Source organism: Mesorhizobium sp. P2_C7 (genome assembly GCF_056404515.1).
In genome coordinates this window covers 1-109753 of record NZ_JBFUDW010000018.1, presented here as the reverse complement: position 1 = coordinate 109753, position 109753 = coordinate 1, and the positions used below count along the sequence as shown (strand labels likewise).

Here is a 109753-nt window from a genome sequence, read left to right as displayed (position 1 = left end):
GACGCTGACTTCGTGCAGAACCTTGACGGTTCCAAACGCCTTGGCCACCTTGCTGATTGCGACTTGCGCCATATCTCCCCCATCGGCTCCACTGCCGTAGGCGCAGAAGCTAACCAACGCAATCGGTCAGGGCAAGTCAGTCTCTTATAGATAAAAACCTGCCCTCGTTGACACGGCGTTTGGTTGTGAGAATAGTGACGAGTGCTGGTCCAAAGTCGGAACCAGATCCGCAATCGGAGCTTCAATCGACGCAGGGTGGGGTCCTGCTAATTCGTTTCCGAGCCGGACGTATCGCTGGCGCTCCAGCGACCGACAGAATGGCCACATCCATTCACACTGATTTCTGGGAGGAATAGTCGATGAGAACAGGTCTTTACGATAAACTGGTGCGTGCCGGCGCCACAAGGCGCGACATCTTGAAGGGCGCGGCCAGCATGGCTGCGATCGCGGCCGCATCCGGCGCCGGGCTCGGCGCTTTCACCCGGCCGGCTTCCGCCGCAAGCGAACTGCGCTCGAAGATTCTGCAGATCCCCGGCGTTGGCAAAGGTCAGCCGACCGACGCCGACTTCCAGAAGGTCGGTGAACTCTGCCTCGAAGCGACCAAGGCCAACGTCAAGGAAGGCGAATTCGCCGGCGTCGAGCTGACGTTCATGGGTCTCAACAACCAGAACCTGCACAATGTGCTGTTCCGTGGCTTCCTGAAGCCGTGGGAAGCCTATACCGGTGCTAAGATCAGCTGGATCGATCTGGCGCAGGCCGACTACAACGCCCGCCTGCAGCAATCGATCGCCACCGGCACCGTCGACTTCGACATCATCGAGATGGGCGCGCCGTTCGAAGGCGATGTCTGCGGCAAGGGCCTGACGTCCGAGATGCCCGACTGGGTCAAGAAGCAGATCGATTTCGACGATCTGGTCAACTATCTCAAGCCTCCCGTCGGCACCTGGGATGGCAAGCAGTATCGCGTGACCATTGACGGCGACACGCACAATTTCAACTACCGCACCGACGTGTTCGCCGATGCCGACCTCGCCAAGGCCTGGAAGGATGGCGGCGGTGAAGGCGAGTGGGGCGTGCCGAAGACCTGGCAACAGGTCCAGGCGGTCACCAAGTTCCTCAAGGGCAAGAAGTTCAAGGGCCAGGACGTCTATGGCTATCTCGACGCGCCCAAGCCGTGGGGCGGTTTCGGCTTCTACTTCCTCGGCAGCCGCGCCACCGCCTACGCCAAGCATCCCGATGACAAGGCCTGGCTGTTCGACGCCGATACGATGAAGCCGCGAATCAACAACCCGGCCTGGGTGCGGGCAATCCAGGACGTCATCGACGCGCTGCCGAACGAACCGGCGGACCAGATCAACGCCGACCCGAACACCACCGGCTTCCAGCAGTTCCTGGCCGGCACCGGTTCGATGATCCCCTGGTGGGGCGACATCGGCTCCAACGTCAAGACCAATGATTCCTCGGTCATCGGCGACGTCACCGGTTTCTCGATCCTGCCCGGCTCCGACGACGTCTACAATTCCAAGACCGGCAAGTGGGAAAAGCTCGCCAGCGGGCCGAACTACTCGCCGAACTGCGCCTATCTCGGCTGGGGCGTCTATGTCATGGCCCGCGTCGATGCCGACGAGAAGAAGAAGAAGGCGGCATGGTCCGCCGCCGCCCATCTCGGCGGCAAGGACCTGTCGATCTGGACGGCGATGTATCCGTCGGGCTTCCAGCCCTATCGCAACTCCCACTTCGACATTCCGGAATGGGTGGCGGCAGGCTACGACGAGGCCTTCATCACTTCGTACCTGAAGTCGGAAGGCGATTCGTACAACCATCCGAACGCGGCGATCGAGCCGCGCATCCCTGGCATCTTCCAGTACTACAGCGCCGCCGAGGATATTCTGGCCAACACCTTCGCCGGCAAGATGAAGGCGCAAGAAGGCGCAGACGCCATCGCAGCGGCCTGGGAGAAGCTGACCGACCAGATCGGCCGCGAAAAGCAGGTCAAGCTCTACAAGGCTTCGCTCGGCATGTAGGCTATTGTGAAACCGTGGTCCGGCGGCAACGCCGGACCACAGCAGACCGGCTCCGGCTCCTCGATGAGCCTTCAAACGGGCGAGATATGTGACTGACCCGACTTCGACCGCGAACCAGTGGCCGGCAGATGCCGACCCTTCCGATCTGATTTCGCCCGGCCGAAAACGCCTCGGTTGGGCGCTGATGGCTGTTGCGACGGTTGGCCTGCTGGCGGTGATCGTGCTGGAGATCCTGTACAAGACCGAAGCCGATACCATCGGCTTCGAAACGTGGCGCCCTGTCGTCTATGCCTATGTTCTGTGGGGCGTGGCGCTCGGTATCGGCCAGGTGCTGACACGCGGCGAGGACGGCCAGCGCGCCCTGTTCCTGCTGCCGGCGCTGCTGTTTACCATCGCCATGGTGATCTTCCCGACGCTGTTCGGTTTCTATATCGCGCTGACCGACTGGAACCTCAGTTCCTTCAGCGGCCGCAAGTTCAATGGGCTTGCCAATTTCTGGCAGATGCTGGGCGATCCCTACTACCGCAACGCGCTGTTCAACATGGTGCTCTATGTGCTCGCCGTGCTGGTCGAATATGTCATTGCCTTTGGCCTGGCGCTGTTGCTCAACGCGCAGATCCGCGCCCGCAAATTCTTCCGCGTCGTCTTCCTGATGCCGCTGATGCTGTCGCCGGTCGCGGTGTCGTGGATGGTCGGCAAGTCGCTGATGGAATACCGCTTCGGGCCGGCGGCAACATTGGCGCGCTATCTCGGCTGGGAAAACCCGGCCTTCTTCAGCGACCCGATCATCGCCCGTATCTCGATCATGGTGCTGGATGCCTGGACCTTCATCCCGTTTATGATGATCATGCTGCTCGCCGGCCTGCAGGCAATGTCGCGTGAGATACTGGAAGCGGCACGGGTCGACGGCGCGAATGCGTGGCAGACCTTCTGGCAAGTCACCTTCCCGCTGATGCTGCCGGTGTCGGTGACGGCGGTGATCCTGCGCATCATCTTCAAGCTGAAGCTTGCCGACATCATCATCACGGTGACGTCCGGCGGCCCGGGCGGCGCCACCGATTCGGTATCGAGCTTCATCTACCGCGAATATCGCGACCGCTCGAATGTCGGCTACGGAACCATGCTGGCGATGGTCTATCTCATCATCATCGTCGTGTTCGTGACCTGGCTGCTGAAATTCGCCAACCGCTTCGTGCGCAACGTCAACTGAGCGGCCGGGATCATGAGCGTTCAAACCACCGAGTACACCGTTTCCGAAATCCGCTCTCCGGCGAGCTTCATCACCAGCCGCGTCTTCATCTATGGCGCGCTGGTGTTCTGGGCGTTCATCTGCCTGTTCCCGATCTACTGGACGATAACCACCTCGTTCAAATCGGCGGTCGACGTCACCCAGGGCCACCTGATCCCGTTCGTCGACTTCCAACCGGACTGGAAGGGCTGGCGTTCTCTCGGCCTGTCGCCGGATTCGATCTTCCAGACCTCGACGGTGCGCGATGAGTTCTTCAAGCGCTTCATGAACTCGGTGATCACCTCGGTCGGCGCGTCGAGCCTCGCCATCATCATCGGCAGCCTCGCCGCCTACGGCCTTACCCGCTATCGCTACCATTTCGCCTGGTTCAAGAACGAGGACATCTCGTTCTTCTTCCTGTCGCAGCTGATCCTGCCGCCGGTGGTGCTGGCCTTGCCCTTCCTGGTGCTCTACCGGGAGGTCGGCCTGCTCGACACGCGCGTCGGACTGATCCTGCTCTACACGCTGATGGTGCTGCCGATCGTCATCTGGATCATGCGCGACCAGTTCAATTCCATACCGGTCGAGCTCGAGGAAGCAGCGCTCGTCGACGGGCTGTCGATCTGGGGCGCCTTCTTCCGCATCGTCATGCCGATCGCGCTGCCGGGCATGGTCGCTGCCTTCATCCTGGCGATGGTGCTGTGCTGGAACGAGTATTTCTTCGCCGCGCTGCTGACTTCGACCGACGCCAAGACAATTCCGGTCATGGTGGCGAGCCAGACCGGCTCGCAAGGCATCAACTGGTGGTCGATGGCCGCGCTGGCCACCGCGGCAATTGCGCCATTGGCCGTCATCGGCATCGCGCTCGAACGCTATCTGATCATGGGCATGACCGCGGGCGCGGTGAAATAGGCGATGGCTGCCAAATACTGGTTCGCGCGCAACATCCGCGTTGGCCACAAGGGCTACGACCGTTACGGCAAGGGCGTCATGCCGATCGCCTGGCAGGGTCGCGCTGTCATCGCCGGCTTTGTGGTGGCCATGGTGGGAGGCGGCCTGTCGATGCTCCTGATCGTGCTCTACACCAGGACATTTCCCCTCGGCATCGCGCTGTTTGCCATCCTTGCCGTTGCCGGCGGCGGCACCTTCATCTGGGCTGTCGCGACCAAAAGCGATCCGGACAAGTCGATCACCGACTATAGGGCGGAGCGGCAGAAAATCGGCGGTTAGCTCCTCAGGATCGCGCGCAAATGATCCATGATCATGGCGACACCCTTTTGCCCAAGCTCGGCCGAGGCGTCCTTGGCGGTCGCGGTGTACCAGCTCTTGTTGTCTTCGAAGTGACTGGCATCGACAGCTTCCGGGCATAGCGCCAGCATCAGCGAGGTCTCGCCGATGCCGGCATGGTCGAACGGGTACTTGCCGTTCATTGTCGCCGACATCAGCGGATGCACCTGCACCCAGTTGAAGAAATTGCCGCCCTCGGCGTGCTGGGCATAATAGCCGGCCATCGCCTCCGAGCCCCACCAGCCCTCGCCGCGCTCCTTTTCGAGGAAGCGGAAGATCGCCTGCCGGCCGGCGGTCTTGAAGGCGAGATCGGTCGGCATGCCGGCGGCGAAATTCTCGGTCTGGTGGTGGATGATGGCGTGGATGTTGCGAAAGCCTATGCGCAGCAGGCTGTAAAACAGCTCTTCGCCGAACGGCGCCAGTTGATTGCCGCCGACCTGCAGCGAGCCGCTGCCTTCCGGGGCCGCCACGGCGTAGCTTGCCGCGCCATAGTAGAAGGGCGGCAGGATGACGATGTCGCGTTCCTTTTCGAACAACTCCAGCGTCTTGATGACCGCCAGCGTGTCCATGCCCACGGCCATGTGCTCGCCATGGTATTCGAGCACGCCGAGCGGCAACGCGACCGGCCAGTTCTCGGTGATCGCCTTGCGGATCTGGTGCGGCAGCATCAGTTCGTAGCGCATGATCTATTCCATGTTGGTGTGGCGGGCGCGCATCGCTTCCGGCGAAGCGCCGATCAATTCCCTGAGCTTCAGCACCATAACCTCGAACAGCAGGAACAGCGCCCCTTCGAACACCGAGCCCATCGGCAGCACCGACGTTTTCTTGGTCCCCTGGTCGTTGGCCATGGTCTGCGCGGGGATGAGCAGCGTGAAATCGGCACGCTTTGCCGCACTGCTTTCGGCCTGGGCTGTCAGCAGCAGGTTCGTTGCGCCGGCACCGTGCGCGACCTGCATCAAGGTGAGCACGGTCGAGGTTTCTCCCGGCCCTGAACTGGCCAGGAAGACATCGCCGGGTCCCAGCGGCGGCGTGTTCATGTCGCCGACCACCGAGACCGGCAGGCCGAGATGATAGAGCCGCATGGCAAAGCCCTTGACCTGCAAGGCCTCGCGGCCGCAGCCATAGACGACGATTTGTCCGGCTCCTGCGAGCATCTTGCAGGCGGCGTCGATGCGGCTGCCGTCGACGCGTGCCAGCACGCTGCCGAGTTCGCCAAGCGCGGTCGTGAACGGATTTTCGCTGTTGTCGGTCACGGCGAACCTGGCATCGAAATCATCCCGGGGATTGTCGCTCTTGCTTCGACGAACAGCTTGATTTCGCTCATGCTAGCAACCGCGAAAATGCGTGTCCAACGATCCGCAGCGCTTTTGCCGAGCCACAGGCATGATAGTGTCATGTCAGACAAATCAAGTGAGGCAGACAGCAGAATATGAAGACACGGCACTTCGACCGCATCGGCAATGGCGGCATCGCTTTTACCGAGCTCGGCTTCGGCACCGCGCCGCTCGGCAATCTCTACCGTGCCGTCTCGGACGAGGACGCCAACGCCACGCTGGAGGCCGCCTGGGCGACCGGCTGCCGCTACTATGACACCGCGCCGCTCTATGGGCTGGGCCTGTCGGAAACGCGGCTCAATCCGTTCCTGCGCTCGAAGAAGCGCGATGACTATGTGCTGTCGAGCAAGGTCGGCCGCATCATGCGCGCCTGCCCGCCGGAACAGCGCACCGGCATCGGCAAGTTCTTCGACACGCCGTCGCGCCGCGAGGTTTACGACTACAGCTATGACGGCGTCATGCGTTCGTTCGAAGCCTCGCTCGAGCGCCTCGGCGTCGACCGCATCGACATCCTCTTCGTGCACGATGTCGACATCTTCACCCATGGCAGCAAGGAAGCGGCCGACCAGCGTATCGAGGAGTTCATGCGCTCGGGCTATTACGGGCTGCTGTCGCTCCGCGACCAGGGCGTGATCAAGGCGTTCGGTGGCGGCATCAATGAGTGGCAGGTTGCCCAGACGCTGGCCGAGCGCGGCGATTTCGACCTGTTCCTGCTTGCCGGGCGCTATACGCTGCTGGAACAGGAGGCGCTGGCGTCCTTCCTGCCGCTCTGCCAGGCGCGCGGCATCGGCATCGTCCTCGGCGGACCCTACAATTCCGGCATTCTGGCGACCGGGCCAAAGCCCGGCGCGTACTACAACTACTCCGAGGCGCCACAGGATATCATGGAGCGCGTCGCGCGCATCGACGCCGTCTGCACGCGCCATGGCGTGCGGCTGATCGAGGCTGCCCTGCAATTCCCTCTGCAGCACCCTTCGGTGGTTTCGGTGATCCCCGGTGGCCAGCGGCCGAGCGAAGTCGAGAGCAACCGCTCGCTGCTCGACGCAAAGCTGCCGGCGGCGCTGTGGGCCGATCTCAAGCAGGAAGGCCTGATGCGCGCCGAGGCGCCGAATGGCTAGTGCATGTATCGCCCAAAGGTGGACCCGGTTTTGGGACAACGGCATGCATAAGAGCAAAGACCCAAAGCGCGTCGCCTGAATCCGTTCACGGTGCACGGCCCAGGCGTGTTTTGAGATCATCCCGGATCGTGCGGAGCCAGGGGGTCAGCCCTCTACCCCTGGCGGCCATCACTGTTGATTGTCCTGATTTCGCCGCAACACCTTGCGTACCACCAGTGCAATTCCGATGGCGAGCAGAACGATCCCGGCAGCCATATATCCCGTCGATGCGGCCCGGTAACCCGATGCCGCCAGCAGGAAGCCAATGACGATAAAGACCAATCCGGCAAGCTTGTCGATCAACAGGTTCATTTCCGAACACCCCTAGGCATGGGGAACCTCTTCCCGACGTGGAGCAGCGCCGCCAATGTCCTAGAGTGCAGGATAGTATGGCCAGGACCCTCGGTCGAGCGCAAAAAGCGGACTCGCGCCAAGCGCCCCTTCATCCCGGTTCTCCGGACGTGCGAGTTTGGCTGCTTCGCGCCCTCATTTTCCGGGACGGCATGACCCAGAGATCGTCCACTCCAGGCCCGGCAAAAGAAAAGCCGGGCAGGCCCGGCTTTTGTGCTCGCGTGTACCGGCGTCGGGCACAAAAAGAAAAGCCGGGGCAAGCCCGGCTTTTCTGGTCTCTGAAAAGAAAAAGTCGCTTAGTTGACCGCGTCCTTGAGGCCCTTGCCGGCCGAGAACTTCGGCACGGTACGCGCCGGGATCTGGACTTCGGCGCCTGTCTGCGGGTTGCGGCCCGTCGAAGCCGCACGCTTTGACACGGTGAAATTGCCAAAGCCGACAAGCCGGACATCGCCGCCCTTCTTCAGTTCGCCGGTGATCACGGAAAACACCGCGTCGACCGCCGACTGTGCGTCACCCTTCGAAATGCTCGCGGCGTCGGCGACAGCGGACACCAGTTCGTTCTTGTTCATAAAAATTCCCTTCCATGAGAACACCGGAACCTACGACTCATCCGGCAGGAAACGGACTTTAGAAAGAAGCGTTCCCGCAACCAAGTCGAAATGCCCAAGAAAAAGCGGAAAAAGCCCGGAATTCCGGGGTTTTTCACATGAAAAAGCCGGGCGCGAAGCCCGGCTCTCTGTTTGTGCACTGCAACCTTAGCGAAAACTTACGCATGACCCCGAAAACCGTAGCCGGTTTTCGGAAGGGACCATGCGCAAGTCCCGAGTGTCAGAGCGTCCTTTGCGCGTCCAGGTGGACGCGCGCCGCCGCTCTAATGTGCAAGCGTCTTGCCGGCATCATCCGCGGTGTCGGTCGTCGCCGGCGGATTGACAGGTTCGACCCACTCGATCGGCTCCGGCATACGCACCAGCGCGTGGCGCAACACCTCACCGACCCGTGAGACCGGAATGATCTCCATCCCGTTCTTCACGTTGTCCGGAATCTCCGCCAGGTCCTTGGCATTGTCTTCCGGGATCAGCACCTTCTTGATGCCGCCGCGCAACGCGGCAAGCAGCTTCTCCTTGAGCCCACCGATCGGCAGCACCCTGCCGCGCAGCGTGATCTCGCCGGTCATCGCCACATCGGCCTTGATCGGAATGCCCGTCAGCACCGAGATGATCGCTGTCGCCATCGCCACGCCGGCCGACGGTCCATCCTTGGGCGTCGCACCTTCCGGCACGTGCACGTGGATGTCGCGCTTATCGAACAGCGGCGGCTCGATGCCGAAATCGATGGCGCGCGAGCGGACATAGGAGGCCGCCGCCGAAATCGATTCCTTCATCACGTCGCGCAGGTTGCCGGTCACCGTCATGCGGCCCTTGCCGGGCATCATGACGCCTTCGACCGTCAGCAGCTCGCCGCCGACTTCCGTCCAGGCAAGCCCGGTAACGACACCGACCTGATCGTCAGCCTCGACCTGGCCGAAGCGGAAGCGCGGAACACCGAGGTAGTCGGCGAGGTTCGCCGCCGTGATGTTGACCGTCTTCTTCTTCGTCTTCAGGATCTCGGTCACCGCCTTGCGCCCGAGCTTCATCAGCTCGCGCTCCAGACTTCTGACGCCCGCTTCACGGGTGTAGGTCTGGATGATGGCGCGGATCGCGTCCTCGCCGACGGAGAACTCCTTCGGCTGCAGGGCATGGTCGCGCACCACCTTCGGCATCAGGTGCCGCTTGGCGATTTCGATCTTCTCGTCCTCGGTGTAGCCGGCGATACGGATGATCTCCATGCGGTCCATCAAGGGCGCAGGGATGTTCAGCGTGTTCGCCGTCGTCACGAACATCACGCTCGACAGGTCGTATTCGACCTCGAGGTAATGGTCCATGAACGTCGAGTTCTGTTCGGGATCGAGCACCTCGAGCAGCGCCGACGACGGATCGCCACGGAAGTCCTGGCCCATCTTGTCGATCTCGTCGAGCAGGAAGAGCGGGTTGGACTTCTTCGCCTTCTTCATCGACTGGATGACCTTGCCGGGCATCGAGCCGATATAGGTGCGCCGATGGCCACGGATCTCGGCTTCGTCACGCACGCCGCCGAGCGCCATGCGGATGAATTCGCGACCGGTCGCCTTGGCGATCGACTTGCCGAGCGAGGTCTTGCCGACGCCGGGAGGGCCGACGAGGCACAGGATCGGCCCCTTCAGCTTCTTCTGGCGGCTTTGCACGGCAAGGTACTCGACGATGCGGTCCTTGACCTTGTCGAGGCCGAAATGATCGGTGTCGAGCACGTTCTGCGCGAAAGCCAGGTCCTGCTTGACCTTGGAGTTCTTGCCCCACGGGATCGACAGGATCCAGTCGAGATAGTTGCGCACGACGGTCGATTCCGCCGACATGGGCGACATCGTCCTGAGCTTCTTCAACTCGGCTTCCGCCTTTTCGCGGGCCTCCTTGGAGAGCTTGGTCTTCTTGATGCGCGCCTCGATCTCGGCAGCTTCGTCGCGGCCGTCCTCGCCTTCGCCGAGTTCCTTCTGGATCGCCTTCATCTGCTCGTTGAGGTAGTATTCGCGCTGTGTCTTCTCCATCTGGCGCTTGACGCGCGAACGGATGCGCTTCTCCACCTGCAGGACGGAGATTTCGGCTTCCATGAAGCCCATCGCCTTTTCCAGCCGCTCCTTGACCGAGAGCGTGGCCAGCATTTCCTGCTTCTCGGGAATCTTGATGGCGAGATGCGAAGCGACCGTGTCGGCGAGCTTGGAATAGTCGTCGATCTGGCTGGCGGCACCCACCACTTCGGGCGAGATCTTCTTGTTCAGCTTGACGTAGTTCTCGAAGTCGGTGACCACCGAGCGAGCCAGCGCCTCAACCTCGACCTCTTCCTCTTCCGGCTCGACCAGCGCCGTGGCGCGGGCCTCGTGGAAGTCGGGGCGGTCGGTGAACGAGACGATTTTCGCGCGCGAGGCGCCTTCGACCAGAACCTTGACGGTGCCGTCGGGCAACTTCAGCAATTGCAGCACATTGGCGAGCGTGCCGATGTCGAAGATGGCATCGGGCTCGGGATCGTCGTCGGCGGCATTCATCTGGGTGGCGAGCAGGATCTGCTTCTCCTGACCCATCACCTCTTCCAGCGCCTTGATCGACTTTTCACGCCCGACGAAGAGCGGAACGATCATGTGCGGGAACACCACGATGTCGCGCAGTGGGAGGACTGCGAAGACGCCGTCGCTGGGAGCCTTGGATATTTTGGCCATTGTCCAACCTTTCATGTCGCGGCCGCCAATCAGCCAACCGCGAATCTCATATTAACGACCGGGGATCGTTCCGCCTACCACCGTTTATGACGGGAGTTTTACAGCACAGAAATCGGGCACCTCGGCCTTCTCCAGTTAGTTGGATGCACGATCCACAAAGATCAAGAGGCCCGTACAAATCCGCTCCTCCAACTTGCCCGCAAGTGACAGATTTGTGACTGCAAGACCGGGCGCAGCCGCAAAACCCTGCGTGACAGCAAAACGGCGCCTTGCGGCGCCGTTTCAAAATTCCGCTGTGGGGTCATGTCAGGCGCTGACATTGCCCTTCTTTTCCTTCTGCTCGGAGTAGATATAGAGCGGCCGGGCACTGCCGGTAACCACCTCTTCCGAAATAACCACTTCGCGCACGCCTTCGAGCGCGGGAAGTTCGAACATCGTGTCGAGCAGGATCGCTTCCATGATCGAGCGCAGGCCGCGCGCGCCGGTCTTGCGCTCGATGGCGCGCTTGGCGATCGCCGACAGGGCGTTCTCGTGGAAGGTCAGGTCGACATTCTCCATCTCGAACAGCCGCTGATACTGCTTGACCAGCGCGTTCTTCGGCTCGGTCAGGATCTGGATCAGCGCCGGCTCGTCGAGGTCCTCCAAGGTCGCCAGGACCGGCAGACGGCCGACAAATTCGGGGATAAGACCGAATTTCAACAGATCCTCGGGCTCTACCAGGCGGAAGACATCGCCGGTGCGGCGATCCTCGGGCGAAGCGACGATGGCGCCAAAGCCGATCGAGGTTTTCCGGCCGCGATCCGAGATGATCTTGTCCAGCCCGGCGAAAGCGCCGCCGCAGATGAACAGGATGTTGGCGGTGTCGACCTGCAGGAATTCCTGCTGCGGGTGCTTCCTGCCGCCCTGCGGCGGCACGGAGGCGACGGTGCCTTCCATGATCTTCAGCAGCGCCTGCTGCACGCCCTCGCCCGACACGTCGCGGGTGATCGAGGGATTGTCGGACTTGCGCGAAATCTTGTCGATCTCGTCGATGTAGACGATGCCGCGCTGCGCCCGCTCGACATTGTAGTCGGCCGACTGCAGCAGCTTGAGGATGATGTTTTCGACATCCTCGCCGACATAACCGGCTTCGGTCAGCGTCGTGGCATCAGCCATGGTGAAGGGCACGTCGATGATGCGGGCCAGCGTCTGGGCCAGCAGCGTCTTGCCGCAGCCGGTCGGGCCGATCAGCAGGATGTTCGACTTGGCCAGCTCGACATCGTTGTTCTTGCCGGCATGCGCGAGGCGCTTGTAGTGGTTGTGGACGGCCACCGACAGCACGCGCTTGGCGTAGGGCTGGCCGATGACATAGTCGTCGAGAACCTTGAGGATCTCCTGCGGTGTCGGCACGCCCTCGCGCGACTTCACCATCGAGGTCTTGTTCTCCTCGCGGATGATGTCCATGCAGAGCTCGACGCACTCGTCGCAGATGAAGACCGTCGGACCGGCGATCAGCTTGCGCACTTCGTGCTGGCTTTTGCCGCAAAACGAGCAGTAGAGCGTATTCTTGGAATCGCCGCTGTTGTTGCCGACCTTGCTCATTTTCATGTCCTTTCATGGCCGCCCGCCGATGGTCTGGCTGAAAGGGCGCATACTCTCATCTATCGCGGGAATCCGCCGCCGCCAGTGTCCGGCTCCTGCAACGCATTCCGTACGAAACACAAATCAGAAAACGTGGCAATGATTCGCGACAGCCCCGCATAAAGCTAAGCCGCCGAAACTCAACATAGCCTTAACGTAGGCAATCCTAGCCCCCGAGGGAACAGGCAATTGTGGCTGAAATGCCGCAAGACACGCCAAAAGCGCGTGATGCCGCCATCCAACTGCCAACTAGCCCTTATGCCACAACGCCTTCCACCGGCTCGCGCGACGAAATGACCTTGTCGATGAGGCCGAAATCCCTGGCTTCGTCGGCGGTCATGAAATGGTCGCGGTCGAGCGTCTTTTCGATCTCTTCGTAGCTCTTGCCGGTGTGCTTGACGTAGACCTCGTTGAGGCGACGCTTCAGCTTGATGATGTCCTGGGCATGGCGCTCGATGTCGGACGCCTGGCCCTGGAAGCCGCCGGAAGGCTGGTGAACCATGATGCGGGCGTTCGGCGTGGCAAAGCGCATGTCCTTGTGGCCGGCGGTCAAAAGCAGCGACCCCATCGAGGCCGCCTGGCCGATGCAGAGCGTCGACACTGCCGGCTTGATGAACTGCATGGTATCGTAGATCGCCATGCCCGAGGTGACGACGCCACCCGGCGAGTTGATATAGAGGTTGATTTCCTTCTTCGGATTCTCGGCTTCCAGGAACAAAAGCTGCGCGCAGACCAGCGTCGCCATGCCGTCCTCGACCGGACCGGTGATGAAAATGATGCGCTCCTTAAGGAGGCGCGAGAAAATGTCGTAGGCCCGCTCGCCGCGATTGGTCTGTTCGACCACCATCGGAACGAGGTTCATGTAGGTTTCGACGGGGTTCTTCATTAGTTATCTCTTATCTCGCGGTGGGATTCCGGCGCCGGGAAGGCTGGCAGATCGGGCAGAATCGGTTCTGGATCGTCATTCCGTAAATAGGATGCCGGCTCATCCTTGTGCAAGGCCGACCCGTCCTAGCCATCTGGGTAAGTCGAATCAAGGTTATTCACGGGGATCATCGACCCGTGTCGTCATCGTTTGGCGATGTCATCACCATTCGTAGCAATTTCTTAACCGAATTGCTTAACGAAATACCGCAAATCCCCCTTTTACCCGACGCCGCTTCCCCTACAATCCAACGTTGAACCGTCATTGTGCCGTTCAACAGGGGGAGTGTCATGTTCAGGAAAACCGCATGCTTCGCCATTGCCGGGCTGACCGTGCTCGGCACGATTTCGCAAACCGCGGCCGGCGGTCGCGCCGTCGAATGCTATGAACCGGTCCGCACGCCTGATGTCTACGACACTGTCTACGAAGACGTGCTGGTCAGCCCGGCCGGCCAGCAGGTCGACTATACCCCGGCCATCTATGGCACCCGCGAACGCGTGGTGATGACGGTTCCGGCGCAAGTGACCTACGATGTCGTGCCCGCCGTCACCCGCACCGTTTACCACACGGTCCAGATCGATGATGGCGGCTATTCCTGGGAATGGCGCGTCATCCATGGCCGCAAGGTGCTGTGCAAGATCTGGCACAAGGCGCGCTACGGGCGTGTCGCCGAGACCGTGGTGATCCAGCCCGAACGCACACGGCGTGTCGTCACCCCGGCGCAGTATGACAGCATCGCCGAGGAGGTGCTGGTGCAGCCGGAGCAAAGGCGCATCATCAATGTTCCCGCCTCCTACCGGACCGTCGCCCGGCGCGTGCTGGTTCGCGAAGGGTCATCCGGCTGGCGGCGCGTGCATATTCCCAGGCACTGCAATGGATAGTCTTGGCTGGATCGTCATCGCCTTTGGTGCGGCTGCGGCTTATCTCTTCCTGCGACACGACCTGTACGACGCGGCGGTGCTAAAATGGAAAAGCCCATCTGGACCCGATGGATACTACCCTTATGCGGCGTTCTTCGGTTTTCTAACGATCGCAGCAGTGGCGCTTTTCTTTTACGCCTCCGGCTAGCGCGCTGTCTTACGAGGGTCCGTTCAGGCCACCTCCGCTCGCAGCCAGCGCTTCAGGCCGGCGATGTCGCCGTCACCAATGGCAGCGGCAACGCGCCGGCCGACCGCAGCACCGAATTTGTAGCCATGGCCGGAGCAGGCCGAGACGATCAGGCATCTGCCCTTCTCGTGCGCCATGAATTTCTCGTCGGCGGTGAAGGTGTAGGCGCAGGTGACGACCTCGGTCACCTCATACTCATCGATGCGGGCGATCGGCGGCGAAAACAGGTTGCGGATCGCCTCCCCCTCGCCCGGCACCGGCTCCCGGTTCCAGTCGGCGTCGCTGGTCGGCACCCTGTGGAGACCGGAACCGAATTTCATGCTGGCGCCGCCGGAGGGCGGGATCACGTAGCCGTCGACCGTGCCGCCGATATCGAGGACGACCGGCGCTGCCAGCCAGGCGGCCTTTAGGTCCGCCGGCGGTTCGACATAGGCAAGTGCCGTTCGATAGGTCTTCAGTTCGCCGTCCAGTTCCGGGAAAAGTTTCAACACCCAGGCACCGGCAGCGACGACGATGCGGTCCGCCTGCATGGTTTCGCCGCTTTCGAGCACGATGTGACCGGTTTCCTCGTCGATTTCGACGACCTTGCTGTTCTCGTAGACATTGGCGCCATTGGTCCGCAGCCATTTAGCCAGGCCGGAGGCGATCTTGCGGCAGTGCAGCGCGCCGCCTTCGGTCGAAAAATAGGCATAGCGGAACGAGCCAGCCTCAAGAAACGGCCAGCGTTGCGCGGCCGCATCCGGCGCCAGCAACTCGAAAGGGAAATTCCCCTCCTCCAGGCCCTCGCGGTATTCCTCGGCCTCGTCGCCCGGCGCGCGCGAAATGCAGACAAAACCTCTGGGATCGAGGTGGCTTTCGCCGAGATCGGCCCACATCTCGTCCCAGGTCTGATAGGCTTCGGTGATCAGCCGGCCATAGCCGGTACCGGCCCGGTAGGCGCGGCGGATGATGCGGTGATGGTCGCCTGATGCCGCCAGCGGGTTGGGGATCGGTCCCTGTTCGACGATCGAAACGCTGTGGCCGGCCTTGACCAGCGACCACGCGGTGGACAGACCGGCAATGCCCGCGCCGACAACGATCACATTCATCAGTTCAGTCTTTCCGCAGCCATATGGCTGGCTCAACGCATTGGGCTATCCGGGCGCAACATACGGTCTGGAACCGGGCTGGCAAGCCGCGCTATTGGTCTGGCATGACCAAATTGACGCCACCTTATCTGGCCTTTGATCCAGCCACCCGCCACCTGCGGCTCGACCCGCACGAGCCGGCCTTTTTTCAAGATCCTTACGAGGCCTACGCCTTTCTGCACGGCATCTCGAATGCATTCTTCTGGGAAGAGTTCGGCTTCTGGTGCTTTGGCGGCTTCGACGACGTCAACCGGCTGCTGCGCGATCGTCGCTTCGGCCGGCAGAACCCGGCCGGCGTTCCAGACAGGCGCGGTGTCGGCCAGGACCGCAGCCATCTCAAGGCATTCGACGGCATCGAAGCCAATTCGATGCTGGAGCTGGAGCCACCGGTACACACGCGGCTGAGAACTCTGGTCAACCGTGCTTTCGTCTCGCGCCAGGTCGAACGGCTGCGTCCGCGTGTCGAAGCGCTCACCAACGAGTTGATCGACCGTTTCCAACCCGAAGGAACCGTCGACCTCTTGCCCGCCTTCGCGGCGCCGCTGCCGATCACCATCATTGCCGAAATGCTCGGCGTTCCGGTCGAGATGGGGCCGCAACTGCTCGACTGGTCGCACCAGATGGTCGCCATGTACATGCATAGCCGCACGCGCGAAACCGAGGAGACGGCCAACCGCGCCGCAGGCGATTTTGCCGATTTCCTGCGCAGCCATGTCACCGAGCGGCGCAAGAACCCCGGTGACGACCTGCTGTCGCTGCTGATCTCGGCGCAGGAGGACGGCCAGAAGCTGTCGGAGGACGAGATGGTGTCCTCGGCGATCCTGCTGCTCAATGCCGGCCATGAAGCGACCGTGCACCAGACCGGCAATGCCGTGCGCTCGATCCTGGCGCAAGGTGGCGATCCCCGTCGCTTCTTCAGCTCACCCGAAGCGACCGCGGCGACAGTGGAGGAGTGCCTGCGCTTCGACGCGCCACTGCACATGTTCACGCGCTACGCCTATCAGGAGTTCGAAGTCGCGCCGGGCATCGTCGTACAGCCGGGCCAGACGATCGGGCTGCTGCTCGGCATGGCCAATCACGACCCGCGCGCCTTCGCCGAACCGCTCGCCTTCAACCCGGATCGCGCCGACCAGAAGAACGTATCCTTCGGCGCCGGCATCCATTTCTGCATCGGTGCGCCGCTAGCCCGGCTCGAATTGCAGGTATCGCTGAAAACCTTGTTCGACCGGCAGCCAAAGCTGCATCTTGCCGAACCGCCCCGCTTCCGCGACACTTACCACTTCCATGGGCTGGAAACGCTCGCCGTCGGCTTCTGACGATCGCGGGCCTGGGGCTGCGACATGTGGGTGTTTTCGAGACCGGCGACGGCGTTCGCGTTGGCCATGCTTTGCGCGTGCCTGGGGATGGCGCACGCCCAGCAGCAGCCGGAGAACATCCCGTGGGAAAACAGCGTGGCGATCGCCCAGAAAATGGCGGCCGGCCTGCTGGAGCGGCAGACCGGAGCCAAGGATTTCCCGCCGCCATCCTTTGCGGTGGAGGTCGATCTCAACCTCGACGGCTTTCCCGAGATCTTCGCCTATCGCTATGCGCCGGGCTGCGACGGCATCCATTGCGGCAACTTCCTGTTCGTCCTTGAAGGCGACAGCTACCAGGAAGTCCTCGGCGACATTCCCGGCGCAAGGCTGGTGCCGCAGGACAAGATCGGGCTCAGCGCCTTCAAACGAAACGGTTTTCTCGACATCCAGTCCGACCAGATGATGATCGGCTGGGACGGAAAACGCTATGTCGACGCCTCTACGTTTCCTGCCTCGTCGCTTGATGATGCCGCCTTCATGGCGGCCTGCCAGAAAAGCAGATCCAACGAGCAGCCGGCGGAGGGTGAAGCGGAACGCGTGAGCGCTGAATGCCAATGCCGGTTCAGCCGGTTTCAGGTGACCGGCTTCACGCAGCCCGATCTCGATATGTACACCGCATCGCTGGGCGAGAATTTCGAATATCCGACGGGCGCGAAAGAGATTGCCTGGCAGGCGCTTCTGAAAAATGCCGAGGACGTCGGCACCGGCTGCGATGTCGCCAGCGGCAAGAGCCAATGGCCGCCGGCGTACTTCAATCATGGCGACCAGCCGCAGCAGAAGCTGAATTTCGACAGCTTTCTCGATGCCTGTCCGGCACAGGATTTCATCCTCACCAACCACAAGATTGGCTCACCGGACCGAGCGCTCAGCCTTTGCGGCTGCCTTGCGCGCGAAATGCCGACCCAGGGCATCAGCCAGGAGGGCCTCGATCTCGTGGCGCAGTATTATCGCAACGAGATTTCCGACGCCGATATCGAGGCAGAGGACCCCAATGCCCTGACCTTCCACGACAAGGCATCGGAGGCCTGCCTCAGCCAGTTCCCCGCGAAATAGGAAGGCGACGGTTTGCCCAAACATATGACCGAGTTGAAATTCGCCTTCCTCGAAGAGCCGCCATTTTGCTTTGCCGGTGCATCGGGCGAGGTCTCAGGCTGTGACGTCGAGCTTGCGCGCAGGCTCGGCGAGAAGCTCGGATTGGCGGGCTTCAGGCCGATCGAGACCGAATTCGCTGAATTGCTGCCAGGGCTGGTCGAGGGCCGCTGGACCATGACGACCGGCCTGTTCGTCTCCGACGAGCGCCAAGAGATCGTAGACTTCACACGGCCGATCTGGGCGTTGCAGGATGGGTTGCTGGTCGCGAAAGACAATCCGCGCGGCTTTGGCGGCTACCAGTCCATTGCCAGGGACCGGACGGCTTTGCTTGGCGTCATTACCGACCAGGTGCAGCATCTCACGGCGTTGCACAACGGGATTGCGCCGGAGCAGATCAGGATGTTTGCAACCCAGGCCGACGCAGCGGATGCAGTCGCCAACGGCGTGGTGCACGCCTATGCCAGCGTTGCGATGGCGCATCGCGGCTATCTGACCAAGCGGCCCGAAATGCCGCTTGGTCTTGTCGAGGTCCCGGCCAGCGAAAAACAGCCATCGGCCGGTGCCTTCGCAATCGCCAAGGGCCACAGCGCCCTGCTCAGGGACATCGATGCTTGCCTCGATGAATTGCTGGGCGGTGACTGGCACCGGCAGATGATGGCGCGATACGGATTTTCGGACAGCGATATCGATCGCGTCGTGTGACCCCGGCCTGGATGCCCGTTTTTATGCATGTCGTTCCCCAAAACCGGGGCCACTTTTGGGCGACATGCATTAGAGCTTGATCACATACTCCTTGCGGGTCGTTTCAAGCACTTCCCAGCTGCCCTTGAAGCCGGGCCTGAGCACAAAGCTGTCGCCGGCCTTGACGGTGCGCGCCGCACCGCCTTCTTCGGCGATCACCGAAACGCCGGACAGGATGTGGCAGAATTCCCATTCGTCATAGACGATGCGCCATTTGCCCGGGGTCGATTCCCAGATGCCGGCATAGAGGCCACCGTCACGCTCCTCGACGTTCCAGGTGCGGAATTTCGGATCGCCCGAGATCAGCCGATCCGGCGCCGGCGCGCCAGATTCGGGTTCGACGTTTTTGATGTCGACGGAAAGAAACGCGGTCATGATCGATCAGACCTTGGCAAGCGCCTGTTCGAGGTCGGCAACGATGTCGTTGACGTCCTCGATGCCGATGGAAAGCCGCACAGTGTCCGGACCGGCTCCGGCCTTGACCTTCTGCTCGTCGGAAAGCTGGCGGTGCGTGGTCGAGGCCGGGTGGATGACCAGCGACTTGGTGTCGCCTACATTGGCGAGGTGCGAAAACAGTTCCAGCGCCTCGACGAACTTGACGCCGGCGTCATAGCCGCCCTTGAGACCGAAGGTGAACACGGCGCCGGCGCCTTGCGGCGAGTACTTCTTCTGCAGCGCGTGGTTCTTGTCTGAGGGCAGGCCGGGATAATTCACCGAGGCGACCTTGGGGTGATTGGACAGCCAGGCGGCGACGGTCACGGCGTTGTCGCAGTGGCGTTGCATGCGCAGCGGCAAGGTTTCCAGGCCGGTCAGGATCAGGAAGGCGTTGAACGGCGAAATCGCCGGACCGAGGTCGCGCAGGCCAAGCACGCGTGCGGCAATGGCGAAAGCGAAATTGCCGAAGGTTTCGTGCAGGATAAGGCCGCCATATTCGGGGCGCGGTTCCGACAGCATCGGGTACTTGCCCGACTTGGACCAGTCGAAGGTGCCGCCGTCGACGATGGCGCCACCGATCGAATTGCCGTGACCGCCGATGAATTTGGTCAGCGAATGGACGACGATGTCGGCGCCGTGCTCGATCGGGCGGATCAGGTAGGGCGAGGCCAGCGTGTTGTCGACGATAAGCGGCAGGCCGTGCTTGCGGGCGATGTCGCCGATCTTCTCGATATCGACAAAGGTGCCGCCCGGATTAGCGAGGCTCTCGATGAAGATCGCCTTGGTCCTGTCGTCGATCTGGCTCTCGAAGGTCGAGATGTCATTGGTGTCGGCCCAGCGCACCTCCCAGCCATAATTCTTGAAGGCATGGCCGAACTGGTTGATCGAACCGCCATAGAGCTTGTTGGCGGCAACGAAATTGTCGCCCGGCTGCATCAGATTGTGGAACACGATCACTTGCGCGGCATGGCCGGAGGCGACCGCAAGCGCCGCCGTGCCGCCCTCGAGGGCGGCGATGCGTTCTTCCAGCACTGCCTGGGTCGGGTTCATGATGCGGGTATAGATATTGCCGAAGGCCTTCAGCCCGAACAGCGAGGCAGCGTGATCGGCATCGTCGAAGACGAAGGAGGTCGTCTGGTAGATCGGTGTGGCCCGGGCGCCGGTCGCCGGGTCAGGCTTGGCGCCGGCATGGACGGCGAGCGTGTTGAAACCGGGCGTGCGGGTCATCGAAACCTCTCTTTTTGAAACTCTTGAAATGGCCGGGCATTCTTGGCGAAGCCCGGACGCGAATGCAAAGAAGAAAATGCCCTTCGGCGAACGATCTGCGGCCGGGACGCGAGAAAATGCACGGCCTTGCGGAATAATTTTTGCTTCTAAGGCGTGCCGCGTTTGAAGGACTTTATCCGACGCGCCTTAGAGGCTCCTTTTTTGGTGCATGTCGTCATCCCAAAACCGCTGCGCACTTTTGGGCGACATTCATCATTTCTGGCGAACGCCGAAACTCTGGAACCCGGGGCGCATCAGCGGCTTCTTCGACGACAAGACGCCGGAATTGACGCCGGTCCAGCCGATCTCGCCGGACAGCTTGCCATATTCGATCTTGGGGCAGCGGTTCATCACCACCTTGATGCCGGCGGCCTCGGCGCGCGCGGCTGTCTCGTCATGGCGTACGCCAAGCTGCATCCAAAGGACTTTCGGCAAGGGATCGAGCCGCAACACCTCATCGACAATGCCCGGCACTGCCGACGCCGCGCGAAAGATGTCGACCATGTCGATCGGTTCGGGAACATCGGCCAGCCTGGCATAGGTCATCCGGCCGAGGATTTGCTTGCCGGCCTGGCCAGGGTTGATCGGAAACACCGAAAAGCCTTTGGCCAGCAGATATTTCAGCACGAAATAGCTTGGCCGCACGTCATTTGCGGACGCGCCGACCATGGCGATGGTCTTCACCGAATTGAGGATGCCGGCGATGTAGGTGTTGTCGTAACTATCGTGGTTCATGCGGCTTCCTGCGGCAGTGATAGCGGTAAAGTTCACGGCTCAATCCAAGCGCGGCATAGAGCGCACGGCCTGGCGCATTGTCGGCCACCACTTGCAGGCATGCCGCGTCAGCACCCGCCCGTCGTGCCCAGTCGATCAGACCGCCGACCGTCTTGCGGCCCAGGCCTTGCTGCCTGAAGCGGCCGTCGGTTTCAACCGATTCCACCACAAGCAGCCCGTTTCGGATGACGCCATAGGCCAAGGCGGCAATTTCGCTGTCGCGTTCACAGGACACGAACGCCCGTTCGCCGGCGATCAGCCCCGTCATCTCGCGAAAGACGCGGCGATCGATGTCGTCGTAGGCGCCTATGCGAAACCGCGCTGCGAGCCAGTCTTCGGCGGGCACCGGCGATACAGTGACGCGCCCGTCGCGGATCTCCGCCAGGTCGTCGATACCGGCATACAGATGGATGGTTCCGCCTTCGGGCTGATAACCGCGATGGTCGAGTGCGGCTTCGAGCTCGTCGGCGATATCAGGCACCCGAAACAGCGGCGTCTGGTCGTGACCGACATAGAAGGACTCGGCGGCGTCGATGACCTTGTCGGGTGCACCGCGCTTGCCACGCAGGGGATTGACCGAGTTTGCGCGCCGGGTCCGGCCACCAGAGCGCCTGAGAAGCCAGCCGTCGACGACGGTTTCGGCCGCTGCCGGCCAGGCTTCGCGGCACGCCTGTTCGCTGCGCCAGTTGAGATCGTCATCGGTCACGCATCATCCTCCGACAGCGCTTCCTGCACAAAAGCTTGCGGATCGGTGCAGATCGGCGTGGTGAATTCGAGTTCGAAATCGTGGCCGCGAAACAGCGGCAGGTTCCAGTCAAGCAGGATGCGCTTGAGATAGGGTGCCTTGAGCCGCGTCAGCTGCTTACGACAGGCCATCAGCCAGGCAGGGAAATGGTGCCGTCCTCCGCGATTGGAAAGGCCGGATTGTGCGCCACTTCCCAGACATGCCCATCGGCATCGGCGAAATAACCGTACCAGCCGCCCCAAAAGGCGCGGCCGGCCGGCTTGACGATACGGCCGCCGGCTTTTTCCGCCATGGCGAGAACCTCGTCGACTTCGGCATCGGAGCGTGTGTTGTAAGCGAGGTAGACGGCGGACGGCGCCCCGGCGAAGGCAACGCCCGAATCCTCCTCGGCGCTGGCGCGCGGGAACAGGCCGAGAATCGCGCCGCCCATCTGGAAAAAGGCGACGCCGTCGGTGATGCCGGCATGACGGCTCAGGCCCATCGCCTCGTAGAAGCGCACGGCACGGTCGAGATCGTCCGTCGCGATGGTGATGATGGAGATGCGCGGTTCCACGATTACTCGTCCGTCCATTGCGGCTTGCGCTTGCCGATGAAAGCACCAATGCCCTCCTCCGCGTCGCGCGCCAGCATGTTCTCGACCATGATCGCGCCGGTATAGGCATAAGCGTCGGCCAGTCCCATCTCGGCCTGCGCGTAAAAGGCCTCCTTGCCGGTCTTGACCACCAAAGATGATTTGGAAGCAATGGTTTGCGCGTATTTGGTGACAATCTGATTCAGGTATTCGCGCGGCACGACGCGGTTGACCAGGCCGAATTCCTTGGCGGTCGCCGCATCGATCGTCTCGCCGGTCAGCAGCATCTCCATCGCGTGCTTGCGCGAGACGTTGCGCGACAGCGCCACCATCGGCGTCGAGCAGAACAGGCCGATGTTGACGCCCGGGGTGCAGAAGGTGGCTTCATGCGACGCAATCGCCAGGTCGCAACTGGCGACCAGTTGCAGCCCGGCGGCGGTGGCAAGGCCGTCAACCTCGGCGATGACCGGCAACGGATGACGCACGATCGCCTGCATCAGCGTGGCACAGGCCGCAAACGTCTCTGCGAAGAAGGCCTTGCCATGATCGGCGTCGGCACGGCGCGCCGTCATTTCCTTGAGATCATGGCCGGCGCAGAACACCTTGCCGGCGGCCGAGAGAACGATGACGCGAACCGGCTTGTCGGTTCTGGCGCGTTCGAGTTCCCCCGTCAGCGCCGCCATCACCGCCAGCGACAGAGCGTTGGCAGGCGGATTGGCAAGCGTGAGGCGCAGCACGCCCTTGTCCAGTTGTGCGACAACCGGACCTTCAACGGCGGCAGGCTTGATGGCAAGGATTTCAGCCATGGTCGTTTCTCCGCGATTCAGGATCGTGGTTGGATGCTTCAATCTAGTACGCCATCGTGCCTCGTCCAACACCATCAAACAGATTGCTGGCACAAGCGACAAGGCTGCGCTGCATTTGTCCCGGTGGCTTAGGATTGTCATCATTGACGGCTGAAACGGTGTTGCCAGAGGGCCCGGCCGCGTTCAAACGGGCGCATACGAGGGAGACAGCCATGCCCGCCCAGAGCAATCTCAAGCCGGTGCTGACCGCGGCGGAAGTCAACATGCTGATGGGAAGCGTCTATCCCCAGCTCAACGATCAGTTCAAACAATACGAGGCGATCGACGTGTTCCCGGGCGGTTGCCTCGTGCGGCTCAATGCCGACGAGCGGCACCTGCGCCCTGGTGGCACAGTGTCGGGTCCGTCGCTGTTCACGCTCGCCGATATCGGCGGCTATGTCTGCGTGCTCTCTCATGCCGGGCCGGACGCGCTTTCCGTTACAGTCAACCTCGACATCAACTTCGTCCGCAAGGCCGAGGCCGGGCCGATCGATGGCCATTGCCGTATCCTGAAGCTGGGAAAGAGCCTGATGGTGTTCGACATCGACATCGTCGCCGGCCCGGACGGACACACGGTGGCGCATGCCACCGGCACCTATTCGATCCCGCCGAAGCGGAATGGCGATGTGGTAAAATAATACCTTTTACCTAAATTGTTGTTTCTGCTATACTTTTCCTGCTATTAGCCCTTTCGATGGCCTTGACGCGACAACTGCCCTCGCCTATAAGCCCTCACGAAGCAGCGGCCCGCAAAGGCCGCCGTTTTGTTATTGGCGGCGGGCAAGCGTCTCATCGCCAATCCAAGCAACAAGAAACGCCTTCCCTGGTGAAGGTCCGAACCGAAAGCAGAAAACATGACAACCTTTTCGCAGAAGCCTGCGGATGTGGTGAAGAAGTGGATCCTGATCGACGCCGAGGGTCTCGTCGTCGGCCGTCTTGCCACTGTCATCGCCAATCATCTTCGCGGCAAGCACAAGCCGACCTTCACCCCGCATGTCGACGACGGCGACAACGTCATCGTCATCAATGCCGACAAGGTGGTGTTCACCGGCAAGAAGTTCACCGACAAGGTCTATTACTGGCACACCGGCCACCCCGGCGGCATCAAGGAGCGCACCGCGCGCCAGCTGCTCGAGGGTCGTTTCCCCGAGCGTGTCGTCGAGAAGGCCGTTGAGCGCATGGTCCCGCGTGGCCCGCTCGGCCGTCGGCAGATGAAGAACCTGCGCGTCTATGCAGGTACAGAGCATCCGCATGTCGCCCAGCAGCCCGAAGTTCTCGACGTGGCCAAGCTGAATTCCAAGAACAAGAAGGTCGCATAAGATGGCTGAGCTTTCCTCGCTCGCAGAACTGGGCGCCGCCACCGGCAACACCAACACGCAGGCCGCTGCACCCGTCCATGTCCAGAAGCTCGACAAGTCGGGCCGCGCCTACGCCACCGGCAAGCGCAAGAACGCCATCGCGCGTGTCTGGGTGAAACCGGGTTCCGGCAAGATCATCGTCAACGACAAGGAATTCGCGACCTATTTCGCGCGTCCGGTCCTGCAGATGATCCTCAACCAGCCGATCATCGCGTCCAACCGTTCAGGCCAGTACGACATCGTCGCCACCGTCATCGGCGGCGGCCTCTCGGGCCAGGCCGGCGCGGTGCGCCACGGCATCTCCAAGGCGCTGACCTACTACGAGCCGGCGCTGCGCGCCGTGCTCAAGAAGGGCGGCTTCCTGACCCGCGACAGCCGCGTCGTCGAGCGCAAGAAGTACGGCAAGGCGAAAGCCCGCCGCAGCTTCCAGTTCTCGAAGCGCTAAGCGCTCCGCAGTTTTGCCAATCGAAAAGGCCGCCTTCGGGCGGCCTTTTTGTTTTGCGGCTCCGCCATCACCCCACCCGCGCCTTCGGCGCGACCTCCCCATCCAAGGGGAGGTAGAAGAGCGCGGCACGCTACCTCCCCTCGATGGAGAGGTCGGCGCGTAGCGCCGGGTGGGGTGACGGCGCCGGCGCAATTCATGCATGGCGCAGGTCTCAGGGTCTGCCGGCCTTGATATAGTCGATGAACGCCCGCAGCGGGGCCGGCACGAGGCGGCGGCCGGGATAATAGAGAAACGGCCCGGAGAAGCTCTGCCACCACGGTTCCAGAATGGGTTCAAGCGCCCCGCTTTGGAAGTGCGGGCGAAGCCAGCCCTCGAACAGGCCGATGATGCCGGTGCCGGCGATGGCCGCATCGACGGCCAGATCGGTCGCCCCGCCGATCCGCACGATCAGCGGGCCTGTCGGATCGATGCGCACCACCTCGCCGTCGCGCTCGAATTCCCACGGCAGCATCGCGCCGCTGGCAAAGCGGCCCCGCACACAGGCATGGCCGAGCAGGTCGCCCGGATGTTGCGGCCGCCCATGGCGATCGAGATAGGCTGGGCTGGCGGCGGTGGCGAAACGCTGCACGCGCGGTCCGATCGGCACCGCGATCATGTCCTGTTCCAGCCGCTCGTCGTAGCGGATGCCGGCGTCGCAGCCGGCAGCCAGCACATCGACAAAATTCTCGTCAGCGATCACCTCCAGCCGGATGCCGGGAAAGGCGGCGAGGAAGCCTGGGACGATGTCGGGCAATATCAGCCGCGCGGCGCTGACCGGCACATTGAGACGCAACGAGCCCGCCGGCCTGTCGCGAAAGCCATTCACCACATCGAGGGCGGCCTCCACCTCCGACAGCGCCGGACCGAGCCTCTCCAGCAGGCTGAGACCGGCCTCGGTCGGGACAACGCTGCGCGTCGTGCGGTTGAACAGCCTGACACCGAGCTGCGCTTCCAGGCGACGCACCGCCTCGCTCAAGCCCGAGGCGCTGCCGCCACTGGCGCGCGCACCATCGCGAAAACCCCCGGCGCGCGCCACCGCCACGAAGGCGTTCAGATCACTGAGATCCATCATTGTTCGCAATTCCGTACAGCCTGTGTGGATTGTACCTGATTATCACAAGATTGAGCAGCACCTATCTTCGCCGCCTCAAAGGAGATCAATCATGTCCAATATCCAACAGGCCGGCACCTTCACCCTTGGCAGCCACACCGTGAAACGGCTTGGCTACGGTGCCATGCAGCTCGCCGGGCCCGGTGTGTTCGGGCCGCCCAAGGACCATGACGCGGCACTGGCAGTATTGCGCGAGGCCGTTGCACAAGGCGTCGACCACATCGACACCAGCGACTTCTATGGCCCGCACGTCACCAACCGGCTGATCCGCGAGGCGCTGGCCCCCTACCCCAAGGATCTGGTCATCGTCACCAAGATCGGCGCCCGGCGCGGCGCGGATGGATCATGGCTGCCGGCCTTTTCCGCCGAAGCGCTGACCCAGGCGGTGCACGACAATCTGCACAATCTCGGCCTCGAGGTGATCGACGTGGTCAATTTGCGCATCATGTTCGACACCCACGGTCCCGCCGAGGGGTCGATCGAACCGCCGCTCACCGTGCTGGCCGAACTGCAACGCCAAGGCCTGGTCAGGCATATCGGACTGAGCAACGTGACATCGACCCAGATCAGGGAAGGACGCCGGATCGCCGAGATCGTCTGTGTGCAGAACCAGTACAATCTGGCGCATCGCGGCGACGACGCCCTGATCGACGACCTCGCTCGTGACGGCATTGCGTACGTGCCGTTCTTCCCGCTCGGCGGCTTCAACCCGCTGCAGTCCTCGACGCTCTCCGATGTGGCGCAGCGCCTCGGCGCCACCCCGATGCAGGTCGCGCTCGCCTGGCTGCTTCGGCGCGCGCCCAACATCCTGCTGATCCCCGGCACATCGTCGGTCGCGCATCTGCGGGAGAACCTCACTGCCGCCGAACTGGAGCTTTCGGGCGATGTGCTCAGGGAATTGGATGGCATGGCGGCGGCGGCGGCTTGAGACTAGCCGATCTCCCCCCGTGTGGGGGAGATGGCCGGCAGGCCAGAGGGGGGCGCGAAGGATCGTTTGCCTAACCTCAAGTAGCACCCCGACAGCGCACCCAAATTGACGGAGAGGCTGGCGGGACAGCCCCCCCCTCTGCCCTGCCGGGCGTCTCCCCCACATGGGGGGAGATCGGCAGTTCCGCCAACGTTCCTAGTTGATGCTCGCCGTACTCGCCGGCTCAGCCGGCCGCGCCTCGTCGGCGTAAGGCACGCGGTAGCCATTCGCCGCCAGCCAATCGATCGCCGCCTTCGGTTCGTCGGTCTGGATGATGGTGGCGCCGCGATCGGCCCAGAAGCCATATGTCTCGCGCGGCAGGCTGGCCTGGACCGCCAGCTCGTCGCCGCGGCCACCGGCGAGGAAGCCGCCCGGCTTGTTGACGATGGCGTAGGTGTCGGCCCAGATGTGCCAGTTGCCACGCACCGCGGCCGCGCGCATGCGCGTGCTGAACAGCGGCCCGCCGGTCTCGGTCAGTGTCTCGGCGCCTGCCCGCCAGTTGATCAGCTCGGTCGCGCGTGGCGAGAAGGCGCGGTCGACCGTCTCGGCGAAAGCGGCATCGTGCACCGCGTCGTCAGCAATGATCGGCATGAATTGGAAGCCGCCGCCTATGGCATCCATGGCGGCCTTTACCGTGGCAATCCGGGCGGAGTTCCACAGGTTCTCCTTGACAATGACCTGTTCGGCCATGCCGAGATCGCGAGCCACCGCAATCATGCCGGAGAGATCGCCGACCTCGAGCTTGTTGTCGAGGTTGATGAGGATCTGGTCCCTGGTCGCCAGCAGCATCTCGCGCAGCGTCGAAACTGTCTCATTGGTGATGGCGCCGGTACCCTCAACCACCAATCGGCAGGTCTTCAGTTCGGCCAGCGTGTATTTCACCACCTCGCCCCTGCAGGTCGTGGTGCGGTCGAGCCAGCTGTCATGCATGACGACGAACTCACCGTCCTTCGAGCGCCTGATGTCGACCTCGACGATTTCGGCGCCCATGGCGATCGAACCCTTGACGGCCGCGATCGAATTTTCCGCATAGAGCGTCTTGCCGGCCTGCATGCTGCCGGCGCGATGCGCGGCGATCATGACGTGGTCGCGCCACTGGTTGGCATGTTCGAAGCGGTCGAGGATCTGCCTGGCGCGGGTTTCTCCTGCCAATGATTGACCAGAGGCGGCCGCAAGTGCCGCGCAAAGCAGAAGGCTCAGCCAGATGGTCCGCATCGAGAATCGCTCCTTGCCGGATCGAAACCCGGATAGGCGATGCCCGTGACAGCCCGGTGAACGAAGCCGGCTAGCTGACGTCTTGTTTGAGCATGATCCCTTTCCGAAAACCGGCTTCCACTTTTTCGGGATCATGCTCGCATCAGATGCGTTTCGACTGCCGGCGGAACCAGGCCATGGCCGGCATCTCGACGAAACGCCAGGTGATCCAGGAGACGGCGATGGTGGCGACAAGCATGACAACGATCGCCACGGCCCCTGTCCAGCCGGCCCCGAAGCCGGTCGCCGGCTGGCCGCGCAGCACGATGTCGTCGATCAGGCCCACGCCAAGCTTGCGCTCGACGAGCCCGGCGATGTTGATCATGCGTGCCTGGACGAAGATGTGCACCATGTAGATCGAATAGGACAGCGCGCCGAGCGTCAGCATGAACGGCGTCCTCAGCAGGGCACTGATCCAGCCGCCTTCATGAGCGAAGAGGAACAGCGCGAGCGCGAACACCAGGGGTGCCGCGATGCCGAAATCATTGTCGCCCGACAGCGAGACAAAAAGCACGATGACGGCGACCATGACGATCTCGGCAAGGGTCCAGGCCATGCGCGGGCCGCCCCTGGCCAGGGCCTGTCGCGCCCCTGCAATGGAATCATGCTGAAACCAGGCAAGCAAGGCGCCCAGCGAGAAGCCGTACAGGCAGCGCATGAAGCCAAAATCGAAGGACACATCCATATGATGGGTCGAGAAGCCAAGCAGGAACAGCGGCGCGGTGACGGCAGCGCCGACGAACCATATCCAGGCGAGCTCGCCGGCGACGAAGACCACGCCCGCAAACAGCAGATAGGCGAAGAACTCCGCCGAAATGCTCCAGCTTGGCGCATTCCAGGTCAGGTGATCCTCGAAGCCGACGCCTTGCAGCAAGAGAAGATTGGCAAGCAGGCTCCTGAGGTCGAAACCTCCTGTGAAGGGAGCTGCCCCGGTGCCGTGCAGCTGCGGCAGCACCAGCCGCAGCAGCTCGAAGCCGGCGAAAGCGGCCAGCATGAGCAAATGCAGCGGGTAGATGCGGCCAAAGCGGACCAGGGCGAAGCGAGCCACTTCTTCCGGCTGGCTGAGCCGGCTGCCGTAGCTGCTGGCAATGACGAAACCGGAAAGAACGAAGAAGAAGTCGACGAAGAGGTAGGACGAACCGATGAAGGCGCTTTGCGAAATCGTCGAACCGGTCGGGAAGTGGAACAGCGCCACCATCAGCGCGCAGATGCCGCGCCACGAATCGAGAACCAGGAAGCGTTCGCCGGCAATCGTGCCGCTGTGGGTCGACACCACGGCGCGGGCAGGATTAAGAAACGCGGTCTGCGTCATGATGATACAAATCCTGTTTTGCCATGGCACTTGAGGGGCGCCATTTCGTCTCCCCAAGCTGTGACTGGCATCTTCCGTGCCGGTTCTGTAGTTGTTGCACCCCGATGAAAAACAAGGACCCGTAATGGCGACCAACAACATCGACCATGCCTTCACCGCCCGCTCCAAAACGGGTGCTGCCCTCGAGCCGACCTATTCCGGCGCGCTGTCGTTCATGCGGCGCAAATATACGAAGGACGTGAAGGGCGCGGACGCGGTGATATGGGGCATTCCCTTCGACGCCGCCGTCACCAACCGGCCCGGCGCCCGCTTTGGGCCGCAGGCGATCCGCCGCGCCTCGGCGATCCTCGACAACGACCCGCAATACCCGTTTTCACGCGATCTGTTCGAGCATCTCGCGGTGGTCGATTATGGCGATTGCCTGCTCGATTCGGGCAATCACCAGAAGACGCCCGGCACGATCGAGCGCGAAGCGGCGAAGATCCTCAAGTCCGGCGCCTTCCTGTTGTCGCTGGGTGGTGATCATTTCGTCACCTGGCCGCTGCTCAAGGCGCATGCCGCCATCCACGGCCCGCTCGCCCTGGTGCAGTTCGACGCCCATCAGGACACCTGGCCGGACGACGGCAAGCGCATCGACCACGGCTCCTTTGTCGGCCGTGCCGTCAATGAAGGTATCATCGATCCGGACCGCTCGATCCAGATCGGCATCCGCACCCACGCGCCCGACACATTCGGCATCAAGATCCTCTACGGTCACGAAATCGAGGAGATGCGCGCGTCCGATATCGCCTATGCCATTGTCGACCGCACCGGCGGCAAGAAGACCTATCTCACCTTCGACATCGACTGCCTTGACCCGGCCTATGCGCCCGGTACCGGCACGCCGGTTGCCGGCGGGCCGTCCTCGGCAAAGATCCTGTCGACGCTGCGTCAGCTCAACCAGATCGATATTGTCGGCGCCGATGTCGTCGAGGTTGCGCCGGCCTATGATCACGCCGATATAACGGCGATCGCCGGCTCGATGGTGGCCATGCAGTATCTCGGCCTGCTGGCCGAACGAAAGGCCCGGCTGGAAGAGCTGAACAACAACGGCAACCACAACGGTGCCGCGGTGAATCACGGTCAAGGCATATAGCCTTGAAATATCAGGGAATTTGATCAGGCAAATGAAACCGAAAATCTTCATCGACGGCGAGCACGGCACCACCGGCCTGCAGATCAGGGCGCTGCTTGCCGAGCGCGGTGACCTGGAAATCATCTCCGTTCCCGCCGAGCGCCGCAAGGAAACGGCGGCGCGCGCCGAGTTCCTCAATGCCGCCGATGTCGCCATCCTGTGCCTGCCCGATGACGCGGCGAAGGAAAGCGTCTCGCTGATCGACAACGACACCACCAAGGTCATCGACGCCTCGACCGCGCATCGCGTCGCCGAAGGCTGGACCTATGGTTTCGCCGAGATGGACAAGGAGCAGGCAAAGACGATCGCCTCGGCAAAGCGCGTCGCCAACCCCGGCTGCTGGCCGCAGGGGCCGATCGCGACGCTGCGGCCGCTGGTCACGGCAGGCCTGCTGCCGGCGGACTTCCCGATCACGGTCAACGGTATTTCCGGCTATTCGGGCGGCGGACGGCCGATGATCGAGGACTATGTCGCCAAGGGTGAGGACGCCTCGGAGTTCCTACCCTATGGCCTCACCTTGCAGCACAAGCACGTGCCTGAACTCAGGGCCTATGCCAGGCTGTCGCATGATCCGATCATGCAGCCGGCGGTCGGCAATTTCGCGCAGGGCATGATCACGGTGGTGCCGCTGCAACTCGGCGGTCTCGACCATGTGCCGACGGGTGCGGCGCTTCATGCGGCGATCGCCGACCATTTCGCCGCCATCGAGGGCGGTGTGGTCGAGGTGGCGCCCTATGCGCATCTGGAGCGCATGCCGGAGATCGATCCGGAGATCTACAACGGCACCAACCGGATGAAGGTCTACGTCTTCGCCAACGACAAACGCGCACAGGCTCTGCTGCTGGCGGTCTATGACAATCTCGGCAAGGGGGCCTCGGGTGCCGCCGTGCAGAACATGGACCTGATGCTCGGCCTCTGATGGACGCACCAGTATTTCCGACGCGCTGGAGGGTCAGCGCGCCCGAACTCATCGCCGAGACTTTTTCGAGCCGCATCTGGAAGGTTCGGCACAAGGATGGGTCGCCGGCGATCGTCAAGGCGCTCAAGCCTTTCGATGATGTCGCCGACGAATTGCGCGGCGAGCATTATCTCGCCTGGCGGCGCGGCGAGGGTGCGGTGCGCCTGCTTGGCCGCGACGACCACAGCATGCTGCTCGAATATGCCGGTGAGACCCTGCTGCAGCAGGTTCTCAGCGAACAGGGCGACAACGCCGCGACCGCAATCGCGGCCGACGTGATGGCGAAACTGTTTTCGCCTGGGAAAGACCCCTTCCCGCCCGAGCTGCAGCCGCTCCGGGAGCGATTTGCCAGCCTGTTCAGGAAAGCCGCGAGCGACCGCGACGCCGGCCATGACAGTCTCTATGTCGAGGCCGCGGCAATCGCCGATCGGTTGCTGGCCGATCCGCACGATATCATGCCTCTGCATGGCGACCTGCATCACGACAACATCCTGCACGGGCCGCGCGGCTGGCTGGCAATCGACCCGAAGGGTGTGCTTGGCGATCCCGGCTTCGACGCCGCGAACATGTTCTACAACCCGCTCGACCGGGACGATCTTTGCCTCGATCCGGAGCGGATCGCGGATATGGCCGAGGTCTTCGCCAAAACGCTGGGCCAGGCTCCGCCCGCCATTCTTGATCATGCCATCGCCTATGGTTGCCTGTCGGCCTCCTGGCATCACGAAGACGACAACGCGGTCGAGGAGAACCGCGAATTGTCGATCGCCGAGGCGATCCGGGCGGTGCGGCCAAGCTTCTGATCCAGCCGGTCAACCGGCGACGGTAAGGGCTTGTTCACCATGATGGGCTACTCACATTGCGTGGCTCCATCAGGGGAATTCTCATGGTCAGCGCGATTTCGGGTTCCTCCCAGGCAACCCAGTATTCCTCGTCCAGTTCATCGAGCAATGCAGCCCAGGAAGCCGCGCTCGAAAAGCAGATCCAGGATCTGGAAGACCAGGCCAAGGCGATCAAGGACCAGGTCCAGGCCGCCCAGGTGCAGCAGGATATCGCTGTCGCCCAGGCCAAACTTGATGCACTCAGGGCCGCCGACGCCGACAAGGCGGCCAAGGCCGCTCAGAGCCAGTCAACGCCATCCGCCGCAGCCTTGCGCCAGGCCGAATTCGACGGCGAGAAGACGACAGCGTCAAACGAATTCTGGATGTGACCGGCCGATCGGCTGAAGCAATTCCAGGAAAAGTGTGAAACGGCTTTTCCGTCCGGAATTGCGTCAAAACAAAGAGATAGAGCAGTTCACCGTTTCCGTGAAACGGTGAAACTGCTCTGGGGATCAGCTCCTGAGCGCGATTTCGTGCGGCAAGGGATAGGCACCCTTGGTGCCGCGCCAATGCGCGGCGGCAAAGCCCAGCACGATGAGCGCAAACCCCTGATGGGTCAGTGCCATATGCAGCGGCACATGCATCAGCAGCGTGCCGATGCCGATAGAAGCCTGCACCAAAACCAGCGCAAACAGCAGCGTGGCGCGGCGGGCGTGCGTTGTTCCAGGAAGGCGCCGACGCGTGGCGATCATATGCCACAAGGCCACGACGAACACCGTATAGGCGCCGAGCCGGTGGACGAACTGCACCGTCTTGGGGCTTTCGAAGAAATTGCGCCACGCCGGCTCGAGGATCAGCAAATCACCAGGGATCAGCTTGCCGTCCATCAGCGGCCAGGTGTTGTAGCTCAGGCCGGCGTCGAGCCCGGCGACCAGGCCGCCGAGATAGATCTGGATCAACGCCAGAAACACGATGAAACCGGCCAGCCTCTGCGTCGAGCGGTCGGCGGCGGGTTCGGAATGCGGCGCCAGCCCACGCGCAACGACCATGGTCGCGGTGAAGATCAGCGCCGCCAGCGTCAGATGGGTTGCCAGCCGGTACTGGCTGACCGAAACCCGGTCGACCAGCCCCGAGGCCACCATCCACCAGCCGATGGCGCCCTGCAGGCCGCCGAGCAAAAGTATGCCCACCAATTTTGGCCCCAGGCCGCGCTCGATGCGGCGCGTCGCCCAGAAGAACAGCAGCGGCAAGGCAAAGACCAGGCCGACGCTGCGCGCCAGGATGCGGTGCGCCCATTCCCACCAGAAGATCGACTTGAACGCCTCGATACTCATGCCCATGTTGAGCTCGGCATATTGCGGGATCTGCTGGTAGAGCTGGAATTCCTCCTGCCACTCGGCATCGTTGAGCGGCGGTATCACGCCATGGATCGGCTTCCACTCCGTGATCGACAGGCCGGCACCGGTGAGCCTGGTGGCGCCGCCGACCAGCACCAGCGCAAACAGCACCAGCACCACCACATAGAGCCAGCCGCGCAGCAGCGCCCGGTTGTACAGGTCGCGGTCGCGGGCCACGAAGGGCGCGGCAGCTGATATGGCAGCCATGGTCTTGTCCCGGCAGGTTGGTTTGGCGGATTGGTGGACCATCGCACCCTTGCTGGCAAGACCAGACGGCGCGGCACGCCGTCGCGCCGCGTCTCACCGGTTGCACAGGGTCGCGTCAAGGCCTATGCGAAGCCATGAGCTTGCCCGACCTGCGAGGTCCCGGCGGCCTAGACCAGGAGGCCAACCATGCCCGTGCGCCTGAAAAAGCTGATCGGAGCGTTCCTGCTGGTGGCGCTGGTCATCATCTACGCGCTGGTCGCATCGATCTTCGCGGTCGCCCGGCTCTCGGAGTCGAGCCCGTGGGTGCATTTCCTGTTCTTCCTGCTCAGCGGCCTGCTGTGGGTGCTGCCGGCGATGGGCATCATCAAGTGGCTGATGCTGGAGCCGAAGGCGAAGCGCTGAACCGGAACCCGGCCCCGCCGCAGTCAGATCGTCACGAGCATCTTGCCGGCGTTGGCGAGCGGCGTGGTCACGCCCGACAGCATGGTGCGGATATGAGCGAGGCTCTGGTAGCGGCCGTTGACTGAAATGCGCGGCAAGGCATGCAGGAACCCGGCATGTTCGGCGCGCAGCACGCCATGGCGCGTGGTCACGGCGGAGGCATAGCCGGCGTCTCGGGCAAAGCCCACTTCGCGGCAGCCCACCGCCCTGGCATAGCCATAGGGATAGGCGAAATGGCTGGGCCTTTCGCCCAGTTCTGCCTGCAGCATGTCGCCCACGGCCCCAATCTCGTGCCGCGCATCGGCTTCGGAAAGCCGTTTCAGATTGCTGTGGTTGATCGTGTGGGCGCCAATCGCCACCAGCGGATGCGTGGCGATGCTGCGGATTTCATCCCAGTTCATCAATGTCCGCAGGCGCGGGCCGTCGGCGTCGACGCCATTCGAGCGAGCCAGGTCACGCAGCACGGCTTGCAGGTCCTCCTCGCGGACTTCGGAGGTGAGATAGACATGCAGGCGTATATTGGCCTGTAACTTCTTCGCAGGGGTCGAGCAGTCGATCACCAGCGGGCCATTCGGCCGCGTCAGGGTGAGGCTGTCGCGCACGTTGACGATGTCCTCGACCACATCCCACCACAAATCGGCGGTGCCGTTGATCAGCCCGGGCGCGACATAGATGGTCATCGGCGCGCCGTGCTTCTCCAGCACCGGCAGCGCCTCCGTCATGTTGTCGCGATAGGCGTCATCGGCGGTGATGGTTGCGAACTCGCCACCCTTGCCGCCCGCCTTGATGCGCTCGACCGCTTCATCCATGGAAACAAAGGCATAGCCGCTCGCCTTCATGTCGGCGATCACGGCATCGAGGAAGCCAGGCGCGATGTTCAGATGACGGTTGACGCTGTCGGGCTTTTCGGGCGTCGCGGTCACGCGGTGCAGCATAAGTATAGCGCCAATGCCGCCGATGAACGGCTTGGCCAGCGGTGCAAGACCGGAATAACGGGCGACGTTCAGCGCCAGTTTCCGGATTGCCTCGCCCCCGTCGATCATTCATTCACCTTTTGCGCCTAGGCTAAACCGAGCACGGAATGCGCCTATGCGGCTCCCCAAATCGCCATCAGTACGCCCTAAGGATTGAGGTATGGTTGACGCAACAGCGTCATTTGACGGCAATCGGCTCGCTGCAACCGAGGCGTCGCCGCGAGCCTTGCCGGGAGACCAGACCGGCCTGTCGATTTCCGTGACATCCGCGGAAGGGCTCGCGGCCTATGCCGGGTTCTGCCGCTCGGCCCTGTTTGCGCCGGCGCAGAGTGCCGGCTGGATACTGAACTGGGCCGAGCAGGTCGGACCGGATCTGCTCATAGCGACGCTCAGCGCCGAAGGCCGGCCGGTTTTTTCGCTGGCCCTGGAGGTCACCGCGAAAGGTCCGTACCGCGTCGCCCGCTTCATGGGCGAACGCCACGCCAACGGCAACTTCGTCGCCGTTGATCCGCAATGGCTGGCCAGGGCTGATATCCCGGCCATCCGATCGCTGTTGGCGACCATCGCCAAGGCACGCCCGGACATCGATCTCGTCGCGCTCGAGCGGTTGCTGCCCGATCTCGACGGTGTCACCAATCCACTCGCCTTGCTTGACCATTTTGCCAGTCCCAATTTGTCGCTGGCCGTCGATCTCGGTGGTGGCTTCGATGCGCTGCTGTTGCGCGCCAGCGGCAAGCGCAAGCGCAAGAAGCACCGCTCGCAGATGCGCAAGTTCGAGGCTGTCGGCAGTCATCGTCGCATCGAGGCGCGCACGGCGGACGAGGTGGACACGCTGCTCGATGCCTTTTTCGAGATGAAGGAATTCCGCTTCCGCAAGATGGGCATCTCCAACGTCTTTGGCGATGAGCCGGTACGCGCCTTCTTCCGCGCGCTGTTCACGCACGCGCTTGCCGAGGACAAGCCCTCCTTCGTGCTGCACGGGCTCGAGGTGGCCGGCAAGCTCCGCGCTGTCACGGGATCAAGCCGCTCGGGCAAGCGCCTGATCTGCGAGTTCGGAGCGATTGCCGAGGACGATCTCGGCAACACCAGTCCCGGCGACTTCCTGTTCTTCGACAACATCCAGGAAGCCTGCGAGACCGGTTTTGCCGTCTATGACTTCTCCGTCGGCGACGAGCCCTACAAGCGGCTATGGTGCGATATCGAAACCCAGCATTTCGAGGTGCTGGTCCCCTTGACGCTGAAGGGCCGCGCGCTGGCGGTGACGCTCCGGCAAGGCGCAAGGTTCAAAGCCTTCATCAAGAACAGCCCGACGATCTGGAAGCTGACCAAGATGCTGCGCCGCAAGACTGCCGGACAAGCAGCGCCCACGACCGGCGAGAATGAGAGCTAGTTTCGGAAATTCAGGGGTTCTCTAAGGGCAGGTTTGACTCAGAGATCGAGATCGGCCTCGATGTCGTCAAAGCCTTAAGTTGTCGCCACGGAGTGAGGACGATGATGCCGACCATCCGCACGCTGTCACTGCATGAGTTGGCGGTTCTCATCGACTGGGCGGCGGCGGAAGGCTGGAACCCTGGTCTTGAAGACGCGGCGATGTTCCAGGCTGCGGATCCCTCGGGCTTTATCGGCGCCTTTGCCGGCGACGAAATGGTCGCGGCAATCTCGGCAGTGGCCTATGGACGCGGATTCGGCTTCATCGGCCTCTACATCTGCCGGCCGGACAAGCGCGGCAAAGGCTACGGCAAGGCGGTGTGGGACGCCGGCATGGACAGTCTTGCCGGCACCGGCAGGACTGTCGGCCTCGACGGTGTCGCCGAGCAGCGCGCCAATTACCGGCGCAAGGGCTTCGAACCCGCCTACGAGACCATCCGCTATAGTGGCCGCGCGGCAGGTTCGACGGTCAAGGCCGATGGGTTGCACACCGTGACGGCTAAGCTCGTGCCCGACATCATCGCTTATGACGCATCTTGTTTTCCGGCACCCCGGCGAGCCTTCCTGCAGCGATGGCTGCAGGCGCCGCATCATGCGTTGGCGGCGGTCAGCCCGCGCGGTACCACCGGCTATGGCGTGGCTCGACCGTGCCGCTCGGGCTTCAAGATCGGCCCGCTGTTTGCCGACAGCGACGACACGGCGCGGCAGCTGCTGGACGGACTGGCGGGGGCCTGCGAGGGCGGCGACCTGCACATCGACGTTCCCGCCGAAAAGGCCGGTTTCATTGCGGCACTCGAGGCGGCCGGCTTTGCGCCGACCTTCAAGACCACCCGCATGTACAAGGGCCCGGCCCCGGAGCTCGGCCTGCAGCGGCTGTTCGGCGTGACGACCCTGGAATTGGGATAGATCAGGCGGACCCTCAGGCCGCCGAGCGCCGTCCCGGCACCGGATTGCCGGGCGGTTCGTGGCCGAGCGGCGTCACCAGCGTCAGGTCGGGATAGCCGCTTTCGATCAGCTTGACCGCGGCCTGCGTCACTTCATCGTCCGGCTCCAGCATGGACAGCAACACCTCGGTGGCATCGCCGGCCAGACGGCTGATGCCTTGCGCGTCGGCCGGTCCGCATTCGACCACCACCAGATCATAGGCTGTGGTCAGCGACTGCATGATGATCGGCAGCCGGTCGGCGGCGCGCATGGCGCGGACCGGATCGGCGGTGCCGACCGGGATGACGTGACAGTCCGAATAGAGATCGGCATGGATGACGTCACTGAACTGCGCTTCCGAAGCGAGCAGGTTGGTGATGCCGGGGAAAAGGCCGCTGTCCAGCATCGGCCGCGAAGCGGCCCCCGAAGCTGTAAGGTCCAGCAGCAGGACGCGCAGGCCGGCGTCGGCGACCTCGCGTGCCACCAGCACCGCCGATGCGGCGGCCTCGTCGCCCTCCGGCGAGACGAATATGGCGCGCGCCGCACCGCTGGCGATCAGCTTTTCGGCGGCCTTCTCAATGTCAATCTCGCCCAGGGTGGAACGCACCGGTTCGGCCTCGGCAGCCGTCTCCTGCGCTGTCGCTGCTTCGGTCATCGCGACCATATCAGGCGCTTCGGCCGCATGCGCATAGGGCGCGTCGGTCTCGGGCATTGCAGTGGCATAGGGCATCGCGGCTGTGTAGGGCTCCGACCTCGTGTCAGCCGGATCTTCTCCCATCTCCGGGCGAAGGACTGGGGCCTGGAGGACGACGGGCTCCTGGTGGACAGCCGGCATCGCGATCCTGTCAGACGCCTGAGCTACATGGGGCATCGCGACCTCATCGATGCGTTCGAAGCGGGAACCGGTCGCCGGCCGCATGGCGCGGCCAGAAAACAGCTCCCGCAGGAGCGTCACGATGGCCATGACCAGCAGCGACGCGACGAAGGCGGCACTGACGATGGGCAGGACCTTCGGGAAATAGGGCTCGGACGGCACCTGCGCCAGGGAAACCACCCTTGCATCGACGGGCAGATAGTTGCGGTCCTTGCGCGACGCCGCGCTGAGGTAGTTGGCCTGGTACGATTCGAGCTGCTGGCGCTTGGCGGCAGCATCACGCTGCAGGGCGTCAAGTTCGACCTGCTGTTCGCCGGCGCGGGCCGATGCCGCCTTCAATGTGTTGACGTCGGCGACGAGCTGGTTCTCACGGGCCTGCGCGGTCTGCGCCTGGGTCATCAGACCCTTCATCAGCTTTTGCGCCTCGTTGCGGATCTGGCCGTCGAGATCAGCAAGCTGAGACTTCAGCGCCCTGATGCGCGGATGATTGTCGAGCAAGGTGGTGGAAAGATCGGCGATGTTGGCCCTGAGCTCTACCTGCCGCTCGCGCAGGCGCTGGATTAGATCGGAAGACAAGACCTCAGGCACGGCATCGAGCGAGCCGCCACCCTGCAACGCCTTGCGCACGCTGTCGGCGGTCGCTTCCGCCGAGGCGCGGTTGGCGCGCACACGCATCAGTTCGCTCGACAGTTCGGAAAGCTGCTGCGTGGCAAGCACCGAATTGTTGCCGCCCATCAAAAGATCGGATTGGGCTCGGTAGGTGGCAACCTTGGCCTCGGCATCCCTAACCTTCTGCTGCAGGTCGGCGATCTCCGGCGCCAGAAAATCGGCGGCAGCGTTGTTCGATTCGAGCTTGGCGGCCCCTTGCCCCGCAATATAGGCGGCGGCAATGGCATCGGGTACGGCGGCCGCGAGCTTGGGATCTTCCGACGAGAACTCAATGGCAATGATGCGGGTCTTCTCGACGCTATAGACGTTGAGCTTCTCATGCATCTTCTTGAGGACGCGCTCTTCCGTCGGAATTTCCATCGGGTCGCTCTTCAGGCCGACGAGGACCAGAGCGCGGCTCAACGGCGACATGTCGAGTGCTTCGTCGAACTCGGGCAGCTTCTCCAGACCAAGCTTTTGCGCGACCTGCTTGAGGATTTCGTTGGAGGAAATGATCTGGACCTGGGTGGCGACGCCCTGTTCATCGAGAATTGGCTTGTCGGCGTCGTTGTTGCTGGCCGGCCGCGTATAAACGGACTCACGCGGCGCAATCTCTATCTGGGTCTGAGCCTTGTAGTGGCGCGTGGCAAACGAGGCGATCGCGAAAGCCGCGCCGGTCACCACCAGTGCGACGACGAGGATGCGCAGCCAGTTCCTCGCCAGACTGGCGAAGAGCTGCCTGAGATCGACGTCAACATCTGCGGCCGCGGACTGAACGGACATGCATCCCTACTCCGATACTGGGTCAGGACACACCGTAAACAACTATGGTAACTCAGCCGTTAAGATAGCCGTAAGTTTGCGTTAGGGTTTACTGGCGGACGCCAAACAAAACCGCCAAAAAATTCGGAAAACTCTCGCCGGCGCGCGCCGTGTGGGCCGCTCCCTTTACCGGCCATTAACCCTAACAGGATGATAACGGACCTCGATCCCTAGAGTTGCTGCGGGGCTGCAGCGACCAGTCGAAGGTACCTGTCCGGTCATGAAAAGCACTGCTTCCCTGTTTCGCGCGCTGCTTGCCGTATCGATGCTTGCCGGCTGCTCCAGCTACCGGCCGACACCGGCAGCCTTCCACGAGGTGCTCGAACAGCCCTATCGTCTTGGCGCCGGCGACCGCGTCCGGGTCACCGTGTTCGAGCAGGACGGGCTGACCAACACCTACAGCGTCGACCAGTCCGGCTACCTCTCCTTCCCGCTTGTCGGCGCCGTACCGGCGCGCGGCCACACAGCGCAGCAGATGGAAAAGGAAATCGCCGACAAATTGCGGCAAGGCTATCTGCGCGATCCCGACGTTTCGGTCGAGATCGACCGCTACCGTCCGATCTTCGTCATGGGCGAAGTGGGCGCCGCCGGCCAATACTCGTACGTCCCCGGCCTGACGGTGCAGAAGGCAATCGCCATCGCTGGCGGTTTCACCCCGCGCGCCAATCAGGAAAGCGTCGACATCACCCGCGACATCAACGGTAAGGTGATGACCGGCCGTGTGGTCACCTCCGACCCGCTGCTGCCGGGCGATACAGTCTACGTCCGCGAACGCCTGTTCTGACGACCCACGTGGTGGACAACCTCAGGATCGTCCATTGCTTTCGCTCACCCGTCGGAGGAATTTTCCGCCATGTGCGCGACCTGACCGAGGCGCAGGTCGCTGCCGGACATTCCGTCGGCATCGTCTGCGATTCGACGACCGGCGGCGAGTTCGAGGAACGTCTGTTCGAGCAGATGAAGGATATGCTGGCGCTCGGCATCCATCGCACGCCGATGCAGCGCCATGTCGGCCCGGGCGACCTTGCGTCGGCCTGGCGCACTTACAGGATCATCAAGGAATTGCGGCCGGACGTGTTGCACGGGCACGGCGCCAAGGGTGGCGCCTATACCCGTCTGTTCGGCTCATTGTTGCGGGTATCAAGGTCTCGCGTAGCCCGCCTTTATTCGCCGCATGGTGGCTCTCTCCACTATGACGAGCACACGACCACCGGAAAGCTGTTCTTCGCGCTCGAGCGCTTCATGGCGCTCTTCACCGACCACCTGCTGTTTGTCTCCGACTACGAAAGGCGAACCTATCGCCGCAAGGTCGGGGAGCCGCAGATCCCCAACACCCTGGTCTACAATGGATTGCGCGCCGCCGAATTCGAGCCGGCGATCACCGGGGCCGACGCAGCCGATCTGCTCTATATCGGCATGATGCGCGACCTGAAGGGTCCCGACATCTTCATCGACGCGCTGGCCCTCGCCGGCCCCCGGCTCGGCCGCGCGCTGACCGCGGTGATGGTCGGCTCCGGCGACGACCTGCCCCGCTACCACGCCCAGGTGAAACGCCTCGGGCTTGAGGGCTACGTCCGCTTCCTGCCGCCGATGCCGGCCAGGGAGGCTTTCGCGCTGGCGGCGCTCGTCATCGTTCCCTCGCGCGCCGAAGCCATGCCCTACATCGTCCTGGAGACTCTTGCCGCGGGAAAGCCGATGATCGCCACGTCGGTCGGCGGCATACCGGAGATCTTCGGCTCCGGCTCCCCTGCCCTGATCCGGCCCGACCCGGTCGAGCTTGCCGACAAGGTGAGCCAGGCGCTGGGCGACCTCGCCGCCTATCGCAAGCTGATGCCCGATGGCGCCAGCCTCAAGGCACGCTTCGGCGCCGATGTGATGGCCGCCGACATCGAGAAGGCCTATTTCGCCGCGATCAACAAATAGGCCTCAAGCCCCAGGCCGTTTCAAAGCCACTTGTTGTTTCAAGGGTTTCTTAGCTCTCTTTTGCTATTCACCGTAGGGAAGCTTGCGGAAAGCCCCATGAACGAGATCGACCCCGCGCGCCGCTTTTCACCAGAGGCGGTGCGTAAATTCGACGGCCCGGCCGCAGGCGACACGCCTGGCGGCATGAACGATGTCGCCCGCCAGGTCGCTTCGCAGTACAGGCGCGATACCATGTCGCCGATCATGGTCAGCGGCGTGCTGCGCATGGTCGAATTCGGCTTGCTGCTGGTGTCCGGGCTCGGCATCTATTTCTACTATGTCGGGTTCTTCAACTATCTCGCCTGGCAATACCCGCTGACGATCGCCGCTTCGTCGTTCCTTGCCGTGGTGCTGCTCGACGTCACCGACTGCTACCAGATCGTGGCCCTCATGCGGCCCATCGCCAATTTCGGCCGCGTGCTGCTGGTCTGGGCCGGCACTTTCGCCCTCATGGCGCTGATGGCGTTCGTCATGAAGATGTCGGAAGACTATTCGCGCCTTTTGTTCGGCACCTGGTTCGTCATCGGCTTCGTTCTCCTCTTCGGCCTCAGGCTGGTGATGTCGAAGCTGATCCGGCGCTGGGCGCGCGATGGCCGCATGGAACGGCGCGCCGTCATCGTCGGCGGTGGCAAGGCGGCTGAAATGCTGATCCGCTCGGTCGAAAAGCAGCCCTACAACGACATCCGCATCTGCGGCATCTTCGACGATCGCGGCGACAAGCGCTCACCGCCCATCGTCGCCGGCTATCCCAAGCTCGGCACCATTTCGGAGCTGATCGAGTTCGCCCGCATCGCCCGCATCGACATGCTGATCGTATCGCTGCCGCTCACCGCCGAATCGCGCGTGCTGCAGCTGTTGAAGAAGCTGTGGGTGTTGCCGGTCGACATCCGGCTGTCGGCGCATTCCAACGCGCTGCAGTTTCGCCCGCGCGCCTATTCCTACATCGGCTCGGTGCCGATGCTCGATATCTTCGACAGGCCGATCAACGACTGGGATTCGGTCGCCAAGCGCGCCTTCGACATCGTCTTCAGCCTGATCGGCATCGTCGTGTTCTCGCCGGTGATGCTGGCGACCGCCATTGCCATCAAGCTCGATAGCAAGGGGCCGGTGCTGTTCCACCAGAAGCGGCACGGCTTCAACAACGAGATCATCGAGGTCTACAAGTTCCGTTCGATGTATACGGACAAGGCCGACCCGACCGCCAAGCAGACGGTGACCAAGAACGACCCGCGCGTCACCCGCGTCGGCCGCTTCATCCGCAAGACCTCGATCGACGAGCTGCCGCAGTTCTTCAACTCGCTGCTGGGTTCGCTGTCGCTGGTCGGCCCGCGCCCGCACGCCATCGCCGCGCAGTCGCACAACCTTCTCTACAACGAAGTGGTCGACGGCTATTTCGCACGCCACAAGGTCAAGCCCGGCGTCACCGGCTGGGCGCAGATTAATGGCTGGCGCGGCGAGATGGACACCAACGAGAAGATCCGCATGCGGACGGAGTACGACCTCTATTACATCGAGAACTGGTCGCTGCTGTTCGACTTGCGGATCCTGTTCCTGACACCGGCCCGACTGCTGAACACGGAAAACGCCTATTGAGCGCGATTTCCCATGAGCTGCCGCAGGCCGCGGTCAACGCCAAGCTGATCGCGCTGATTTCCTCAGCCGCGGTGTTCGTCGGCATATTCCTGTCCGGCTTCGTCATCAGCGAACCGGCGCCTTATGAACTCTACATGGCCGGGCTGATCGCCATCTGGGCTCTCTTTGGCCTCAGGCTGTCGCGCGCGGCAATGCCCCTGCTGGTGCTGCTGGTGACGATGAACATCGGTGGCATGATGGCGATGACGCAGATGGCGGATCTTGCCAACACGCCTCTCTATCTCGCCGTCTCGCTGTTTCTCGCCTTCACCGCGGTGTTCTTCGCCTCGGTGACCGCGGTGCAACCCAGCCTCTACCGGCTGATCTTCTTCGCCTATGTCGTGTCGGCGGTGATAACCTCGCTGCTTGGCATAGCGGGCTATTTCCACGCCTTTCCGGGCGCCGAGATGTTCACCAAATACGACCGTGCCGCCGGTGCCTTCCAGGACCCGAATGTGTTCGGCCCGTTCCTGGTGCTGCCCGGCATCTATCTGCTCTATCTGCTTTTGACCGGACCGGTCACGCGCATGCCGCTGCTAGCGGTGCCGCTGCTGATCATCACCGCCGGTATCTTCTTTTCCTTCTCGCGCGGCGCCTGGGGCATGTTCGCCGTTTCTGCTGTCCTGCTCACCGGCTGCCTGTTCCTGCAGAGCGCCAGCGGCATGTTCCGGCTGCGCGTGGTGGTGATGACGATCGCGGCGCTATCGCTGCTGGTCGTCGCCATGATCGTCATCCTGCAGCTGCCCGGCGTGTCGGAGATGTTTTCCAACCGCGCCCATCTCGAACAGAGTTACGACACCGCCCGCCTCGGCCGCTTCGCCCGCTACGCGATCGGCTTCCAGATGGCGCTCGAGCATCCGTTCGGCATCGGCCCGCTGGTCTTCGGCACGATTTTTGGCGAAGACACCCACGACATCTGGCTGAAGATGCTGATGGACTATGGCTGGCTGGGCTTCGTGTCGTTCCTGACGCTCGTCGCCTGGACCATAGCAGCCGGATTCCGCATCCTGCTGCGCGACCGGCCATGGCAGCCCTATTTGTTGTGCGCCTATGTCGCCTTCATCGGTAATATCGGGCTCGGCACCTTCATCGACATCGACCACTGGCGCCACGTCTACCTGCTGCTCGGCCTGATCTGGGGTGCCATCGCGCTTGAATACAGGCACCAGCGGCTGTTGCGGCCGGACCCGGTTCAAGCCCAAGGTAGAAGGCGAGCTGTGGAAGGCGGTTGGTTTGCGAGCGTCAAGGATCTTGAGCGCTCGTGAGTTCCTGTATTTTCTCCAGGAGGTTTTTGACCAGCAGCTGGTAGACCTGCGTGAGTTCCCCTGGCGACAATTCGACTCTGATGTCGTACTGCCCGGAATAATTCACCTGCAGATTTACTGTCCCGAACAGCGTCGTTGCGCCATCGCGTATGTCGGTCGCCACGATCATGTTTTGCAATGACTGGTCGAGCAGAATGACGCCGGGTTCACCGGGGTGATTGTGTCTTGTCGTCCTGATCTTCACGTCAACCTCCTTTTCTGACCTTTCAAGAAAAGCGCAGAGTCAGCCGAGATTACCGCAGTTCCCTGTTCGATGCTGTGACGGTGCGCTTGGTATCGGGGATGGCAGACGGGGACTTTAATAATTAAAATTCGCGGGTTTGGGCGGCTCTCTGTCGTCGTGGTTCAAAATCGAGGCGATCCGCCTAAGGTTGGACATCGCCTCATCGATCAGTCGCCAGGATGGCTGTCCTTGTGCCGCGTCTCTAGCGCTCGCCAGATCGCCCCTGACGATCTGCATTATCTCATGGGCGGCTTCTTTCTTGTCCATACGACCGTTCCTGCGAGACAATGAAGGCAGTCTTGACTGCTATCATGTCACGACGTCAGGCGGGCCCACAACGGAACTATGTGGCTGCCGCCGGTTGCTCCCGCGGCGGGCACAATAGAAGGGATCCGCATTTCGGGTTTCTTGGTGGTTGAGCAGACCGGATTCGGAAATCGATTGAGCGCCCACCATATCTTTTCGATGTCGGAGTCGCCTTGACCCTCTTCCCAAGGTGTCCAGCCCTTGCCCGGTCGCGCAGTCAGTTCGCTATCGCGCATCAGAGAGCCGCCCGACCTACGCTGGATTAGGGAGCTTCCGTCTCAACACTTGAACAACCTTGCCGTAGATCTGCCCTTCCAGAGCGGTGAGCGAAGTGGCCGATTTAGGCGGCCGGCGCTCCTACCTAGAAAACTCCGTTCCCGGATTGTCATTATCCGCTCGCAGCGACACTGCCGCGAGGAAGGAGGGCACAGACCGTTTTGATTTTGCGCGCGCCCTCTTCAAGCGTGTTTCCGTGTACTCTACGAATAAGACGCTCTTGCTAAACATCAAGTTGAAATCTTCGCCCTTAAAACCGCGACTTAGGGTGGCGTAGACTCCGGATAAAGCGGACGGTGGCACGTTCACCTTTTCCATGGGGATCTTTGATTTCCAACTCATCGAGCAGCCAAGCGAGATGGCCTTGTAAATACTTGTTTTCTCCTTTTTCCAAGTTACAAGTTGGCAATCCTATTTCAGAGATCCTCTTCATCCGCAGGCGTCGACCATAAACCGCGGCCACATCGACCGCGGTAGATGCAGATGATTCTGCGCGACGCCTATTCCCTCCAGCGCGTCCCAGCGTGCCGCTTCTTCCTATCGGGTGGGCCGAACTCACGCTCTGCCCAGATAGGCCGCTCCGGGGGCACGAAGCCGCGGTGGAATTCCACCGTGTAATCGAGAACATCATTGCCAATGCGACGCCAAGTTTCCTCTGCCAAATCGCGCGGCACCTCGCGGCGGTTCTCAACAATTCCAGCCTCTACGAGATCCTCAAAGAAGTCGTAGCCGCTCAGGCGTCCATGCGACGTTGCTCGTCCTGCTTGTTCATGGCCAGCCTGGCGCGTAGGGCAGCACGCTCTTCTTTCGTATTGCAGTGAAACGGTTCCCCGCTGCTTTCGCGGCACAGCAAGCGTGGTCTGCTGATGAATGATGAGTTGGTCATGGGTGGTCATCCCATCTGGAGAAACCGGCCAGGCCGGTAGTGTCGACCGCGATGGGCGGCCGGTAGAAAATCATGGTGCAGCGCAACAAAGATATTGCGTTGCACGCAAACTTCCGTAAGCTGGCTCTAATATGCAGCAGCATCGGCCGGGGGCGGTAGCCACGGCTCTTCAGTTACTTGGGAGAGCCGTGGTGGCTACCTGGGCCGCTTTGTCCTGTATCTGCTTGTTGTCATTCGTCGGTTTTGTTACCCAGACGGATTTTTCAGCTATTTTTGGAAGGTAGGACTTTGGGGGTAAGTCCTTGTTTTTTAAATGGTCGGAGTGGCCGGATTCGAACCGACGACCCCTTGACCCCCAGTCAAGTGCGCTACCGGGCTGCGCTACACTCCGGACCGGTCGCGATGTATCGTGATAACCCCGCCCGGGTCAACCGAAATTCGGCAGCGATCGCGCCGATGCGATCGCGGGGGCCGGCGAGCCCCCAAACTAGGCTTGGCAGACATCGACCCATTCGGCGCCGGTGAGATCGACCATACGCTGCGGGCCGAGCCGCACGGCGGCGTTGGTGGCGCCGGCGGCGGGCACGACCTCGTCGAATTCGCGCAGCGATACATCGCAGTAGACCGGCAGCGGCGCCGGCAGGCCGAACGGGCAGACACCGCCGACCGGGTGGCTGGTTGCTTCGACAACCTCCGCGGCGTCGAGCATGCGCGGCTTGCCGCCGAACTGGTCCTTGCACTTGCGGTTGTCCAGCCTGGCGATGCCGCTGGTCACCACCAGCATGGTGCGATCGCCGACGCGCAGGCAGATCGTCTTGGCGATCTGCGCCGGCAGCACGCCATGCGCCTCCGCCGCCAGCGCCACCGTAGCCGAGCTCGCTTCGGTCACGATGACATCGATGTCGGGCGCGTGAGCGGCGAAGAAGGCACGAACGGATTCCAGGCTCATATCGAAAACCCATAGTTCAGGACTGATGGACAGCGGACTGAGCTGCCGCGCGTATAAACACGTGCCACATACAATTCGACAAGCCCCGGCTCCGGCAGGGCGGCCGCCGCACCACAAAAACAAACCCGCCAAGGCTATTCCTTGGCGGGTTGTCGGGCATGCCTGTCGTTGAACTATGCCAGGGATCGACCTTGCGCGGCCGGCGTGTGCACAGCCGAAGCGATCAAAGCGTCCTGGGGAAGTCGAAGCGCGGACACAATACGACGCAGCTTCGACGGATCGGTCACCTTACCGCTCTCGATATCCTCAATCTCGTCGGCAGCCAGACCGCATGTCAGGGAAAGCTTTTCCACACTGTAGCCGCGGGTCTCCCGCATCGCTCTGAGGGTGCTGTAATCCGGCCCGATCTCATTGGCTACCGATTCGGAGAGGGCTTCGCTTTTTGCAGTGTTGGGCATTGGCAACTCCGTAAGCTGAAAGAGTTTGATCAAATGACGAAGTTGCCTGAGACGACCGGGAACATGCCCGCTCGCCAGCGATTTGCCAAGTACCAATCTGACCGTCACGCTATCGTGAAGCAGGCGCCTTGCGCGGCCGGATCGCGCACACGTCGCGATCAAGTTGTTTTGACCGTGCAATCGCGCTTTGTCCGGCAGTTTCGACGCGCCCGTTCGTTATTCCCTGAGTCGCTGGCCTGAAAACCATCCGGTTCCAGCCAGCCGTTCCCGGAAGGATTTCTATAATGAACTTGAAGACAATCATCGTCGTGCTCGGCACGATTTCCAGCCTTTCCGCTGCCGGTGTCGGCGGTGCCCAAGCGGCGGACACGCTGCGCGTGCGCGGCACTGTGGCTAGTTTCGAGCCATCGCTGCTGACCGTGAAAACCCGCCAGGGTGATACCTCCGCCATCAAGCTCAATGCCGGCTGGAAGATATCAGGCATCGCCAGCGCATCCGTGAAGGACATCAAGCAAGGCGATTTCCTCGGCATCGCCTCCGTATCGAAAGCCGATGGCGGCAGCGGCGCGCTGGAAGTTGTGGTCTTTCCGGCAGCCTTGAAAGGCACTGGCGAGGGCGACCGCCCCTGGGACCTGCAGCCCAACAGCCGCATGACCAACGGCACCGTGGCCGACGTCACCGACATAAACGGCCGAGCCGTCACGCTGACCTATGACAATGGGCAGACGAAGAAGATTTCGATACCCGACACCACACCTGTCGTGACCTTCGCGCCGGCCACGCCGACCGACCTCAAGCCAGGTGCGACGGTCGTCGTCACGGCTGAGCGAGCGGCTGACGGCACGCTGAGTTCCGGCCGCGTGGTGGTCGGAAACAATGGCGTGGCCCCGCCAATGTAGGCAAAACAGGCGGGAAAGCATGGCCTTTCGGCCTTGGCGATGATGATGGTGGAAGCCCGATTTGCTTAGAAACAGTCGAGAAACAAAATTCTACAGCCGGGAAATAACGAGGAAAAAATTCAGGAGCGTAATCCCATTCGCGGCGATCGGGTCATCGACTCGATCGACTTGCTAAAAAAGGAAAACGACCCATGAAGACGTCCCTCCTCTCGGCCCTCGGGCTTGCGGTTGCACTTGCTTTCACGGTGCCGGTGATCGGCGCGACGAGTGCGGATGCCGCTCCGGCCACGATGGCACAGCATCATCACCACCATCATCATCCCTACCATCCTGTCCATCACCGCCATCACTACCATCACCACTACCATCATCATCACCACGACATGAAGAAGGCCTAGGCATACCAGACTGCCAACGAGAAGACCGGCCTTGGCTGTTCAAGGCTGGTCTTCTCGTGGCAATGCGATACGATTCAGCGCTTGCTGAACAGCAGACTGGCAATGAGACCGACCATGACAAGGCCGACCGCGACGGCCGCGGTCGGATGGTCGCGCGCCGATTTCTCGACGACCCTGCCTTGCTTGCGTATGGCCGGCATCGCATCCCGCAGACGCCCTGCAAGATCGGCATAGGTGTCGAGCGCGGCATCGCGACCGTCTTCGTAATAGGCGCCGCCGCGTCTGGACACCGCCTTCTTCAGGCTGGCCAATTCCCTGGTGAGAGCCGCGACCTGCTTGTCGAGGTCGATGTCCGAGAGGGTCGAATATGATGCCATGACGTTTTTCCTTCAATTGCAGAAGGAAACGTAACGCCTCACGCCAAGGCGGGTTCCGGTTTTCGACCGGCCGACATTGCTCAGTTGGCGGTCAGCGCACCTGATCGAGCAGTCGCTTGCATTCCAGGAGGTCGAACAGCGCTTCCTGCAGCAGGGCGCGATTGTCGCGCGAGAGTTTCGACGCGTCCGGCTGAACCGGACCGTCCTCGTCGCTCTTGCCCAGGCCGAAAAAGCGGCGGCTGGGTTTGACGCGCGGCTGGCCAACCAGTTCGTCATCCATGCCGCGCGGCTGGGCCGCGGGCGTCAACGGCACTTGATCGGCCTGCCGGCGCTGCGAGATCGCCTCGACGGCGGCCATGTCGCCATTGCCGATGGCGACCAGGAAATGATTGCCGTTCTCGCGCAGCAGCTTCTGCACGCCCTTGATGGTGTAGCCCTGGTCGTAGAGCATATGGCGGATGCCCTTGATCAGTTCGACATCCTGCGGCCGGTAGTAACGGCGGCCGCCACCGCGCTTCATCGGCTTGATCTGGTTGAAACGCGTTTCCCAGAAGCGCAGCACATGCTGCGGCAGGTCGAGATCTTCGGCGACCTCGCTGATGGTACGAAAGGCGTCGGGGCTCTTGTCCATGGGCGAATCCTCACGCTGGACGATGATCCGGCTTACCTGCCGAATCGGGCCTCATTTCAGCGGTTTGTGAAACAATATTCAAGCCCGGCGTCATGGCGCGGCGCCGTTTTCAACCGCTGAGCCGAGCGAGGCTACTTACTGCCCTTGGCCTTGCCGCTTTGATGGGACCGCAAGATACGGCTCTTCAGTACGTTCGACGACTTGAAGGTCATCACCCGGCGCGGCAGGATCGGCACCTCTTCGCCAGTCTTGGGATTGCGGCCGATGCGCTCGTTCTTGGACCGGACGTGGAATGTCGCGAAGGACGACAGCTTCACCGTCTCGCCACGGACGATCGCTTCGCAGATCTCGTCCAGCACCGCTTCGACAAGTTCGGCCGATTCAGTGCGCGATAAGCCGACCTTCCGGTAAACAGCCTCGGCAAGGTCGGCGCGCGTAAGTGTCTTTCCCCCCATGCGACCGTCCCATCAGCTCAAAACATTAAATTCGGCACAACAACGGCAGAGCCTAAGTAATTGATCCGGCAAGGTCAAGGACCGAAACCGGACCGTTCGGCACTTACCAGCGAACCAGAACAGCACCCCAGGTGAAGCCGCCCCCCATGGCCTCCAGAAGCACGAGATCGCCCTTCTTGATGCGGCCGTCGGCGACGGCCACCGACAGCGCCAGCGGCACGGAAGCAGCCGAGGTGTTACCGTGCAAATCGACCGTCACCACCACCTTTTGCTCAGCTATCCCGAGCTTCTTGGCGGAAGCGTCAATAATTCGTTTATTGGCCTGATGCGGCACGAACCAGTCGAGATCATCGGCCGATATGCCGGCCTGCGAGAACGTCGCCTCGATGACGTCGGTGATCATCCCGACCGCATGCTTGAAGACTTCGCGGCCCTCCATCCTGAGATGGCCGACCGTGCCCGTGGTCGATGGCCCGCCATCGACAAAGAGCTTCTCCTTGTGGGTGCCGTCGGAGCGCAGGCTGGCCGCCAGGACGCCACGATCGGCGATCCCGCCAGTCCCCTCGCCGGCCTCCAGGATCACGGCACCGGCGCCGTCACCGAACAGCACGCAGGTCGAGCGGTCGCTCCAGTCGAGGATGCGCGAGAACGTTTCCGAGCCGATCACCAGGACGCGCCTGGCCAGGCCGCCACGGATGTAGAGATCGGCGGTGGTCACCGCATAGACGAAGCCGGAGCAGACCGCCTGCATGTCGAAAGCAAAACCGTGATGCATGCCGAGCCGGTTCTGGATCTCGACGGCGGTGGCCGGAAAAGTGTTGTTGGGCGTCGAGGTCGCCAGCACGATCACATCGATGTCGGCGGGCGTCAGCCCGGCATCGGAAAGTGCCGCACGCGCCGCCGCTTCACCCAGCGAAGCCGTTGTCTCGTCATCACCGGCGATATGGCGCTGGCGGATGCCGGTGCGCTGGGCGATCCATTCGTCGGAGGTTTCCACCATGCCTTCGAAATCGGCATTCTTCATAATTCGGCGGGGCAGCGCGGCGCCCGTGCCGCGCACGACTGATCTGATCAAAGTTCTTTCCTATTCCTTTGCGTCGATAACGACGTCGGATTTCCTAGATGTCTGAGTATGCGGATTGCGCGCATGAAACAGGTCCAGATCCGCCTCGATGCGGTCGAGCAGATTGTTGCGAACCATATCGTAGGCCAATTCGATCGCCGCGGCGAAACCATCCGAATCGGCTCCGCCGTGGCTCTTCACAACGATCCCGTTCAATCCCAGGAAAACGCCACCATTCGAGCGCCCGACATCCATCTTTTCACGCAAGCGGTTGAAAGCGCCCTTGGCGAAGACGTAGCCGATCCTGGCCATCAGGGTGCGGCTCATCGCGGCGCGCAGATAGCCCGCTATCTGCCGCGCCGTTCCTTCGGCCGTCTTCAGGGCGATATTGCCGGCGAAGCCCTCCGTCACCACAACGTCGACCGTACCCTTGCCGATATCGTCGCCTTCGACAAAGCCATGATAATTCATCGAGGCCATGTTGGCCTCGCGCAGCATGCGCCCCGCTTCCTTGACCTCTTCCTGGCCCTTGATCTCCTCGACCCCGACATTGAGCAGGCCAACCGTCGGTCGCGTGATGCCGAAGACAGAGCGCGCCATACCGGTGCCGAGAATGGCGAAATCAATAAGCTGATGGGCGTCGGCACCGATGGTGGCGCCGACGTCGAGCACCACGCTTTCGCCACGTGTCGTCGGCCAGAGCGCTGCAATCGCCGGCCGTTCGATGGTGGCCATGGTGCGCAGGCAGAATTTCGACATCGCCATCAGCGCACCGGTATTGCCGGCAGAGACACAGGCGTCCGCCGACGCTGCCTTGACCGCCTCGACAGCCTTCCACATCGACGACTTCCAGCGGCCGTGACGCAGCGCCTGGCTAGGCTTGTCGTCCATCCTGACGGCGATCTCGCAGTGGAAGAATTCACTGATTTCGGCCAGCTTCGGGAATTTGGCCAGTTCAGGGCGCACCACCTCTTCACGTCCGAAGATGACGAAGCGGATGTCGGGACGGCGGGTCGCGACCGTCATGAGCGCCGGAATGACCACGGCTGGTCCGTGATCGCCGCCCATGGCATCGATGGAAATCCTGATCACGCGGTATTCATCTCACGGTTAGGCGGCAGGTCGCTTTAGTGGTCGCGAAGGTTCGGCGAAAATAGCGGTTTTGGGCTGCCGCACAACCGACTTTTCCGTCGCGGGCATGGTTTTCAGGATTTTCCCAGCAAGGATCGCAGTTTTTGCTGAAATTCATTCTCTGCCGGTTCGCTCTCGCCGCCGGCATCCAGAGACGCGCCCTGCTTACGCGGATATGGGTCGATCGCCAGTCCGAAGAACTGCTCGGCGAGCGCCCCGACATCGATCGTGTCGCCAGAAAATGTTTCGGGAGCGTCCGGTCCGTCCGCGTCGAGCAGGATCTCGCCGCCGTCATCGAAACCCTGCCGTCCGAGCTTGGAGTCCTCGGGCAGCAACAGCGCTTCGACCGGCTCGTCGATATGTGCTTCGACAGGATCGAGCGTGACGATGCAGGCCTGGGTGATGTCGGCTTCGACGCGACCGCTGACCTTCACGCCATTGCGCTTCCATGACGTCACCAGAAGCTCGGCGCGATAGGCTTCGACCGAAAGCAGCCCGTGCTCCTCGGCCAGCGCCGCGCGCTGCGCGGCGTCAGCCTCGATCACCACCGGCAACCCCTTCTGCGGCAGACGGGCGATGTTCGCGCGGAACGATACCGGGCTTTGCGGGTCAATGTGTTTCATCGATCAACCTCCGTTGGCGACGGGAAACGCCACCGTGCCGGAGACTATCGATTCGGATGGCTGGGTGGCCAGCTGATCGCGGGCGTCGGTGACATAATTGGCCAGCAGCGACGCTTCCGGCCAGGCGCCGGTGTCGGGCCGGACATTGCGGGCAAGGGCCGCGGTGAGCCCGTCATGGTCGTTTCTTTCCAGGGCATCGTCATAGGCGGCGGTTCGGCCATAGAACATCTTTGCCAGCTTTTTCATGCGTTTGGGCACGCCGACATCGCCAATGCCCAATTCCCGCAGCGAATGATCGACATCGAGGAAGAACTCGTCGATCAGCACCTGCGCAACCTCTTGCGCCACGCCGTCCTCGCGGCGCAACCGGTGCTGGAACAGGAACATGTGCAGCGACACCATCTCGAAGCGGCCAAGCGGCGTATCGGGCACATTCCAATGGGAATAAAGCACAGTCTGCCGCGCCGCCGCCACGATTTGTGCGTAGAGCGCCTCGGTGATAGCGCGGTTGGCATGGCGTTCGCGGCCAAAAAAGCGCTGGAACATTGGGGATGGTCTCCCGGGGACCGTTTGTTGAAGTGGCCTTGTTGCATCGGCCTGCAAGCTGGTTTACCGGTTTTGCGGCCCAGCGCAAGTTGCGGCCAGCTAATGGAGTTGTTGTTGCGCGCGCTGAATTTCAAGTCGACCTTCTCGTCCCGGCCCGCCGGTGCGATCTCGCTACTGGTGATTGTTTCGGCGCTGTCCGCCTGCCACACCTCCAAGATGATCGGTGACCTCAGCCCGAGCGAAACCCTCACCCAGGGTTATGTGATCGATCAGCAGGCGATCGACCTGGTTCCGGTCGGCTCGAGCCGCGAGCAGGTGCTTCTGGCGCTCGGCACGCCGTCGACGACGGCGACCTTCGACAACGAGGCCTTCTATTACATTTCGCAGACGCGCAAGCGCTACGTCGCCTTCGACAAGCCGCACCTCATTGACCAGCATGTGCTGGCGGTCTATTTCGGCCCCGACAGTCGCGTCACCCAGATCGCCAATTACGGCTTGAAGGACGGCAAGGTGTTCGACTTCATCTCGCGCACCACGCCGACCGGCGGCAAGGACCAGAACTTCCTCAGCCAGATCATCAACGGCGCCAGCAAGCTGGCCCCCGGCATCCCGGGCGGCGGCACTCCCTGATCTCAGACCTGCCTTCCCTCGAGGAGAGCAGCACCATCTCAGGCGACCAAAAACCCGCGGGAGCGATCCTGCGGGTTTTTGTTATGGAAGATCAGTGGGCAAGGCTCGCAGCGAGGCCTCGCCAAAGGGACGAACTGAAGGGCGGCCGGTCATCGACGCAACAAAAAACCCGCGGGGATCGCTCCCCGCGGGTTTTGTCTTGGGGCCAATGGCTCAGCCGTGCGCGAGCACGGCCAGCAGCAGCAACGCGACGATGTTGGTGATCTTGATTGCCGGGTTGACGGCCGGACCGGCGGTGTCCTTGTAGGGATCGCCGACCGTGTCACCGGTCACCGAAGCCTTGTGCGCTTCGGAACCCTTGAGGTGCTTGACGCCGTCCTTGTCGACAAAGCCGTCTTCGAACGACTTCTTGGCGTTGTCCCAGGCGCCGCCGCCGGAGGTCATCGAGATGGCGACGAAGAGGCCGTTGACGATGACGCCGAGCAGCGAGGCGCCGAGGGCGGCAAAGGCGGACGCCTTCGAGCCCGAGATCAGCAGCACGCCGAAATAGACGACGAGCGGCGCCAGCACCGGCAGCAGCGACGGGATGATCATCTCGCGGATCGCCGCCTTGGTCAGCAGATCGACAGCGCGAGCGTAGTTCGGCTTCGACGTACCGGCCATGATGCCCGGGTCCTCGCGGAACTGCCTGCGCACCTCCTCGACGATGGCGCCGGCCGCACGGCCCACGGCCGTCATGGCGATGCCGCCGAACAGATACGGGATCAGGCCGCCGAAGATCAGGCCGGCAACGACGTAGGGGTTGGAGAGATCGAAGGAGATCTCGCCCATGCCCTGGAAGTACGGATACTTGTCGCCATTGGCGGCAAAGAACTTTAGGTCGTTCGAGTAGGCGGCAAACAGCACCAGCGCGCCGAGACCGGCCGAACCGATGGCGTAGCCCTTGGTCACCGCCTTGGTGGTGTTGCCGACCGCGTCGAGAGCGTCGGTGGAGTGGCGCACTTCCTTGGGCAGACCGGCCATTTCAGCAATGCCGCCGGCATTGTCGGTGACCGGGCCGAAGGCGTCGAGCGCAACGATCATGCCGGCGAGGCCGAGCATCGTCGTGACCGCGATCGCCGTGCCGTAGAGGCCGGCGAGCTGATAGGTCGAGATGATGCCGGCGACGATGACGATCGCCGGCAGCGCCGTCGATTCCAGCGAGACTGCAAGGCCCTGGATGACGTTGGTGCCGTGACCGGTCACCGACGCCTGGGCGATGGAGTTGACCGGGCGCTTGTTGGTGCCGGTGTAGTATTCGGTGATCACCACGATCAGACCGGTCACCACGAGGCCGACCAGGCCGCAGATGAACAGGTTCTTGCCGGTGATGGCCATGCCAGCAACCACGCCGATCTCGCCCCAGCCCAGGGTAACCGAGGTGGCGACGCCGAGGCCGACGATGGACAACAGGCCGGTGACGATCAGGCCCTTGTAGAGCGCGCCCATGATCGAGCCGTTCGAACCGAGCTTGACGAAGAAGGTGCCGACGATCGAGGTCAGGATGCAGGCGCCGCAAATGGCAAGCGGATAGAGCATCGCCGCCCCCAGGATGGCGGTGCCGCCGAAGAAGATCGCGCCGAGGACCATGGTGGCGACGACGGTCACCGCATAGGTCTCGAACAGGTCGGCTGCCATGCCGGCGCAGTCGCCGACATTGTCGCCGACATTGTCGGCGATGGTGGCCGGGTTGCGCGGATCGTCTTCGGGAATACCGGCTTCGACCTTGCCGACCAGATCGCCGCCGACGTCGGCGCCCTTGGTGAAGATACCGCCGCCGAGACGGGCGAAGATCGAGATCAGCGAAGCGCCGAAGCCCAGCGAAACCAGCGAGTCGATGACGATGCGGTCATTGGGCTGAAGGCCCATGAAGTGGGTAAGTATGAGGTAGTAGATCGACACGCCGAGCAGCGCCAGGCCAGCGACCAGCATGCCGGTGATGGCGCCCGACTTGAATGCGATGTCGAGACCGGCGGCGAGGCTGTTGGAGGCCGCCTGCGCGGTACGCACATTGGCTCGCACCGAAACGTGCATGCCGATGAAGCCGGCGGCGCCCGACAGGACGGCGCCGATCAGGAAGCCAACCGCGGCGGTGATGGAAAGCAGCCACCAGGCGAGTATGAGCACGACGACGCCGACGAGGGCGATCGTGGTGTACTGGCGCGCCAGATAGGCCTGCGCGCCCTCGCGGATGGCCGCGGAGATTTCCTGCATGCGTGCATTGCCCTGATCGGCCGCGAGAACCGAACGTGTCGCCCAGATGGCGTAGAGGACAGAAAGCAGACCGCAGGCGATGACGGCGGAAATAATTGTCATTGCCGGATTTTCCTCGATTGATGGCCCAAAAGAACCCCTCCCTGGGCCGTTGAGACAAAGACCGGACCCGTGCACGGAATCCGCCTCTTCGCAGCGGTGTATGCGAAACAGGGCTGCGAACGTCAAGATATTGTTCGGTTTTTGCCCGGCTTTCGCCCAAAAGGCATAGGGCCACAAGACCGCGGCCATCGGCATTGTCCTATTAGATCGATTGAAATCGATCTCGACGCGGCACTTGGCTACTCGACTTCGCGGCCCATGCGGCGCGCCGTGTAGCGTTCGACCGCCGAAAGACCGTCATAGATCAGCACGGCAAGGGCTGCCACGATCAGGCCGCCCTGCAGGATGAAGGCGAGGTTGTTGGACAACAGGCCGGCGATGATAACCTCGCCCAGCGTCTTGGCGGCAACGGTCGAGCCGATGGTGGCGGTGGCAAGGCCGATCACCACCGACAGCCTGATGCCGCCAAGGATGATCGGGGCGCTGAGCGGCAGTTCAACCTTGGTGAGCCTTTGCCAACCGGTCATGCCGGCGCCGCGCGCCGCCTCCATGACATTGGCCGGCAATGTCGTCAGGCCGGTCAGCGCATTCTCGAAGATCGGCAGCAGGCCATAGAGAAACAGCGCAATCAGCGTCGGTTTTTCGCCGAAGCCGACCGCCGGCACGGCAAGCGCCAGCACCGCCACCGGCGGAAAGGTCTGGCCGATGTTGACCAGGCTGCGCGACAGCGGCAGGAACTCGGCGCCGGCGGGCCTCGTGACCAGGATGGCCAGTGCGACCGCGACGACGGTCGCAGCCACCGTTGCGATCAGAACGATGCGTAAATGCAGCAAGGTCAGCGTCAGCAAGCTGCCCTGATTGTAGATCACCGGCGCATTGTTCTCAGTCAGCGGCTTCAGCAGCGGCTCGAACCAGCCGGGATTGGTGACAAAGGCAACGAGCAGCACCACCAAAGCCAGCCTGAGCAGCGATGGAAGCCAGGCCTTCATGCCGGCCTCGCCGCGCGCTTGACCAGCCCGTCGACGGTGACTCGGCCAAGCGGCTTGCCGTCGGCGCCTTTGACCGGCAGCGCCGGCCTGCCCGACCACAACAGTTCGGCAAGCGCATCGCGCTGGCTGGCATCGCCCGGGATCGCCTCGCCTTCGGCGGTGCCCTTCTCCACGGCGTCGCGCACGCGGCCGAGCGAAAGCAACCGAAACGGCCTTTCGCTGGCGCCGACCAGGGTCTCGACGAAGGAACTGGCCGGATTTGCCAGGATCTCAGCGGGCTTGGCGTATTGCACAAGCTCGCCGGCATCCATGACGGCGATCTTGTCGCCCATGTGAACGGCCTCTTCCATGTCGTGGGTGACGAGGATGATTGTGGTGCCGAAGCGTTTCTGGATGGCCAGCAGATCTTCCTGCGCCTTGTTGCGGATGATCGGATCGAGCGCGCCGAACGGTTCGTCCATCAACAGCACGTTGGGCTCGGCGGCGAGCGCGCGGGCAACGCCGACGCGCTGCTGCTGGCCGCCGGACAGTTCGTGCGGGTAGCGCGGCCCGAAGGCTTCGGGATCGAGTTGGTAGAGCGTCATCAACTCGTCGACGCGGGCCTTGATGCGGGCCTTGTCCCAGCCGAGCAGCACCGGCACTGTGGCGATATTCTGCGCCACCGTGCGATGCGGAAACAGGCCGTGGCCCTGGATGGCGTAGCCGATGCTGCGGCGCAATTCGTAACCGGGCAGCGAGCGATTGTCCGCGCCGTCGAGTTTGATGACGCCAGCCGTCGGCTCGACCAGCCGGTTGATCATGCGCAGCAGCGTCGTCTTGCCGGAACCCGACGTGCCGACAATGACGCAAACCGTGCGCGGCTCGATGACCATCGAGACGTCATCGACGACCGTTGTCGAATCGTAGCGCTTGGTAATGCCTTCGATCTCGATCATGCCGTTTCAACCCTGCGCTTGGTGGCGGTCATTTCGATCACTGCGTCGAGGATGATGGCGGCGGCGAAGGCGAGTGCGACCGTCGGCACGGCGCCGAGCAGCACCAGATCCATCGCCGTCTGGCCAACCCCCTGGAAAACGAACACGCCGAAACCACCGCCACCGATGAGCGCGGCAATGGTGGCGAGTCCGATGTTCTGCACCAGAACGATGCGGATGCCGGTGAGGATCACCGGAAATGCCAGCGGAAACTCGACGCCGAACAGGCGCTGCCGGTCGGTCATGCCCATGCCGCGCGCCGCGTCGTTGGCGGCGCGCGGCACGCCGGCGAGACCGACCACGGTGTTGGCCACAACCGGCAGCAGCGAATAGAGGAACAGGGCGACGAAAGCCGGTGCCGTGCCGATGCCGCGAATGCCGAGCGCGGCGGCTCCCGGCACGTGCGTGGCGACCCAGCCGAGCGGCGCGATCAGAAGGCCGAACAGCGCGATCGAGGGAATGGTCTGGATGATGTTGAGCACGTTGAGCACGCCGGCGCGCAGCCTTTCGACGCGATGGCAGAGGATGCCGAGCGGCAGGCCGACGATCACAGCCGCGGCCAGCGAGCCGAGCGCCAGCGTCACATGCTTGGAGCCTTCGGCCCAAAAACTGTCGGCGCGGTTGGCGTATTCCTTGAGGATCGACAGATTATCCCAGCTTCCCGAAATCAACAGCAGGCCGATCGCCAAAGCCGCCACGACAAGCACGCCGACCCGTGCCAATGGCGACAGGTTCAGCCGTGTCAGCACATCGGCCAGCAGAAGCGTGAAGGCGAACATCATTATCCAGAAACCGGAAGCAGGCGACACTCTCGCAAGGGTGTTGCCGGCCGGCGTCAGAAATGTTCCGGCGACGCCAATCAGCAGCGCCAGCGCTGCAAGCACCACCACACTGGCGGCAAGGCGCAGGACAAGCGGTGTCCTGAACAGCGCGACAAGTGCGGCGGCGACAATGACGGCGAGCAGCAGCGCCCCAGTCGCCGTCGGCAGCGCCTCGAGAATCGAGCGCGCCTGGCCGGGAACGATGCGGTTGGCGCGGAACGTGGCAAAGGGCGCAGCGAAAGCCGCGTAAGCTGCTATCGCGGCGATGACCACGCCGAGCTTGTCGAACCGGATCTGCACGCCCTCCCCCGTCAGTCGATCCGGCGCGCCACGGATCCGGCGCGCCGGAATCGTCCTACTTCAGGAAGCCGTTCTTTTTCAAAAAGTCCTCGGCCACGCCCTTGACCGGCTCACCGCCGACCTGCACGCGACCGTTCAGCTCTTGCAGCGTGACGAGGTCGAGTTTAGCGAAGACCGGCTTCAGCAGCGTTTCGATCTCGGGATGTTCCTTCAGCACCTTTTCGCGGATGATCGGCGCCGGCTGGTAGACCGGCTGCACGCCCTTGTCGTCCTCGAGCACGACCAGGCCGGACGGTGCGATGCCGCCATCGGTGCCGTAGACCATGGCGGCATTCGCCCCGCTGGTCTGATTGGCGGCGGCTGCGATGGTTGCCGCCGTGTCGCCACCGGAGAGCGTGATCAGCTGGTCCGGCTTCAGCGTGAAACCATACGTGGTCTGGAAGGCCGGCAGTGCGGCCGCCGAATTGACGAACTCGGCGGATGCCGCCAGCACCACCTGGCCGCCGCCCGTGACATACTTGCCGAAGTCGGTGAGCGTGGCGAGCTTGTTGGTCTCGGCGACCTCCTTGCGCAGCGCGATCGCCCAGGTGTTGTTGGCAGGCGACGGCGACAGCCAGACGATCTTGTTGGCGTCGTAGTCGAGCTTCTTGGCCGTCTCGTAGGCCTTGGCGGCATCCTTCCAGACCGGGTCGTCGGCCTTCTCGAAGAAGAAGGCGGCGTTGCCGGTGTATTCGGGATAGATGTCGATCTCGCCGGCGGTGATCGCCTTGCGGACCACCGGTGTGCCGCCGAGCTGGATACGGTCAGTGGTCTTGATGTTGTTGGCGTTGAGAACGAGCTGGATGATGTTGCCGAGCACACCGCCCTCGGTGTCGATCTTCGAGGAGACAACGACCTGGGCACTGGCGGAAACCGCCGTGATGCCGAGCGCCAATGCCGCGCTGGCCAGAACCTTGACTGAAAACATTGTGAAATCCCTTGCTGTGAACCGGAATGCGGCGGCCGCATATGAGCATGGCTTCAACGGCCAGTCGGGGCACACGGTTTCATAACATCTGGCACAGACGCAATAATTTTGTTCGGGCGCTGCGTATTCGACCGACACCATGCTGACAGGGCGTGTCAGGCATGCGCCGACCGGGTCAGGCGTCGGCTTTGCGCCGTCCCGTCAGCTTGAGCGCGCCGAGGGCGACGAAGCACAGAACGGTGACAGGGAAGACCATCCAGTTAAGCATGGTCCAGCCCCAGGCGTTGTAAACCATGCCCGACATCAGCGACGCGCAAGCGACAGAGCCGAACAGCACGAAGTCGTGGAAGCCCTGGACCTTGCCCTTTTCCGACGGCCGGTAGCTGGCCGCCACCATCGCGGTGGCGCCGATGAAGCTGAAATTCCAGCCAAGGCCGAGCAGGATCAGCGACGTCCAGAATTGCCAAAGCGCCAGGCCCGACAGAGCGACAGTGGCGCAGCCGATGAGCAGGACCAGCCCGGTGGCGACGATCCGTTCGGCGCCGAAGCGATAGATCAGCGAGCCGGTGAAGAAGCTCGGCGCAAACATCGCCATGACGTGCCATGAAATGCCAAGCGTCGCATCGTCCTCCGACAGGCCGCAACCAACCATCGCCAGCGGCGCGCCAGTCATCACGAAGCTCATCAGCGCATAGCTGCCGACGGCGCAGAACAGCGCCGCGACGAAGCGCGGGTGGGTGACGATTTCGACCAATGGTCTGGCGTCGCTGTCGGCGATCTCCACCTTGCCCGATACCTTCGCCGGCAAGCGCAGGAACGACAGGATGATGGCGCCAACGGCCGCCAGCGGCAGGATGGCGGCGAACGAACCGGCAAACATCACCGGCGCGAACGATTCACGGGTGAAGATGACGATCTGCGGCCCCAGGACGGCGGTGACGATGCCACCGGCCAGCACGAAGGAGATGGCGCGCGCCTTGAACTGCGGCGGCGCGTTGTCGGCGGCGGCAAACCGGAGCTGCTGGACGAAGGCGCCACCGACGCCGATCACCAACAGACCGAAGGCGAACAGCCAGAAACTGCCGTGGAAAAGCGCTGCTGTGGCGACCAGCCCGCCAAGCGCAGTGACGATCGTGCCGGTCATGAAGCCGCCGCGCTGACCCATGCCGCGGATGATGGCCGCTGCCGGCAGCGCGCCGAGCGCCACGCCGATGTTGAAGCCGGTGATCGGCGCCGTTGCCAGCGACTTGTCGGGACCAAGCAGATATTGCCCGGCCAGCCCCCCCATGGAGATGGCGATGGGGGCCGCAGAACCGATGATCGCCTGCGAGGCGGCGAGGATCATAGCGGTGCGCCGCGCATCCTTGCCTGCCTCGACGGCGATTGCCGTCATGATGCGTCCTTGCCCCGCCCCTCGCCACGCACCCGGCGAGACACACGGTCAAGCACAGCATTGACCAACTTCGGCTCGTCTTCCTCGTAGAAAGCCTTGGCGATATCGACATATTCGGAGACGATGACGGCGACGGGAACATCCTCGCGCTTCATCAGCTCGAAGACGCCGGCGCGCAGGATGGCGCGCAGCGTCGAATCGAGTCTCGACAGCGGCCAGTCCTCGGTCAGTGCCTGGCGGATGATCGGATCGACAGTCTTCTGGTTCTCGACGACACCGGCGAGGATGGCGCGAAACCATTGTGCATCGGCTTCACGATAGAGCGCGCCGTCGACTTCCTTGCCGAGGCGAAAGGCCTCGTATTCGGCGGTGATCTCGAAGACGCCGCTGCCGGCGACATCCATCTGATAGAGCGCCTGCACGGCCGCCAGCCGGGCAGCGCCGCGCTTGTTGGCCTGGCGTACCGGTGGTCGGTCGTTGTCTCCGGATTGCGTCACGCCGGTCAGGCTCCGAGCCGTTTCTTGACGGCGATCATGGTCAGCGCGGCGCGGGCGGCAAAGCCACCCTTGTCGCCTTCCGTGCGCCGGGCGCGTGTCCAGGCCTGTTCGTCGTTTTCGGTGGTCAGGATGCCGTTGCCGATGCAGATCGATTCCTGCACCGACATATCCATCAGGGCGCGCGCGGATTCATTGGCAACGATATCGAAATGATGCGTCTCGCCGCGGATGACGGTGCCAAGCGCGACAAAGCCGTCATAGTCGGTGCCCTCACCCTCGGCGGCATCGAGCGCGAAGGAGATCACGGCCGGAATTTCCAGCGCGCCCGGCACGGTGACGACATCGTACTTGGCGCCGGCTTCGTCGAGCGTAGCCTTGGCGCCTTCGAGCAGCGCGTCCGCCAGATCATCATAGAAGCGGGCTTCGATGATCAGCAGCTTGAGTTTCTTGTTCCTGGGCATTTTGCGTCACGTCTCCGGCGGAGCCGGTGACTTAGGCCGAAGCCCGTTTGATCGCAAGCAGAAGATGTTGCACGTGCCCAGTTTGCCGCGGAAGTCCGTCCGACTGTGACCGTCAAAGCCCCTCTTTCGCGGCCTCCACCAGCCGCGCCGCGTAGCGGGCCATGGTGTCGATCTCGAGATTGACGCGGTCGCCAACCCTGCGCTCGCCCCAGGTGGTCACGGTCAGCGAGTGGTGGATCAAAAGCACGTCGAAGCGCGTGCCTTCCACCTTGTTGACGGTGAGCGAGGTGCCGTCGAGCGCGACCGAGCCTTTCGGTGCAATGAACTTCGCCAGATCGCGCGGTGCTTCGAGGGTAAAACGCACCGCGTCCCCTTCATCCCTGCGCTCGATGATCTCGGCCATGCCGTCGACATGGCCCGAAACGATGTGACCACCAAGCTCGTCGCCGATCTTCAGCGCTCGCTCCAGATTGATCAGCGTGCCCGATTTCCAATTCGTCGCCGTCGTCAGCCTGAGCGCCTCTTCCCAGGCCTCGACCTCAAACCAGCGCGCGTTCGTGCCGCTGTCGGGCAAGGCCGTGACCGTCAGGCAGACACCGCCGCAGGAGATCGAGGCGCCGATGGCGATGGTTTCGGGATCATACGCGGTGTCGATGCGCAGCCCCACCCCTTCCCTCAGCGGCTTGACGGCCGCGACGGTGCCGACATCGGTGACAATTCCAGTAAACATCGGTGATCCTTCCGTTTGACCATGATCCTGTCCGAAAACCGGTCCCACTGTTCGGGATCGTGGTCTATCCTTCCCTTTGACCATGATCTTGTCCGAAAACCGGGTCCCACTTTTCGGGATCATGGTCTAAATATCTCTGATCCACTCGGCGTAGCTGTCTTCGCCGAAACGCATGTCGCGGAGCTTTCGAAATCCTGCCGGGATATGGTCGGCATCGATGGGCGATGCAATGCCGTCGGCGCCGATCGCTTCCGATCCCTGGAACAGCACGATGCGGTCGACCAGTTCCTCGGCCAGGAAGGCGCTCGCAACCTTGGCGCCGCCCTCGACCAGAACACTGGCCATGCCGAGCGCGGCCAGATCCTCGAGCAGTTCCGGCAGTGCGACGCCGCCCTCATGCGTTTCGGTGCCGATGAAGCGCACCCCGGCGCGCTCCAGCATGGTCCGCCGCAGCGGATCGGCCTCCAGGCAGGCGGCGACGTAAAGCGGCACCCGGTCCACGCCCGAAACCAGCTTCGAGGTCTCCGGCAACCTGATCTGCCGGTCGAGTACAATGCGCGCCGGCGAACGGTTCTCCAGTCCCGGCAAGCGCACGGTGAGAGCCGGGTCATCCTCAAGCGCCGTGCCGATGCCGACCAATATGCCGTCGGCCTCGGCCCGCATCAGATACACTTCGCGACGGGCGACATCGCCGGTGATCGACACTTGCCCTTGGCCTTCCCTGCCGATCTTGCCATCGCTGGAAAGCGCAAGCTTGAGAATCACTTCGGGGCGTTTTTTCAACGACCTGATCAAATAGCCGGCCATCTGTTCGGCTGCTTCCGCCGCCAACACCTTCTCGACCACTTCGATCCCGGCGGCGCGCAGGATCGCGTAGCCCTGGCCGGACACGCGCGGATCGGGATCGCTGGCAGCGCCGACGACGCGCGCGACACCCGCGTTGACCAGCGCGTTGGCACAGGGCGGCGTGCGGCCATGGTGGGCGCAAGGTTCCAGCGTGACATAGGCGGTGGCGCCGCGCGCCAGCGCGCCGGCCTCGGCTAGCGCCTCGGTCTCGGCATGCGGGCGGCCGCCGACAGCAGTGACGCCGGTGCCGACGATCATTGGGCCATCGCCGTCGTCGCGCACGATCAGCGTGCCCACGGATGGGTTGGTCGCGGTGCGCCCGGCATGCTTCCGCGAAAGGCGGAGCGCCGCTGCCATGAAACGGCGATCAAGGCCGGCCTGTGTGTCGCTTGCAGTCATGCTCAGCCGGCGTCCTCTTCGCCCTTGATTTCGTCCCCCTTGAGCTCGCCGAGCAATTCGTGGAAATCCTTGGCCTCGCGAAAATTGCGGTAGACCGAGGCGAAGCGGACATAGGCGACATCGTCGAGCGACTTCAGCGCGTCCATGACCAGCCGGCCGACCTCGCCGGAGGCCACTTCGGTCTCACCGGAGCTTTCGAGCTGGCGCACGATGCCGGTCACAGCGCGGTCGATGCGTTCGGGATCGACATTGCGCTTGCGAACGGCGATCTCCACCGAGCGCAACAGCTTGTCGCGGTCGAACGGCACTTTGCGACCGGATTTCTTGACCACGACGAGGTCGCGCAGCTGCACGCGTTCGAAAGTCGTGAAGCGGCCGCCGCAATCGGGGCAAACGCGCCGCCTGCGGATCGCGGCGCCATCCTCGGCGGGGCGCGAATCCTTCACCTGCGTATCTTCTGACTGGCAATAGGGACAGCGCATGGAGAAGCCTTTGGTTGGCGAATCTGGTGAAGCGAAAGGCTTAGAGGTTTTTGCAACGATGGCAAAGCAGCCCCTCGCCCCTCAGAGCCGCTCGCCCTGAGAGATAGCGAGCTGCAAGCAAGATTGCCAGCGCCGCCAGGCGGCTGGACAGCGATGCCGTCAGGGGGCGACGTCGGTGGTCGCAAACCCGCATGATGCGCCGAGGCTGCGATAGGCCTTGGTGAAGCCGTCCATGGCTATGCTTCCAACCGGCGCGTCGCCAAAGGACACATCGAGCACCGATGCGCGGCGCATGACGCGCAAGAGCGCCAGGCTGGTCTTGGCCTGATTGTCCACGGTCCAGCTGAGCCGGCCGCCCACGGTAGCGTCGGAATGGAGCTTTGCGGCGACGTGGCCCTTGTCATCGCCAAAGGTTACCGCGACCGACTTGCCCGTTGGCAGCGCCGTGTTGTCGACCGCAATGGTCACGGACGGGTAGGCAGTCGGCGGCAGCGCATCGCCGTTCGTGATGATTAGCGTCAGAGTGCCGCTTTCGCCGCGGGCGCCGATAAAGGCGGTCGAGGCTGCACAGGTCTTGCGGATATCCTCGCCGGTATCGACCTCGTCGACCAGGGTCGACCATCTGCCGAAGGTTTCAAGCTTGGGCGCCGCCGGGGCGGGTGCCGCGGGTGTGGCCTGGGCGGGTGCCGGTTGCGCAGGCGCGGTTTGCGCCGAGGCGATGCCGGAGAGCGGCAAGACAATCGAAGCAGCCAGGACGCCGGCGATGGCAAGGTCGGCGAGACGGACAATTCGCATCATCAAGGCTCCTGTCGCAGCCTTGCCGCGACGACGCTTGTCCGTCGCGGCAAGGTGGTGAGACCTCCTATCTCGTCAGCCGAGATAGGGATAGAGCGGAAAGCGGTCGGTCAGCGACACAACCTTGGCCTTGACCGCCGCTTCGACAGCGGCATTGCCCTCGTCGGAATTGGCGACCTTGAGACCATCCAGCACTTCGGCGATCAGCTTGCCGATTTCGCGGAACTCGGCCTGGCCGAAGCCGCGCGTTGTGCCCGCCGGGGTGCCGAGGCGCACGCCCGAGGTGACGAAAGGCTTTTCCGGGTCGAACGGAATGCCGTTCTTGTTGCAGGTGATGTTGGCGCGGCCGAGCGCTGCCTCGGCGCGCTTGCCGGTGGCGTTCTTGGGACGCAGGTCGACCAGCATCAGATGGTTGTCGGTACCGCCGGAGACGATATCGAGGCCGGTTTCCTTGAGGCTGGAGGCGAGCGCCTTGGCGTTGGCGGCGACGCTCTCGGCATAGACCTTGAAGCTCGGCTTCAGGGCTTCGCCGAAGGCCACCGCCTTGGCGGCGATGACATGCATCAGCGGGCCACCCTGCAGGCCGGGGAACACCGCAGAATTCATCTTCTTGGCGATGTCCTCGTCGTTGCACAGGATCATGCCGCCGCGCGGGCCGCGCAGCGACTTGTGCGTGGTGGTGGTCACCACATGGGCATGCGGCAGCGGCGACGGATGCACGCCTCCGGCGACGAGACCGGCGATGTGCGCCATGTCGACCATCAGATAGGCGCCAACCGCGTCGGCGATCTCGCGAAAACGCTTCCAATCCCAGACACGCGAATAGGCGGTGCCACCGGCCAGGATCAGCTTCGGCTTGGTTTCGTGGGCGGTCTTCTCGATGGCGTCCATGTCGAGCAAATGGTCGTCCTGGCGCACGCCATAGGACACGACCTTGAACCATTTGCCGCTCATGTTGACCGGCGAACCGTGGGTCAAGTGGCCGCCCGAATTGAGGTCGAGCCCCATGAAGGTGTCGCCGGGTTGCAAGAGCGCCAGGAACACCGCCTGGTTCATCTGGCTGCCGGAATTCGGCTGGACGTTGGCGAAGTTGCAGCCGAACAGCTTTTTGGCCCGCTCGATGGCAAGTTCCTCGGCGACGTCGACGAACTGGCAGCCGCCATAGTAGCGCTTGCCCGGATAACCCTCGGCGTACTTGTTGGTCATGATCGAGCCCTGCGCCTCGAGCACGGCGCGCGAGACGATGTTTTCAGAGGCGATCAGTTCGATCTCGTGGCGCTGGCGACCGAGTTCGTTGCGGATGGCGCCGAAAATCTCCGGGTCGGCATCTTCCAGCGTGGTTTCGAAGAAGGATTCAAATTTGTTCGACACTGCCGCTGCTGATGCCATGGGCTGAAATCCTTGGGTTCGGGGGCAATTTTGATTTATGCATGTCGTTGTCCCAAAACCGCTGCACACTTTTGGGCGACATGCATTCGCCGCGCCATTAACACAGTTGTTTTCGCCCCGCCACGTTTGCGGCGCGAAATTTGCTGGCCGGTTTGCGCCAGCGAGGCAACGAGCGTGCTATTTTCACGCCTGCCGCCCCTTCAGCAAGGCCTCGGTAAGCGTGATCTCGGTGAACAGCGCCCGCGCCGCGTGGTCGTTGATCTCGCGCACCGGCCAGGCGAGTGCGGCACCTATGGCAATTTGCAGCACCGGCAACGGCACCCGCACCAGGCGCACCAGCGCGCCGGAAACGGCGACGAAGACGAGCACAACCAGAATGAAGACGGCGACATCCATGGTCCGGTTCCAGACTTGTCCGCCGACCATGCGCAAAGCCGGCCGATCCGTCCAGCCGCCCTCCCGCGAAAAGGCGCAGGCAATCCGAGCAACGAAAAGGCCGCCTTAACCGGCGGCCTCTTCTGGTAAAAAAATCAGTTAGTTAAAGCGAAGACGTGATCTGCAGCTCGTTGGCACCGTCGAGCGCGTAGACGTCGTCGCGGAACTGCACGACGCCCGGGCCCGTCGACCAGGCCGAGAGATAGAGGAAATGTACCGGCACCGGGTTGGTGACCTCGACCGGCGTGTTTTCGCCGGTCTTGATCGTCGCCTCGAAATGCTGACGGTCCCAGCCGGGCGTGTCGCGCAGGATCCAGGTGACGAGGTCGCGCACATTCTGCACGCGCACGCAGCCCGAGGAATCGAAACGCATCATCTTGCCGAACAGGCTCTGCTGCGGCGTGTCGTGCATGTAGACGCCGTCCGGGCTCGGGAAATTGATCTTCACCGACGCCATGGCGTTGCCCGCGCCTGGATCCTGGCGGAAGCGATACTTGGCGGCGTCGTCGGTCGACCAGTCGACATTGAGCGGGTCGACCTCGCTGCCGTCCGGAGCGAACAGCCGGATATGGCTGTCCTTCAAATAGTTGGGATCCTTCCGCATCAGCGGAATGATGTCCTTGCGGACGATCGAGACCGGCGCATTCCAGTACGGATTGACGATGATCTCGTTGATCTTGGAATTGACGATCGGCGTCTGGCGATCGATCTTGCCGACGATCGCGGTGTGGCGAAGCACGACGCGGTCATTCTCGACGGCTTCGATCTGCGCCGCCGGAATGTCGACCAGCACGTAGCGGCTGCCAAGCGTGCCAGCCTTCTCCTTCAGCCGCTGCAGGTTGGTCTGTAGCTGGCCAAGCCGGATTTGCGCCGAAACGTTTATCGCCAAGTAGGTGTATTTGCCCATGGAGCCGTCGGCGGGCAGGCCGTGACGCAACTGGAAGCGCTTGACCGCCGAGTCGACATAGGAATCGAAGGCCGTCGAAATGCCGGCGCTCTGCGACAGGTCGCCAGAGACCATCAGCCGCTTGCGCAACGGCACGACATCGGGATCATCGACGCCGAGCTGCAACTTCTTGGTCGCGGGCACCTCTACCCAGCCGCCCTGGCTGACGATGTTTTGGTATTGCGCCACCGCCTGCTCGGTAAAGGCGACGGTCTGCGGGCTGAAGATCGGCAGCGTCGAGGCCACCTTGCCGCCCTCGCTGGCCCGGGCGTCGAACTGGTCGTCCCAATTGCCGCGCGCCGAGGATTTCAGGATATCACCGATGACATCCTGCGCATTGGCGCCGCCGGCGACCATCGCGGCTGCGAGCGCGGAGGCTCCGGAAAGGAAAAAACGGCGGCTGGTTCTCATGGACGTTCCAGACATTCTTGTAGCGTTCGATCTTGCTGCATTCGGTTTTCAGGGCGATGTTGCCCGCATTCTAGAGTTGGCAATCTTAACAATTAGCCAACCATGTCCGTATCAGTTCGGCCACAAACGCTTGAGCCGCGACACGGGTTCCGGGTGAACGCTCGGCCTTCACCACAGCATCACCGGCATCCTCGGTTCCATTGGAATATGGCGGCAACGTGGCCTTGGCCCGCGATTTGCATCGGGCGGTGCAGCGAAATGAAAAGCCCGTGCTTTTTCGGCACCGATCCGGGTCGCCGGCCGCGATATCGACCGATTACCACAAGCCCTTGATGCTACACTGACAAGCTAGTCCAACGCGAGGAACGAGACCATGCCTGGTGTCCTTTCTATCGTCGCGGCCTTCGCCTTGGCCGCAGGTCCGAACGACCGCACCCCGACGCCGGAGGAAACGGTTGCCTATTTCGTGCATGGCCTGGAACAGGGCGCGATCCCCAAATACGGGCAGCAGACCGACGAACCGCTGAAGCAGGTTTCCCGATCGCCGGCGGTCTTCACCAGCACTGGCCCGAACGAGGTCGGCGACGAAACCGAAACGCTGAGGTTCATCGTGACCCGGCTGGATGATTGCACCTACAGAGCCGAACAGCAGTTCGAGGAGGACGGCGCCATCTACTACCGCCTGAGCTACGAACTGCGGCTTGGCGGCGTAAACGGCCTGTCGTTCGACAATCCGCCGGCAACCATCGCGCTGAAGGGGCTGGTGAAGACATGCACGACCGACACCGAGGGCAGCTGCGACCTGACGCGCGAGCCCGAAGCAATCGGTCCGTTCTTCGGCGAGCCCGGCCACGCCGAACAGGCGCTTGCCTATTTCCACGAGAAATTCTGCCCGCTGAAGCCGTGATCCTATCTGGGCTGACTATCTCACGATCTCAGTGCGGATTTTCAACATTTGGGGCCGGACTTGGCTGCGCCTTCAATTCCGAACATCTTTGCAACACCTCATGCTGGGGATAGCGCAGAACCTTGTTATCCTCCAGTTTGAGCAACAGTTCCCGCCTCTTGTCTGTGCTTTCACCATCCGTACACGACATGTCCAGGATGACGACATCCAGGCGGTTGATCTTCTGAATTTTGTCCAATGTGCAGCCGACCTCCCACATCTCGACTGCCTTGTCGGTAAACGTCACGATCGAGTCATTGTTGTCACACGGAGCGCTGCCTTCCGAGGCGAAAGAATCCTTCCACCACTCCTCGGCAAAAGCCATTTGCGGGACCAACAAAAGCACTGCGGCAACCGAGCAGATCTTCGAGCGTTTTCCCAAACCCATCATGCGCCCCCTCCGGGCCGTGACATTAGGCACTGCTGTGGCGAAAGCAAACCTGGCGGACTAGTGTCGACCGGGCGCCTGGGCTTCGGAATCAGGAAAAGAAAAGGGCCGATGCCTTTCGGCACCGGCCTTGACCAGAGGTCGACATTTCGGCCGCGCTTCTGTGGCGCGGGCCAGATCCGATGCGCCGGCTTACATCCGGTAGGCGATTGTGTCGTTCCAGAAGCGATCGAGCCGCTGCAGCGCGCGGTTCATCTGCTTGAACTCGTCGGTGTTGATGCCGCCGACTTGCTCGATCGAGCCGACATGGCGCTCATAAAGACCGGCGACGACGTCCGCCACCTCGTTGCCCTTCGGCGTCAGCGAGACGCGGACCGACCGGCGGTCGATGCGCGAGCGCTGGTGGTTGATGAAGCCGAGATCGACCAGCTTCTTCAGATTGTAGGAGACGTTGGAGCCGAGATAGTAGCCGCGCGAACGCAGCTCGCCGGCGGTCAGCTCCGAATTGCCGATGTTGAACAGCAGCAGCGCCTGGATGGCATTGATATCGGAGCGGCCGTTGCGGTCGAACTCGTCCTTGATCACGTCAAGCAGGCGGCGGTGCAGCCGCTCTACAAGCTGCAGCGATTCCATGTACAGCGAGCGGATAGCCTCGCGGCGGTCGTCGGATACGTTGGCGGTCTTCGCCGCCGGACGCGAATTGATCATTGTCTTTGCCTCTCGTTTGTCGCCCTGGTGATTTTTTGTTTTTCACCTTGATCGCGACACTATCGAATACTCATAAAATTCGACTTAAACGCTAGGGCTAACAAGAGCTTACCGGTAAGAGGTTTCGAAAGAGGCTTAACGAACGGTCTCCCGAGTAAGGATAATTAACCTAAAGATTTAGCCAACAATTGCGGGGCCGAATTGAGGCAGCCGCCAGGGCGCCAATGGGCTCAAGGGGTTAGTGCCGCACCGGTCGTTTCTGCAGCCAGATGATCACGCGGAAAGCGATATAAAGCAGTGCCACGACCGCATGCGAGACGACGATGAGCATGCGGTGGCCGAAAAGCTCGGGAAAACCGGCATACATGACCGTCTCGGTCACCGCGCAGATAAACCAGATCACGGGCCCCCAGGACGCCAGCATCCACAGGCCGGCCGCGGCGAAGGGGAAAAACACGGCAAGCATCACCGCCGCCACCTGCCAGTGCACCGGCATCAGGTCGAAGCGCCACAACGAGCCCGGATAGAAGCCGATCAGCCTGATCCAGTAGAGAATGCCGAACAGCAGGCAGTAGCCGGCGACGACGCGCTGGAACCAGGCGAAGATCAGTTCAACGCCCGAGGGCTGCAGCACGACGCGTCTGGAGGTCACCTCGCTCACAGGTCGAGCTCCCGGTCGCCGAGCGAGGCGAAATAGGCGTCGACGTCCGCCTCGCTGACCGCGCCGAGGCTCGCCGGCCGCCATTGCGGCTTCGAGCCCTTGTCGATGATGGCGGCGCGGATCCCTTCGTAGAAATCGTGGCCGGCCAGCATCCGGTTGAGGATGCGGAACTCCATCTTCATGCAGGCGTCCATGGACATGGTCAGCCCGGCGCTGATCTGGCGCCAGGCGACGCGCAGGCTGGTCGGCGAACGCGTCCGGATCGTCGCCAGCGTCTTGGCCGCGAACTCGTCGGCGCCTGCCGCCTGTTCAAGGCTGTCGATGACAGCCTTGAGGGATGGTTGCGAAAAATGACGGACGATCGCCTCCAGCGTCGGCCTGTCGGTTTCCCGTTTTGCCTGGACGAAGAAACCGCGCAACACCGATTCCGGATCGCCGGTCAGCGTCAGCCGGTCGAGGAAGCCGCCCTGGTCGGCGGCCTTGATGGTGTGGGTGGCGAGCCCTGACCACAGCGCGTCGCCGTAGCGGATGCGATTGCCGGTCAACGCCAGATACATGCCGAAGGAGCCGCCGAGATCGGGCAGCAAATGGCTGGCGCCGACATCCGGGAAAAAGCCGATGCCGACTTCCGGCATGGCGAACTGGGCATTTTCGGTCATCACCCGGTGCGAGCCGTGGAAGGAGATGCCGACGCCGCCGCCCATGACGATGCCGTCGATCAGCGCGACGTAAGGTTTCTTGAAGCTGTTGATACGGGCGTTGAGCCGGTATTCGTCGGCGAAGAACTCGACCGGCGGCTTTCCAGCCCGGCCAGCCTCGTAGATATGCAGGATGTCGCCGCCCGCCGAAAACGCCCTGCCCTCGGACTTGACGATAACGACATCGACGCCCTGGTCGGTCTCCCAGGCGCAAAGAGCAGCGTCGAGCGCCCGGATCATGCGGTGCGTGACGGCATTGAGGGCCTGCGGCCGCGTCAATGTGACGACGCCGGCCCGGCCCAGATGTTCGAAGCGGATCTCGTCGCCTCCGCCAAAATCCATCGTGAAAGAATCCCTCCCCCGCGCCCGCCGGGATTGAAGTGCTAAAGCGTGGCGCATGGGTGCGTCAATGCCAAGCCCGGTCGGTGTCGGGTCAGTTTGCATTTCAAGAGAGGCAAGGCGCCATCCTTTGCGTCGCGGCCAAATGGTGCAACCATCCGTTTGTGAGCCTATTGGGAGATTATTTGCCGATGCCGCGAGAGTTCGACCCGGACGATGTTCTCAGTCGCCCGCTGATGGCGAATTTGGCGACCGTCAGCGCGGACGGCGCGCCGCGCAACGCGCCAGTGTGGTTCATCTGGGAGGACGGTGCGATCTGGCTTCTCGGGTCATCGGATGGAAGCGCGGTAAAGCATCTTGAAAGAGACCCGCGCTGCGCGGTGGAAATTGTTCACTTCGACAACAATGGCGGCATCTTGCTGCACCTCGGACTGCGCGGCACCGCAACCATCGAACCGATGTCGCCAGACCGCTTCAAACGGCTCCTTCACAAATATCTCGGCCCCGAAGCAAGCTGGAACGAGTGGTTCATCGACAACGTGGCCCAGATCGAACATCCAGACGGGCGCATGATCAGGCTTGCCCCAGCCAGCATTTTCACCAACAACGCATCGTTCTTCAGAACCGGCCCTGACCTTGCATGGCCGCCATATATCGACGACGGGTCTAGAAGCGAACGGTGAGCCATGCCGCAGTTTTTGCGCCTCGCACTTGTTCTGGGTGGCCTGCTGACCTTCTGGGCCATCAATGGCCTGGCCAGGGCGGCCGATCTCGAGGATCTCTATCAGTCGCAGACCATCGTCAACGGTAAGTATGAAAAGCATCGCGAGGTCGGCTTCAAGTTCTGCCTCGACGCGGTCCTGGTCCGGGTTTCCGGCGATCAGCGCCTGCCGGCGAAACCGGAGATGACGGCACTGCGCGACAAGGCCGGCAGCTTCGTCGCCAGCTTCCGCTACCGCGACCGCATGGAAGGCATCCCCAACCATGACGATCAGGGCACGTATGACCGGCCTCACAATCTCTATTGCCAGTACAGGCCGGCGGTGATCGATCCGGTGCTGGCCTCGCTCGGCAGCAGGCCGTGGCTGACCGAGCGGCCACGGCTGGCGGTGTTTTTGGCGGCCGAGCGCGACATCAGGCATTTCGCGCTCGATGCCGATGACGAGCGCGGCGTGCTGATGCGCGAATCGTTCAGCAATGCCGCTGCGCCGCTCGCCATGCGGGTGACTTTTCCCACCGCAGCGCTGCTGTCGCAGGCTGGACTGGACGACAGGACGCTGCGCGACGCCGACATGGCAGTGCTGGACACAACCGCGAAGAAGGCCGGCGCCGATCAGGCACTCTCCGGCAGCATCGTGTGGAGCGACAAGGAGTTCGGCTGGATTGCCGACTGGCGGCTGGCCATGGCCGGCAAGACCTACACCTGGCAGGTGCGCGGCGTTTCCTTCGACGAGGCTTTCCGCGTCGCCATGAGGGGCGCGGCGCAGATCCTGTCGGGCAATGGGCAACCTGAATAGACCTCGACCTGATCGTTGGCACAAACGTGTCGCATTGGTCAGCGGCAAGGGCTCGTGGTAAAAGCCGCCGAACGAGAGTTTTGGCGATGAACAAATTCACCCCGACGGCGATGAACAAATTCACACCGGCAAAGCCAGCCGGCACGCGCAGCGTCGATGACATCACCGGCAGCCGCCGCTTGCGCCGCATGCGCAAGGCCGACTGGTCGCGCCGCCTCGTGCAGGAGAACCGGCTTACGGTCGACGACCTGATCTGGCCGATCTTCGTCGTCGACGGCAGACAAGTGCGCGAGCCTATCGCCGCCATGCCGGGCGTCTTCCGCCTGTCGATCGATCTCGCCGTCAAGGAGGCCGAACGCGCGGCAAAGCTCGGCATTCCCGCACTCGCCACCTTCCCCAATGTCGATATCTCGCTACGCGACCAGACCGGTTCGCACATTCTCGACCCCGACAACGTCATCAACCGCGCCACCCGGGCGATAAAGGACGCGGTGCCTGAGATCGGCATCATAACCGATGCCGCGCTCGATCCGTTCACCAGCCATGGCCATGACGGCATCCTGCGCGACGGCATCATCGTCAATGACGAGACGGTGGAACAGCTGACCGCCGCGGCCGTCATCCAGGCGGCAGCCGGCGCCGACATCATCGCGCCGTCCGACATGATGGACGGCCGCATCGGCGCCATCCGCGACGCACTCGATGCCAATGGTTTCCAGGACGTGGCGATCATGTCCTATGCGACCAAGTTCGCCTCGGCCTTCTATGGTCCCTATCGTGAGGCGGTCGGCACCGCCGGCCTGCTCAAGGGCGACAAGAAGACCTATTACATCGACCACGCCAATTCCGACGAGGCGGTGCGCGAGGCCGAACAGGACATCGCCGAGGGCGCCGACATGCTGATGGTCAAGCCCGGCCTGCCCTATCTCGACATCATCCGGCGGCTGAAGGATGAATTCCAGATGCCGACCTTCGCCTACCAGGTGTCAGGCGAATATTCGATGATCAAGGCCGCCAGCGCCAATGGCTGGATCGATGGCGAGAAGGCGATGCTGGAATCCTTGCTCGCCTTCAAGCGCGCCGGCTGCGACGGCATTTTGACTTATTTCGCGCCCGACGTGGCAACGATGCTGAAGGGATAGTTTTCTCTTCCCACCGATGGCCGGTCGCGGCGGGCAACGCCGGCGACCTCCTCGATATCCATCAACAGTTTCTGGCTTCCGGACGGGAGCCCGAGCGAAGGTCGTTGGATCAATCGCCTGGGGCTTGCTGCACTCACAAAAACCGCTTGCATTTCGCAATCAGTTTGCTACTCCTTTGCGCAACTGGTTATGGAGGAGGCTTTCATGTCCAAACTTCGCGTCAATGCTTTCACACTGTCGCTCGACGGGTACGGAGCCGGTCCCGATCAGACTCTGCAAAATCCCCTCGGCGTCGGTGGCGAATATCTGCATAAATGGTTTGTCGACACCCGCACCTTCCGCAAGATGGTGCTCGGACAGGAGGGCGGCACCACCGACACCAACGAGGACTTTGCAGCGCGAAGCTTCGAGAATGTCGGCGCCTGGATCCTCGGCCGCAATATGTTCGGGCCGATTCGGGGCGAATGGCCTGACGATAGCTGGAAGGGCTGGTGGGGTGATAACCCACCCTACCATGTGCCGGTTTTCGTGCTGACCCACCACGAGCGGGCGCCGATCACGATGGAGGGCGGTACTACTTTCCACTTCGTCACCGACGGCATCCATTCGGCGCTTGAACAGGCGAAGGCGGCGGCGGATGGCAGGGACGTGCGGGTTGGCGGCGGTGTCGCCACCATCCGGCAATATCTCCAGGAGAAACTAATCGACGAGATGCATCTGGCGATCTCGCCGCTGCTGCTCGGTGCGGGCGAGAATCTCTTTGCCGGCCTGGACATGCCCAAGCTTGGCTATCAGTGCAGCGAGCAGGTGGCGACAGCACTCGCCACGCATGTGATCGTCAAGCGGGCTTAGGTTTCAGACGCGTAGCCTACGCCGCGATCCTTTGCGTGCCCCTCTGTCCTGCCGGACATCTCCCCCACGAGAGGGGGAGATTTAGCAACCCCAAGACAGTCAATACTTCTCAGGCACGTAGAGTTCGCGCGGCAGCGTCTGGCGCTCGTATTCGGGATTGAAGACGCGCTCGGGCAGCATGATCTCCTCGTGCGGCACCTCTTCATACGGCAACTGCTTGAGCAGATGGTCGATGCAGTTCAGCCGCGCCCGCTTCTTGTCGTTGCCCTCGACTATGAACCAGGGCGCCTCGGGAATGTTGGTGCGGGCGAAGGTCTCTTCCTTGGCCTTGGTATACTGCTCCCAGCGCACGCGCGACTGCAGGTCCATCGGCGACAGCTTCCACTGCTTCATCGGATCATGGATGCGCATCAGGAAGCGCATCTGCTGCTCCTCGTCGGTGATCGAGAACCAGTATTTGACCACGGTGACGCCCGAGCGGACCAGCATGCGCTCGAACTCCGGCACGTCGCGGAAGAATTCTTCGACCTGATCGGGCTCTGCAAAACCCATCACCCTTTCGACACCGGAGCGGTTGTACCAGGAGCGGTCGAACAGCACGATTTCGCCGCCGGCCGGCAGATGCGGCACATAGCGCTGGAAATACCATTGCGACTTCTCGCGCTCGGTCGGTGCCGGGAGTGCGACGACGCGGCAGATGCGCGGATTGAGCCGCTGGGTGATGCGCTTGATGACGCCACCCTTGCCGGCGGAGTCGCGGCCCTCGAAGATCACCACCAGCTTCTTCTTGTGATAGGCGACCCAGGACTGCAGTTTGATCAGCTCTGACTGCAAGGTGATCAGGTCGCGAAAATACTGCATGCGATCGATCGATGGCGGATGCGAGTTCTTGTAGATCTTGGCGATCTCCATCGACAGCGCCGGCTCCGACATTTCGAGCTCATAGTCCTCGTCGAGCGTGTCGGCGAGCTCGGCCTCAAGCCAGTCCCTTGCAGGAGAATTCTGTTTTAGCTCGGTCATATCAACTGCTCCGCTTGCAAGCCCTGTCGATCCACGTCCGGCGCCCCAACCCCTGGCCTGCGTCCCGGAGCGGCAACACCTGAGCCGACTTCAATATAGGCCGGCAATGACGGTTTTATTGCAGCCTGGGGCGAGACTACCACCACTGCAAATTCCGCGAGGCATGATCGATCCATCGTCGTGGCATGGCGACAAGCGGCTCGAATTGTCCTACAAATGTGGCAGGCCCGCCCGGGCACTGCCTTTCAACAACAAATCGCGAGGACTGACATGGAATACCGCACCCTCGGCCGTTCCGGCTTGAAAGTTTCGACCCTGACCATGGGCACCATGACCTTCGGCGGTGCCGGCGCATTTTCGGCTGTCGGAAAGACCGACCTCGATGAGGCGCGCCGGATGATCGATCTTTGCATCGATGCCGGCATCAATGTCATCGACACCGCCAATGTTTATTCGAACGGCGTCTCTGAAGAGATCATCGGCGAGGCGCTCGGCGGCAAGCGCAAGGGCGACGTGCTGATCGCCTCCAAGGCGCGGATGCGGATCGGCAATGGCCCCAACGATGAAGGCCTGTCGCGCTATCACCTGATCCGCGAATGCGAGAAGAGCCTGAAGCGGCTGAAGACCGATGTCATCGACATCTACTTCCTGCACGAATGGGACGGTACGACACCGCTCGAGGAAACCATCGCCGCGCTCGACACGCTGGTTGCCCAGGGCAAGGTCCGCTATGTCGGTTGCTCCAACTATTCCGGCTGGCAGGTGATGAAGGCGCTCGGCATCAGCGACAGCCATCACCAGCCGCGCTTCGTCACCCAGCAGATCCACTACACGCTGGAAGCGCGCGAAGCGGAATATGAACTGCTGCCGATTTCGGTCGACCAGGGGCTGGGTGTGCTGGTGTGGAGCCCGCTTGCCGGCGGATTGCTGTCCGGCAAATACCGCCGCGACAGCCCGACTGCCCGCCAGCTTGCCGGCTGGTCGGAACCGCCGATCCGCGACGAGGACCGCCTCTGGCGGATCGTCGATGTTCTTGTCGAGATCGGCGCGCAGCGCGGCGTGTCGGCGGCGCAGGTGGCGCTGGCGTGGCTGCTCGGCCGGCCGGCGGTCAGTTCGCTGGTGATCGGCGGCAGGACCGAAACGCAGTTCCGCGACAACATCGCCGCGGCAAGCCTGGTGCTGACCGGCGAAGAGCGTGACCGCCTAGACACGGTCAGCCGGCCACCCTTGCTCTATCCCTACTGGCACCAGCAACTGACGGCAAAGGACCGTTTTGGTCCCGCCGACCTGGTGATTGACCGCAGCGGCGTGTGACCACGGGAGGGTTGCGGCGGGGCTCGGCGGACGAAGCCCGCACTTAACCCGTGATATAGCGCCAGACCTCGGCATCAGGCTCGATCGCCGGGCTTTTCGAGGCGACCCACAAGGCCGCCGGCGGAAAGGCGCCTGCGGAGCGATATCGCGCACGACGTTTCGCGCATAATAAAGAACCCTTGGCGTCGTTCGTTGTATGGTGGCCATGGTTTCACTTGATCAAAACGAACGCGCGGTCGCGATACGTTGGCGCCCCGGCCCCCTACACCATTGTCCCGTGCATCTTGCAAGCCCGGGCCATCATCGACGCGAACGGCCGGGCACGATCGCTTCAGCTGTTGTGTTTGACGGCTAATGCTCCTAGGCAGGGTCAGAGCCGCAAGGCAGTGAAAAAGGAGCCGATATGGCGCGACCACCAAACTACGATCAGGAACGCAAGGAACGCGACCGCCAGAAGGCGGCCAAGAAGGCTGAAAAGCTGGCGGCCAAGGTTGCCGCACGCGAGCGTTCGAAGCCCGAAGACGAGACTGAAACCGAAACCGAAACGGCAAAGTGACGGCAAAAGGCCCGCGCATGCGGGCCGTGCCTCATTCCAGATTGTCGCCTTGGATCAGGCCGGGGCCTTGTCGCTGACGAAGACGTCCACTTCGCGCGCCGCCGCAATGAAGGCGCGCCTGGCGTTCATCGCCGGCTTGTCGCCGGCCAGCGCATCGTGACAGGCCTGCAGGGCCGCGCGATGCTTGGGGCTGCGTTTTCCGGGCCAGCTGTTGAGCAGGTAATCGGAAGCCTCACGAGCCGTACGCAAGAGCTGAGTGCTCCCCGCCGTGACTGACTTGACGGTCACGGGTGTTTCAAATCGGTTGTTTTCCATCGCCGCTCTTACGCCATCGGTGTCCGCGAAGCGAGGCCGAAAGTGCACGGCGCGCCCGGACGTCGCCTTTTGCGCGGCGCGGACCGCATGCCTTAGGCGGCGATGACAGCAAAACCCCTGGCGCGAAGACCGCGCCGGTCATTGGCGAGCGACGTCACCAGCCGGTCGCGGCTGCCGACGATGTGGGCCGAAAGCAGGCGCGCGGCCTGATCGGCGTCGCCGAGGCGTGCCGCGGCCAGAATGGCGCGATGTTCGGCCCAGGCGCGTGCAAGGGCGGCCTCGTCGCGAACCTCCAGCCAACGAGCCCGCGACAGGCGCGTCATGGCATCACGGACCGCCCTGAACAGGAATTCATTGCCTGACAGGCGCGCCAGCTCGATGTGGAAATCCATGCCGATACGATGCCATTCCTCGCGTGGCGTGTCGGTATCGCAGGAGTCGAGCATCGCCTCGATGACATCGACCGCGCTGCGATCCGTCAGGGCACATGTCAGGCGAAGGGCTGCAACCTCGACCGCCTCCCGATAGACGGCGATCTGCTCGAGCTCGGCCAGGTTGATCGGCGACACCGTCCAGCCACGCCCGTCCCTGCCGACAAGGCCCTCGGTCTCGAGCCGCAGCAGCGCGGCCCTGACCGGGGTTCGCGAGGCGCCGAAGCGACTTTCGATCCAGCGCTCGGTCAGTTTCTCGCCGGGACCGATCTCGAGGCCCAGGATCATCTGGCGAAGCTGTTTTTCGACGCTCTGCATCTGCGACATTGTCATTCCCGCTTTTCTGACCGTTGGCTGGCCGCTTTTTCCGATCACGTTTGAGAGGGTCGCATTGACAGCACCCATGCTTGCGTCCATGACGGATACCATCTTGGTATCCCAAAACGGTATCCGCAGCAACCACCAACACGGCATTGCTCGGACAGGACGCATAATATGCAGAACACGCCCCCGCCGACCGACAGCACCTACAACATCCATTGGCGGCGCAATCTGTTCGTGTGCTTTGCCGGTTCGTTCTCGACACTTATCGCCATGACGCTGCTTTTACCGTTCCTGCCGCTCTATATCGAGCAGCTCGGCGCTGAAGGCCACGCGGCGATCGTGCAATGGTCGGGGATCGCCTATGGCGCGACCTTTTTCGCGGCGGCACTTGTGGCGCCGCTGTGGGGACGTCTCGGCGACCGCTACGGCCGCAAGGTGATGCTGGTTCGCGCCAGCTTTGGCATGGCCATATGCATGTCGCTGACCGGCATGGTCCAGACCGTCTGGCAGTTGGTGCTGCTGCGGCTGCTGATCGGTTTTGCCGGCGGTTATTCCTCGGGATCAACCATCCTGGTTGCCATGCAGACGCCCAAGGAGCGTTCGGGCTGGGCATTGGGCCTGCTGTCGGCGGGTATCACCGGTGGGGCACTGGTCGGCCCGCTGGTTGGTGGCGCCCTGCCGCCGCTGATCGGCATCCGCGCCACGTTCCTGCTGTCCGGCGGCGTCATCTTCCTGGCATTCCTGGCGACCACGTTTCTGATCAAGGAGAACCCCCGGCCGAAAGCGACGGACGCCGCATCGAAGGGCAAGCCGAAAGGCGGCTGGGCACAAATCCCCGACAAACGGCCTGTCATCGCCATGCTGGCGACCGGCATGCTGTTGAGTTTCGCCACCATGTCGATCGAGCCGATCATCACCGTCTATGTGCAGCAATTGATCGAAGACCAGAGCCGCGTCACGCTGATCTCCGGCGTCGTCATGTCGGCGGCGGCGCTTGGCGCCATCCTGTCGGCTTCACGCCTCGGCAAGCTCGCCGACCGCATCGGCCATTGGAACGTCATCATCGGCGCGCTTGCCGTCTCGGCGCTGCTGCTGATTCCGCAGGCCTTCGTCACGCAGAGCTGGCAACTGATCGGCCTGCGCTTCCTGATGGGCCTGGCGCTGGGCGGGCTCCTGCCCTGCATCACCAGCGTTATCCGCCACAATGTTCCCGATGGCGTCGGCGGCAATGTGCTAGGGCTCTCGATCTCTGCTCAATATGTCGGACAGGTCGCCGGCCCCTTGCTTGGCGGATTTGCCGGCGGCCATTTCGGCATGCGCTCGGTGTTTCTGGGCACATCCATCTTGATGGCCGGCGGCGCGGTCTATAACTGGCTGGCGCAATCGCGCCGCGAGCAGGACATGCTCGCCAATGCCGGCAAGCCCTGACCGAATTGGGTCGCTTGCCTTGAACGTCACGGAGCCCGAGACATGAGCACGGCCGAGCAATCTTCCGTCAACAGCGGCCGGATCCTCGTCCTGGCCGGCGGCCTCTGTGGCGCCGCCGGCGTGGCGCTGTCGGCCGCGGCGGCGCATCTGGGCGGTGCCTTTGTCGGCACTGCCGCATCCTTCCTGCTCATGCACGCGCCGGTCTTCCTCGCGACCGGACTGCTTGGCGCGAACCGGACGCTGCGCATCGGCAGCTTGATCCTGCTGGTTGGGCTGCTGTTGTTCTGCGGCGACCTGCTGGCCCGCGATTTCCTCGGTTCGCGGCTGTTCCCGCTGTCGGCGCCGATCGGCGGCACCTTGCTCATCGCCGGCTGGCTTGTGATCGCTGGCTCGGCGCTGGTGCGCACACGTTCCTGACCAGGCTGGACCAGCAGCCTTTATCGCTGTCTCTGGGGGCGACGTCTCCGGGCGCACTGCCCGGGACGGTCCTATTCGCGAAAACCGACGCGTTCCTGTCACACCGCGTTTGTCGATCGATCAATCCTGCCGGCGCTCGGGCTTATCGAGCACTTCGCGACCGTGCCGCCGCAGCTTCGCCAGTAGACGCCTCTCCGGCCGTTTGGACGCCGGCGCGATGCCCCAGTAGTTGCGGTAGATGTCTTCGAACAGATAGCTCACGGGGTGCATGATGCACTCCTTTCAAGATTTGAATCGATCCAACCGGTGCAAGAAAAAGCTATCCCGATCAGCTCCGTCTGCGCTCGGCGAAGAACCGCAGTTCGCGAACCCATGGGCTGGCACTCTCGTGGCGCCTCTGTTTCGTGGCGGTCGAACCGATGCTCCAGTCGTTGCGGTAGATGTCTTGGAAGAGATAGTTGACGGGATGCATGACACATCTCCCTTTCCTGAGATTGAATCGATCCAATCATATGGACCTTTGTTCCTTTGGATCGATTCAAAGATGCACCTCGCCGGGTCGTTGTTCAAGGCAGAATTTGAACCGATCCAACGAAAGTGTTAGATGGGATGAATTCAGGAGACGAAGATGGCCCCATTGAGCTCTGGAAAGACAAGACCGGTCCGGCTGGCAGACATTGCCAAAGCGGCCGGCGTGTCGCACGGCACCGCGTCCAACGTGTTCGCCCGCCCGGAGATCGTGCGCGAGGAGGTCCGCGAACGGGTCAAGGCGGCAGCGGAGGCAATGGGATATGGCGGACCCGACCCCAAGGGTCGGCTGCTGCGCGCCGGCAAGGTCAATGCCATCGGTGTCGCGACCGCAGAACCGTTGTCCTATTTCTTCAACGACCCTTTCGCCCGGGTCATGATGGCCAGCATCTCGCAGGCTTGCGACGCGACTGGTGCGGGGATCTCGCTGGTCTCCGCCGCCAACAACGAACAGCTCGCCTGGAACATCCAGAGCGCGCTGGTCGACGGCTTCATCGTCTTCTGCATCGAAGGCGGCTCAAGGCTGGTCGAACTGGCGCGCGAACGCAAACTCCCGTTTGTCGCACTCGATCTTGATTCGGACGACGACGGGGCGGTCGCGGCGATCGGTGTCGACAACATCGCCGGCGCCGGTCTCGCGGCGCGCCATCTGACCGAGCTTGGGCATCGTCGATTTGCCGTGCTTGCCCTGCCCTGTGCCGACGCCGGTTTCGGCCCGACCACGCAGGCGCAGGTGGAGAAGGCCCTCTATTCCGGGACGCGCGACCGCCTGCGCGGCTACTTCGCCGAACTCTCGCGCGTCGACCTCGACGTCTCGAAGGTGCCGATCTACGAAACCGTCAATGACGAGGAGAGCGTCTGGGCGGGCCTCGACCATATTTTTGCCGGCGCCGAGACACCGACCGCCATCCTGGCAATGTCGGACAGGATCGCCTTGCATACGCTGGACTGGCTGCGCCAGCACGACATCACTGTCCCGGGCGACGTTTCGATCGTCGGCTTCGACGGCGTCCCGGAAGGGGCGGTCTCCAAGCCGCCGCTGACCACAATCGTCCAGCCGATCGCCGAGATGGGCCGCCTTGCCGTCAAGGCGATCCTCGAAAACGACGGCACATTCAGTCGGCAATCGCTGCCGGTCGACCTCGTGGTGCGGGCCTCATCCGGCCCCTCGCCCGCCTGACGCCTCAACGCCCCATTCTTGTTGCCATCGACGACATGACGAAGGACGCCTGGACCGGCAGTGCGGCGTTTTGAGCCGGTCTGCTTTTCCCGGCCCTGCCAAGGCTCGAAAGCCATTCGAGATAGTAGGCAAGCGCAAACTGCATGGCGATGCCGGCGGCAATCAACAGGCTGTCATAGGCCAGCCCGCCCGGGTTGATCAGCTTCAGCACCTGCGCCGTCAGGGCGAGCACCGTGCCGGCAATGAAAACCGGCAACGATCGCTTGCCCAATATGGCAAGCGGATGATCGCGCCCGGTGCGGAAGAGGTTCGAGACGGCGGGGAATGCCACGATCAGGTAGCTCACCGCCAGGATATGCAGCAGCCTCGGCAGTGCCAGGAACGTCTTGTCGAAGCCGGTCAGCACCGGAGGCAGGCCCAGCCAGGAGATCTGCCCCCAGAGCGGACTGTGCACCCAGACCAGCGCCGTGATGGTGTAGGCCAAAGCGGCGCCAACCAGCCAGCGATTGACCGGGATGGTGCCACCGCGACGCACATGCAGCGTGCCTGCCAGGCCGATGTTGAACAGGAACTGCCACGACAGCGGGTTGAGAAACCAGAAGCCGGGCTCGGGATAGTTCGGCGGCGCGATCTGGTAGATCCCGGCGACCAGCCACAGCGCACCGGATGCGACCAGCGCCGGCAATGGCCGGTAGCTGACGAAGAGCAGGAAGACCGGCGCCAGCAGGAGCAGCACCGCATAGACCGGCAGGATGTTGTTGTAGCCGAGCTGATGGCCGAGCGTCACGATGCCGACCAGCACTTGCGGCGTATTCTTGATCAACGGCTCGATGTTGATCATCGTCAACAGCTCCGGTCGGCGGGCGAACACCGCCGCCGCGCAAAAGATCGCCATCACCACCATGGTGGTAACGATGTGGGCGGCATAGAGCACGCCAGCACGGCGCCACAGCTTCAACGTTGCCAGGAGCCGGTTTCCAGGCTGGAATTTCTTGCCATAGGCGAGCGCGACCGAGATTCCGGAAATCAGCACGAAGACCTCTGCCGCGTCTGAAAAGCCGAAATTCTTGTAGGTCAGATACTCGAAGGCGGTACCCGGCACGTGGTCGACAAAGATGGTCAGCAAAGCGAGGGCGCGAAGCACATCTATGCGCGTGTCACGCTCCGAGACACGCGTATCGCGGTCCGCGATACGCGTGCCGCGATCGGGGACACGCGTGCCGCGGTCCGGGGAAAGTTGGGTGGTCATCGACAAAAGGCCTCAAAGCTGGTTGTTCATGCCGGCAATGCGACCCCCGGCGCACCGCTTCGATTCCTCCCATAGGAATGATATCGGCGAAGAAACGGACAGTAATGCGCCCGGTTCAATCAACTTTCGCGGAGCTTGAAAATATTGCGTTTTGAAGCCGGCAAACTGACCGGAACCGTCATGAAATCAAAAGGATGAGGCCATGACCGAAGAGACCTCACAAGATGGTGCGTTACGGCGTGATCTCGCCTTCTGCCACCGCCTTTACAAGCCGGCGGATTCAACTGGTCAATGCTTCTTCCTGCTGCATGGGTCGGGTGTCGATGAGACGACATTGGTGCCGCTGGCACGAGCGATCGCGCCGCACGCCACGCTGGTCGCCGTGCGCGGCCGCATCGTCCAGGAGGATGGTTTCCGCTGGTTCGCGCGGATCACACCGACGCGCTTCGAACAGCACAGCATCCGCACCGAAACCGACGCTTTTGCGGGCTTCGTCACCAATGTGGCCACACGCCACAATCTCGACCTCTCCCGCACGATCTTTCTCGGCTATTCGAACGGCGCCAATCTGCTTTCGAGCCTGATGCTGCTGCATCCGGGCCTCGTCGAACGCGCCGCGCTGTTGCGGCCGATGCCGGTGCTCGATGACGTGCCGGCTACGGATCTGTCAAGCGTGCGGGTGCTGATCGTCGCCGGTGCTGCCGACCTTACCTACGCGCCCTTCGCGCCGGCTCTGGTGACATTGCTCAGCCAACATGGCGCCGACCTCGACGCGAGGATTGTTCCATCGGGTCATGAATTCGGCAGCGCCGACGCGGCAATCGCAAGGCAATGGCTGAACGCGGTGACGGCAACGGCCGCCTAGCTGCTGGCTGCCGTTGCTGACCAGCATGCCGACGGCGCCGACCAGCCTACCCTCGCCCCATCCGGTTCCAGGCATCCAGCCCGGCGATCTTGTAAGCTTCGGCGAGCGTCGGATAGTTGAAGGTGTTGTTGACGAAGAAGTCGACGGTGCCGCCGAGATTGATCACCGCCTGGCCAATGTGGATGAGCTCTGTGGCGCCCTCGCCGATGATGTGCGCACCGAGCAGCCGGCGCGTTTCGATCGAGAACAACAGCTTCAGAAAGCCGGTATTGACGCCCATGATGTGGCCGCGCGAGGTCTCGCGAAAACGCGCCACGCCGACCTCATAGGCGGCCCCACTTTCACGCACCTGTTCCTCGGACTGGCCGACCGTCGAGATTTCCGGCACCGCATAGATGCCATAGGGAAAGGTTTCAGGCGGCGGCGGCAAGGGCACGCCGAAAGCATGACAGGCCGCCACCCTGCCCTGCTCCATCGAGGTCGAGGCCAGGCTCGGAAAGCCGATGACGTCGCCGGCGGCGTAGATGTTGGGCGCGCTGGTCTGGAAGGTCTGCGGATCGACCTTGATCCGCCCCCTTGAGTCGGCTTCGATGCCGACGATATCCAACCCCAGGCTGCCGACATTGCCGGTTCGGCCGGCGGCGTAGAGCACCACCTCGGAGCGAATGGTACGGCCATCGGCCAGTTCGACCTCGGCGGCGTCCGGTTTGGACCGGATTTCCTTCACCGCGCTGCCCAGCCGGATCGTCATGCCGCGATCGCGCATCTGGTGGATGAAATCGTCGACGATCTCGCGGTCGACGAAATCGAGGATAGAGTTGCGCGGCTCGACCAATGTCACCGGCACGTCCAGCGCGGAAAAGATCGTCGCATATTCGACCCCGATGACGCCGGCGCCGATCACGGTCAGCGTACGCGGCAAACGGTCGAGCTCCAGCATCTCGTCGCTGTCGAAGATTCGGGTCCTGTCGAAAGGCACATCGCGCGGCCTGTGCGGCCTTGTGCCGACCGCGATCAGCGCGTTGGCAAAACCAACCTCGCTGTAGTCGCCGGTGTCGGTGGTCAGGCTGACCTTGTTGGAGCCAAGAAACTTCACGTCGGCGCGGGCGCTCTTGACCGTGTTGCGCATGAACTGGTGCTGCAGCACCTCGACCTCGTGGTCGAGGGTCTTGTGCAGGCGCTCGACAAGATCGCCGACCGAAATATCCTGCTTGACCCGGTAGCCGCGCCCATAGAAGCCGCGCTCGCGCCAACCCGAGAGGTTGAGTACCGTTTCGCGCAGCGTTTTCGATGGAATGGTGCCGGTATGCACCGAGACGCCACCAAGACGCCGGCCGCGGTCGACCACCAGCGCCGACTTGCCGAGCTTGGCCGACTGCACCGCAGCGCGCCGCCCCGAGGGACCGCTGCCGATGACCAGCATGTCGTAGTCCATAGTGCCCCGTCCCTCTGCCCCTGAGCGCTTTGTTGCGCCGCAGCAAGCTAATGCCATCCGCGCCGCAAATTCAACCGATTCGGATTGCGTCTCGTGCCGCTCGGGTCTTGCGCGCCGCAAAAAGCTCGATCTTGATTCCGCCGCGGGCCTTCACCATTTCATTACCGAGCGGCTCGCACCCTATGTCGGGCCTTGTTACGAGGAAATGACATGAACGCGCGCGTTCTTGACGGCGAAATCATCCCGACCAGGCTCGACGATGTCAGGGCCTATGACGGGGTGCGCACGCGGCGCATCCTAGCCTTCGTGATCGACTATATCATCGTCGCGCTGCTCACCATTCCGTTCGCCATCCTGGTATTCTTCCTCGGCCTTTTGACGCTTGGTCTTGGCTGGATGCTGTTTGGCGCCCTGGTGCCGGCCGTCGCCATCCTCTACATCTGGAACACGCTGGGCAGTGCCGACCAGGCCACCACGGGCATGAAGCTGATGGGCATCCGGCTCGACCGGGTCGATGGCAGGCCGATCGACGGTCTGACCGCCGTCGTCCATTCGGTGCTGTTCTGGGCCGGCAACGTCATCCTGTCGCCGCTGGTCCTTCTGGTGACCTTGTTTGCCGATCGCAAGCGCACGCTGCACGACCTTTTGCTCGGCACTGTGGTCAGCCGCACCGACCGCTGAAACGGCCCTCTCAAGAGCAGTCACGGCCGATTGAGTGTAAATGTGAAGGCGTCTAGTCAACCACGCCCTCACAATCCTGTTGAATTTTTCGCCATCCGCGCCAAAGGTAGAGCGATTCGAAGGAGTGTTTCCAAGGCTCGATGACGCAGCATCCGACCCAGTCGCCGCAGTTCTTCCTGACCGCGCCATCGCCGTGCCCCTATCTCGACGGCCAGTTCGAGCGCAAGGTGTTCACGCATCTGGTCGGCGACAAGGCGGCGGAGATGAACGACCTGCTGACGCAAGGCGGCTTCCGGCGCTCGCAGAACATCGCCTACAGGCCGGCATGCGAGAGCTGCCGCGCCTGCGTTTCGGTACGCATCCTCGCCCAGGAATTTAGCGCCAGCCGTAACATGAAGCGGGTGCTGCAGCACAATTCCGACCTCGTCGGCCACATGCACAATGCCGAGCCCTCGACCGAACAGTATTCGCTGTTTCGCAGCTACCTCGACGCCCGCCACCGCCGTGGCGGCATGTCCGACATGACGGTGCTCGACTACGCCATGATGGTCGAGGACACCCATGTCGACACCAAGGTGATCGAGTACCGGCGGCGCGGGCCCGACACCTTCATCACCGGCAAGGGACAGGGCGAACTGATCGCGGTGGCGCTCACCGACAAGATGGCCGACGGCCTGTCGATGGTCTATTCCTATTTCAATCCCGATTTCGAGGATCGTTCGCTCGGCACGTTCATGATCCTCGATCATATCGCCCGCGCCAGGGCCATGGGCCTGCCCCATGTCTACCTCGGCTACTGGGTCAACGGCTCGCGCAAGATGAATTATAAGATGCGCTTCATGCCGCAGGAGCATCTCGGCCCGAAAGGCTGGGAGCGCTACACCAACGAAGCGGTTTTACGCTGAGTTTTCCCACGATCCACCCATAACTGTTTCAAGGCGGGGGATGCTGGTCTTTCAGCCGCTTGGCTGGAGAGTGCGCCATTGCGCCGGTCCACCTGCATTTCATTGCGAAAGTTGCTGCATGTCCTCCCACAACGACCACCAGAAGGGCCTTCTGATCACCGCCATCGGCGGCTTGACGCTGACCGTCGACATTCCGCTGATCCGGCTCGCCGACGGCGGCGCATGGACGATCCTGCTGCTGCGCACCGGCACCACCTTCGTCGCGGCCATGATCATCTGGTCGATCTGGCGCGCGCTCAGCCGGAGCGCCCCGCAACTCATCCCCGGCTGGTCCGGCCTTGTCGTGGCGATTTGCTACGGGCTGACCTCGATCACCTTCGTCACCGCCGTCTTCCACACCTCGACCGCCGACCTGGTGTTCATCCTGGCCTTCAACCCCGTTTTCGCCGCGTTGCTGTCTTGGATATTCCTGAACGAGAAGCCACGGCTGGTGACGATCGTGGCGATGCTGGTCATGATCCTCGGCGTCCTGGTCATCGTCGGCGGCTCGGTCGGCACCGGGCACCTGTTCGGCGATTTCATGGCGCTGTGCTCGGCATTCTTCATCGCGGTCGCCATCACCATCTCGCACGCCAGCGGTAAGGATATGGGATTCACGGCTCTGGTCGGCGTCCTTCTGCCGCTGGCGCTGGCGGCTTTCATGGTCACTGGCGAAGGTTTTCAGGTCAATGCGCCATGGTGGATCATCTTCAACGGCGCCGTCATCATGCCGATCTCGTTCTTCTGCCTCGCCAACGGTCCGAAATACATTTCAGGCCCCGAAGTGGCGATGTTCTACCTGCTCGAAACCGTGCTGGCGCCGGTCTGGGTGTGGATGATCTTTGCCGAGACACCGACCCGTAACAGCCTGATCGGCGGCGTGATCCTGATCGTCACGCTGATCGCGCATTCGCTGTGGCAACTGCACGACGGACGCAAGCGCCGTAGTGACCTTGCGGTGCATCACCCGGCCTAAGGTATGTCGATATTCAGGTCATGCCGGCCTAACCTGAAACTCAACATCCCTCAACGCGAGCCGGATCGAATCAGGCGCTGGCTTTCTTCACCACGCTGGGTTCAGGCAGAACCTCGATCTGCGGGCCAGCTTCGATTTCAACCGGCGAACCCGGCATGATTTCGTCGGTCAGTTCCACCTCGCGCAGCCACTCGCGCCAGATCGCGACCAACAGGGCCATCAGCACCGGGCCGATGAACAGGCCGAGGAACCCCATGGTCTTGACGCCGCCGATCAGGCCGAAAAAAGTCGGCAGGAAGGGCAGTTTTATCGGTCCGCCGACGAGCTTGGGGCGCAGCGTCTTGTCGACGATGAACAACTCGACCGCACCCCAGAGGAACAGCGCCAATCCGGCCATCGGCGACCCGCTGGCGGCGAGGTAGATCGAGACCAGGGTGAAGGACAGCGGTGCGCCGCCGGGGATGAGCGCCATGACGCCGGTCAGGGCGCCGAGCGTTACCGGCGACGGCACGCCGGCCAGCCAGTAGGCGATGCCCAGCACCAGCCCTTCGCCGATGGCGATGACGGTCATGCCGGTCACGGTCGAGGAGATCGTCGCCGGCACGACGCGCGAGATCCGCTCCCATCGCGCCGGCAGGATGCGCTCGCCGAGACGGTCGATCTGGCCGGCAAAGTGCTCGCCGTCGCGATAGGCGAAGAACAGCGCGATCATCATGAACAGCAGCGTCAGGAGCAGGCCGAAGGCGCTGCCGCCGGCGGCCAGCACGCCGCGATAGATGCTGCCGATGTTGGCGCCGCTGACCAGCTGGATCAATTCGCCAATGCCGCCCGGATGGCCAAAATTGGTCGTCCATTGCTCGTTCAGCCACTCGCCCACGACAGGCATGGTGGCGATCCAGTGCGGCGTCACGGCGCCGTGCCGGTTGGTCTCGATCGCCCAGCCGACCCACTCGCGCACCTCGTTGATGGCGTAGGTGCCGGCAAGMGCGATCGGCACCACCAGGAAGGCAAGGATGAACAGGATGGCAAAGGTCGCGGCGATGGTGCGGTTGCCGCCAACCGCGACAAGCAGGCGCCGGTAGAGCGGCCAGCTGGCAAAAGCGATGACCAGCGCCGCCAGCACCGGAAACAGGAAGCCATGGAAGAAATAGACACCGGCGGCGACGATCAGCACCAGCAGCCAGCGCGCCGCCGACAGCGGCGGAATGACGGCCGATCGCAGCGGCGTCGACAGGCCGAACAGGCGCTGCTGCTGTTCCGGCTTCTGGATTTTTGCTTCCTTCAAACGCCCGCTTCTCCCGAACACCTTTCCTGCTTATGCACTGGTATAGTGCAGCAATCGTGACGATAGTCCAAATGGTGATGGTGAAGCTGCGAGGGCGAGATGGCCGGCAGCCGCCAGAGTGGGGCACCGCGCATGAAACGCCGACCAACCCCTCTGTAGCCTTCGGCGACATCTCCCCTCGAGGGGAAGATTAGCAGCTACCCAAACTTCCCTGTCCTCGGGAAGCCCTTCGGCACCATGCGGCCGGCAGAGGCACGGGCGCCGATCCATTCGGCCAGTTCCTCACGCGACCGGATGAAGGTGCGGTCGGCCGAATCCTGCCAGGACAGGCCGCTCTCGAGCGTGAACGGCTTGAGATCCAGAAGGCCGCCGTCCTTGTATTTCTGCAGGCGAACGCCCTTGCCGCGTCCCATCTCCGGGATGTCGGAGAGCGCGAATACCAGCATCTTGCGATTCTCGCCGACGATGGCGAGATGGTCGCCAGTGAGCGGAATGCAGCGCTTAGCCTCGTCGGGCGCCTTGACGTTCATCACCTGCTTGCCCTTGCGGGTGTTGGCGACGACTTCCTCCTCCGGCACGATGAAGCCATTGGCGTCATACGAAGCCAGCAAAAGCTTTCGCTTCGGATCGTGGACGAAGGCGGTGACGATGTCCTGGTCATTGTCCATGTCGACGATGATGCGGATCGGCTCGCCATGGCCGCGGCCACCAGGCAGCCGGTCGGCGCCGATGGTGTAGAACTTGCCGCCGGTGGTGAAGACCAGCACCTTGTCGGTGGTCTGGGCATGGAAGGCCAGCTTGAGGCTGTCACCCTCCTTGAAGGTCAGCGTCGAGAGATCGGCAAGATGCCCCTTCATCGCCCGCAGCCAACCCTTTTCCGAGACGACAACGGTGACAGGCTCGCGCTCGATCATGGCGTGCGCAATGTCGGTCAGGTCGTGTTCGGGCGCATCGGCGAATTGGGTGCGGCGCTTGCCGAGCTCGGTCTCCGGGCCGAACTTGTCACGGATATTGGTGACTTCCCACTTGATCGTCGCCCATTGCTTTTCGTTTGAAGCAAGCAGCGCTTCGATCTGCTTCTTCTCGGCGCTCAGACCGTCGAATTCCTTGCGGATCTCGAATTCCTCCAGCTTGCGCAGAGCGCGCAGCCGCATGTTGAGGATGGCTTCGGCCTGAGTGTCGGTGAGCGACCAGCGGGCCATCATCACCTGCTTGGGCTCATCCTCCTCGCGGATGATCCTGATCACCTCGTCGATGTTGAGATAGGCGATCAGGTAGCCGGCGAGGATCTCCAGCCGTCTTTCGATCTCGCCGAGGCGATGTTTCGAGCGGCGAACAAGCACGTCGCGGCGGTGTTCGAGCCATTCCTGCAGCACGCCCTTCAGAGACAGGACGTTGGGCACCTTGCCGCGCGACAGGACGTTCATGTTGAGCGGGAAGCGGCTTTCGAGCTCGGTCAGCTTGAAAAGCGATTCCATCAGGATGCCCGGGTCGACCGAGCGGCTCTTCGGCACCAGCACGACGCGGATGTCTTCGGCACTTTCGTCGCGGATATCCTCGAGCAGCGGCAGCTTTCGCGCCATCAAGAGCTCGGCGATCTTCTCGATCAGCCGCGCCTTCTGCACGCCGTAGGGGATTTCGGTGACGACGATGCTCCAGGTGCCCCTGCCCTGATCCTCCTGGATCCACTTCGACCGGACGCGAAAGCCGCCGCGCCCGGTTTCATAGGCTTCGAGGATGGCGGCGCGGCTGTCGACGATGATGCCACCGGTCGGGAAATCCGGACCCTGGACAAAGTCCATCAGCTTCGCCACAGGCGCATCGCGATGTTCGATCAGGTGAAGTGCCGCATCGCAAAGCTCGGCCGCATTGTGGGGCGGGATCGATGTCGCCATGCCCACGGCAATGCCAGACGAGCCGTTGGCGAGCAGGTTCGGAAAGGCGCCGGGCAAAACCACCGGCTCCTCGTCCTCTTCATTGTAGGTCGGCCGGTAGTCGACGGCATCCTCGGTGATGCCGGACAACAGCTCGGTCGCCACATCGGTCATGCGCGCTTCGGTGTAGCGCATGGCAGCGGCGTTATCGCCGTCGATGTTGCCGAAATTGCCCTGCCCGTCGACCAGGGGGTAGCGCATCGAAAAATCCTGCGCCAGCCGCACCAGCGCGTCGTAGATCGACTGGTCGCCATGCGGATGGAACTTGCCCATCACCTCGCCGACGATGCGGGCGCATTTGGCAAAGCCCTGGTCGGGGTTCAGCCGCAGCAGACGCATGGCGTGCATGATGCGGCGATGGACCGGTTTCAGTCCGTCGCGCACGTCCGGCAGCGCCCGGTGCATGATGGTCGACAGCGCATAGGCCAGATAACGCTCTTCCAGCGCCTTCTTCAGATCGACCGGTTCGACATGATCGCCACCGCCATTTTCAGGCGGCAAAAGCCTTTTTCCCATGGGCTGGACCTAGCCGAGCGGGTGATTCGCGGCAAGGGGCCGGCAGATGTACCGGCGCTTCTGCAACATGAAACCGCAGGCCAAGAGATGTCGACCAACATCAGCCTGTTACATCAGGCCTCTATGGCCAAGCGTGATGATATCAGGCAACCGGCTCTTCATTACAAATTCACCGGTTTGCGCAAAGACGGTGGGATCGAGTTTGCCTTTCACCGTGATTTTCGACCATTGTGCCGGGACACGCCTTTTTCCCGTCCAGTTCGTCACGGAATGGTGATGGCGCAAAGAATTGAAAAATAATTTCAGGACACTCTCAGGGACCTTGCGATGACAATCAACCGCTCAACTCTCCAGAAGTTCGCCTTTTCGACCTTTTTGCTCACGCTGCCGCTGAACGCGGCCCTCGCCCAGGACGCAGCGGTCGCCGACCGGCTGAAGGCTGCACTTTCCGCCCAGGGCGTCGACATCTCCTGGACCGGCGTGACCGGCGACAACACCAGCATGGTGCTGCAGGGCGTTGCAATCAAGCCGGCGGCGGAAAAGGAAGCGCTCCCCATCGGCGACGTCAAGCTCGAGGGCGTGACCGAGGCAAACGGCGGCTATGATATCGCCACCGTGTCGACATCGGCATTCGAACACTCAAAGGACGGCGTCACGCTCAACCTCAGCCCCTTCGTCATCCACGGCATGACGGTTCCGGCCGACGGCTCCACCGGTCCACTGGGCTCGCTGATGATGTACAAGTCGGCCGAACTCTCAAACATGACCGTCAAGGTCGCCGACAAGACCGCCTTCTCGATGGACGGACTTGCCGTCGAGATCACGCCGCCGGCGGACGGTAAAGCGATGGAATTCACCGCAACCACGGAAAAGTTCAATGCCGACCTGACGCTGGTCGACGACCCCAAGTCCAAGGAAGTCATCAACGCGCTCGGCTACCAGAACATCGCGGGCAATCTCGAGATGGCCGGCACCTGGCAGCCCACGGACGGCAAGATGGAACTGTCGAAATACGACATCTCCGTCGAGAACGCCGGCACGCTCGGCATGACCTTCGACCTCGGCGGCTACACGATGGACTTCATCAAGTCGCTGCAGGAAATGCAGAAGAAGATGGCGGCACAGCCCGAAGGTGCCGACAATTCGGCGCAAGGCATGGCCATGCTCGGCCTGTTGCAGCAGCTTTCGTTCAACAGCGCCTCGATCCGTTTCGACGACGATTCGCTGACCAACAAGGTGCTGGAATATGTCGGCAAGCAGCAAGGCATGTCGGCCAAGGACATCGCCAACCAGGCCAAGGCGATCGTGCCGTTCGGCATGGCTCAGCTCAACAATCCGGAACTGACGGCGCAGGTGACCGCGGCCGTCGGCAAGTATCTCGACGATCCGAAGAGCCTCGAAATCTCGGCCGAACCGCCGGCATCTGTGCCGTTCGCGCTGATCATGGCGGGCGCCATGTCCAACCCGCTCGAATTGCCGAAGACGCTCGGCGTCGCCGTCAAGGCGAACGAGGACTGATCGAAGCGACCCCGATACGCGAAAAAGCCCGGCAGCGATGCCGGGCTTTTTTGTGGGATTAGCAATCGAAAGAATCGGTTCGGGCGGTTCTTTAAAGCATCACCCGAGGCGCGCGATCAGGCGTCCTTCTTGGGTGCGGCGACGCGCAGCGCCAGTTCGYGAAGCTGCTGCGGGCTTGCTTCCGAAGGCGCGTTCATCAACAAATCGTAGGCCTGCTGGTTCATCGGGAACATGGTGATCTCACGCAGGTTCTTCGCGCCGACCAGCAGCATGACGACGCGGTCGACGCCGGCAGCCATGCCGCCATGCGGCGGCGCGCCGTATTGGAAGGCGCGGTAGAGGCCGCCGAAGCGCTCCTCGACCGTGGCGCGATCCAGCCCGACCGTCTCGAACGCCTTGACCATGGTCTCGGGCAAATGGTTGCGGATACCGCCAGAGGCGATTTCGAAGCCATTGCAGACCATGTCGTACTGGAACGCCTTGATGCCAAGCAGATCCTCGCCATTCAGCGCATCGATGCCCCCCTGCGGCATCGAGAAGGGGTTGTGAGCGAAGTCGATCTTCTTCTCTTCCTCGTTCCATTCGAAGAACGGGAAGTCGACGATCCAGCACAGTTCGAAACGCTCGCGGTCGACCAGGTTCAGCTCCTCGCCGGCGCGCGTGCGCGCGGCACCGGCGAAAGACACGAACTTCTTCGGGTCGCCGGCGACAAAGAAAGCGGCGTCGCCGTCGGCAAGGCCGAGCTGTTGGCGGATCGCTTCGGTGCGCTCCTCGCCGATGTTCTTGGCGAGCGGACCGGCGCCTTCGATCTTGTCGCCCTCCTTGCGCCAGAAGATGTAGCCCAGCCCAGGCTGGCCCTCGCCTTGCGCCCAGGAGTTCATGCGGTCGCAGAAGGCACGGCTGCCGCCGGTCTTGGCCGGAATGCCCCACACCTCGGCCTTCGGGTCGTTGGCCAGGATGTTGGCGAACACCTTGAACCCGGAATCGCGGAAGTGATCGGAGACGGCCTGCATCTCGATCGGGTTGCGCAGGTCAGGCTTGTCGGAACCGTATTTGCGCATGGCGACATCATAGGGGATGCGCTGGAATTTCTGCGTCACCGGTTTGCCGTTGGCGAAGGTCTCGAACACCCCGCGCAACACCGGTTCCATGGTCGACAGCACGTCGTCCTGCTCGACGAAGCTCATTTCGAGGTCGAGCTGGTAGAATTCGCCCGGCAGACGGTCGGCGCGCGGGTCCTCGTCGCGGAAACATGGCGCGATCTGGAAGTAACGGTCGAAACCCGACACCATGATCAGCTGCTTGTACTGCTGCGGCGCCTGCGGCAGCGCGTAGAAGGTGCCGGGATGGATGCGCGACGGCACCAGGAAGTCGCGCGCGCCTTCCGGCGACGAAGCGGTCAGGATCGGCGTCGAGAATTCGGTGAAGCCGACCTCGCCCATACGCCTGCGCATTTCGGCGATGATTTTTGTCCGGGCGATGATGTTCTTGTGCAGGGTCTCACGGCGCAGGTCGAGGAAGCGGTATTTCAGCCTTATATCCTCGGGATAGTCAGGCTCGCCGAACACCGGCAGCGGCAACTCCTTGGCCGCCGACAGCACCTCGATCTCGCGCGCGAAAATCTCGATCTCGCCGGTCGGCAGGTTGGCGTTCGTGGTCTCGGGCAAGCGCGCCTTGACCTCGCCGTCGACGCGGATGACCCACTCGCCACGCACTGTCTCGGCAACCTTGAAGGCCGGCGAATCCGGATCGGCGACGATCTGGGTCAGGCCATAATTGTCGCGCAGGTCGATGAACAGCAGGCCGCCATGATCGCGCACGCGATGCACCCAGCCAGACAGGCGAACGGTCGAGCCGACGTCGCTCTTCCTCAACTGGGCACAGGTATGGCTGCGGTAACGGTGCATTGTCATTGGTAGGGTCCGGGGTGCTGCGTTGCCGGCCGAAGCATCACAGCCCGGCCTGAAAATTTGCGCGAAAAGCGCATGAGAGGCCGGATTTGTCAAGGCAAGTGGCGCCGGGCGCCGCCCGACAGGCGCAGCAAGCCCCTTGGCTAGCGACAGCGCAACGGATTCAGGCGGCGTCCCCACGGCAAGCCGCGTCGTAATCAGCCAGCACCTGGCCGATCGCTGCATGAAGAATGGCCTCGGGATTCCCTGCAGGCCCGAGTTCAGCCGGCACCATCGGCAGGAATTGCCGCATCAGCGTTTCGGGAATAGCGACGCCGTTGAGCACCTCGCGCAGGCGGCCGACGGCAACGCCGGCAGTGGGGTTGCTCCAGTAATAGCGGATGCGGTCGCTGTAGCTGTAGTGCCGCTGCAAATAGAGGCTCACGTCACTGCCGTGATAGTGACTGTGCCAATGGCCCGGCGCTGCGAGCATCACGCGCTCCATCGTGCGGGCCAGCGATCTATTGCCGTAATCCGCGACCATTTCGGACGCGATCAGGTCGAGCCCGTAAAGCGCTTCGCGCAAGGCGAATGTCAGGCCCGGGCCGACCTTGAGGATGGGAAAGCCATTTCTGACGAGTGCCGTCAGCGCCGCGCGGCTCTGATAGTCGGTGGAATGCGCCTCGTAGACGAGCGACAGTTCCTCATCAAACAGTCCGGTCAGCGCTTTCGACGCCTCCGGCCTGTAGGCGACGACGTTCTGGCTGCCGAATTCAACGCCCGGCTGCACGACCACGGCGATGACGCGGCCAAACGCTTCGGCCAGGCCTTCCCGGGCAAAGATCTCGCGATGCACGTCGATCGTGCGGCGCGCCGCTGCCGCTTCGGTGGGCTTCAGCTCGCTGATCGTGTGATCGACGCCGCCCGGGGCGGGAACCTCGGTGCCGATGATGTAGACCGGCAATGCACCGCCACTGGCGTGGGCCGCCTTTTCAGACGCCCTGGCCAGCCGCACCGCCCGCATGGCGATCGTCTCGTCGTCCAGGGCCGCCGGCTCGCCGGCGCATCCCATCGACGCGTCGAGGTGGATCTTGCTGAAGCCGGCCCAGACATAGGCGGTGACCATGGCTTCGGCCTTGCTCATCGCCTGTGCGGCCGGCTCCGCGCGCCACGGGTTCGGTCCAAGGTGGTCGCCACCGAAGATGATGCGTGAGGCCTCCAGGCCTTCCCTGCTGGCGATCTCCTGCACGAAGGCGATGAACAGGTCCGGGGTCATCCCGGTGTAGCCGCCGAACTGATTGACCTGGTTGCAGGTTGCCTCGATCAGCAGCGTGGTTTCCTTGTCCCGGACGGCGCGCCTGATGGCGGTCTGGATGACCAGCGGATGGGCCGAGCAGATCGACGTCATGCCATAAGGCGATCCGTTTCGGCGGGCGGTGGCGAGGCCTGCAAGCGGGTTGGCCGTCATGTCGCCCTCTGTGTCCCGGCGATGAAGCCGTCAAGCACATCGAAGCCGGCGATGCCTTCCATGGGTCCGCGCCGCGTGACGTTGCGGGCGCCGGCGGCATTGGCATAGAACAGCGCCCTGTCAGGCGCCATCCCGATGCGCCGGCAGGTCAGGTAGGTCGCGCCGAAACAGTCGCCGGCTCCGGTCGGGTCCACTTCCTCCACCCGGAAGCCGGCGCAGTCGATCCTGCTGCCATCGGCAGCGAATCGGGACGAGCCGGCAGCCCCGCGCTTCAGCACGATCTCGCCGACGCCCCTGGCGATCAACGCCTTCACCGCCTGGCATTCATCGTCGACCCCTGCCGCGGTAAGCAACTCTTCGCCGGAAGGAAGCAGCAGATCGGCATCGTCGACCAGGGCCGAAAATTGCGCGCCGTCGGCGCCGTCGATCAGTTCCTTACGCACATTCGGATCGAAGGAGGTCGAGCCGCCGCGGGCGCGCACTGCCTTCGTGGCATAGGCAACGATGTCCCTCAGCCCGGCTACGGACAGAGTGGATCCCATGACATGCAGGTGACCGGCCCTGTCCGCCAGTTGGCGCGCCTCGCTGGTGAGGCGGATTTGCCCGGCGGCGGATCCGGCAATGTTGTAGACGAAGTCGCGGCCGCCATCGGGCCTGTAGCGAACGAAAGCGCTTCCGGTCGGGTAGCGATCGCTGACGGCCACGGCGGACACGTCGACGCCGTCGCGCCTGAGCCTTTCCAGATTGATCGTGCCAAAATCGTCGCGGCCGACGCAGCCGACGAGCCCGGCGTCGCCGCCCAGCCTTGCGACCTGATCGATGAAGATGGCAGGAGCACCGCTCGGGTAAGGGCCGACCAGCGTCATCGGTTCGAGGAAACCCAGACCCCGCTCCGTCGCCATGATCTCGACCAGGATTTCGCCGGCGGCAATCGTCGGCCCCACGGATTCGGACGCGATCTCCCTTTGGCGGGAAAAGCTCATTCCTGTAATTCCTTCTCTCCCAGCCGGAGCGGACGCGGATCGTGTCGGTGTGCGGGTTGTACGATCGCTCCTGACCTGTAGCCGAGGTAATTCGCATCGAGAGCGAAGTCAACACAAACTGCACGTACGTCCACTTTATTTGCTACGCACGCGCCTTTCCCGATGAACCAAATGGCAAGAATCTGTGCGCCGCGCTGGGTCTGACAGCCAAATATCAACTCCTATGCAGCTTGACTTGGGTGTTTTCAAGCGCAATAAAATATATACGCATGTTCACTTACACATGCGCATTCGTAAAGGAGGAGACGAAATGCCAATTGGTAAGCGTATTGGAATTCTCGCCGCGTCGATCGCCGCTTCCGCACTGATGGCGACTGCCGTCCTGGCCGCGGAGATCACGGTTGCGACGGTCAACAATGGCGACATGATCATCATGCAGAAGCTGTCGCCGGAATGGGAGAAGGCGACGGGAAACAAGGTCAACTGGGTGGTGCTGGAGGAAAACGTCCTGCGCGAGCGGGTCACCACCGACATCGCCACCAAGGGCGGCCAGTTCGACGTGCTGACCATCGGCGGCTATGAAACGCCGATCTGGGGCAAGAGCGGCTGGCTGACATCGCTCAACGATCTTGGCGACGATTATGACTATGACGATCTCATCGCGCCGGTGCGAAGCGGCCTGACGGTCGACGGCAAGCTCTATGCCGTGCCCTTCTACGCCGAAAGCTCGTTCACGCTCTACCGCAAGGATCTGTTCGACGCCGCCGGGCTGAAGATGCCGGAGCAGCCCACCTATGACCAGATCACGGAATTCGCCGACAAACTCACCGACAAGTCGAAGGAGCAATACGGCCTGTGCCTGCGCGGCAAACCGGGCTGGGGCGAGAACATGGCCTTTGTCGGCACGCTGGTGAACACGTTCGGCGGCCGCTGGTTCGACATGGACTGGAAGCCGCAGATCAATTCGGATGCATGGAAGAAGGCGATCGGCTGGTATGTCGACACTATGAAGAAGGATGGACCTCCCGGAATAAGCTCCAACGGCTTCAACGAGAACCAGACCTTGTTCGCCTCCGGCCATTGCGCCATGTGGATCGACGCCACGTCAGCGGCGGGTCGTGTCTATGATCCGAAGCAGAGCAAGGTTGCCGACAAGGTCGCCTTCGCCAAGGCACCGGTGGCGGTCACGCCCAACGGTTCGGCCTGGGGCTGGGCATGGAGTCTCGCCATCCCGGCGAGTTCCACCAAGGCGGATGCCGCGAAGTCGTTCGTGAAATGGGCGACCTCGAAAGCCTACGTCCAGCGCGTCGGGGAGACCGAAGGCTGGGTTGCCGCACCTCCGGGAACGCGCAAATCCACCTATGCCAGCCCGGACTACCAAAAAGCAGCCCCCTTCGCCGCAACGGTGCTTTCGGCGATCGAATCCGCCGATCCGACCAAGCAGACCAAGGATCCCGTCCCCTATACCGGCATCCAGTTCGTCGCCATCCCCGAATTCCAGGGCATCGGCACCGAGGTCGGCCAGGCGATTGCCGCCGCGGTCACCGGTCAGCAGTCGGTCGACGATGTGCTCAATGGCGCCCAGACCGCCGTGGAGAAGACGATGACGGAGGCAGGCTACATCAAATAGGCGGGTTCAAGCCCAGACAGGTGAGCCAGGAGGCGGAATGAGCACAGCCTCCTGGCGGTCCGGGCCTGAAAAGCCTCCCATTGTAGCAGGCCTGGAGGATGCACGGATCCGCCACAGCGGGTCCGTGCGTTTCTCAGGCGGCGTCAAGGATCCGATGGGGCACGTCTCCCGTGACGTTGCGCCGGTCGCCATCCGGGCGCTCTGACAGCGTTTTCAAAAACTCGCGGAATTGGAATTGGACATGAAACTGAACAACAAGATTGCCCTCATAACAGGCGGTGCGCGCGGCATTGGCCTGGGTTTCGCGCAAGCCTATGTGCGCGAAGGCGCCAAGGTGGTGATTGCCGATATCGACATCGAGCGGGCCACGCGGGCCGCCGCCGCGATCGGTGCGGCGGCCAGAGCCATCCAGCTTGACGTCACCGACCTCGGTGCGATCGACAGGGTCGTGGCGGAGGTCGACCGCGATTTCGGCGGCATCGATATCCTCGTCAACAATGCAGCCATCTTCGACATGGCGCCGATAACCGACATCACCGAAGCGAGCTATGACAGGGTGTTCGCCATCAATCTCAAGGCGCCGCTGTTCATGATGAAGGCCGTGGCCAATGTGATGATCGCGCGCGGCCGCGGCGGCAAGATCATCAACATGGCGAGCCAGGCCGGTCGCCGCGGCGAGGCGCTGGTGACACTTTACTGCGCCTCCAAGGCAGCCATCATTTCGGCCACGCAGTCGGCGGCGCTGGCGCTGGTCAAGCACGGTATCAACGTCAACGCGATCGCGCCCGGTGTCGTCGACGGCGAGCATTGGGATGTCGTCGATGCGCATTTTGCCCGCTGGGAAGGCCTGAAGCCGGGCGAGAAGAAGGCGGCAGTGGCCAGATCGGTCCCGATCGGCCGCTTCGCGCAGCCCGAGGATATTGCCGGGCTCGCCGTGTTCCTGGCATCGCCCGACAGCGACTACATCCTTGCGCAGACATACAATGTCGACGGCGGCAACTGGATGAGCTGACGCGCCCGAGCCGCGCCATCCGGGACAAGGTCGTCCAAGCAGGGGAGACTGAAATGAAGGCCATCCGATTTACCGCCGCAGGCGTTGCCGGCATGGCGGAGCTGGAGATGCCCGCGATCAAACCGGGGCATGCCCTGGTACGGGTCCGCGCGGCCGGCCTTTGCCATACCGATATCGAGGTGCTGCATGGCCGCTACGGCGAAGGCGCGTTTCCGCTGGTCCCCGGCCACGAATACGCGGGCACCGTCGAGGCGGTCGCCAGCGATGTCACCACCGTCAAGCCGGGCGACCGGGTCGCTGTCGATCCCAACATCCCGTGCGGGCATTGCCCGGCCTGCAGGAAGGGCCTGACCAATCTGTGCGCCAGTCTGAAGGCCTATGGCGTGACCGAGAACGGCGGCTTCGCCGAGTTCAGCATGGTTGCCGTCGACCATCTGCATGGGATCGGCGATCTCGGTTTCGCCACGGCAGCGCTCGCCGAGCCGCTCGCCTGTGTCCTCAATGGTCTCGGCGCCGCGGGCCTCGAGACCGGCAACAGGACGCCCGGCACCGCGCTGGTCTTCGGCGCCGGGCCGATCGGCCTGCTGCTTGCCCTCTCGCTCCGGGCCAAGGGTGTCAGCAGCGTGGCGGTCGCCGATATGAGCGAACAGCGCCTCGCCTTCGCCGAGGCGCTCAGTCTGGAGCCGCTCGTGTCCGGATCGCAGGCGCTGTCGGCTCGGGCGCAGGGCTTCGATTTTGTCGCCGACGCCACCGGCGTCGCCAAGGTGGTCGAAAGCATGATCGGTTTCACCGCCGATGGCGGCACGGCGCTCATTTTCGGTGTCTGCGCACCCGATGCCAGGATCTCGGTCGCGCCGTTCGAGATTTTCCGCCGGCAGATCAGATTGGCGGGGTCGCACTCATTGAACCGCAACATCCCGCAGGCGCTCGACATTCTCAGCCAGGACGACGGCACGATGGCGCGGCTTGTCAGCCATCGGCTGCCGCTTTCCGAACTGCTGCCGTTCTTCGCCAAAGCCGGAGGCGACCCAACGACGATGAAAGTACAGTTTTCCTCGGATCCGTGATTTCCAGAAGTTCAGCCGCGCCCATGGACCACACGCGGTCTCCTGCGCCCGGAAAGAATATCCCACCTCCTTTCCGCGAAAAGATGACTCAAGTAGACAGTGGCGACGGCAGTTCGAGCAGGGAGCCCGTGAATGGCAAAGACAATCAGGACGATGGAGGACTTCTCGGCCTTCGTCGGCTTGTCCCGCACGACGGTTTCCAAATATTTCAACGACCCCAGCTCGGTACGGAAAAACACTCGAAACGTGATCGAGGCCGCGCAAAGGAAGTCCGGCTTTCGGCCGAGCATGTTCGCCGTCAATCTCAATCGCCGCCGCAGCAACATTCTGGGCGTCATCATTCCGAATTCGACCGATCCGTTCTACATGGCGCTGACGCGCCGTATCGAAACGATCGCCAACGAAGCCGGTTTCCTGGCGTTTGTGCTGTCTTCCGACGGACGCGCCGAAATGGAAGACCAGGCGATCCAGACGTTCAAGTCGATGAACATTGCCGGCGCCATCATCGCGCCGCTCGGCGTGCAGTCCCATCACCGGATCCTGGCCGAACTCGGATCGAGCATCCCGCTGATCTACGTCGATTCGCCTCTCGACGAGATCTCGTCGTTCGTCGGCACCGACAACAGGCAGAGCTTCAGGCTCATCGTCGATTATCTCTGCAGGTCAGGCGAGCCGCCTTGTTATTTCGCTATGCCGCTGGTCAACAACAACGCCTCTGCCAGACAGGACGCCTATGTCGAGGCCATGCAGCAGTTCAAGATGACGCCTGAAATCGTGCCCGTTGTCGACGCGCGGTCATGGGATTTCGAGAAATTCGGCTTTGATGAAGCGCTTCGTATCCTGAAGGGGCAAGGTTTTCCGACCAGGACCGTGCTTTGCGCCAACGACCGTGTTGCCTTCGGCGTGATCGCGGCCGCGTATCAACTGGGCCTGAAAGTAGGCCACGGGGCCGACTGCGACATGCGGGTCGCGGGGCATGACGACCATCCCTTGTCGCGCTACGCCTGCCCGCCGATCACGACTGTTGCGCAGAACTACAACGAGATCGGCCGCCTGGCCATCGAACTTCTGCTGGAGAGGCTGGATGAGAAATCCTCGGCCAAACCAGACGGCGGACGCATCCTGCTCAACGCGGAATTGATGCTGCGAAGTTCGGCTTGAGCCGGCACAGGCGGGCTGAACGCCACAACAGAGCCGGCGATCTCCCATCTTTCGCAGCGCGGTTATCCGCGCGGCCGAGTTCCGTTTGGAATTGTCGCTGGCATTGACGGAAGCGATGGTTCAAGAAGGATCAACGACAAGCGGTTGTTTTCCTTCATGTCCTCCATCCGCCCGCTGATCCCGCTCCTGCTCGCCGCCGGCATCCTGCTTGGCGGCAATGGGCTGCAGAGCACGCTGATCGCGCTGCGCGGCGCGCAGGAAGGGTTTTCCGCCTCCGACATCGGTCTGATGGGCACCTTCTATTTCGCCGGCTTCCTGCTCGGCTGCCTGGCCATCACCCGCATCATGAAGGCGGTGGGCCATATCAGGGCCTTTTCGGCGCTGGCGGCAATCGCCTCTGTCGGCACCCTGTTGCTGGTGCTGGTTCTCGATCCGGTGATGTGGTGCGCGGTGCGCTTTGCCGGCGGCTTCTGCTTTGCCGGACTGTTCACCATCGTCGAAAGCTGGCTGAATTCCGGCGTCAGCAATCGCGACCGCGCGCGCGTGCTGGCGATCTACAGGATGGTCGACACCGGTTCGGTGACCGGCGCCCAGTTCCTCATCCCGATCTTCGGTGCCGGCGGCTTCACCATTTTTGCCATCATGTCGATCATGATCACGCTCTCGCTGGTGCCGGTCTCGCTGGGCGACCGCTCCAACCCGACGCCGCCCGAGGAGGTCAAGCTCGACCTGGCGCGCGTCTGGCGGATTTCGCCGCTGGGCTGCTTCGGCTGCATGGCCGTCGGTGTCACCAACAGCGCCTTTCGCACATTGTCGCCGGTCTATGCCGAGCAGATCGGCATGTCGGTTGCCGATGTCGTGACCTTCGTCAGCGTCGGCATCTTCGGCGGTGCCATCATCCAGTATCCGCTCGGCTACCTCTCCGACCGCTGGGACCGGCGCCGGGTGCTGTTGATGACGACCTGCTGCGCGATGCTTTCAGCACTGGCGCTGGTGTTCATCGCCGGCAGCAATCCGCTGCTCAACTTCGTCATCATCTTCATCTTCGGCTGTTTCGCCATGCCGCTCTATTCGCTGTCGGCGGCGCATTCCAACGACCGCGCCGACACCGGCGAGTTCGTGCTGATCAACGCAGCCTTGATGTTGTTCTATTCCTTTGGTGCCATTGGCGGGCCGTTCGCCGCCTCGACGGCGATGCAGTATTTCGGACCGAGCGCGCTGTTCGTGTTCAGCGCCGTCGTCTATGCGATCTTCATCGCCGTCATCCTCTACCGGATGCAGGCCCGCTCCGGCGTCCCGGCGGGCAAGCGCAGCCGGTTCACCGCGCTGTTGCGCACATCGACGATTTTCGCGCGGCTGGCCAGAAGAAACGGCGATTCCGATGGGCCGGGAACCCCATGACGATGGCGCCACAGCTTGACGAAAGCGCTTCCGGCTGAAATCTAGGAAGACCTTACTCCTGTCAAAAGCGATTTGATGCACGTCATCACCACCCAGAAAGAACTCGAGACCGTTCTCGCCGCTTTCGAAAAGTCGGATTTCGTCACCGTCGATACCGAATTCATTCGAGAAACGACCTTTTGGCCGATCCTGTGCCTGATCCAGATGGCCGCACCCGGCGTGACGGCGCTGATCGATCCGCTGTCGCCCGACATCAACCTGGCGCCATTCTTTAAGCTGATGGCCAACGAGGCGGTGGTCAAAGTCTTCCACGCCGCAAGGCAGGACATCGAAATCATCGTCCATCTCGGCGATCTCGTTCCGCATCCGGTTTTCGACACGCAAGTGGCGGCGATGGTCTGCGGCTTCGGCGACAGCGTTTCCTACGATCAGCTCGTGCAGCGGATCACCGGCGCGCGGCTCGACAAGTCATCGCGCTTCACCGACTGGCGCCACCGGCCGCTCTCCGACAAGCAGCTCGACTATGCGCTGGCCGACGTCACCCATCTGATCGAGGTCTACCAGCACCTCAGCGCCGAGCTGGTGCGGGAAAACCGCGCTCACTGGCTGAACGAGGAGATGGATGTCCTCACTTCGCGCGAGACCTACGATCCGCATCCCGAGGACGCCTGGAAGCGGCTGAAGATGCGGCTGCGCAAACCGCAGGAACTGGCGATCGTGCAGGCCGTGGCCGCATGGCGCGAACGCGAGGCACGCGAACGCGACGTACCGCGCGGCCGCGTGCTCAAGGACGACGCGATCTACGAGGTCGCGCAGCAGGCGCCGCGCGACGCGGCGGCCCTTGGCAAGCTGCGCACGACGCCGAAAGGCTGGGAGCGCTCCTCGACGGCGACGGCCCTGCTTGGCGCTGTCAACGCCGCGCTTGCCTTGCCCAAGGAGCAGATGCCGAAGCTACCGAAGAACTTCCAGCCGCCCGAAGGCTCGAGCGCGGCGTCGGAACTGTTGAAAGTGCTGCTCAGGATCGTCGCCGAAAAGGAAGGCGTCGCCTCGAAAGTGCTGGCCTCCAGCGATGACATCGACCGCATCGCGGCCGAGGGCGAGGAGGCCGACGTGCCCGCCCTGCAAGGCTGGCGGCGCGCGGTGTTCGGCGAAGCGGCGCTGAAGCTGGTGCGCGGCGAGATCGGCTTCAAGTTCGACAAGCGCAAGATCGCGGTTTTCGACCTCTAGGCGCTTTACCCCCGCTTCGCTTTGCGGCGATCCTCCCTCACAGGAGGTAAGCAGATGCTTACATGGCTCCGAGCAGATGCAGTGCAAACCAGATCCAGGCGAGCGCCAGCACGGTAGCACCGAGGAAGAAAGAGCGGCTGCGCAGCCGCAGATTGTTGCTGGTCAGGTGGACCCAGGCGTGGAAATAGCGCGACGCGACAAAAATCCACATCAGCGCCAGGGTCAGGAAGTTGACGCCGTTGGTCACGTGCAGCGTCAGGCACAGCACGTAGAACAGCACCGGCAATTCGAACTGGTTGATGAGATTGCTGGCAACGGTGATGCTGGAGGCCGGCTCGGTCGAGCGTAGCTTGTACTGACCGGCCTTGGCTTCACCTGACCTGACCGCCCCGTATCTGCGGCGACCCAGGACGATATAGACGATGTAGATCAGCAGCACCTGCGCCAGCAACGGCCAGAAGATCGTGGTCTGGTTCATGAACTGCCCTGCCCCGTTTTGGCGTCAAGCCTGGTGTTTCTGGCCCGCCAGCCAGAAAGCGGCGATGACGGTCAGCGGGACGGCGAGAAGCGCGAATTTGGTGACGATCAGCGCTGACGCGAGAGACAGCGAATCCGGATTGGCCGATAGGAAATCGGACAGCAGGCTCGCCACGGCGATGTTCTGGGCATAATCGGCCAGCGTGTAGGGCAGCACCAGAATCAGCGCGAAGATCGACTGCAACTGCCCCGGCAGGACGCGGAAATTCTTCAATCGCCGGCCGGTGGCCAGGATCAGGCTGACCAGTGTCACCGACAACAGCGCCGGGAACAGCAAATCAAATGTCAGATAGTGCCAGACGAGAATGATCTCGCCGCCGCGCCGCCCGAGCGCCGTCAGCCAAGCCATGCCTTCGTCCGGCGTGAAACCGAGAAAGCGCATATCAAGTGACGCCAGGCCGCCGCTCAACTGGCGGAAATAGAAGAATTCCAGCACCGTCATGGCGATGAAAACCGCCGCCGACAGGAAACAGAGCGCGGCCGCGTGGCGCGACAGCCGCAGGATCGTTGCGGCCAGGTTGCGCCAGAGCCCGTACGGATCAGGCTCCGCCGGGATAATTCGGGCTTTCGCGGGTAATCGTGACGTCATGGGCGTGGCTTTCACGAAGTCCGGCGTTGGATATGCGTACAAAAGTGGCGCGTTCGCGGAAATCGGCAAGATCGCGACCGCCGACATAACCCATAGCGGCTTTCAGCCCGCCTGCAAGCTGGTGCAGCACGCCAGACACAGGTCCTTTGTAGGGAACTTGCCCCTCGATGCCTTCCGGGACCAGTTTCAGCGTGTCGCGCACCTCGGCCTGGAAGTAGCGATCGGCCGAGCCGCGCGCCATGGC

The 109753-nt window shown here is 62.7% G+C and carries 118 protein-coding genes, 1 tRNA gene and 1 pseudogene (1 of these 120 cut by a window edge); 51 read left to right on the top strand and 69 right to left on the bottom strand.

The features are described 5' to 3' along the window. A protein-coding gene (locus AC1D2G_RS29935) for an ABC transporter ATP-binding protein (RefSeq protein WP_477418580.1) crosses the window boundary here: on the bottom strand, positions 1-72 show its start. Its footprint begins 987 nt before the window's first position; the window shows 72 of its 1059 coding nt (coding positions 1-72); it begins with the start codon at positions 70-72; its stop codon lies beyond the left edge, outside the window. A 287-nt stretch (positions 73-359) separates the two neighbouring features. Here AC1D2G_RS29935 and AC1D2G_RS29930 point away from each other — a divergent pair, with 287 nt between their 5' ends. The 4 genes from AC1D2G_RS29930 (at position 360) to AC1D2G_RS29915 (ending at position 4482) form a co-directional block, all read left to right on the top strand. Then, positions 360-2024: an ABC transporter substrate-binding protein gene (locus AC1D2G_RS29930; protein WP_477228801.1), complete on the top strand. Its 1665-nt coding sequence runs from the start codon at positions 360-362 to the stop codon at positions 2022-2024. Positions 2025-2112: 88 nt separating this feature from the next. After that, positions 2113-3234 (top strand): carbohydrate ABC transporter permease, encoded by a 1122-nt coding sequence (locus AC1D2G_RS29925; RefSeq protein ID WP_457153677.1) that lies wholly within the window; start codon positions 2113-2115, stop codon positions 3232-3234. A 12-nt stretch (positions 3235-3246) separates the two neighbouring features. Beyond that, entirely contained in the window at positions 3247-4164 is a 918-nt protein-coding gene (locus tag AC1D2G_RS29920) for a carbohydrate ABC transporter permease (RefSeq protein ID WP_457153676.1), read from the top strand. A 3-nt stretch (positions 4165-4167) separates the two neighbouring features. Next, positions 4168-4482 (top strand): hypothetical protein, encoded by a 315-nt coding sequence (locus AC1D2G_RS29915; RefSeq protein ID WP_457153678.1) that lies wholly within the window; start codon positions 4168-4170, stop codon positions 4480-4482. On the opposite strand, the gene AC1D2G_RS29910 is transcribed toward AC1D2G_RS29915, so the two are convergent. Both AC1D2G_RS29910 and AC1D2G_RS29905 read right to left on the bottom strand, forming a co-directional pair. Beyond that, positions 4479-5222, bottom strand: a complete 744-nt coding sequence (locus AC1D2G_RS29910; RefSeq protein WP_477418578.1) for a creatininase family protein — start codon at positions 5220-5222, stop codon at positions 4479-4481. The two genes, AC1D2G_RS29915 and AC1D2G_RS29910, sit on opposite strands and share 4 nt — an antisense overlap. 3 nt (positions 5223-5225) lie before the next feature. Continuing rightward, positions 5226-5792: an SIS domain-containing protein gene (locus AC1D2G_RS29905; RefSeq protein ID WP_477418576.1), complete on the bottom strand. Its 567-nt coding sequence runs from the start codon at positions 5790-5792 to the stop codon at positions 5226-5228. A gap of 176 nt (positions 5793-5968) precedes the next feature. Between AC1D2G_RS29905 and AC1D2G_RS29900 the strand changes: the two genes are divergently transcribed. Continuing rightward, positions 5969-6991, top strand: a complete 1023-nt coding sequence (locus AC1D2G_RS29900; protein WP_477418574.1) for an aldo/keto reductase — start codon at positions 5969-5971, stop codon at positions 6989-6991. A 168-nt stretch (positions 6992-7159) separates the two neighbouring features. Here AC1D2G_RS29900 and AC1D2G_RS29895 read toward each other — a convergent pair whose 3' ends face one another. From AC1D2G_RS29895 to clpP, 5 genes are all read right to left on the bottom strand, one after another. Continuing rightward, a complete protein-coding gene (locus AC1D2G_RS29895) occupies positions 7160-7342 on the bottom strand; it encodes a hypothetical protein (protein WP_457153672.1) in 183 nt (60 codons plus the stop codon). A gap of 335 nt (positions 7343-7677) precedes the next feature. Then, positions 7678-7950 carry an HU family DNA-binding protein gene (locus AC1D2G_RS29890; RefSeq protein WP_023798342.1) on the bottom strand — a complete coding sequence of 91 codons (273 nt, stop codon included), beginning with the start codon at positions 7948-7950 and terminating at the stop codon, positions 7678-7680. A gap of 302 nt (positions 7951-8252) precedes the next feature. Then, positions 8253-10664: an endopeptidase La gene (lon, locus tag AC1D2G_RS29885; protein WP_184870800.1), complete on the bottom strand. Its 2412-nt coding sequence runs from the start codon at positions 10662-10664 to the stop codon at positions 8253-8255. 306 nt (positions 10665-10970) lie between these two features. Further along, positions 10971-12245, bottom strand: coding sequence for an ATP-dependent Clp protease ATP-binding subunit ClpX (clpX, locus tag AC1D2G_RS29880; protein ID WP_023759839.1), 1275 nt, complete (start codon positions 12243-12245; stop codon positions 10971-10973). Between the two features lie 295 nt (positions 12246-12540). Beyond that, complete coding sequence (gene clpP, locus AC1D2G_RS29875) at positions 12541-13170, bottom strand: ATP-dependent Clp endopeptidase proteolytic subunit ClpP (RefSeq protein WP_457155424.1); 630 nt, start codon at positions 13168-13170, stop codon at positions 12541-12543. A gap of 329 nt (positions 13171-13499) precedes the next feature. On the opposite strand from clpP, the gene AC1D2G_RS29870 reads away from it, so the two are divergent. After that, complete coding sequence (locus AC1D2G_RS29870) at positions 13500-14090, top strand: hypothetical protein (protein WP_477418572.1); 591 nt, start codon at positions 13500-13502, stop codon at positions 14088-14090. Beyond that, positions 14083-14277 carry a hypothetical protein gene (locus AC1D2G_RS29865; RefSeq protein WP_477228808.1) on the top strand — a complete coding sequence of 65 codons (195 nt, stop codon included), beginning with the start codon at positions 14083-14085 and terminating at the stop codon, positions 14275-14277. Before AC1D2G_RS29870 ends, AC1D2G_RS29865 begins: the two co-directional genes overlap by 8 nt. A gap of 23 nt (positions 14278-14300) precedes the next feature. Here AC1D2G_RS29865 and AC1D2G_RS29860 read toward each other — a convergent pair whose 3' ends face one another. Further along, entirely contained in the window at positions 14301-15404 is a 1104-nt protein-coding gene (locus AC1D2G_RS29860; RefSeq protein ID WP_477418570.1) for an NAD(P)/FAD-dependent oxidoreductase, read from the bottom strand. Positions 15405-15508: 104 nt separating this feature from the next. Between AC1D2G_RS29860 and AC1D2G_RS29855 the strand changes: the two genes are divergently transcribed. The 3 genes from AC1D2G_RS29855 to AC1D2G_RS29845 all read left to right on the top strand — a co-directional run bounded on the left by AC1D2G_RS29855 (position 15509) and on the right by AC1D2G_RS29845 (position 18592). Next, the gene (locus AC1D2G_RS29855; protein WP_477418568.1) at positions 15509-16759 is read left to right on the top strand and encodes a cytochrome P450; all 1251 of its coding nucleotides are present in this window, start codon (positions 15509-15511) and stop codon (positions 16757-16759) included. An 87-nt stretch (positions 16760-16846) separates the two neighbouring features. Beyond that, positions 16847-17851 (top strand): hypothetical protein, encoded by a 1005-nt coding sequence (locus AC1D2G_RS29850; RefSeq protein WP_477418566.1) that lies wholly within the window; start codon positions 16847-16849, stop codon positions 17849-17851. Between the two features lie 12 nt (positions 17852-17863). Beyond that, on the top strand, positions 17864-18592 hold the full coding sequence (locus AC1D2G_RS29845; protein WP_477418564.1) for a transporter substrate-binding domain-containing protein: 729 nt from the start codon (positions 17864-17866) through the stop codon (positions 18590-18592). 69 nt (positions 18593-18661) lie between these two features. On the opposite strand, the gene AC1D2G_RS29840 is transcribed toward AC1D2G_RS29845, so the two are convergent. From AC1D2G_RS29840 to AC1D2G_RS29810, 7 genes and pseudogenes are all read right to left on the bottom strand, one after another. After that, positions 18662-19006: a cupin domain-containing protein gene (locus AC1D2G_RS29840; RefSeq protein ID WP_095081251.1), complete on the bottom strand. Its 345-nt coding sequence runs from the start codon at positions 19004-19006 to the stop codon at positions 18662-18664. Positions 19007-19012: 6 nt separating this feature from the next. After that, a complete protein-coding gene (locus AC1D2G_RS29835; RefSeq protein ID WP_095081250.1) occupies positions 19013-20293 on the bottom strand; it encodes an O-acetylhomoserine aminocarboxypropyltransferase in 1281 nt (426 codons plus the stop codon). Positions 20294-20545: 252 nt separating this feature from the next. Then, entirely contained in the window at positions 20546-21067 is a 522-nt protein-coding gene (locus AC1D2G_RS29830) for a CoA-binding protein (protein ID WP_095081248.1), read from the bottom strand. Then, a complete protein-coding gene (locus AC1D2G_RS29825; RefSeq protein WP_477228812.1) occupies positions 21054-21812 on the bottom strand; it encodes a GNAT family N-acetyltransferase in 759 nt (252 codons plus the stop codon). Before AC1D2G_RS29825 ends, AC1D2G_RS29830 begins: the two co-directional genes overlap by 14 nt. A 50-nt stretch (positions 21813-21862) precedes the next feature. Continuing rightward, positions 21863-21982 (bottom strand): annotated as a pseudogene (locus tag AC1D2G_RS29820) (AAA family ATPase); the annotation flags it as partial. Beyond that, a complete protein-coding gene (locus tag AC1D2G_RS29815; protein ID WP_477418562.1) occupies positions 21982-22404 on the bottom strand; it encodes a VOC family protein in 423 nt (140 codons plus the stop codon). The gene AC1D2G_RS29815 and the pseudogene AC1D2G_RS29820, both read right to left, overlap by 1 nt. Before the next feature lie 2 nt (positions 22405-22406). Next, entirely contained in the window at positions 22407-23228 is an 822-nt protein-coding gene (locus tag AC1D2G_RS29810; protein WP_477418560.1) for an enoyl-CoA hydratase, read from the bottom strand. A 212-nt stretch (positions 23229-23440) separates the two neighbouring features. On the opposite strand from AC1D2G_RS29810, the gene AC1D2G_RS29805 reads away from it, so the two are divergent. From AC1D2G_RS29805 to rpsI, 3 genes are all read left to right on the top strand, one after another. Further along, positions 23441-23905 carry a PaaI family thioesterase gene (locus AC1D2G_RS29805; RefSeq protein ID WP_477228815.1) on the top strand — a complete coding sequence of 155 codons (465 nt, stop codon included), beginning with the start codon at positions 23441-23443 and terminating at the stop codon, positions 23903-23905. Positions 23906-24121: 216 nt separating this feature from the next. Continuing rightward, a complete protein-coding gene (gene rplM / locus AC1D2G_RS29800; RefSeq protein ID WP_023764105.1) occupies positions 24122-24586 on the top strand; it encodes a 50S ribosomal protein L13 in 465 nt (154 codons plus the stop codon). Between the two features lies 1 nt (position 24587). Beyond that, on the top strand, positions 24588-25070 hold the full coding sequence (gene rpsI / locus AC1D2G_RS29795) for a 30S ribosomal protein S9 (RefSeq protein ID WP_457152847.1): 483 nt from the start codon (positions 24588-24590) through the stop codon (positions 25068-25070). Positions 25071-25281: 211 nt separating this feature from the next. Here the strand turns inward: rpsI and AC1D2G_RS29790 are convergent, their stop codons facing one another. Then, a complete protein-coding gene (locus AC1D2G_RS29790; RefSeq protein WP_457152848.1) occupies positions 25282-26181 on the bottom strand; it encodes a LysR family transcriptional regulator in 900 nt (299 codons plus the stop codon). Between the two features lie 91 nt (positions 26182-26272). Between AC1D2G_RS29790 and AC1D2G_RS29785 the strand changes: the two genes are divergently transcribed. Then, entirely contained in the window at positions 26273-27148 is an 876-nt protein-coding gene (locus tag AC1D2G_RS29785; protein WP_477418558.1) for an aldo/keto reductase family oxidoreductase, read from the top strand. Between the two features lie 195 nt (positions 27149-27343). Here the strand turns inward: AC1D2G_RS29785 and AC1D2G_RS29780 are convergent, their stop codons facing one another. Both AC1D2G_RS29780 and AC1D2G_RS29775 read right to left on the bottom strand, forming a co-directional pair. After that, complete coding sequence (locus AC1D2G_RS29780) at positions 27344-28402, bottom strand: glycerophosphodiester phosphodiesterase family protein (RefSeq protein WP_477418556.1); 1059 nt, start codon at positions 28400-28402, stop codon at positions 27344-27346. 142 nt (positions 28403-28544) lie between these two features. Beyond that, entirely contained in the window at positions 28545-29753 is a 1209-nt protein-coding gene (locus tag AC1D2G_RS29775) for an acyltransferase family protein (protein ID WP_477418554.1), read from the bottom strand. Positions 29754-29877: 124 nt separating this feature from the next. Between AC1D2G_RS29775 and speB the strand changes: the two genes are divergently transcribed. The 4 genes from speB to AC1D2G_RS29755 all read left to right on the top strand — a co-directional run bounded on the left by speB (position 29878) and on the right by AC1D2G_RS29755 (position 33092). Beyond that, on the top strand, positions 29878-30888 hold the full coding sequence (gene speB / locus AC1D2G_RS29770; RefSeq protein ID WP_095081232.1) for an agmatinase: 1011 nt from the start codon (positions 29878-29880) through the stop codon (positions 30886-30888). A 31-nt stretch (positions 30889-30919) separates the two neighbouring features. Continuing rightward, positions 30920-31846 (top strand): N-acetyl-gamma-glutamyl-phosphate reductase, encoded by a 927-nt coding sequence (gene argC, locus AC1D2G_RS29765; RefSeq protein ID WP_477418552.1) that lies wholly within the window; start codon positions 30920-30922, stop codon positions 31844-31846. Next, positions 31843-32685, top strand: a complete 843-nt coding sequence (locus AC1D2G_RS29760; protein ID WP_477418626.1) for an aminoglycoside phosphotransferase family protein — start codon at positions 31843-31845, stop codon at positions 32683-32685. The genes argC and AC1D2G_RS29760 overlap by 4 nt, the downstream gene beginning before the upstream one ends. Before the next feature lie 83 nt (positions 32686-32768). Further along, positions 32769-33092, top strand: a complete 324-nt coding sequence (locus AC1D2G_RS29755; protein ID WP_477418550.1) for a hypothetical protein — start codon at positions 32769-32771, stop codon at positions 33090-33092. Between the two features lie 123 nt (positions 33093-33215). Here AC1D2G_RS29755 and AC1D2G_RS29750 read toward each other — a convergent pair whose 3' ends face one another. Beyond that, entirely contained in the window at positions 33216-34307 is a 1092-nt protein-coding gene (locus AC1D2G_RS29750; protein WP_477418548.1) for a COX15/CtaA family protein, read from the bottom strand. 186 nt (positions 34308-34493) lie between these two features. Between AC1D2G_RS29750 and AC1D2G_RS29745 the strand changes: the two genes are divergently transcribed. Next, on the top strand, positions 34494-34709 hold the full coding sequence (locus tag AC1D2G_RS29745) for a DUF2842 domain-containing protein (RefSeq protein WP_457152663.1): 216 nt from the start codon (positions 34494-34496) through the stop codon (positions 34707-34709). Between the two features lie 23 nt (positions 34710-34732). Here AC1D2G_RS29745 and AC1D2G_RS29740 read toward each other — a convergent pair whose 3' ends face one another. Beyond that, positions 34733-35791 carry a polysaccharide deacetylase family protein gene (locus AC1D2G_RS29740; RefSeq protein WP_477418546.1) on the bottom strand — a complete coding sequence of 353 codons (1059 nt, stop codon included), beginning with the start codon at positions 35789-35791 and terminating at the stop codon, positions 34733-34735. Positions 35792-35882: 91 nt separating this feature from the next. Here AC1D2G_RS29740 and AC1D2G_RS29735 point away from each other — a divergent pair, with 91 nt between their 5' ends. Both AC1D2G_RS29735 and AC1D2G_RS29730 read left to right on the top strand, forming a co-directional pair. Beyond that, positions 35883-37112 (top strand): GNAT family N-acetyltransferase, encoded by a 1230-nt coding sequence (locus AC1D2G_RS29735; protein ID WP_477418544.1) that lies wholly within the window; start codon positions 35883-35885, stop codon positions 37110-37112. A gap of 101 nt (positions 37113-37213) precedes the next feature. Continuing rightward, positions 37214-38056 (top strand): GNAT family N-acetyltransferase, encoded by an 843-nt coding sequence (locus AC1D2G_RS29730; protein ID WP_477418542.1) that lies wholly within the window; start codon positions 37214-37216, stop codon positions 38054-38056. Positions 38057-38069: 13 nt separating this feature from the next. Here the strand turns inward: AC1D2G_RS29730 and AC1D2G_RS29725 are convergent, their stop codons facing one another. Next, on the bottom strand, positions 38070-40379 hold the full coding sequence (locus AC1D2G_RS29725) for a GumC family protein (protein ID WP_477418540.1): 2310 nt from the start codon (positions 40377-40379) through the stop codon (positions 38070-38072). A 259-nt stretch (positions 40380-40638) separates the two neighbouring features. On the opposite strand from AC1D2G_RS29725, the gene AC1D2G_RS29720 reads away from it, so the two are divergent. The 4 genes from AC1D2G_RS29720 (at position 40639) to AC1D2G_RS29705 (ending at position 45277) form a co-directional block, all read left to right on the top strand. Beyond that, complete coding sequence (locus tag AC1D2G_RS29720; protein ID WP_095081215.1) at positions 40639-41202, top strand: polysaccharide biosynthesis/export family protein; 564 nt, start codon at positions 40639-40641, stop codon at positions 41200-41202. A gap of 8 nt (positions 41203-41210) precedes the next feature. After that, positions 41211-42341 (top strand): glycosyltransferase family 4 protein, encoded by a 1131-nt coding sequence (locus tag AC1D2G_RS29715; protein ID WP_477418538.1) that lies wholly within the window; start codon positions 41211-41213, stop codon positions 42339-42341. Between the two features lie 96 nt (positions 42342-42437). After that, a complete protein-coding gene (locus AC1D2G_RS29710) occupies positions 42438-43973 on the top strand; it encodes an undecaprenyl-phosphate glucose phosphotransferase (RefSeq protein ID WP_477418536.1) in 1536 nt (511 codons plus the stop codon). Then, a complete protein-coding gene (locus AC1D2G_RS29705; RefSeq protein ID WP_477418534.1) occupies positions 43970-45277 on the top strand; it encodes an O-antigen ligase family protein in 1308 nt (435 codons plus the stop codon). The genes AC1D2G_RS29710 and AC1D2G_RS29705 overlap by 4 nt, the downstream gene beginning before the upstream one ends. Here the strand turns inward: AC1D2G_RS29705 and AC1D2G_RS29700 are convergent. The 6 genes from AC1D2G_RS29700 to AC1D2G_RS29675 form a co-directional block, all read right to left on the bottom strand. Further along, a complete protein-coding gene (locus AC1D2G_RS29700; protein ID WP_477228830.1) occupies positions 45255-45521 on the bottom strand; it encodes a hypothetical protein in 267 nt (88 codons plus the stop codon). The two genes, AC1D2G_RS29705 and AC1D2G_RS29700, sit on opposite strands and share 23 nt — an antisense overlap. Before the next feature lie 114 nt (positions 45522-45635). Further along, positions 45636-45827, bottom strand: a complete 192-nt coding sequence (locus tag AC1D2G_RS29695; protein WP_477418532.1) for a hypothetical protein — start codon at positions 45825-45827, stop codon at positions 45636-45638. Between the two features lie 815 nt (positions 45828-46642). Then, positions 46643-47038: a hypothetical protein gene (locus tag AC1D2G_RS29690; RefSeq protein WP_477418530.1), complete on the bottom strand. Its 396-nt coding sequence runs from the start codon at positions 47036-47038 to the stop codon at positions 46643-46645. Positions 47039-47342: 304 nt separating this feature from the next. Further along, a tRNA-Pro gene (locus AC1D2G_RS29685) sits at positions 47343-47419 on the bottom strand. A gap of 96 nt (positions 47420-47515) precedes the next feature. Beyond that, complete coding sequence (locus AC1D2G_RS29680) at positions 47516-47977, bottom strand: YbaK/EbsC family protein (protein WP_477418528.1); 462 nt, start codon at positions 47975-47977, stop codon at positions 47516-47518. Between the two features lie 173 nt (positions 47978-48150). After that, positions 48151-48435, bottom strand: a complete 285-nt coding sequence (locus AC1D2G_RS29675; protein ID WP_095081186.1) for a helix-turn-helix domain-containing protein — start codon at positions 48433-48435, stop codon at positions 48151-48153. 284 nt (positions 48436-48719) lie between these two features. Here AC1D2G_RS29675 and AC1D2G_RS29670 point away from each other — a divergent pair, with 284 nt between their 5' ends. Continuing rightward, positions 48720-49334 (top strand): hypothetical protein, encoded by a 615-nt coding sequence (locus AC1D2G_RS29670; RefSeq protein WP_477307214.1) that lies wholly within the window; start codon positions 48720-48722, stop codon positions 49332-49334. 191 nt (positions 49335-49525) lie between these two features. Beyond that, positions 49526-49732, top strand: coding sequence for a hypothetical protein (locus AC1D2G_RS29665; RefSeq protein WP_457153466.1), 207 nt, complete (start codon positions 49526-49528; stop codon positions 49730-49732). A gap of 74 nt (positions 49733-49806) precedes the next feature. On the opposite strand, the gene AC1D2G_RS29660 is transcribed toward AC1D2G_RS29665, so the two are convergent. From AC1D2G_RS29660 to AC1D2G_RS29630, 7 genes are all read right to left on the bottom strand, one after another. Continuing rightward, complete coding sequence (locus AC1D2G_RS29660; protein WP_477418526.1) at positions 49807-50109, bottom strand: hypothetical protein; 303 nt, start codon at positions 50107-50109, stop codon at positions 49807-49809. A gap of 91 nt (positions 50110-50200) precedes the next feature. Then, the gene (locus tag AC1D2G_RS29655) at positions 50201-50740 is read right to left on the bottom strand and encodes a MerR family transcriptional regulator (RefSeq protein ID WP_023810244.1); all 540 of its coding nucleotides are present in this window, start codon (positions 50738-50740) and stop codon (positions 50201-50203) included. Between the two features lie 131 nt (positions 50741-50871). Continuing rightward, positions 50872-51195 carry an integration host factor subunit alpha gene (locus AC1D2G_RS29650; protein ID WP_095081181.1) on the bottom strand — a complete coding sequence of 108 codons (324 nt, stop codon included), beginning with the start codon at positions 51193-51195 and terminating at the stop codon, positions 50872-50874. 103 nt (positions 51196-51298) lie between these two features. Continuing rightward, complete coding sequence (locus AC1D2G_RS29645) at positions 51299-52270, bottom strand: beta-ketoacyl-ACP synthase III (RefSeq protein ID WP_477418524.1); 972 nt, start codon at positions 52268-52270, stop codon at positions 51299-51301. 9 nt (positions 52271-52279) lie between these two features. Beyond that, positions 52280-53350: a phosphate acyltransferase PlsX gene (gene plsX, locus AC1D2G_RS29640; protein ID WP_095081177.1), complete on the bottom strand. Its 1071-nt coding sequence runs from the start codon at positions 53348-53350 to the stop codon at positions 52280-52282. A 113-nt stretch (positions 53351-53463) separates the two neighbouring features. Next, complete coding sequence (locus AC1D2G_RS29635; RefSeq protein WP_095081175.1) at positions 53464-54012, bottom strand: YceD family protein; 549 nt, start codon at positions 54010-54012, stop codon at positions 53464-53466. 3 nt (positions 54013-54015) lie between these two features. Next, positions 54016-54558, bottom strand: coding sequence for a ubiquinol-cytochrome C chaperone family protein (locus tag AC1D2G_RS29630; RefSeq protein WP_477418522.1), 543 nt, complete (start codon positions 54556-54558; stop codon positions 54016-54018). Positions 54559-54672: 114 nt separating this feature from the next. Between AC1D2G_RS29630 and AC1D2G_RS29625 the strand changes: the two genes are divergently transcribed. Continuing rightward, positions 54673-55188, top strand: a complete 516-nt coding sequence (locus AC1D2G_RS29625) for an outer membrane protein assembly factor BamE (protein ID WP_457152675.1) — start codon at positions 54673-54675, stop codon at positions 55186-55188. 213 nt (positions 55189-55401) lie between these two features. Here AC1D2G_RS29625 and AC1D2G_RS29620 read toward each other — a convergent pair whose 3' ends face one another. The 15 genes from AC1D2G_RS29620 to AC1D2G_RS29550 form a co-directional block, all read right to left on the bottom strand. Further along, positions 55402-57543, bottom strand: coding sequence for a sodium-translocating pyrophosphatase (locus AC1D2G_RS29620; RefSeq protein ID WP_477418520.1), 2142 nt, complete (start codon positions 57541-57543; stop codon positions 55402-55404). 239 nt (positions 57544-57782) lie between these two features. Then, a complete protein-coding gene (locus AC1D2G_RS29615; protein WP_477418518.1) occupies positions 57783-58532 on the bottom strand; it encodes an ABC transporter permease in 750 nt (249 codons plus the stop codon). Beyond that, on the bottom strand, positions 58529-59467 hold the full coding sequence (locus AC1D2G_RS29610; protein WP_477418516.1) for an ABC transporter ATP-binding protein: 939 nt from the start codon (positions 59465-59467) through the stop codon (positions 58529-58531). The genes AC1D2G_RS29615 and AC1D2G_RS29610 overlap by 4 nt, the downstream gene beginning before the upstream one ends. Beyond that, positions 59464-60627, bottom strand: a complete 1164-nt coding sequence (locus AC1D2G_RS29605) for an ABC transporter permease (protein WP_477418514.1) — start codon at positions 60625-60627, stop codon at positions 59464-59466. The genes AC1D2G_RS29610 and AC1D2G_RS29605 overlap by 4 nt, the downstream gene beginning before the upstream one ends. 55 nt (positions 60628-60682) lie before the next feature. Beyond that, positions 60683-61594: a glycine betaine ABC transporter substrate-binding protein OsmF gene (gene osmF, locus AC1D2G_RS29600; RefSeq protein WP_457152670.1), complete on the bottom strand. Its 912-nt coding sequence runs from the start codon at positions 61592-61594 to the stop codon at positions 60683-60685. 175 nt (positions 61595-61769) lie between these two features. Continuing rightward, positions 61770-62987: an MFS transporter gene (locus AC1D2G_RS29595; protein ID WP_477418512.1), complete on the bottom strand. Its 1218-nt coding sequence runs from the start codon at positions 62985-62987 to the stop codon at positions 61770-61772. Then, positions 62984-63484, bottom strand: a complete 501-nt coding sequence (gene nusB / locus AC1D2G_RS29590; protein ID WP_477418510.1) for a transcription antitermination factor NusB — start codon at positions 63482-63484, stop codon at positions 62984-62986. Before nusB ends, AC1D2G_RS29595 begins: the two co-directional genes overlap by 4 nt. 5 nt (positions 63485-63489) lie before the next feature. Further along, positions 63490-63945, bottom strand: a complete 456-nt coding sequence (locus AC1D2G_RS29585; RefSeq protein ID WP_477418508.1) for a 6,7-dimethyl-8-ribityllumazine synthase — start codon at positions 63943-63945, stop codon at positions 63490-63492. A gap of 112 nt (positions 63946-64057) precedes the next feature. After that, a complete protein-coding gene (locus tag AC1D2G_RS29580; RefSeq protein ID WP_477418506.1) occupies positions 64058-64675 on the bottom strand; it encodes a riboflavin synthase in 618 nt (205 codons plus the stop codon). 126 nt (positions 64676-64801) lie between these two features. Then, positions 64802-65920 (bottom strand): bifunctional diaminohydroxyphosphoribosylaminopyrimidine deaminase/5-amino-6-(5-phosphoribosylamino)uracil reductase RibD, encoded by a 1119-nt coding sequence (gene ribD, locus AC1D2G_RS29575; protein ID WP_477418504.1) that lies wholly within the window; start codon positions 65918-65920, stop codon positions 64802-64804. 2 nt (positions 65921-65922) lie between these two features. Continuing rightward, positions 65923-66402 carry a transcriptional regulator NrdR gene (gene nrdR, locus AC1D2G_RS29570; protein ID WP_095081151.1) on the bottom strand — a complete coding sequence of 160 codons (480 nt, stop codon included), beginning with the start codon at positions 66400-66402 and terminating at the stop codon, positions 65923-65925. 159 nt (positions 66403-66561) lie between these two features. Further along, positions 66562-67200 carry a hypothetical protein gene (locus tag AC1D2G_RS29565; protein WP_477418502.1) on the bottom strand — a complete coding sequence of 213 codons (639 nt, stop codon included), beginning with the start codon at positions 67198-67200 and terminating at the stop codon, positions 66562-66564. 72 nt (positions 67201-67272) lie between these two features. Continuing rightward, positions 67273-68586: a serine hydroxymethyltransferase gene (glyA, locus tag AC1D2G_RS29560; RefSeq protein WP_477418500.1), complete on the bottom strand. Its 1314-nt coding sequence runs from the start codon at positions 68584-68586 to the stop codon at positions 67273-67275. A 183-nt stretch (positions 68587-68769) separates the two neighbouring features. Next, positions 68770-68982, bottom strand: coding sequence for a hypothetical protein (locus AC1D2G_RS29555; protein WP_477418498.1), 213 nt, complete (start codon positions 68980-68982; stop codon positions 68770-68772). 142 nt (positions 68983-69124) lie between these two features. Then, a complete protein-coding gene (locus AC1D2G_RS29550) occupies positions 69125-70378 on the bottom strand; it encodes a L,D-transpeptidase family protein (RefSeq protein WP_457153523.1) in 1254 nt (417 codons plus the stop codon). A 373-nt stretch (positions 70379-70751) separates the two neighbouring features. Between AC1D2G_RS29550 and AC1D2G_RS29545 the strand changes: the two genes are divergently transcribed. Then, positions 70752-71285, top strand: a complete 534-nt coding sequence (locus AC1D2G_RS29545; RefSeq protein ID WP_477418496.1) for a hypothetical protein — start codon at positions 70752-70754, stop codon at positions 71283-71285. 28 nt (positions 71286-71313) lie between these two features. On the opposite strand, the gene AC1D2G_RS29540 is transcribed toward AC1D2G_RS29545, so the two are convergent. The 4 genes from AC1D2G_RS29540 to AC1D2G_RS29525 form a co-directional block, all read right to left on the bottom strand. Continuing rightward, a complete protein-coding gene (locus tag AC1D2G_RS29540; RefSeq protein WP_457153525.1) occupies positions 71314-71715 on the bottom strand; it encodes a hypothetical protein in 402 nt (133 codons plus the stop codon). Between the two features lie 189 nt (positions 71716-71904). After that, positions 71905-72420 (bottom strand): transcriptional regulator LdtR, encoded by a 516-nt coding sequence (gene ldtR / locus AC1D2G_RS29535; protein WP_013896002.1) that lies wholly within the window; start codon positions 72418-72420, stop codon positions 71905-71907. A gap of 238 nt (positions 72421-72658) precedes the next feature. Beyond that, positions 72659-73081, bottom strand: coding sequence for a DUF6163 family protein (locus tag AC1D2G_RS29530; protein WP_095081139.1), 423 nt, complete (start codon positions 73079-73081; stop codon positions 72659-72661). Continuing rightward, positions 73078-74121 carry an enoyl-CoA hydratase/isomerase family protein gene (locus AC1D2G_RS29525; RefSeq protein ID WP_477418494.1) on the bottom strand — a complete coding sequence of 348 codons (1044 nt, stop codon included), beginning with the start codon at positions 74119-74121 and terminating at the stop codon, positions 73078-73080. The genes AC1D2G_RS29530 and AC1D2G_RS29525 overlap by 4 nt, the downstream gene beginning before the upstream one ends. A 188-nt stretch (positions 74122-74309) precedes the next feature. Between AC1D2G_RS29525 and AC1D2G_RS29520 the strand changes: the two genes are divergently transcribed. From AC1D2G_RS29520 to AC1D2G_RS29505, 4 genes are all read left to right on the top strand, one after another. Then, positions 74310-74801 (top strand): pyridoxamine 5'-phosphate oxidase family protein, encoded by a 492-nt coding sequence (locus tag AC1D2G_RS29520; protein ID WP_477418492.1) that lies wholly within the window; start codon positions 74310-74312, stop codon positions 74799-74801. 3 nt (positions 74802-74804) lie between these two features. Next, positions 74805-75635: a DUF2066 domain-containing protein gene (locus tag AC1D2G_RS29515; protein ID WP_477418490.1), complete on the top strand. Its 831-nt coding sequence runs from the start codon at positions 74805-74807 to the stop codon at positions 75633-75635. Between the two features lie 110 nt (positions 75636-75745). Further along, positions 75746-76777, top strand: coding sequence for a porphobilinogen synthase (hemB, locus tag AC1D2G_RS29510; RefSeq protein ID WP_477418624.1), 1032 nt, complete (start codon positions 75746-75748; stop codon positions 76775-76777). A 204-nt stretch (positions 76778-76981) separates the two neighbouring features. Then, positions 76982-77629: a dihydrofolate reductase family protein gene (locus AC1D2G_RS29505; protein ID WP_477418488.1), complete on the top strand. Its 648-nt coding sequence runs from the start codon at positions 76982-76984 to the stop codon at positions 77627-77629. 99 nt (positions 77630-77728) lie between these two features. Here AC1D2G_RS29505 and ppk2 read toward each other — a convergent pair whose 3' ends face one another. Further along, positions 77729-78649, bottom strand: coding sequence for a polyphosphate kinase 2 (ppk2, locus tag AC1D2G_RS29500; RefSeq protein WP_477418486.1), 921 nt, complete (start codon positions 78647-78649; stop codon positions 77729-77731). A gap of 270 nt (positions 78650-78919) precedes the next feature. On the opposite strand from ppk2, the gene AC1D2G_RS29495 reads away from it, so the two are divergent. Continuing rightward, positions 78920-79963 carry an aldo/keto reductase gene (locus tag AC1D2G_RS29495; protein WP_477418484.1) on the top strand — a complete coding sequence of 348 codons (1044 nt, stop codon included), beginning with the start codon at positions 78920-78922 and terminating at the stop codon, positions 79961-79963. A gap of 403 nt (positions 79964-80366) precedes the next feature. Further along, positions 80367-80519 carry a hypothetical protein gene (locus AC1D2G_RS29490; protein WP_095085720.1) on the top strand — a complete coding sequence of 51 codons (153 nt, stop codon included), beginning with the start codon at positions 80367-80369 and terminating at the stop codon, positions 80517-80519. A 54-nt stretch (positions 80520-80573) separates the two neighbouring features. Here the strand turns inward: AC1D2G_RS29490 and AC1D2G_RS29485 are convergent, their stop codons facing one another. Then, positions 80574-80807 (bottom strand): DUF982 domain-containing protein, encoded by a 234-nt coding sequence (locus tag AC1D2G_RS29485; protein WP_244730396.1) that lies wholly within the window; start codon positions 80805-80807, stop codon positions 80574-80576. Positions 80808-80926: 119 nt separating this feature from the next. After that, positions 80927-81592 carry a GntR family transcriptional regulator gene (locus AC1D2G_RS29480; RefSeq protein ID WP_477418622.1) on the bottom strand — a complete coding sequence of 222 codons (666 nt, stop codon included), beginning with the start codon at positions 81590-81592 and terminating at the stop codon, positions 80927-80929. A gap of 168 nt (positions 81593-81760) precedes the next feature. Between AC1D2G_RS29480 and AC1D2G_RS29475 the strand changes: the two genes are divergently transcribed. Then, positions 81761-83017: a multidrug efflux MFS transporter gene (locus AC1D2G_RS29475; protein ID WP_095085723.1), complete on the top strand. Its 1257-nt coding sequence runs from the start codon at positions 81761-81763 to the stop codon at positions 83015-83017. A gap of 42 nt (positions 83018-83059) precedes the next feature. Further along, positions 83060-83434 carry a DUF423 domain-containing protein gene (locus tag AC1D2G_RS29470; RefSeq protein ID WP_477399058.1) on the top strand — a complete coding sequence of 125 codons (375 nt, stop codon included), beginning with the start codon at positions 83060-83062 and terminating at the stop codon, positions 83432-83434. A gap of 120 nt (positions 83435-83554) precedes the next feature. Here the strand turns inward: AC1D2G_RS29470 and AC1D2G_RS29465 are convergent, their stop codons facing one another. Both AC1D2G_RS29465 and AC1D2G_RS29460 read right to left on the bottom strand, forming a co-directional pair. Beyond that, positions 83555-83704 carry a hypothetical protein gene (locus tag AC1D2G_RS29465; protein WP_457154530.1) on the bottom strand — a complete coding sequence of 50 codons (150 nt, stop codon included), beginning with the start codon at positions 83702-83704 and terminating at the stop codon, positions 83555-83557. A 58-nt stretch (positions 83705-83762) separates the two neighbouring features. Continuing rightward, complete coding sequence (locus tag AC1D2G_RS29460; protein ID WP_477418482.1) at positions 83763-83906, bottom strand: hypothetical protein; 144 nt, start codon at positions 83904-83906, stop codon at positions 83763-83765. A gap of 156 nt (positions 83907-84062) precedes the next feature. Here AC1D2G_RS29460 and AC1D2G_RS29455 point away from each other — a divergent pair, with 156 nt between their 5' ends. Next, positions 84063-85142: a LacI family DNA-binding transcriptional regulator gene (locus AC1D2G_RS29455; RefSeq protein ID WP_477418480.1), complete on the top strand. Its 1080-nt coding sequence runs from the start codon at positions 84063-84065 to the stop codon at positions 85140-85142. 4 nt (positions 85143-85146) lie between these two features. Here the strand turns inward: AC1D2G_RS29455 and AC1D2G_RS29450 are convergent, their stop codons facing one another. Beyond that, positions 85147-86391 carry an OpgC family protein gene (locus tag AC1D2G_RS29450; RefSeq protein WP_477418478.1) on the bottom strand — a complete coding sequence of 415 codons (1245 nt, stop codon included), beginning with the start codon at positions 86389-86391 and terminating at the stop codon, positions 85147-85149. Positions 86392-86593: 202 nt separating this feature from the next. Here AC1D2G_RS29450 and AC1D2G_RS29445 point away from each other — a divergent pair, with 202 nt between their 5' ends. Then, positions 86594-87256, top strand: coding sequence for an alpha/beta hydrolase (locus AC1D2G_RS29445; protein WP_477418476.1), 663 nt, complete (start codon positions 86594-86596; stop codon positions 87254-87256). Positions 87257-87302: 46 nt separating this feature from the next. Here AC1D2G_RS29445 and sthA read toward each other — a convergent pair whose 3' ends face one another. Further along, positions 87303-88691 (bottom strand): Si-specific NAD(P)(+) transhydrogenase, encoded by a 1389-nt coding sequence (gene sthA, locus AC1D2G_RS29440; RefSeq protein ID WP_457153869.1) that lies wholly within the window; start codon positions 88689-88691, stop codon positions 87303-87305. 210 nt (positions 88692-88901) lie between these two features. Here sthA and AC1D2G_RS29435 point away from each other — a divergent pair, with 210 nt between their 5' ends. From AC1D2G_RS29435 to AC1D2G_RS29425, 3 genes are all read left to right on the top strand, one after another. Next, a complete protein-coding gene (locus AC1D2G_RS29435; RefSeq protein WP_477418474.1) occupies positions 88902-89372 on the top strand; it encodes an RDD family protein in 471 nt (156 codons plus the stop codon). Between the two features lie 140 nt (positions 89373-89512). Then, the gene (locus AC1D2G_RS29430; protein ID WP_477418472.1) at positions 89513-90277 is read left to right on the top strand and encodes an arginyltransferase; all 765 of its coding nucleotides are present in this window, start codon (positions 89513-89515) and stop codon (positions 90275-90277) included. A gap of 118 nt (positions 90278-90395) precedes the next feature. Further along, a complete protein-coding gene (locus tag AC1D2G_RS29425) occupies positions 90396-91292 on the top strand; it encodes a DMT family transporter (protein ID WP_477418470.1) in 897 nt (298 codons plus the stop codon). Positions 91293-91362: 70 nt separating this feature from the next. Here AC1D2G_RS29425 and AC1D2G_RS29420 read toward each other — a convergent pair whose 3' ends face one another. Then, on the bottom strand, positions 91363-92577 hold the full coding sequence (locus tag AC1D2G_RS29420) for an AI-2E family transporter (protein WP_477418468.1): 1215 nt from the start codon (positions 92575-92577) through the stop codon (positions 91363-91365). Between the two features lie 197 nt (positions 92578-92774). Continuing rightward, positions 92775-95027, bottom strand: coding sequence for a DNA topoisomerase IV subunit A (gene parC, locus AC1D2G_RS29415; protein ID WP_095085765.1), 2253 nt, complete (start codon positions 95025-95027; stop codon positions 92775-92777). On the opposite strand from parC, the gene AC1D2G_RS29410 reads away from it, so the two are divergent. Further along, positions 94983-95327 carry a hypothetical protein gene (locus AC1D2G_RS29410; protein WP_477418466.1) on the top strand — a complete coding sequence of 115 codons (345 nt, stop codon included), beginning with the start codon at positions 94983-94985 and terminating at the stop codon, positions 95325-95327. The genes parC and AC1D2G_RS29410 overlap by 45 nt on opposite strands. 27 nt (positions 95328-95354) lie before the next feature. Further along, positions 95355-96545 (top strand): hypothetical protein, encoded by a 1191-nt coding sequence (locus tag AC1D2G_RS29405; RefSeq protein WP_477307157.1) that lies wholly within the window; start codon positions 95355-95357, stop codon positions 96543-96545. A 116-nt stretch (positions 96546-96661) separates the two neighbouring features. On the opposite strand, the gene aspS is transcribed toward AC1D2G_RS29405, so the two are convergent. From aspS to AC1D2G_RS29390, 3 genes are all read right to left on the bottom strand, one after another. Further along, complete coding sequence (aspS, locus tag AC1D2G_RS29400; protein WP_477418620.1) at positions 96662-98452, bottom strand: aspartate--tRNA ligase; 1791 nt, start codon at positions 98450-98452, stop codon at positions 96662-96664. Positions 98453-98618: 166 nt separating this feature from the next. Further along, positions 98619-99902 carry a D-tagatose-bisphosphate aldolase, class II, non-catalytic subunit gene (locus tag AC1D2G_RS29395; protein WP_477418464.1) on the bottom strand — a complete coding sequence of 428 codons (1284 nt, stop codon included), beginning with the start codon at positions 99900-99902 and terminating at the stop codon, positions 98619-98621. Beyond that, a complete protein-coding gene (locus AC1D2G_RS29390) occupies positions 99899-100885 on the bottom strand; it encodes a tagatose kinase (RefSeq protein WP_477418462.1) in 987 nt (328 codons plus the stop codon). The genes AC1D2G_RS29395 and AC1D2G_RS29390 overlap by 4 nt, the downstream gene beginning before the upstream one ends. 310 nt (positions 100886-101195) lie before the next feature. Here AC1D2G_RS29390 and AC1D2G_RS29385 point away from each other — a divergent pair, with 310 nt between their 5' ends. The 7 genes from AC1D2G_RS29385 (at position 101196) to rnd (ending at position 108383) form a co-directional block, all read left to right on the top strand. Continuing rightward, complete coding sequence (locus AC1D2G_RS29385) at positions 101196-102515, top strand: ABC transporter substrate-binding protein (protein ID WP_477418460.1); 1320 nt, start codon at positions 101196-101198, stop codon at positions 102513-102515. Positions 102516-102552: 37 nt separating this feature from the next. Further along, positions 102553-102720: a hypothetical protein gene (locus tag AC1D2G_RS29380; RefSeq protein WP_457151806.1), complete on the top strand. Its 168-nt coding sequence runs from the start codon at positions 102553-102555 to the stop codon at positions 102718-102720. A gap of 36 nt (positions 102721-102756) precedes the next feature. Beyond that, complete coding sequence (locus tag AC1D2G_RS29375) at positions 102757-103527, top strand: L-iditol 2-dehydrogenase (protein WP_477418458.1); 771 nt, start codon at positions 102757-102759, stop codon at positions 103525-103527. Between the two features lie 53 nt (positions 103528-103580). After that, positions 103581-104594 (top strand): zinc-dependent alcohol dehydrogenase family protein, encoded by a 1014-nt coding sequence (locus AC1D2G_RS29370; RefSeq protein WP_477418456.1) that lies wholly within the window; start codon positions 103581-103583, stop codon positions 104592-104594. Between the two features lie 153 nt (positions 104595-104747). Then, a complete protein-coding gene (locus tag AC1D2G_RS29365) occupies positions 104748-105755 on the top strand; it encodes a LacI family DNA-binding transcriptional regulator (RefSeq protein WP_477418618.1) in 1008 nt (335 codons plus the stop codon). A 156-nt stretch (positions 105756-105911) separates the two neighbouring features. Further along, entirely contained in the window at positions 105912-107156 is a 1245-nt protein-coding gene (locus AC1D2G_RS29360; protein ID WP_095085789.1) for an MFS transporter, read from the top strand. A gap of 75 nt (positions 107157-107231) precedes the next feature. After that, complete coding sequence (gene rnd / locus AC1D2G_RS29355) at positions 107232-108383, top strand: ribonuclease D (protein WP_095085791.1); 1152 nt, start codon at positions 107232-107234, stop codon at positions 108381-108383. A 58-nt stretch (positions 108384-108441) separates the two neighbouring features. Here rnd and AC1D2G_RS29350 read toward each other — a convergent pair whose 3' ends face one another. The 3 genes from AC1D2G_RS29350 to AC1D2G_RS29340 form a co-directional block, all read right to left on the bottom strand. Continuing rightward, on the bottom strand, positions 108442-108861 hold the full coding sequence (locus AC1D2G_RS29350) for an MAPEG family protein (protein WP_477418454.1): 420 nt from the start codon (positions 108859-108861) through the stop codon (positions 108442-108444). Positions 108862-108885: 24 nt separating this feature from the next. Beyond that, entirely contained in the window at positions 108886-109509 is a 624-nt protein-coding gene (locus tag AC1D2G_RS29345) for a hypothetical protein (RefSeq protein ID WP_095085797.1), read from the bottom strand. Then, on the bottom strand, positions 109460-109753 hold a 294-nt coding region (locus AC1D2G_RS29340), incomplete at its 5' end, for an IMP dehydrogenase (RefSeq protein ID WP_477418452.1). The genes AC1D2G_RS29345 and AC1D2G_RS29340, both read right to left, overlap by 50 nt.

Bases quoted from the DNA above. Each gene is read 5' to 3' on its own strand.
- AC1D2G_RS29930 (WP_477228801.1), top strand. From the start codon at position 360: ATGAGAACAGGTCTTTACGATAAACTGGTGCGTGCCGGCGCCACAAGG.
- AC1D2G_RS29920 (WP_457153676.1), top strand. From the start codon at position 3,247: ATGAGCGTTCAAACCACCGAGTACACCGTTTCCGAAATCCGCTCTCCG.
- AC1D2G_RS29915 (WP_457153678.1), top strand. From the start codon at position 4,168: ATGGCTGCCAAATACTGGTTCGCGCGCAACATCCGCGTTGGCCACAAG.
- AC1D2G_RS29910 (WP_477418578.1), bottom strand. From the start codon at position 5,222: ATGCGCTACGAACTGATGCTGCCGCACCAGATCCGCAAGGCGATCACC.
- AC1D2G_RS29900 (WP_477418574.1), top strand. From the start codon at position 5,969: ATGAAGACACGGCACTTCGACCGCATCGGCAATGGCGGCATCGCTTTT.
- AC1D2G_RS29895 (WP_457153672.1), bottom strand. From the start codon at position 7,342: ATGAACCTGTTGATCGACAAGCTTGCCGGATTGGTCTTTATCGTCATT.
- AC1D2G_RS29890 (WP_023798342.1), bottom strand. From the start codon at position 7,950: ATGAACAAGAACGAACTGGTGTCCGCTGTCGCCGACGCCGCGAGCATT.
- lon (WP_184870800.1), bottom strand. From the start codon at position 10,664: ATGGCCAAAATATCCAAGGCTCCCAGCGACGGCGTCTTCGCAGTCCTC.
- clpX (WP_023759839.1), bottom strand. From the start codon at position 12,245: ATGAGCAAGGTCGGCAACAACAGCGGCGATTCCAAGAATACGCTCTAC.
- clpP (WP_457155424.1), bottom strand. From the start codon at position 13,170: ATGAAGAACCCCGTCGAAACCTACATGAACCTCGTTCCGATGGTGGTC.
- AC1D2G_RS29870 (WP_477418572.1), top strand. From the start codon at position 13,500: ATGTTCAGGAAAACCGCATGCTTCGCCATTGCCGGGCTGACCGTGCTC.
- AC1D2G_RS29865 (WP_477228808.1), top strand. From the start codon at position 14,083: ATGGATAGTCTTGGCTGGATCGTCATCGCCTTTGGTGCGGCTGCGGCT.
- AC1D2G_RS29860 (WP_477418570.1), bottom strand. From the start codon at position 15,404: ATGAATGTGATCGTTGTCGGCGCGGGCATTGCCGGTCTGTCCACCGCG.
- AC1D2G_RS29855 (WP_477418568.1), top strand. From the start codon at position 15,509: ATGACCAAATTGACGCCACCTTATCTGGCCTTTGATCCAGCCACCCGC.
- AC1D2G_RS29850 (WP_477418566.1), top strand. From the start codon at position 16,847: ATGGCGCACGCCCAGCAGCAGCCGGAGAACATCCCGTGGGAAAACAGC.
- AC1D2G_RS29840 (WP_095081251.1), bottom strand. From the start codon at position 19,006: ATGACCGCGTTTCTTTCCGTCGACATCAAAAACGTCGAACCCGAATCT.
- AC1D2G_RS29835 (WP_095081250.1), bottom strand. From the start codon at position 20,293: ATGACCCGCACGCCCGGTTTCAACACGCTCGCCGTCCATGCCGGCGCC.
- AC1D2G_RS29830 (WP_095081248.1), bottom strand. From the start codon at position 21,067: ATGAACCACGATAGTTACGACAACACCTACATCGCCGGCATCCTCAAT.
- AC1D2G_RS29810 (WP_477418560.1), bottom strand. From the start codon at position 23,228: ATGGCTGAAATCCTTGCCATCAAGCCTGCCGCCGTTGAAGGTCCGGTT.
- AC1D2G_RS29805 (WP_477228815.1), top strand. From the start codon at position 23,441: ATGCCCGCCCAGAGCAATCTCAAGCCGGTGCTGACCGCGGCGGAAGTC.
- rplM (WP_023764105.1), top strand. From the start codon at position 24,122: ATGACAACCTTTTCGCAGAAGCCTGCGGATGTGGTGAAGAAGTGGATC.
- rpsI (WP_457152847.1), top strand. From the start codon at position 24,588: ATGGCTGAGCTTTCCTCGCTCGCAGAACTGGGCGCCGCCACCGGCAAC.
- AC1D2G_RS29790 (WP_457152848.1), bottom strand. From the start codon at position 26,181: ATGATGGATCTCAGTGATCTGAACGCCTTCGTGGCGGTGGCGCGCGCC.
- AC1D2G_RS29785 (WP_477418558.1), top strand. From the start codon at position 26,273: ATGTCCAATATCCAACAGGCCGGCACCTTCACCCTTGGCAGCCACACC.
- AC1D2G_RS29780 (WP_477418556.1), bottom strand. From the start codon at position 28,402: ATGCGGACCATCTGGCTGAGCCTTCTGCTTTGCGCGGCACTTGCGGCC.
- AC1D2G_RS29775 (WP_477418554.1), bottom strand. From the start codon at position 29,753: ATGACGCAGACCGCGTTTCTTAATCCTGCCCGCGCCGTGGTGTCGACC.
- speB (WP_095081232.1), top strand. From the start codon at position 29,878: ATGGCGACCAACAACATCGACCATGCCTTCACCGCCCGCTCCAAAACG.
- argC (WP_477418552.1), top strand. From the start codon at position 30,920: ATGAAACCGAAAATCTTCATCGACGGCGAGCACGGCACCACCGGCCTG.
- AC1D2G_RS29755 (WP_477418550.1), top strand. From the start codon at position 32,769: ATGGTCAGCGCGATTTCGGGTTCCTCCCAGGCAACCCAGTATTCCTCG.
- AC1D2G_RS29750 (WP_477418548.1), bottom strand. From the start codon at position 34,307: ATGGCTGCCATATCAGCTGCCGCGCCCTTCGTGGCCCGCGACCGCGAC.
- AC1D2G_RS29745 (WP_457152663.1), top strand. From the start codon at position 34,494: ATGCCCGTGCGCCTGAAAAAGCTGATCGGAGCGTTCCTGCTGGTGGCG.
- AC1D2G_RS29740 (WP_477418546.1), bottom strand. From the start codon at position 35,791: ATGATCGACGGGGGCGAGGCAATCCGGAAACTGGCGCTGAACGTCGCC.
- AC1D2G_RS29735 (WP_477418544.1), top strand. From the start codon at position 35,883: ATGGTTGACGCAACAGCGTCATTTGACGGCAATCGGCTCGCTGCAACC.
- AC1D2G_RS29730 (WP_477418542.1), top strand. From the start codon at position 37,214: ATGATGCCGACCATCCGCACGCTGTCACTGCATGAGTTGGCGGTTCTC.
- AC1D2G_RS29725 (WP_477418540.1), bottom strand. From the start codon at position 40,379: ATGTCCGTTCAGTCCGCGGCCGCAGATGTTGACGTCGATCTCAGGCAG.
- AC1D2G_RS29720 (WP_095081215.1), top strand. From the start codon at position 40,639: ATGAAAAGCACTGCTTCCCTGTTTCGCGCGCTGCTTGCCGTATCGATG.
- AC1D2G_RS29710 (WP_477418536.1), top strand. From the start codon at position 42,438: ATGAACGAGATCGACCCCGCGCGCCGCTTTTCACCAGAGGCGGTGCGT.
- AC1D2G_RS29695 (WP_477418532.1), bottom strand. From the start codon at position 45,827: ATGGACAAGAAAGAAGCCGCCCATGAGATAATGCAGATCGTCAGGGGC.
- AC1D2G_RS29690 (WP_477418530.1), bottom strand. From the start codon at position 47,038: ATGACCACCCATGACCAACTCATCATTCATCAGCAGACCACGCTTGCT.
- AC1D2G_RS29680 (WP_477418528.1), bottom strand. From the start codon at position 47,977: ATGAGCCTGGAATCCGTTCGTGCCTTCTTCGCCGCTCACGCGCCCGAC.
- AC1D2G_RS29675 (WP_095081186.1), bottom strand. From the start codon at position 48,435: ATGCCCAACACTGCAAAAAGCGAAGCCCTCTCCGAATCGGTAGCCAAT.
- AC1D2G_RS29670 (WP_477307214.1), top strand. From the start codon at position 48,720: ATGAACTTGAAGACAATCATCGTCGTGCTCGGCACGATTTCCAGCCTT.
- AC1D2G_RS29665 (WP_457153466.1), top strand. From the start codon at position 49,526: ATGAAGACGTCCCTCCTCTCGGCCCTCGGGCTTGCGGTTGCACTTGCT.
- AC1D2G_RS29660 (WP_477418526.1), bottom strand. From the start codon at position 50,109: ATGGCATCATATTCGACCCTCTCGGACATCGACCTCGACAAGCAGGTC.
- AC1D2G_RS29655 (WP_023810244.1), bottom strand. From the start codon at position 50,740: ATGGACAAGAGCCCCGACGCCTTTCGTACCATCAGCGAGGTCGCCGAA.
- AC1D2G_RS29650 (WP_095081181.1), bottom strand. From the start codon at position 51,195: ATGGGGGGAAAGACACTTACGCGCGCCGACCTTGCCGAGGCTGTTTAC.
- AC1D2G_RS29635 (WP_095081175.1), bottom strand. From the start codon at position 54,012: ATGAAACACATTGACCCGCAAAGCCCGGTATCGTTCCGCGCGAACATC.
- AC1D2G_RS29630 (WP_477418522.1), bottom strand. From the start codon at position 54,558: ATGTTCCAGCGCTTTTTTGGCCGCGAACGCCATGCCAACCGCGCTATC.
- AC1D2G_RS29620 (WP_477418520.1), bottom strand. From the start codon at position 57,543: ATGACAATTATTTCCGCCGTCATCGCCTGCGGTCTGCTTTCTGTCCTC.
- AC1D2G_RS29615 (WP_477418518.1), bottom strand. From the start codon at position 58,532: ATGAAGGCCTGGCTTCCATCGCTGCTCAGGCTGGCTTTGGTGGTGCTG.
- AC1D2G_RS29610 (WP_477418516.1), bottom strand. From the start codon at position 59,467: ATGATCGAGATCGAAGGCATTACCAAGCGCTACGATTCGACAACGGTC.
- osmF (WP_457152670.1), bottom strand. From the start codon at position 61,594: ATGTTTTCAGTCAAGGTTCTGGCCAGCGCGGCATTGGCGCTCGGCATC.
- AC1D2G_RS29595 (WP_477418512.1), bottom strand. From the start codon at position 62,987: ATGACGGCAATCGCCGTCGAGGCAGGCAAGGATGCGCGGCGCACCGCT.
- AC1D2G_RS29585 (WP_477418508.1), bottom strand. From the start codon at position 63,945: ATGCCCAGGAACAAGAAACTCAAGCTGCTGATCATCGAAGCCCGCTTC.
- AC1D2G_RS29580 (WP_477418506.1), bottom strand. From the start codon at position 64,675: ATGTTTACTGGAATTGTCACCGATGTCGGCACCGTCGCGGCCGTCAAG.
- ribD (WP_477418504.1), bottom strand. From the start codon at position 65,920: ATGACTGCAAGCGACACACAGGCCGGCCTTGATCGCCGTTTCATGGCA.
- nrdR (WP_095081151.1), bottom strand. From the start codon at position 66,402: ATGCGCTGTCCCTATTGCCAGTCAGAAGATACGCAGGTGAAGGATTCG.
- AC1D2G_RS29565 (WP_477418502.1), bottom strand. From the start codon at position 67,200: ATGATGCGAATTGTCCGTCTCGCCGACCTTGCCATCGCCGGCGTCCTG.
- glyA (WP_477418500.1), bottom strand. From the start codon at position 68,586: ATGGCATCAGCAGCGGCAGTGTCGAACAAATTTGAATCCTTCTTCGAA.
- AC1D2G_RS29555 (WP_477418498.1), bottom strand. From the start codon at position 68,982: ATGGATGTCGCCGTCTTCATTCTGGTTGTGCTCGTCTTCGTCGCCGTT.
- AC1D2G_RS29550 (WP_457153523.1), bottom strand. From the start codon at position 70,378: ATGAGAACCAGCCGCCGTTTTTTCCTTTCCGGAGCCTCCGCGCTCGCA.
- AC1D2G_RS29545 (WP_477418496.1), top strand. From the start codon at position 70,752: ATGCCTGGTGTCCTTTCTATCGTCGCGGCCTTCGCCTTGGCCGCAGGT.
- AC1D2G_RS29540 (WP_457153525.1), bottom strand. From the start codon at position 71,715: ATGATGGGTTTGGGAAAACGCTCGAAGATCTGCTCGGTTGCCGCAGTG.
- ldtR (WP_013896002.1), bottom strand. From the start codon at position 72,420: ATGATCAATTCGCGTCCGGCGGCGAAGACCGCCAACGTATCCGACGAC.
- AC1D2G_RS29525 (WP_477418494.1), bottom strand. From the start codon at position 74,121: ATGGATTTTGGCGGAGGCGACGAGATCCGCTTCGAACATCTGGGCCGG.
- AC1D2G_RS29520 (WP_477418492.1), top strand. From the start codon at position 74,310: ATGCCGCGAGAGTTCGACCCGGACGATGTTCTCAGTCGCCCGCTGATG.
- AC1D2G_RS29515 (WP_477418490.1), top strand. From the start codon at position 74,805: ATGCCGCAGTTTTTGCGCCTCGCACTTGTTCTGGGTGGCCTGCTGACC.
- hemB (WP_477418624.1), top strand. From the start codon at position 75,746: ATGAACAAATTCACACCGGCAAAGCCAGCCGGCACGCGCAGCGTCGAT.
- AC1D2G_RS29505 (WP_477418488.1), top strand. From the start codon at position 76,982: ATGTCCAAACTTCGCGTCAATGCTTTCACACTGTCGCTCGACGGGTAC.
- ppk2 (WP_477418486.1), bottom strand. From the start codon at position 78,649: ATGACCGAGCTAAAACAGAATTCTCCTGCAAGGGACTGGCTTGAGGCC.
- AC1D2G_RS29495 (WP_477418484.1), top strand. From the start codon at position 78,920: ATGGAATACCGCACCCTCGGCCGTTCCGGCTTGAAAGTTTCGACCCTG.
- AC1D2G_RS29490 (WP_095085720.1), top strand. From the start codon at position 80,367: ATGGCGCGACCACCAAACTACGATCAGGAACGCAAGGAACGCGACCGC.
- AC1D2G_RS29480 (WP_477418622.1), bottom strand. From the start codon at position 81,592: ATGTCGCAGATGCAGAGCGTCGAAAAACAGCTTCGCCAGATGATCCTG.
- AC1D2G_RS29475 (WP_095085723.1), top strand. From the start codon at position 81,761: ATGCAGAACACGCCCCCGCCGACCGACAGCACCTACAACATCCATTGG.
- AC1D2G_RS29470 (WP_477399058.1), top strand. From the start codon at position 83,060: ATGAGCACGGCCGAGCAATCTTCCGTCAACAGCGGCCGGATCCTCGTC.
- AC1D2G_RS29465 (WP_457154530.1), bottom strand. From the start codon at position 83,704: ATGCACCCCGTGAGCTATCTGTTCGAAGACATCTACCGCAACTACTGG.
- AC1D2G_RS29460 (WP_477418482.1), bottom strand. From the start codon at position 83,906: ATGCATCCCGTCAACTATCTCTTCCAAGACATCTACCGCAACGACTGG.
- AC1D2G_RS29455 (WP_477418480.1), top strand. From the start codon at position 84,063: ATGGCCCCATTGAGCTCTGGAAAGACAAGACCGGTCCGGCTGGCAGAC.
- AC1D2G_RS29450 (WP_477418478.1), bottom strand. From the start codon at position 86,391: ATGACCACCCAACTTTCCCCGGACCGCGGCACGCGTGTCCCCGATCGC.
- AC1D2G_RS29445 (WP_477418476.1), top strand. From the start codon at position 86,594: ATGACCGAAGAGACCTCACAAGATGGTGCGTTACGGCGTGATCTCGCC.
- sthA (WP_457153869.1), bottom strand. From the start codon at position 88,691: ATGGACTACGACATGCTGGTCATCGGCAGCGGTCCCTCGGGGCGGCGC.
- AC1D2G_RS29435 (WP_477418474.1), top strand. From the start codon at position 88,902: ATGAACGCGCGCGTTCTTGACGGCGAAATCATCCCGACCAGGCTCGAC.
- AC1D2G_RS29430 (WP_477418472.1), top strand. From the start codon at position 89,513: ATGACGCAGCATCCGACCCAGTCGCCGCAGTTCTTCCTGACCGCGCCA.
- AC1D2G_RS29425 (WP_477418470.1), top strand. From the start codon at position 90,396: ATGTCCTCCCACAACGACCACCAGAAGGGCCTTCTGATCACCGCCATC.
- AC1D2G_RS29410 (WP_477418466.1), top strand. From the start codon at position 94,983: ATGATCGCCACCGCCATTTTCAGGCGGCAAAAGCCTTTTTCCCATGGG.
- parC (WP_095085765.1), bottom strand. From the start codon at position 95,027: ATGGGAAAAAGGCTTTTGCCGCCTGAAAATGGCGGTGGCGATCATGTC.
- AC1D2G_RS29405 (WP_477307157.1), top strand. From the start codon at position 95,355: ATGACAATCAACCGCTCAACTCTCCAGAAGTTCGCCTTTTCGACCTTT.
- AC1D2G_RS29395 (WP_477418464.1), bottom strand. From the start codon at position 99,902: ATGACGGCCAACCCGCTTGCAGGCCTCGCCACCGCCCGCCGAAACGGA.
- AC1D2G_RS29390 (WP_477418462.1), bottom strand. From the start codon at position 100,885: ATGAGCTTTTCCCGCCAAAGGGAGATCGCGTCCGAATCCGTGGGGCCG.
- AC1D2G_RS29385 (WP_477418460.1), top strand. From the start codon at position 101,196: ATGCCAATTGGTAAGCGTATTGGAATTCTCGCCGCGTCGATCGCCGCT.
- AC1D2G_RS29380 (WP_457151806.1), top strand. From the start codon at position 102,553: ATGAGCACAGCCTCCTGGCGGTCCGGGCCTGAAAAGCCTCCCATTGTA.
- AC1D2G_RS29375 (WP_477418458.1), top strand. From the start codon at position 102,757: ATGAAACTGAACAACAAGATTGCCCTCATAACAGGCGGTGCGCGCGGC.
- AC1D2G_RS29370 (WP_477418456.1), top strand. From the start codon at position 103,581: ATGAAGGCCATCCGATTTACCGCCGCAGGCGTTGCCGGCATGGCGGAG.
- AC1D2G_RS29365 (WP_477418618.1), top strand. From the start codon at position 104,748: ATGGAGGACTTCTCGGCCTTCGTCGGCTTGTCCCGCACGACGGTTTCC.
- AC1D2G_RS29360 (WP_095085789.1), top strand. From the start codon at position 105,912: ATGTCCTCCATCCGCCCGCTGATCCCGCTCCTGCTCGCCGCCGGCATC.
- rnd (WP_095085791.1), top strand. From the start codon at position 107,232: ATGCACGTCATCACCACCCAGAAAGAACTCGAGACCGTTCTCGCCGCT.
- AC1D2G_RS29350 (WP_477418454.1), bottom strand. From the start codon at position 108,861: ATGAACCAGACCACGATCTTCTGGCCGTTGCTGGCGCAGGTGCTGCTG.
- AC1D2G_RS29345 (WP_095085797.1), bottom strand. From the start codon at position 109,509: ATGACGTCACGATTACCCGCGAAAGCCCGAATTATCCCGGCGGAGCCT.